Origin of the sequence: Gordonibacter sp. RACS_AR68, from assembly GCF_030418485.1 — a bacterium.
GTDB lineage: Bacteria > Actinomycetota > Coriobacteriia > Coriobacteriales > Eggerthellaceae > Gordonibacter > Gordonibacter urolithinfaciens.
In genome coordinates, this window is sequence record NZ_JAIPUP010000002.1 from 110763 (window position 1) to 226105 (window position 115343).

At 65.5% G+C, this 115343-nt stretch carries 93 protein-coding genes, 1 pseudogene and 1 riboswitch (1 of these 95 only partly in view); of the genes and pseudogenes, 21 read left to right on the top strand and 73 right to left on the bottom strand.

What is annotated here, in order from left to right; translation table 11 throughout:
- The 3 genes from hisD to K9U15_RS05255 all read right to left on the bottom strand — a co-directional run.
- Window positions 1-1253: the 5' portion of a histidinol dehydrogenase gene (hisD, locus tag K9U15_RS05245; RefSeq protein WP_096228136.1), read on the bottom strand. The gene continues 118 nt to the left of window position 1, outside the view; the window shows 1253 of its 1371 coding nt (coding positions 1-1253); the start codon lies at window positions 1251-1253; its stop codon lies off the left edge, out of view.
- Window positions 1254-1264: 11 nt separating this feature from the next.
- The gene (gene hisZ, locus K9U15_RS05250) at window positions 1265-3010 is read right to left on the bottom strand and encodes an ATP phosphoribosyltransferase regulatory subunit (RefSeq protein ID WP_301155714.1); all 1746 of its coding nucleotides are present in this window, start codon (window positions 3008-3010) and stop codon (window positions 1265-1267) included.
- A gap of 339 nt (window positions 3011-3349) precedes the next feature.
- Window positions 3350-4267: a DUF2797 domain-containing protein gene (locus K9U15_RS05255; protein WP_301155715.1), complete on the bottom strand. Its 918-nt coding sequence runs from the start codon at window positions 4265-4267 to the stop codon at window positions 3350-3352.
- A gap of 290 nt (window positions 4268-4557) precedes the next feature.
- Here K9U15_RS05255 and K9U15_RS05260 point away from each other — a divergent pair, with 290 nt between their 5' ends.
- Entirely contained in the window at window positions 4558-8013 is a 3456-nt protein-coding gene (locus K9U15_RS05260) for a hypothetical protein (RefSeq protein ID WP_301155716.1), read from the top strand.
- 128 nt (window positions 8014-8141) lie between these two features.
- Here K9U15_RS05260 and K9U15_RS05265 read toward each other — a convergent pair whose 3' ends face one another.
- The 7 genes from K9U15_RS05265 to K9U15_RS05295 form a co-directional block, all read right to left on the bottom strand.
- Window positions 8142-8426, bottom strand: a complete 285-nt coding sequence (locus tag K9U15_RS05265) for a holotricin-3 (protein ID WP_096228132.1) — start codon at window positions 8424-8426, stop codon at window positions 8142-8144.
- Between the two features lie 186 nt (window positions 8427-8612).
- Complete coding sequence (locus tag K9U15_RS05270; RefSeq protein WP_301155717.1) at window positions 8613-10127, bottom strand: sodium:alanine symporter family protein; 1515 nt, start codon at window positions 10125-10127, stop codon at window positions 8613-8615.
- A 66-nt stretch (window positions 10128-10193) separates the two neighbouring features.
- Complete coding sequence (gene gatB / locus K9U15_RS05275) at window positions 10194-11771, bottom strand: Asp-tRNA(Asn)/Glu-tRNA(Gln) amidotransferase subunit GatB (protein WP_301155718.1); 1578 nt, start codon at window positions 11769-11771, stop codon at window positions 10194-10196.
- Between the two features lie 2 nt (window positions 11772-11773).
- Window positions 11774-13279 (bottom strand): Asp-tRNA(Asn)/Glu-tRNA(Gln) amidotransferase subunit GatA, encoded by a 1506-nt coding sequence (gene gatA, locus K9U15_RS05280; protein WP_123673637.1) that lies wholly within the window; start codon window positions 13277-13279, stop codon window positions 11774-11776.
- Entirely contained in the window at window positions 13279-13590 is a 312-nt protein-coding gene (gatC, locus tag K9U15_RS05285; RefSeq protein WP_041239741.1) for an Asp-tRNA(Asn)/Glu-tRNA(Gln) amidotransferase subunit GatC, read from the bottom strand. Before gatC ends, gatA begins: the two co-directional genes overlap by 1 nt.
- 466 nt (window positions 13591-14056) lie before the next feature.
- A complete protein-coding gene (locus K9U15_RS05290) occupies window positions 14057-14317 on the bottom strand; it encodes a hypothetical protein (RefSeq protein WP_096228128.1) in 261 nt (86 codons plus the stop codon).
- Window positions 14318-14946: 629 nt separating this feature from the next.
- Window positions 14947-15915 carry a LysR family transcriptional regulator gene (locus K9U15_RS05295; RefSeq protein ID WP_157780580.1) on the bottom strand — a complete coding sequence of 323 codons (969 nt, stop codon included), beginning with the start codon at window positions 15913-15915 and terminating at the stop codon, window positions 14947-14949.
- 361 nt (window positions 15916-16276) lie between these two features.
- On the opposite strand from K9U15_RS05295, the gene K9U15_RS05300 reads away from it, so the two are divergent.
- The 7 genes from K9U15_RS05300 (at window position 16277) to K9U15_RS05330 (ending at window position 25116) form a co-directional block, all read left to right on the top strand.
- Window positions 16277-18889, top strand: coding sequence for a molybdopterin-dependent oxidoreductase (locus K9U15_RS05300; RefSeq protein ID WP_096228125.1), 2613 nt, complete (start codon window positions 16277-16279; stop codon window positions 18887-18889).
- Between the two features lie 3 nt (window positions 18890-18892).
- Window positions 18893-19702 carry a 4Fe-4S dicluster domain-containing protein gene (locus tag K9U15_RS05305; protein ID WP_096228124.1) on the top strand — a complete coding sequence of 270 codons (810 nt, stop codon included), beginning with the start codon at window positions 18893-18895 and terminating at the stop codon, window positions 19700-19702.
- An 81-nt stretch (window positions 19703-19783) separates the two neighbouring features.
- The gene (locus K9U15_RS05310) at window positions 19784-21202 is read left to right on the top strand and encodes an SLC13 family permease (RefSeq protein WP_123673639.1); all 1419 of its coding nucleotides are present in this window, start codon (window positions 19784-19786) and stop codon (window positions 21200-21202) included.
- A 96-nt stretch (window positions 21203-21298) separates the two neighbouring features.
- A complete protein-coding gene (locus K9U15_RS05315; RefSeq protein WP_096228122.1) occupies window positions 21299-22723 on the top strand; it encodes an SLC13 family permease in 1425 nt (474 codons plus the stop codon).
- A gap of 212 nt (window positions 22724-22935) precedes the next feature.
- Complete coding sequence (locus K9U15_RS05320) at window positions 22936-23250, top strand: PadR family transcriptional regulator (protein WP_087191045.1); 315 nt, start codon at window positions 22936-22938, stop codon at window positions 23248-23250.
- The gene (locus K9U15_RS05325) at window positions 23247-24086 is read left to right on the top strand and encodes a DUF1700 domain-containing protein (RefSeq protein WP_096228121.1); all 840 of its coding nucleotides are present in this window, start codon (window positions 23247-23249) and stop codon (window positions 24084-24086) included. Before K9U15_RS05320 ends, K9U15_RS05325 begins: the two co-directional genes overlap by 4 nt.
- Entirely contained in the window at window positions 24070-25116 is a 1047-nt protein-coding gene (locus K9U15_RS05330) for a DUF4097 family beta strand repeat-containing protein (RefSeq protein WP_301155719.1), read from the top strand. Before K9U15_RS05325 ends, K9U15_RS05330 begins: the two co-directional genes overlap by 17 nt.
- 56 nt (window positions 25117-25172) lie before the next feature.
- Here the strand turns inward: K9U15_RS05330 and K9U15_RS05335 are convergent, their stop codons facing one another.
- Window positions 25173-27152, bottom strand: coding sequence for a RecQ family ATP-dependent DNA helicase (locus K9U15_RS05335; protein ID WP_123673643.1), 1980 nt, complete (start codon window positions 27150-27152; stop codon window positions 25173-25175).
- A 180-nt stretch (window positions 27153-27332) separates the two neighbouring features.
- A complete protein-coding gene (locus tag K9U15_RS05340; RefSeq protein ID WP_269456915.1) occupies window positions 27333-27464 on the bottom strand; it encodes a hypothetical protein in 132 nt (43 codons plus the stop codon).
- A 357-nt stretch (window positions 27465-27821) separates the two neighbouring features.
- On the opposite strand from K9U15_RS05340, the gene K9U15_RS05345 reads away from it, so the two are divergent.
- The 3 genes and pseudogenes from K9U15_RS05345 to K9U15_RS05355 form a co-directional block, all read left to right on the top strand.
- Window positions 27822-28328 carry an RNA polymerase sigma factor gene (locus K9U15_RS05345; protein WP_231897391.1) on the top strand — a complete coding sequence of 169 codons (507 nt, stop codon included), beginning with the start codon at window positions 27822-27824 and terminating at the stop codon, window positions 28326-28328.
- Window positions 28315-29205 carry a hypothetical protein gene (locus tag K9U15_RS05350; protein WP_096228118.1) on the top strand — a complete coding sequence of 297 codons (891 nt, stop codon included), beginning with the start codon at window positions 28315-28317 and terminating at the stop codon, window positions 29203-29205. The genes K9U15_RS05345 and K9U15_RS05350 overlap by 14 nt, the downstream gene beginning before the upstream one ends.
- Before the next feature lie 386 nt (window positions 29206-29591).
- Window positions 29592-30977: pseudogene (locus K9U15_RS05355) on the top strand (von Willebrand factor type A domain-containing protein); the annotation flags it as partial.
- A 190-nt stretch (window positions 30978-31167) separates the two neighbouring features.
- Here the strand turns inward: K9U15_RS05355 and K9U15_RS05360 are convergent.
- The 6 genes from K9U15_RS05360 to K9U15_RS05385 all read right to left on the bottom strand — a co-directional run bounded on the left by K9U15_RS05360 (window position 31168) and on the right by K9U15_RS05385 (window position 37136).
- Window positions 31168-32478, bottom strand: a complete 1311-nt coding sequence (locus K9U15_RS05360; protein ID WP_241557692.1) for an amidohydrolase family protein — start codon at window positions 32476-32478, stop codon at window positions 31168-31170.
- A gap of 69 nt (window positions 32479-32547) precedes the next feature.
- On the bottom strand, window positions 32548-33243 hold the full coding sequence (locus K9U15_RS05365) for a GNAT family N-acetyltransferase (RefSeq protein WP_241557693.1): 696 nt from the start codon (window positions 33241-33243) through the stop codon (window positions 32548-32550).
- Complete coding sequence (larC, locus tag K9U15_RS05370; protein ID WP_096228116.1) at window positions 33236-33790, bottom strand: nickel insertion protein; 555 nt, start codon at window positions 33788-33790, stop codon at window positions 33236-33238. Before larC ends, K9U15_RS05365 begins: the two co-directional genes overlap by 8 nt.
- A gap of 5 nt (window positions 33791-33795) precedes the next feature.
- The gene (gene larB / locus K9U15_RS05375) at window positions 33796-34578 is read right to left on the bottom strand and encodes a nickel pincer cofactor biosynthesis protein LarB (protein ID WP_096228115.1); all 783 of its coding nucleotides are present in this window, start codon (window positions 34576-34578) and stop codon (window positions 33796-33798) included.
- Window positions 34578-35441: an ExsB family transcriptional regulator gene (locus tag K9U15_RS05380; protein WP_241557694.1), complete on the bottom strand. Its 864-nt coding sequence runs from the start codon at window positions 35439-35441 to the stop codon at window positions 34578-34580. The genes larB and K9U15_RS05380 overlap by 1 nt, the downstream gene beginning before the upstream one ends.
- Window positions 35442-36002: 561 nt before the next feature.
- Window positions 36003-37136 (bottom strand): aldo/keto reductase, encoded by a 1134-nt coding sequence (locus K9U15_RS05385; RefSeq protein ID WP_301155720.1) that lies wholly within the window; start codon window positions 37134-37136, stop codon window positions 36003-36005.
- 354 nt (window positions 37137-37490) lie between these two features.
- Here K9U15_RS05385 and K9U15_RS05390 point away from each other — a divergent pair, with 354 nt between their 5' ends.
- Window positions 37491-39053 (top strand): helix-turn-helix transcriptional regulator, encoded by a 1563-nt coding sequence (locus K9U15_RS05390; protein WP_301155721.1) that lies wholly within the window; start codon window positions 37491-37493, stop codon window positions 39051-39053.
- Between the two features lie 82 nt (window positions 39054-39135).
- Here K9U15_RS05390 and K9U15_RS05395 read toward each other — a convergent pair whose 3' ends face one another.
- The 7 genes from K9U15_RS05395 to K9U15_RS05420 form a co-directional block, all read right to left on the bottom strand.
- The gene (locus K9U15_RS05395) at window positions 39136-40551 is read right to left on the bottom strand and encodes an SLC13 family permease (protein ID WP_301155722.1); all 1416 of its coding nucleotides are present in this window, start codon (window positions 40549-40551) and stop codon (window positions 39136-39138) included.
- A gap of 83 nt (window positions 40552-40634) precedes the next feature.
- Window positions 40635-41873, bottom strand: coding sequence for a nitrate/nitrite transporter (locus K9U15_RS05400; RefSeq protein WP_301155723.1), 1239 nt, complete (start codon window positions 41871-41873; stop codon window positions 40635-40637).
- Window positions 41874-41955: 82 nt separating this feature from the next.
- On the bottom strand, window positions 41956-42219 hold the full coding sequence (locus K9U15_RS14515) for a zinc-ribbon domain-containing protein (protein WP_367316874.1): 264 nt from the start codon (window positions 42217-42219) through the stop codon (window positions 41956-41958).
- A 15-nt stretch (window positions 42220-42234) separates the two neighbouring features.
- Complete coding sequence (locus tag K9U15_RS05405; protein ID WP_301155724.1) at window positions 42235-42462, bottom strand: hypothetical protein; 228 nt, start codon at window positions 42460-42462, stop codon at window positions 42235-42237.
- An 86-nt stretch (window positions 42463-42548) separates the two neighbouring features.
- A complete protein-coding gene (locus K9U15_RS05410) occupies window positions 42549-42764 on the bottom strand; it encodes a hypothetical protein (RefSeq protein WP_301155725.1) in 216 nt (71 codons plus the stop codon).
- A 74-nt stretch (window positions 42765-42838) separates the two neighbouring features.
- On the bottom strand, window positions 42839-43186 hold the full coding sequence (locus tag K9U15_RS05415) for an oxidoreductase (protein ID WP_301155726.1): 348 nt from the start codon (window positions 43184-43186) through the stop codon (window positions 42839-42841).
- A gap of 20 nt (window positions 43187-43206) precedes the next feature.
- Complete coding sequence (locus tag K9U15_RS05420) at window positions 43207-45462, bottom strand: molybdopterin-dependent oxidoreductase (protein WP_301155727.1); 2256 nt, start codon at window positions 45460-45462, stop codon at window positions 43207-43209.
- Between the two features lie 444 nt (window positions 45463-45906).
- Here K9U15_RS05420 and K9U15_RS05425 point away from each other — a divergent pair, with 444 nt between their 5' ends.
- Window positions 45907-46833: an alpha/beta fold hydrolase gene (locus K9U15_RS05425; RefSeq protein WP_301155728.1), complete on the top strand. Its 927-nt coding sequence runs from the start codon at window positions 45907-45909 to the stop codon at window positions 46831-46833.
- A gap of 487 nt (window positions 46834-47320) precedes the next feature.
- On the opposite strand, the gene K9U15_RS05430 is transcribed toward K9U15_RS05425, so the two are convergent.
- The 6 genes from K9U15_RS05430 to ychF form a co-directional block, all read right to left on the bottom strand.
- On the bottom strand, window positions 47321-47893 hold the full coding sequence (locus K9U15_RS05430; protein WP_301155729.1) for a hypothetical protein: 573 nt from the start codon (window positions 47891-47893) through the stop codon (window positions 47321-47323).
- A 281-nt stretch (window positions 47894-48174) separates the two neighbouring features.
- A complete protein-coding gene (locus tag K9U15_RS05435) occupies window positions 48175-48666 on the bottom strand; it encodes a hypothetical protein (RefSeq protein ID WP_301155730.1) in 492 nt (163 codons plus the stop codon).
- A gap of 225 nt (window positions 48667-48891) precedes the next feature.
- Window positions 48892-49443 (bottom strand): hypothetical protein, encoded by a 552-nt coding sequence (locus K9U15_RS05440; RefSeq protein WP_301155731.1) that lies wholly within the window; start codon window positions 49441-49443, stop codon window positions 48892-48894.
- A 177-nt stretch (window positions 49444-49620) separates the two neighbouring features.
- The gene (locus K9U15_RS05445) at window positions 49621-50103 is read right to left on the bottom strand and encodes a YARHG domain-containing protein (protein ID WP_301155732.1); all 483 of its coding nucleotides are present in this window, start codon (window positions 50101-50103) and stop codon (window positions 49621-49623) included.
- 10 nt (window positions 50104-50113) lie between these two features.
- Entirely contained in the window at window positions 50114-51097 is a 984-nt protein-coding gene (locus K9U15_RS05450; RefSeq protein WP_301155733.1) for a restriction endonuclease, read from the bottom strand.
- 56 nt (window positions 51098-51153) lie between these two features.
- Window positions 51154-52218, bottom strand: a complete 1065-nt coding sequence (ychF, locus tag K9U15_RS05455) for a redox-regulated ATPase YchF (protein ID WP_301155734.1) — start codon at window positions 52216-52218, stop codon at window positions 51154-51156.
- A gap of 179 nt (window positions 52219-52397) precedes the next feature.
- Between ychF and K9U15_RS05460 the strand changes: the two genes are divergently transcribed.
- The gene (locus tag K9U15_RS05460; protein WP_157780579.1) at window positions 52398-52712 is read left to right on the top strand and encodes a helix-turn-helix domain-containing protein; all 315 of its coding nucleotides are present in this window, start codon (window positions 52398-52400) and stop codon (window positions 52710-52712) included.
- Between the two features lie 84 nt (window positions 52713-52796).
- Here K9U15_RS05460 and K9U15_RS05465 read toward each other — a convergent pair whose 3' ends face one another.
- The 4 genes from K9U15_RS05465 to K9U15_RS05480 form a co-directional block, all read right to left on the bottom strand.
- Window positions 52797-53792, bottom strand: coding sequence for a peptidase U32 family protein (locus K9U15_RS05465; RefSeq protein WP_161959731.1), 996 nt, complete (start codon window positions 53790-53792; stop codon window positions 52797-52799).
- A complete protein-coding gene (locus K9U15_RS05470) occupies window positions 53789-54826 on the bottom strand; it encodes a hypothetical protein (RefSeq protein WP_161959732.1) in 1038 nt (345 codons plus the stop codon). Before K9U15_RS05470 ends, K9U15_RS05465 begins: the two co-directional genes overlap by 4 nt.
- Before the next feature lie 6 nt (window positions 54827-54832).
- A complete protein-coding gene (locus K9U15_RS05475) occupies window positions 54833-55183 on the bottom strand; it encodes a hypothetical protein (protein ID WP_123673658.1) in 351 nt (116 codons plus the stop codon).
- A 251-nt stretch (window positions 55184-55434) separates the two neighbouring features.
- A complete protein-coding gene (locus tag K9U15_RS05480) occupies window positions 55435-56817 on the bottom strand; it encodes a sodium-dependent transporter (RefSeq protein ID WP_123673660.1) in 1383 nt (460 codons plus the stop codon).
- A 343-nt stretch (window positions 56818-57160) separates the two neighbouring features.
- Between K9U15_RS05480 and K9U15_RS05485 the strand changes: the two genes are divergently transcribed.
- A complete protein-coding gene (locus K9U15_RS05485) occupies window positions 57161-58984 on the top strand; it encodes an amidohydrolase family protein (protein ID WP_301155735.1) in 1824 nt (607 codons plus the stop codon).
- Between the two features lie 292 nt (window positions 58985-59276).
- Window positions 59277-61259, top strand: coding sequence for an asparagine synthase (glutamine-hydrolyzing) (asnB, locus tag K9U15_RS05490; protein ID WP_301155736.1), 1983 nt, complete (start codon window positions 59277-59279; stop codon window positions 61257-61259).
- An 84-nt stretch (window positions 61260-61343) separates the two neighbouring features.
- On the opposite strand, the gene K9U15_RS05495 is transcribed toward asnB, so the two are convergent.
- The 13 genes from K9U15_RS05495 to K9U15_RS05555 form a co-directional block, all read right to left on the bottom strand.
- Entirely contained in the window at window positions 61344-62858 is a 1515-nt protein-coding gene (locus K9U15_RS05495) for a hypothetical protein (protein ID WP_206613329.1), read from the bottom strand.
- Window positions 62859-63070: 212 nt separating this feature from the next.
- Window positions 63071-65083 carry an arsenosugar biosynthesis radical SAM (seleno)protein ArsS gene (arsS, locus tag K9U15_RS05500; protein WP_197702188.1) on the bottom strand — a complete coding sequence of 671 codons (2013 nt, stop codon included), beginning with the start codon at window positions 65081-65083 and terminating at the stop codon, window positions 63071-63073.
- A gap of 100 nt (window positions 65084-65183) precedes the next feature.
- Window positions 65184-66353 (bottom strand): hypothetical protein, encoded by a 1170-nt coding sequence (locus K9U15_RS05505; RefSeq protein ID WP_301155737.1) that lies wholly within the window; start codon window positions 66351-66353, stop codon window positions 65184-65186.
- Window positions 66354-66582: 229 nt separating this feature from the next.
- Window positions 66583-67434: a tRNA pseudouridine(38-40) synthase TruA gene (gene truA / locus K9U15_RS05510; RefSeq protein WP_096228102.1), complete on the bottom strand. Its 852-nt coding sequence runs from the start codon at window positions 67432-67434 to the stop codon at window positions 66583-66585.
- Between the two features lie 98 nt (window positions 67435-67532).
- The gene (gene dnaE / locus K9U15_RS05515; RefSeq protein WP_301155738.1) at window positions 67533-70997 is read right to left on the bottom strand and encodes a DNA polymerase III subunit alpha; all 3465 of its coding nucleotides are present in this window, start codon (window positions 70995-70997) and stop codon (window positions 67533-67535) included.
- A 287-nt stretch (window positions 70998-71284) separates the two neighbouring features.
- Entirely contained in the window at window positions 71285-77044 is a 5760-nt protein-coding gene (locus tag K9U15_RS05520) for a hypothetical protein (RefSeq protein ID WP_301155739.1), read from the bottom strand.
- A 54-nt stretch (window positions 77045-77098) separates the two neighbouring features.
- Window positions 77099-77854: a hypothetical protein gene (locus tag K9U15_RS05525; RefSeq protein ID WP_301155740.1), complete on the bottom strand. Its 756-nt coding sequence runs from the start codon at window positions 77852-77854 to the stop codon at window positions 77099-77101.
- Window positions 77855-77871: 17 nt separating this feature from the next.
- On the bottom strand, window positions 77872-78420 hold the full coding sequence (locus K9U15_RS05530; RefSeq protein WP_301155741.1) for a hypothetical protein: 549 nt from the start codon (window positions 78418-78420) through the stop codon (window positions 77872-77874).
- Window positions 78417-78935, bottom strand: coding sequence for a signal peptidase I (locus tag K9U15_RS05535; protein WP_301155742.1), 519 nt, complete (start codon window positions 78933-78935; stop codon window positions 78417-78419). The genes K9U15_RS05530 and K9U15_RS05535 overlap by 4 nt, the downstream gene beginning before the upstream one ends.
- Complete coding sequence (locus tag K9U15_RS05540) at window positions 78932-80557, bottom strand: hypothetical protein (RefSeq protein ID WP_301155743.1); 1626 nt, start codon at window positions 80555-80557, stop codon at window positions 78932-78934. The genes K9U15_RS05535 and K9U15_RS05540 overlap by 4 nt, the downstream gene beginning before the upstream one ends.
- A 133-nt stretch (window positions 80558-80690) precedes the next feature.
- A complete protein-coding gene (locus tag K9U15_RS05545; RefSeq protein WP_301155744.1) occupies window positions 80691-81284 on the bottom strand; it encodes a hypothetical protein in 594 nt (197 codons plus the stop codon).
- A 169-nt stretch (window positions 81285-81453) separates the two neighbouring features.
- The gene (locus K9U15_RS05550; protein ID WP_301155745.1) at window positions 81454-82050 is read right to left on the bottom strand and encodes a signal peptidase I; all 597 of its coding nucleotides are present in this window, start codon (window positions 82048-82050) and stop codon (window positions 81454-81456) included.
- A gap of 118 nt (window positions 82051-82168) precedes the next feature.
- A riboswitch (cyclic di-GMP riboswitch) is annotated at window positions 82169-82258 on the bottom strand.
- Window positions 82259-82571: 313 nt separating this feature from the next.
- Window positions 82572-83420 (bottom strand): tyrosine-type recombinase/integrase, encoded by an 849-nt coding sequence (locus K9U15_RS05555; RefSeq protein ID WP_301155746.1) that lies wholly within the window; start codon window positions 83418-83420, stop codon window positions 82572-82574.
- A gap of 267 nt (window positions 83421-83687) precedes the next feature.
- Between K9U15_RS05555 and K9U15_RS05560 the strand changes: the two genes are divergently transcribed.
- Window positions 83688-84179 carry a pyridoxamine 5'-phosphate oxidase family protein gene (locus K9U15_RS05560; protein ID WP_096228096.1) on the top strand — a complete coding sequence of 164 codons (492 nt, stop codon included), beginning with the start codon at window positions 83688-83690 and terminating at the stop codon, window positions 84177-84179.
- A 17-nt stretch (window positions 84180-84196) separates the two neighbouring features.
- Window positions 84197-84922, top strand: a complete 726-nt coding sequence (locus K9U15_RS05565) for a B3/4 domain-containing protein (protein WP_096228095.1) — start codon at window positions 84197-84199, stop codon at window positions 84920-84922.
- A 286-nt stretch (window positions 84923-85208) separates the two neighbouring features.
- On the opposite strand, the gene K9U15_RS05570 is transcribed toward K9U15_RS05565, so the two are convergent.
- From K9U15_RS05570 to K9U15_RS05585, 4 genes are all read right to left on the bottom strand, one after another.
- Window positions 85209-85415 carry a hypothetical protein gene (locus K9U15_RS05570; protein WP_096228094.1) on the bottom strand — a complete coding sequence of 69 codons (207 nt, stop codon included), beginning with the start codon at window positions 85413-85415 and terminating at the stop codon, window positions 85209-85211.
- A 73-nt stretch (window positions 85416-85488) separates the two neighbouring features.
- Entirely contained in the window at window positions 85489-86019 is a 531-nt protein-coding gene (locus K9U15_RS05575; RefSeq protein WP_154270389.1) for a hypothetical protein, read from the bottom strand.
- Window positions 86020-86078: 59 nt separating this feature from the next.
- Complete coding sequence (locus K9U15_RS05580; RefSeq protein ID WP_087191452.1) at window positions 86079-86420, bottom strand: oxidoreductase; 342 nt, start codon at window positions 86418-86420, stop codon at window positions 86079-86081.
- A 3-nt stretch (window positions 86421-86423) separates the two neighbouring features.
- Window positions 86424-88658 carry a molybdopterin-dependent oxidoreductase gene (locus K9U15_RS05585; protein WP_087191453.1) on the bottom strand — a complete coding sequence of 745 codons (2235 nt, stop codon included), beginning with the start codon at window positions 88656-88658 and terminating at the stop codon, window positions 86424-86426.
- Between the two features lie 305 nt (window positions 88659-88963).
- Here K9U15_RS05585 and K9U15_RS05590 point away from each other — a divergent pair, with 305 nt between their 5' ends.
- The 3 genes from K9U15_RS05590 to K9U15_RS05600 all read left to right on the top strand — a co-directional run bounded on the left by K9U15_RS05590 (window position 88964) and on the right by K9U15_RS05600 (window position 90998).
- Complete coding sequence (locus tag K9U15_RS05590; RefSeq protein ID WP_123674405.1) at window positions 88964-90346, top strand: helix-turn-helix transcriptional regulator; 1383 nt, start codon at window positions 88964-88966, stop codon at window positions 90344-90346.
- A 99-nt stretch (window positions 90347-90445) separates the two neighbouring features.
- A complete protein-coding gene (locus K9U15_RS05595; RefSeq protein WP_096228089.1) occupies window positions 90446-90736 on the top strand; it encodes a hypothetical protein in 291 nt (96 codons plus the stop codon).
- Window positions 90729-90998, top strand: a complete 270-nt coding sequence (locus K9U15_RS05600; RefSeq protein ID WP_096228088.1) for a type II toxin-antitoxin system RelE/ParE family toxin — start codon at window positions 90729-90731, stop codon at window positions 90996-90998. Before K9U15_RS05595 ends, K9U15_RS05600 begins: the two co-directional genes overlap by 8 nt.
- 77 nt (window positions 90999-91075) lie before the next feature.
- Here K9U15_RS05600 and K9U15_RS05605 read toward each other — a convergent pair whose 3' ends face one another.
- From K9U15_RS05605 to K9U15_RS05705, 21 genes are all read right to left on the bottom strand, one after another.
- Window positions 91076-91528: a F0F1 ATP synthase subunit epsilon gene (locus K9U15_RS05605; protein ID WP_096228087.1), complete on the bottom strand. Its 453-nt coding sequence runs from the start codon at window positions 91526-91528 to the stop codon at window positions 91076-91078.
- Window positions 91521-92969, bottom strand: a complete 1449-nt coding sequence (gene atpD, locus K9U15_RS05610) for a F0F1 ATP synthase subunit beta (protein WP_015540406.1) — start codon at window positions 92967-92969, stop codon at window positions 91521-91523. Before atpD ends, K9U15_RS05605 begins: the two co-directional genes overlap by 8 nt.
- Window positions 92970-93899 carry an ATP synthase F1 subunit gamma gene (atpG, locus tag K9U15_RS05615; protein ID WP_087191458.1) on the bottom strand — a complete coding sequence of 310 codons (930 nt, stop codon included), beginning with the start codon at window positions 93897-93899 and terminating at the stop codon, window positions 92970-92972. It abuts the gene before it with no gap.
- A 12-nt stretch (window positions 93900-93911) separates the two neighbouring features.
- Window positions 93912-95483 (bottom strand): F0F1 ATP synthase subunit alpha, encoded by a 1572-nt coding sequence (atpA, locus tag K9U15_RS05620; RefSeq protein ID WP_154270391.1) that lies wholly within the window; start codon window positions 95481-95483, stop codon window positions 93912-93914.
- Window positions 95477-96022: an ATP synthase F1 subunit delta gene (gene atpH, locus K9U15_RS05625; RefSeq protein WP_224767865.1), complete on the bottom strand. Its 546-nt coding sequence runs from the start codon at window positions 96020-96022 to the stop codon at window positions 95477-95479. Before atpH ends, atpA begins: the two co-directional genes overlap by 7 nt.
- Before the next feature lie 22 nt (window positions 96023-96044).
- Window positions 96045-96662: a F0F1 ATP synthase subunit B gene (atpF, locus tag K9U15_RS05630; RefSeq protein ID WP_041239753.1), complete on the bottom strand. Its 618-nt coding sequence runs from the start codon at window positions 96660-96662 to the stop codon at window positions 96045-96047.
- A gap of 52 nt (window positions 96663-96714) precedes the next feature.
- Window positions 96715-96933 (bottom strand): ATP synthase F0 subunit C, encoded by a 219-nt coding sequence (atpE, locus tag K9U15_RS05635; protein WP_041239754.1) that lies wholly within the window; start codon window positions 96931-96933, stop codon window positions 96715-96717.
- A 147-nt stretch (window positions 96934-97080) separates the two neighbouring features.
- Complete coding sequence (gene atpB, locus K9U15_RS05640) at window positions 97081-97866, bottom strand: F0F1 ATP synthase subunit A (RefSeq protein ID WP_087191460.1); 786 nt, start codon at window positions 97864-97866, stop codon at window positions 97081-97083.
- Between the two features lie 18 nt (window positions 97867-97884).
- On the bottom strand, window positions 97885-98166 hold the full coding sequence (locus K9U15_RS05645) for a hypothetical protein (RefSeq protein WP_087191461.1): 282 nt from the start codon (window positions 98164-98166) through the stop codon (window positions 97885-97887).
- Window positions 98167-98434: 268 nt separating this feature from the next.
- Entirely contained in the window at window positions 98435-98896 is a 462-nt protein-coding gene (locus K9U15_RS05650; RefSeq protein WP_015540410.1) for a cytidine/deoxycytidylate deaminase family protein, read from the bottom strand.
- Between the two features lie 249 nt (window positions 98897-99145).
- Window positions 99146-99787 (bottom strand): uracil phosphoribosyltransferase, encoded by a 642-nt coding sequence (gene upp, locus K9U15_RS05655; RefSeq protein WP_096228086.1) that lies wholly within the window; start codon window positions 99785-99787, stop codon window positions 99146-99148.
- A 19-nt stretch (window positions 99788-99806) separates the two neighbouring features.
- Complete coding sequence (gene glyA, locus K9U15_RS05660) at window positions 99807-101063, bottom strand: serine hydroxymethyltransferase (protein WP_096228085.1); 1257 nt, start codon at window positions 101061-101063, stop codon at window positions 99807-99809.
- A 114-nt stretch (window positions 101064-101177) separates the two neighbouring features.
- Window positions 101178-101618, bottom strand: a complete 441-nt coding sequence (rpiB, locus tag K9U15_RS05665; RefSeq protein WP_096228084.1) for a ribose 5-phosphate isomerase B — start codon at window positions 101616-101618, stop codon at window positions 101178-101180.
- An 88-nt stretch (window positions 101619-101706) separates the two neighbouring features.
- Window positions 101707-103203 carry a glycerol kinase GlpK gene (glpK, locus tag K9U15_RS05670; protein ID WP_301155747.1) on the bottom strand — a complete coding sequence of 499 codons (1497 nt, stop codon included), beginning with the start codon at window positions 103201-103203 and terminating at the stop codon, window positions 101707-101709.
- On the bottom strand, window positions 103182-104162 hold the full coding sequence (locus tag K9U15_RS05675) for an alpha/beta fold hydrolase (RefSeq protein WP_123674404.1): 981 nt from the start codon (window positions 104160-104162) through the stop codon (window positions 103182-103184). Before K9U15_RS05675 ends, glpK begins: the two co-directional genes overlap by 22 nt.
- 386 nt (window positions 104163-104548) lie before the next feature.
- Window positions 104549-105151, bottom strand: a complete 603-nt coding sequence (locus K9U15_RS05680) for an L-threonylcarbamoyladenylate synthase (RefSeq protein WP_123674403.1) — start codon at window positions 105149-105151, stop codon at window positions 104549-104551.
- Window positions 105152-105273: 122 nt separating this feature from the next.
- Window positions 105274-105978 carry an ECF transporter S component gene (locus K9U15_RS05685; RefSeq protein WP_123674402.1) on the bottom strand — a complete coding sequence of 235 codons (705 nt, stop codon included), beginning with the start codon at window positions 105976-105978 and terminating at the stop codon, window positions 105274-105276.
- On the bottom strand, window positions 105975-107729 hold the full coding sequence (locus K9U15_RS05690; protein ID WP_123674401.1) for an ABC transporter ATP-binding protein: 1755 nt from the start codon (window positions 107727-107729) through the stop codon (window positions 105975-105977). The genes K9U15_RS05685 and K9U15_RS05690 overlap by 4 nt, the downstream gene beginning before the upstream one ends.
- Window positions 107717-108598, bottom strand: a complete 882-nt coding sequence (locus tag K9U15_RS05695) for an energy-coupling factor transporter transmembrane component T (protein WP_123674400.1) — start codon at window positions 108596-108598, stop codon at window positions 107717-107719. The genes K9U15_RS05690 and K9U15_RS05695 overlap by 13 nt, the downstream gene beginning before the upstream one ends.
- Window positions 108599-108614: 16 nt before the next feature.
- Complete coding sequence (locus K9U15_RS05700) at window positions 108615-109502, bottom strand: DUF4430 domain-containing protein (protein ID WP_123674399.1); 888 nt, start codon at window positions 109500-109502, stop codon at window positions 108615-108617.
- A 2-nt stretch (window positions 109503-109504) separates the two neighbouring features.
- Window positions 109505-115048 (bottom strand): DUF4430 domain-containing protein, encoded by a 5544-nt coding sequence (locus K9U15_RS05705; RefSeq protein WP_301155748.1) that lies wholly within the window; start codon window positions 115046-115048, stop codon window positions 109505-109507.
- Window positions 115049-115343: the final 295 nt, after the last annotated feature.

The window sequence follows — 115343 nt, forward strand, 5'->3', positions numbered from 1 at the left end:
ATGGCGTGGGCCCACAGGCCCTCGTGGCGCGCGATGGTGGTGACGGCGTCGGCGTCGCGGGCGAGCGCGGCCGGCGAGTACTGGATGACGCTCGACTTCTTCACGAACTCGTCCACCGAGAGCGGAGAGGCATAGCGGGCCGTGCCGCCGGTGGGCAGCGTGTGGTTCGGCCCGGCCACGTAGTCGCCCACGGCCTCGGGCGTCCACGCGCCCAGGAAGATGGCGCCCGCGTTGCGGATGGCGCCCAGAAGGTCGAAGGCGTGGTCGAGATGCAGCTCCAGGTGCTCCGGCGCGATGACGTTCACGGCCGCGAGCGCCTGCGGGATGTCGCGGCACACCACGACGAGCCCCTGGTCGGCCAGCGACGCCGCGGTGATCTCGGCACGCGTGGACGATTCCAGGTGGCGCTCCACGGCGCGCTCCACCTCGTCGGCGTAGGCCTCGTCGAACGTCACCAGGTAGCATGCGGCCAACGGGTCGTGCTCGGCCTGGGCCATGAGGTCGATGGCCACGAGCGCCGGGTCGGCCGTGGCGTCGGCCACCACGCACACCTCGGACGGGCCCGCGATCATGTCTATCCCGACGTCGCCCGACACCACCTTCTTCGCGGCCGCCACGTAGGCGTTGCCGGGGCCGGTGATCTTCGCCACCGGCTCGATGGACTCCGTGCCGTAGGCGAGCGCGGCCACGGCCTGCGCGCCGCCCACCGCGTATATCTCGGTGACACCCGCTAGGCGGCAGGCGTAGAGGATGGCCGGGTCGAGCTTGCCCGACTTCGCGGGCGGCGTCACGCACACGATGCGCGGCACGCCGGCCACGGCGGCGGGCAGGGCGTTCATGAGCACGGTGGAGGGGTAGAGCGCGCGTCCGCCCGGCACGTAGATGCCCACGGATTCCAGCGGCTCCACCTTCGAGCCCACGAGCGCGCCGTCCTCGCGCACGGTGAACCAGCTCTGCTGGCGCTGGCGCTCGTGGAAGTCGCGGATCTGGCTTGCGGCCTGGCGCAGCGCGCGTGCTGTGTCGTCGTCCACGTAGGCTGCGGCCTCGTCGACGGCCAGCTGCGGCACGCGGAAATCCTCCAAGCGCACGCCGTCGAAGCGCTCCGTGTAGTCGCGCAGGGCGGCGTCGCCCCGCTCGCGCACGTCCTCGATGATGGCGGTGGCCGCCGTGAGCGCGGCGGCGTTGAACGCGCCGGTGCGCTTGAGGTGCTTGTTCGAGAAAACCTCGCCGGGTTCGAGTATCACACGACGCATGGGGCTGCTCCTTATCCTTGCTTCGTCGGCGCCTGCGGCGCAGGGTCGTCCTGCGCCTGCGGGGCGGCCTGGACGGCCTGCGCGAGCGCCTGGGTCAATTGTACGATACGCTCATCGGTGCGGAACGCGCATGCGTTCGCGAAGAACCGAGCGGTCGATGACAGCACCTCTTCAACCACCACGAGGTCGTTCTCGGCGAGCGTGGTACCGGTGGCCGTTATGTCCACGATGCGCTCGGCCATGCCGGTGAGCGGCGCCAGTTCGATGTTGCCGTGCAGCTTCACGATCTCCACCTCCCTGCCCTGGCGGGCGAAGTGGGCGGCCGTGATGCCGGGGTACTTCGTGGCCACGCGGATGGAACCGAGCTCACGGTAGCGCTCGTCGGCCGCTCCCGCCGCGGCGGCCGGCTCGGCCACCACGAAGCGGCATGCGCCGAATGCCAGGTCCACCAACTCCACGACGTCCGAATCGGCTTCCAGGAGCGAGTCCTTGCCGCAGATGCCGCAGTCCGCCGCACCCAGCGCCACGAACGTGGGCGCGTCGGTGGGCCGCACGATGACGTACTCCACGCCCGGGTTCTTGATGATGAGCTGGCGGCCGGGGTTCGCAAGCCCCGTGACGTCGAGCCCCGCCGCGGCGAGCGCCGCGATGGTGTCGCCGTTGAGCGAGCCCTTGGGCACCGCGATGCGCAACGGGCAGGGGTTGGGAGCCGCAGAAACGCTGGGCGCGTTCTCGCAGCCCGCCGGAACCGCGGCGGCGGCGGCCATGGCTTGTTCCAAGAAGAACGCGAAGCCGGCGGCGGGGCGGCTCTCGCCGTAGGCGGCTATCATGTTGTCGTAGCGGCCGCCGCTGCCGAGCGGGGTGCCGAGCCCCGGGGCGTACGCCTCGAACACGAGGCCCGTGTAGTAGTCGAACGAGCTCATGACCGAGAAGTCCACGAGGATGCGCTCGCCCAGGCCCGCCTCCTCCAGCAGGTCGTACGTGCGGGCGAACGCGTCGAGGCCGTCCTCGCAGCCGAGCGGCGCCACGAGCGCGCGCACCTCGTCGATGGCAGCGCGCCCGCCGCGGATGCGCGGCAGCGCGCGGATGGCGGCCGCGAACACGGGCGGCACCGAAGCGCGCGCACCCGGTTCCGCATCCGGAACGGGACCGGCGCCCGCAGGCGCCGTCAGGCGGTCGAGCTCCACGAAGTTCGACGCATGGTAGGCGTCGAGCACCTGCTCCTTCCACCATGCGGGCGCCCCGCTCGCCTCGAGCAGCGCCCGCAGCACGCCCACCGTGGCCAGCGCCAGCGTGTAGCCGCGCGCGCCCGCCACGTCGAGCGCCTCGGCGAGCAGTCCCACGACCTCGGCGTCGGCCTCGGGGCCCTCCTCCCCGATGCACTCGATGCCCATCTGCGTGAGCTCGCGCGCCTTCGCCTGCATCTCCGCCTCGGCCTCGCGGAACACGCGCTGCAGGTAGCGGAACCTGAACGGTCCCGGCTGGCCCGCCAGGCGCGTTGCCGTCATGCGCGCAACCTGCAAGGTGACGTCGGGGCGCATGGCCAAAAGGTCGCCGCGCGCGTCGAAGAAGCGAAACGGGGACCCGGCCAGACGGCCACCCGCCCGCATGACGTCCATGACCTCGAGCGTGGGCGTCTCGATGGGCAGGTACCCGCGCGCCGCGAAACGCTCCTGCACGGCGCGCGTGATGCGCTCGCGCTGCTGCGCCTCGTCCGTGAGCACGTCGCGGAATCCTGCCGGTGTCACATAATTCATAGGTTCGCGCTTCTTTCCCTCGCGGTTCTCCAATACGACGCAGCCAGGATGCCGGGCTCCACCTCTTCGGCTTCGCCGGCCGAGCGCCGGGCGGGCTCGGGGGCGAGAAGCGGTTCCGCATCCGTCGCTGCGGCCTTCATCGCGGCGATTCGACCCGATGATACCACCGACCCATGCGCCTGCGGCAGCAAGCGGGCCGTTCTGCATCGCGTCGCTATACTTTAGCACAGTAGAGTGATAAAGCAATAGGAAATCAAGCCCGCAGCGAGAATCACCGAGCAAGAGAGCATGGACGAACGGCGTGCGGCCACCACCCATCGAGGGCGCGGCCCTGCTCCCCTACAGCAGCGACATCTGCTGGGGAGCGAAATCGTAGGTGCACAGCACCTCGTTCTCCACGAGCTCCACCTCGTGCGACTCCCAGTCTTTCAGGCACACGACGAAGCTCGCGCCGCCCTGTTCGAACACGATGGCGCTGCCCACCATGCCGATGCAGCGGCCGCCGCACACGTCGCGCGCGCCATCCGGCTGCTGGAGGTCGTCGCATGAGGGCGAGGGCCCGCCGAAGTAGTAGGGCGAGAAGTCCTGTACCGGCTCGGGCGCGAACCCGGCGCGCACCACGGCCTCCACCTGCGCGAGGCGCGCGGTCTCGCGGTCGAGCACGGAGACGGCCTCGGCGGCGTCGAAGCGCTCGTTCGCCAGCAGGTCGGCCTTCTTGGACGCGCGCATGGTCTCGGCGATGCCGGGCTGCGCGCAGAGCGCCGCCTCCAGCTCGCGCGCCGCGTAGGCGTCGTCGAACCGCCCGACGATGCGCCCGGCCCGCGCCCCCTGCTCCAGCAGGCGGCGGACGCCGCGCGATGCGCCCGTGATGCCCGCCTTCACATGCGCCGGCGAGAAGTACGCCAGATAGGCGATATGCGGTTCCGCGTTGTAGGCGCGCTGCTGCGGGGAGACGAAGTCCGTGTTGTAGAACGAGGGGTTGAACCCGGTTGCCTCCTGGCAGGCCGGGCACACCGTGACCTTGGACTCGGGCGGCAGCTGCACGTCCAGCGGGCACGGCATCTTGGCGTGGGTCTCCAGGTCGTGGCGCCCAACGCAGCGGCGCACGGGCAGGCGTCGCAGCGAGAACGTGCGTCCCCGCACGCCCACGCGCACCTGCACGTTGCGCACGCGGTCGTTCACCAGCAGGTAGGGTCCGTCCTCGTCGCAGCCGTGTCCAGCCAGCACGGCCGCACGGCCGGTTTCGATGTTGTCCATATAAGTGACCTCGCGTTAACTGCTATGCATCCCGTCAGGTTTCGAGGAGAATGATAGCGTACGAGGAGCATTAGCGGCGGGGGAATGCGGCGAAAGGGCCGGAATCCGCACAGAAGCCGACGGCACGCGGCGGATACCGCCAGCCGCCGGCGATTGCCGCGCAACCGGTTTCGCAGGGGGCGCGACCGCCTTCGAAGGGCCGTATCCCCCTCTGGGAGCACCGCTCTATACTGGCATCGTCGTGTGCAAGCCGGGGAACAACGCGTCCCCTCCCGCAGAAACGAGGCACCATGGCACGCCAAGCGCTATCCCTTACCAAGACCCCCTTCGCAGCGGTCCGCCTCCTGGCGATAGCCGCGCTCCTGATCGCTGCCGCCTGCATCCTTCCCGCGCATGCGCAAGCCGAGGAAGCAGGGGCCGACAACCCTCCCATCCCGAAGATCGTCGGCTCTTTCGACAGGGACGCATACGAACCCGGAGATCAGGCCGTCGTCGCATTCTCCGTTACGAACGACACGCCCATCGCTTGGAACAAGGTGCGACTGGAAGCCCAGCTGCCGCAGGGCGTGAAACTGGCTCGCGACGGCGATGCCGCGGTTCGCGAGGCCGACACGTTGGCAGCCGGCGAAACGATCGAACTGAAGCTGAACGTGTTGCTTGAACCCTCCCTGTTCAAGCGGCTTGCGCCCACGGGCGACAAGGGGAAAGCCGTCGGCATCGCGCTAGCGGCCGCAGCGGCTGCGGGCTTCATCGCGCTGGCGGCCTCCACGTTCTCGCGCAAGCAGGCGCGCAGCCGCCGGGCAAAGGGGACCATGGGTGCGCTCATGGGCGTCGTGCTCGTAGCGGGCCTGGCGCCCCTGGTGCCGCGCGAAGCCCACGCCGACGAGGAGAGCGAGCAGGCCGCGGTGACCTCGTTCACGCTCGAAGGTTCTGCAACCTGCACCGCGCCGGGCGCCACCGTAGCCGCCATGCTCACGGTGGGGTCCACCGACCAGGAAGCCGCGTTCTCCCAGGCGAACGTGGAAGTGATCGGCGGGGCAGCAGCCTCGGCAAACGCGAAACGCGCCCGGATCAACCTGGTGTCCAACCTGCCCTTCGCCGACGAGCTGCCGCTCGACGCCATCTCGCTCGACGGTGATTTCCAGGGCTTGTCCGTCACTGCCGTGGAGCATGTCGGCACTGCGACGATGCTCGACGGCACCGAAGGGTCGGCCCTTGCCGTCACCCTTGGGGGCGACCTTGGCGCACCGGGCGCACGAGGAGTCATGGTCTTCGGCCCGGGATCGTTCTCCAACGCCGCCGCAAGCGGTGAAGCCACGCTGGCCGCCGAGGAAGCCCTCGTCACGTTCCACGTTGCCGAAGGCTCCTACGAGGACGACACGTTCACCTTCCCCGTCTCGCTCGAAAACGGGCGATTCTCTTCCGACGCGCAGGCTGGGCACTTCTCCTTCGTCGATCCGTCTTTGTCCGCAACGTCGTTCGCCGTCGACGCAAACGACGCGACGCGCGGCACCCTTGCCGTAGCGGCAACCGCCGACACGCCGCTCAACCAGTTCAAGGCGCTGTCCGCCGCCCTCGATGCCGACGACCAGCTTGCCGTCGATCCAATCGCCCTTGAAGGGGAGGCACCTGTCGCCATCGCGCACCCCTCTTACTACGACGGAGACGACGCCACCGAAGACGCCGTCTCCACCGCCGATGCCGCAGCAGCCGTTCCGTACGGCACCGTGAAGGCGAAAAGCGTCACGGAAAACCAGGATGGCTCCTTGACCGTGCACAACACGGTTGAGTTCAGCGCGCTGGACGGCAGCGTGAAGATCACCGATTTCAACCGGACCGGCAACTCCCAGATCACCCTGCCGGGCCAGGCCCCCACCCTTCCCCCGGATTACGGCCTCGGCGAAACCGGAGACGCCGGCATCCTGGAAGGCAATCCCGGAGCCGTGGTGTTCACCGACGTGCGCGAGAACGGCTTCGACTTCGATTTCGGCATCGACGCCGAAACGGTGAAAAGCTGGTACGGCGCCTACACTGAGAGCGGCCTTGCCAAAGAGCAGGCCAACGAGCAGTTCCTCGAAGAGATGACGCAGCTCATGTGCGGTCACGAGGTCGACCTGGCCGACGGCGTGGTGCTCAACAAGCTGGGCATCGCCCAGGGACCTTGCGCCGTCAACCTCTCCGACGAATCGCTGGCCAGCATCGTGGGCGGAACGGCGCTTTACAGCCAAGAGGATGACATGCGCACCGCGAAAACGGTGTTCGAGGTGCTGGAGAAGCTGGTTTCGGCTATCAGCTACTTCTGCTCGTCCGACCCATCCAACATCGGCCAGGGCATCTCGCAGATCCTGGGTATCATCGCCGCGCTGCTGGAAACCGGCCCCCAATACGACATCAAGGACGTGCTTGACGAACTGAATCAGATGAAGGGCCAGCTCACGCGCATGGAAACCAGCGTTGACAACCTGGCTATCCAGCTGCGCGCCATCGACAAGCGCGGCGGCTTCGAGTCGGATTGGTACCAGGTGAAGTGGCTCATGGACCACCTGAACAGCTACGGAACCCTGTACACGGCCATCATCGGCACCATGACAGAGGAAGAGCTGGCGAACGGCGGCTTTGATGCGACGACGTTCGAGGAGTTGACGGAAGAGAACCAGAAGACGCTGACGAGCTTCAAGCAGGCCATCGACGCCAAAAACGGGCTGCTCAACACCACCGTGTACGCCGATACGGTGAACCTGGGCAGCATGATCACGGGAACCGGCACCAAAGACGTGGTGAGCGACTACTACAACTGGATCGAAACGTACTACAACTGGGATCCGGAAACCTTCGAGATCAAAGACGTGTACCTGGGCTGCATGATCACCTCGTACCTGTACGGCTACCTGTCGTCCATGGCCTACCTTTCGACCGTCGAGGGCACCGGCACCGACGCCGAGAAGCTCAACGCCACGCTCGCCAAAGAAGACCTCGGGAAACAGGCCGATCAGGTGCTGAAGAAGCTTGTTGGGCAACGGGAGCGCGTATGGGACCAAGACTCTATGACCTACAAGGAAAAGTTCCAGAAGTCCCCGCTGCGCCAAGCCACCGAGCCGCTTGCGAACAAAAAAATACGCTGCTTGATCAACGAGCATGTGTATTCGCTCGACAACCACACCGGCCCGCTTTCTGGCCGCATGTACGACGATGCATACTTCGAAAACGCCCCGTTCGGGAAGAGCGTGGAGCGCGACGATGTTCTGATGTACTCGTTCACCGGCGAGCTCAATCTGGCTCAATGGCAGCAGATGGAAGCGAACCTGCCCCAGGTTCGAAAGATCAAGTACAGCCAAAAGCCCCTTCACGACTACGGGCTGGACATGAGCGACGCAAGCAACATCTTCAGCGAACTGCGCGCGCTAGGCTTCACCATGCTAGCGGTCCGCACCGAAAACACCCATACCGGCGACTCCCCCAAGGGGCGTCCGAAACCGCTCGTGCAGTGGAAGAGCAAGGAAGCGCCGCCCGCCCATGTGGTGGTAAGCGATGCGAGCTACAACAAGGTGAGCGACCAGCTAGCCGTTCGCCACGTGCGCACCGTTTCGGTAGACGTGTACGACATCAAAGCATCCCGGGTACTGCGCGGCGTAACAGCCGCACGGCATGAAAGTGTGTACTGGGTGGGCTATGGCTGGGGCTACCTCCATGACGTCTGGCCCTGGTGCACCTCGGAGACGAAGTACGAGAGAAGGGGGATGGTCTAGGACGCGCCGAAACCCAGCGAAGGCGGGATCCGGCACCCCCGGATCCCGCCTTCGCCCACGCAAAGCTCGCTTTAGCCAGAGCAGCGAGCGAATCCTTGAGCCCGCCTGCATGCGGAGCGAATGCGGCGCTACGCCATGCCGGCAGCCTGCATCGCCTGCACGGTGAGGAACATGTTGTAGGAGAAGTACACGGCCACGACCACGTACACGCTTGCGAGCACCTTGGCCGCCAAGTGCCAACCGCTCCGCCACACCAGCACGATGCCCACCGGCCAGAAGACGAGCAGGAAGAACACGATCCAGAACGTCTGCTGGTGCCACTTCTTCGGGTTGGGGTCCTCCACCAGGTCGTTCGCGTTCTGCCGCAGGTCCTTGCGCTGCCAGTCGCCCGCGCGTCGGTTCTCGTCTGCCATGCCGTCCCCTTCCCTCGAGCACACACTGCCTGGCGCTCTTCCGCGTTTCCTGCCATCCTACCACGTCGGCGCATCGAGCGCCGGGCGTTGGCGTTCCGTTACCGGAACGCTAGGTCGCCGCTCGCGCGCCTGCCGCCGCCCGCGTCCGCCGCCGAACGCAACCGGTGCCGGACACGCGCGCCGCCGTCAGCTCAGCCCCGCGTACTCCACCTCTATCTGCTCGTCGAGGTACTCCTGCACCGGGGGCTTGCCGAAATCCTCCACCGTCTCGGTGTGCCAGCACTCGGTCTTCGGCAGCCCGGGGATGCGGTCAGCCACGAACACCGGGTCCTTGCCGGCCTTGCGCTGCGCCGTGTAGTCGTCGAGCACCTTGAGCGCCCACTTCCCCAGAAGCAGGATGGCCACAAGGTTCACCATGGCCATGAAGCCCATGAAGATGTCGGCGAGGTTCCACGCAAGGTCGAAGCTGTTCACCGCGCCGTAGAAGATGACGCCCAGGCACACGATCCGGAACACGAACAAGAGCGCCCTGCTGTTGCCCTTGATGAAGCGCAGGTTGTTCTCAGCGTAGAAGTAGTTGCCGATGAGGCTGGAGAACGCAAAGGCGAAGATGGCGAACGTGATGAAGTGGATGCCGACCTCTCCCACCGAGTTGTTCACCGCCATCTGCACGAGCGGCATGCCGTTGAGCGCGGCGGCGGCCTCGGGGTCCTGCACGTAGAACACGAGCACCATCATGGCCGAGCACGTGCAGATGAGCAACGTGTCGATGTACACGGACAGGCTCTGCACGAGGCCCTGCTTGCAAGGGTGCGACACGCTCGCCGTGGCGGCCGCGTTCGGCGCGGAGCCCATGCCGGCCTCGTTGGAGTACAGGCCGCGCTTGATGCCCAGCATCACGACCGAGCCTGCGAAGCCGCCGAAGATCGCCTGGAAGTCGAACGCGGAGGCAAGCACCATGCCGAACACCTTCGGCAGCTCGCTGATATTGGCGATGGTGGTCCATACCGCGATGCCGATGTAGCCGACGGCCATGATGGGCACGATGATGGAGGTGATGACGCTGATGCGCTTCGCCCCGCCGAAGATGACGAACGCCGTCATCACCGCCAGCACGATGCCGCAGGCGATGGCCGTGCCGTTCGTTGCGTAGTCGGGGATGTAGTACTCGAGCGATGACGTGGCGTTGAAGGCCTGCAGCCCGTTGAACCCGAACGCGAAGCACAGGATGAGCAGCACGGCGAACAAAACGCCCAGCCAGCGCTTCCCGAGCGCCTGCTCGATGTAATAGGCCGGACCGCCGCGGAACTCGCCCTCCTTGCCGCGCACCTTCCAGATCTGCGCGAGCGTGGACTCCACGAACGCCGACGCCGCGCCGATGATGGCCATGAGCCCCATCCAGAACACGGCACCCGGACCGCCGGTTGCAATGGCCGTGGCCACGCCGGCGATGTTGCCCGTGCCCACGCGCGAGGCCGTGGACACCATGAGCGCCTGGAACGACGAGATGGACCGCTCGCCCTGGACGTGCTTCTTCTCGGTCAGCTGCGAGAACATGTCCTTGAGGTAGCGCAGCTGCACTGCCTTCGTGCGGATGGTGAAGTACACGCCCACCACCACGAGCAGCAACAGCAGGATGTACGTGTACAAAAACCCGCTCAACTCCCCGGTGAACCCGACGAGCCATTCGTTGAAGTCCATTGGAATCCCCTTCCCCTCGACCCACAGGTCGTTCGTAACATCAGCGAGAGGCGCCGAGCGCGTGCGTCAGCTGTTAAGCTGACGCACGAGCAGCTCGTTGATGACCTTCGGATTGCCCTGGCCGCGCATCTCCTTCATGCACTGGCCCACGAAAAAGCCGATGAGGCCGGTCTTGCCGCCTTGGTACTGGGCCACCTTGTCGGGGTTCGCGGCCAGCACCGCGTCCACGACGGCCTCGATGGCGCCGGTGTCCGACACCTGCTCCATGCCGCGCTCGGCCACGATGGCCTCCGGGTCCTTGTCCTCCTCGAGGATGGCGGCGAACACCTCCTTGCCCTGCTTGGACGAGATGGCGTCGGCAGCCACAAGCTTCACGAGCGCCACCGCGCGCGCGGGCGAGAGCGCCGTGTCGGCGAGCTTCACGCCGTCTGCGGCGTTCAGATAGGCGGTCACGTCGTTGATCACGAGGTTCGCCACCGGCTTGGCCAGCTTGGCCACGTCATCGCCGGCAAGCTCCATGCACGCCTCGAAGAAGTCGGCCGTCTCGCGATGCTCCACCAGGTGGCGCGCGTCGTAGGCGGAGAGCCCGAACGCGTCCTCGAAGCGGGCCGCCTTCTGGTCGGGCAGCTCGGGGAGCTTGGCGCGCACCGAGTCGATCCACTCGTCGGTCAGGTCGTAGGGCGCGAGGTCCGGGTCTGGGAACAGGCGGTAGTCGTCGGCCGTCTCCTTCACGCGCATCACGATGGTGCGCTTCTTGGAGGGGTCCCAGTGCCGCGTCTCCTGGAAGATCTGGCCGCCCTCCTCGAGCACTTCCGCCTGGCGGCAGATCTCGTAGGCCAGCCCGTCGTGGAGGTTCTTGAAGCTGTTCATGTTCTTGAGCTCGGTCTTGACGCCGAACTCCTTGGCGCCGCGGCGGCGCAGCGACACGTTGCCGTCGCAGCGCATGCTGCCCTCCTCCATCGAGCAGTCGGAGATGCCGAGCGCCAGGTAGATCTGGCGCAGCTTCTGCATGAACAGGCGCGCCTCCTCGGGCGTGCGCAGGTCGGGCTCGGTCACGAGCTCGGTGAGCGGCGTGCCGGCGCGGTTGTAGTCCACGAGCGAGTGCGTGGCCCCGGCGATGCGGCCCTCGCCGCCGCCGATGTGCACCATCTTGCCCGCGTCCTCCTCCATGTGGATGCGCGTGATGCCCACGTGGGCGGTGTAGCCGTCCGCCGTGCGCGTCACGTTGCCGCGGCTCTCGCCCACGTCGAGCCCGTCCAGGTCGACGCGCTCCTTCGCGGCCGCGCCGTCCACGTCGAGGTCGAGGTGGCCGCGCATGCAGAAGGCGACGGGGCCCTGCGTGGTCTGGTAGTTCTTCGACATATCGGGGTACATGTAGGTCTTGCGGTAGAACATCGAGTGCTTCTCGATGTCGCAGTTCGTGGCCAGGCCCGCCAGCACGATGGACTCGATGGCGGCGCGGTTCGGCACGGGCAGCGCGCCGGGAAGCCCCAGGCACACGGGGCACGTGTGCGTGTTCGGCTCGGCGCCGAACTCCAGCTTGCAGCCGCAGAACATCTTGGTGTCGAGCGTCGTGAGCTCGGCATGGATCTCGAGGCCGATGACGGCCTCCCAATCCTGCAGCACTTCTTCGAGCTTGCGCATGGCTACTCACCTGCCTTTCCATCGGCGTAGGCCGGCGCCACGGGGGCCGTGCCGTACACCGTCTCGAGCGCCGCGGCCGCGCGGAACATGTTCTCGTCCTTGAACGCCGGCGAGATCAGCTGCACGCCCACCGGCAGGTGCGTGTCCGCTCCCAGGCCCGCCGGCAGGCTCATGCCGCCGTTGCCCGCGATGTTGATGGAGATGGTGAACATGTCGGACAGGTACATGTCCGTGGGATCGCTCACCTCGCCGAACTTGAACGACGTGCGCGGCGACACGGGCGCCAGGATGCAGTCCACCTGCTCGTAGGCGCGCGCGTAATCCTGCGTGATGAGCGTGCGCACCTGCTGGGCCGGGTAGTAGTACGTGTCGTACACGCCGGCGGACAGCAGGTAGCTGCCCAGCATGACGCGGCGGCGCGTCTCGGGGCCGAAGCCGATGGCGCGGCTGGCCTCGTACTGGCTGCCCAGATCCTTATGGCCCGGATCGCAGTAGCCGTAGCGCACGGAGTCGAAGCGGGCCAGGTTGCTGAAGGCCTCGCAGGGGCCCAGCACGTAGTAGGCGCTCATGGCGGCCTGGGCGTTGGGCAGCTCCACCTCCACGAGCTCTGCGCCCAGGGCGCGCAGGTGCTCCGCCGCCTCCTCCACCTTGGCCTTGACCTCGGGCGTGAGGCCCTTGGCTTCCATGAAGGCGGGCACCACGCCGATGCGCATGCCGCGCACGCCCTCGGCGAGGTTCGCCGTGAAGTCGGTGCCGACGTCCTGGCTCGTGCAGTCGCGCACGTCGCGTCCGGCGATGGCGTTCATGGCGAGCGCCGCGTCCTCCACCGAGCGCGCGAACGGGCCCACCTGGTCGAGCGAGCTGCCGAAGGCCACCACGCCAAAACGCGACACCACGCCGTACGTGGGCTTCACGGCCACCGTGCCGCAGAAGCTGCCGGGCTGGCGGATGGAGCCGCCCGTGTCCGAGCCGAGCGTGACCGTGGCCAGGCCCGCGGCCACGGCCGCCGCGCTGCCGCCCGACGAGCCGCCGGGCACGCACGTGACGTCCCACGGGTTCTTCGTGGGGCCGAAGGCGCTCGTCTCCGTGGAGGAGCCGAACGCGAACTCGTCCATGTTGAGCTTGCCGAGCGGGATGCCCCCGGCTGCTATGGCGCGCTCCACGCACGTAGCCGTGAAGGGAGACACGTAGTTCTCCAACATCTTCGACGAGCACGTGGTATGGGTGCCCGCCAGGTTCATATTGTCCTTGAACGCCACGGGCGCGCCGGCCAGCGGACCGAGCTCGTCCAGCGTGCCGGCGGCCACGGCCGCGTCGATGCGCGCGGCGGCATCGAGCGCCAGCTGCCCGGTGGTCTCGAGGAAGGCGTTGAGGTCCTTGTTCGCAGCTTCGATGCGCGCGAGCGAGCCTTCGGCGACCTCGCGGGCGCTGAAGTCCTTGGCGGCGAGTCCCGCGCGGATCTCGCGGGCGCCCATCGCGCCGAACGCGGAAGAGGATGCGGCGCCCATCAGCGATCGCCCCCTTCTCCCAGAATGGACGGGATGAGGAAGCAGCCGTCCTGCTGCTTGGGCGCGTTCTCGAGCGCCTCCTCCTGCGTGAAGGAGGGCGCCTCCACATCGTCGCGCATGACGTTCGACAGGCTGCCGATGGGGTGGAACGTGGGCTCCACGCCCTCCAGGTCGTACTCGGTGATGGGCGCGAGGCTGTCGATGATGGCGTTCAGGTCGACCGTCATCTGCGACACCTCCTCGTCCGTGAGGCCGATGCGCGTGTACTCCGCGATGTCGCGCACATCATGTTCGGTTACATGTTGGGTCATGGGGTGGCTCTTCCCTTCTCGTTTTCACGCATCGGCCCGCGGCAGGCACCGGTGGAACCGAAGGTGGAACAGGTGAAAACATAACGTCGCCCATGATAGCAAAGGAAGGCTCGCTGCGGGTGCGGCGACGCAAGGAAACACCGGCCGGAAAAGGGCGGGGAGAATGTCAGGAGGCGGGAAGGGGAGTCGCGACCCCGCCTGTCGACCATGCCGCAGCCAGGCGCACAACGAAAAAGATCGAACGTGCTCGCAAATATCATGCCCACCGCCTCGACGACCATCGCGCCTCCTGCGGAACCGCCCGCCCCTGCAGCCCCGCATCCGCCCATCGTATACGTGAGCACGTCACGGCGCTCGGCATCTCCGAGCTGCCGGCACCATTGGTGCTGGCCACCGTGACACCGTTCGTGCGCAAGCGTATAGCCTGTGAGGGCGCCGCGAAAGCGGCGCCCTCACAGGCGTTGCCTTAACCTTGCTTGTATGCTATGTAAGTCTTCTTGACCTGGCCGTTCGCATCGAACGCCGCGATATCGGCCGCGCTTTTGAATTCGAGGTCGTCGCCCTGGTAGCCATAATTGCTGTTGTTCATGGTATACATGTACCCGTAGATGATGCCCCCTTCTTCGGCACCTTTGTCCTGGGCGTCCACTAATTCCTGTGCAGCGGCTTTGCACTTGTCGAGTTCCTTCGGGTTCCACAGACGGTCCCCACCGAGCGGTCCGAGCATTTCTTCCTCCTTACCTATTGGTTTGCACGCGCTCAAATAGTACGTGCACAATCACGGAAAAACACCGAGACCAGACCAATGAAAACAGGGGCCTGCGCAACAGAAGCGTGATGGCCGCCAGCTACAGATATGCAAGCCATGCGAAGGCAGCCGAACTCGACCGGCAACGCACCCACTGCATGCTCGTCCGACCTTCGTGGGGGTACCCCCACGAAATCGGTGCCCCACTTTTTCATGGGGAGCCCCCCTATCTGGCTGCTGTTCGGACGCATGGCGCTTATTTATGCTGGTAATCCGTCAAGCAATCCGATTGGAGGAAACCATGTGCTTCAGACCAGCAGCTATCGATTCAAACGTCATCGCCTGCCCCATGTGCGGTCATGAGAACCCGATCTCGTCCCAGGTGTGCGAGGAATGCGGGTTCTCCGCCAAAGGCGCCACCTCTTCGGGCGCTCCTAAGGCACCCGGAGCACCGAAAGCACCCGGGGCTCCCAAGGCCCCGGGTGCGCCGAAGGCACCTTGCGCCCCGAAAGCCCCTGGCATCTAAACGGTCTATCCGGACCGTAAGGCGGAAGGCCCTCCCTGCTTCGCAGCGGGGAGGGCCTTCCGCGCAATGCGCGAGGGAGGATTCAGTCGCACAGCACGTACAGGCCCGAGTCCACGTGATCACGGTAGAAACCATCCAGGATGCGCATGAGCCCTTGAAAACAGGCGGACTCGAGGTCGGACTGCATACCCACGAACCCTATCTCCACCTCGTAGGAACGCTCCATGTCGCGTAGGACGAACCCAGTTTCCCCAAGCATGGTAAGCGAGGCGATGGCGGGCAGGAACGACACAGCCGCATCGCATTCCACCATGCGCCTTCGCAGCGAGAAATCGGCACTGGAAAGCTCGATGGCATCACGCCCATAACGCTTTGATAGAAGGCTGTACAAATGCGTGTTGGTCGACACCAGCGGCTTGGAGATAACGTCCTCATCAGAAAGAACGTCCTTCTCTGCCAAGGGCGAGCGCGCGCACACCATGACCTTGTCGTAGGTTTTCAAGTAGGGCCGGTACTGGAAGCCCTTGGCCTCCAAGTCGTCGATGCCCCCGAAACTGGAGCGCTCTTGGTTGAAGAAGCAAGTGAGGCCGATGATGGCAGGGCAGACTTCATCGGCCTCACTTGCGCTGATGGCAAGGAGATCGCGACGGATCTGGGAGTTCTGAGACTCGCGAAAACGCAGGTCACGCGATTCGAAGATATAATCTTTGGCTTCCTGCGTCAAGAAGGCCAGCATGGCGATGTTCTGGCATTCCAGCTGAACGGACCGGCCACCACCCGCATGCAGCACTCGGGACTTCGCAGCGGCAAACTCGAGCATCTCCGCATATCCATCGATGATCTCGGCTGCCTTGGGAACGAGCTCCTCGCCGACAGGGGAAAGGGCGAGCTTGTTGGGGTAACGGATGAGAAGCTCGCAACCGAGTTCCTTCTCGAGCTCGTTCATCGCGCGGCTCATACCCTGCGGCGAAATGAAGTTCAGCTTTGCCGCCCGGGTGATGGACTTGGTTTTCGCCACGTCCAAGAAATAGTGCAAGTACTCGATATTCATAGGCACCCCCTGCGTCGTCCCCAACCGAAGCACCGCCATTGTACGGCAAAACGAGGCTGCAAAAGCCGCGAGATCGCGTGTTCGAAGCCTTCGGAGAGGGTGCACAGGCCAACGAAATGTGGTGACGGCCCCACGAAACAAGAAGCTCCCGACAGCCCCCACGAAAACGGGAGGCAGCCCAACGGGCCGCTTGTTTTCACCGCCCGCGCCGGCGCCTACACTCGCAGTGGTGAATCGAGCCAACGCCTTGCGCGCTAGGCTGCTGGTTTTCGCATCGCCCACCCAGAATCGGCACGCGTGCCCGACAGGTCGCGCCCGCCGCTCGGGACAAGAGAGCAGAGGACGAGAAAGTAGGAGGAGTATGAAGACGTCTGACAAGACCATCTACAAAAACATGTCGCTGTGTTCTTTCGGCAACGGCGCCAACCTCACCGCCGTCGACTCCAAAGACGGCAAAATCGTACGCATGCGCCCAGTGCACTACGACGAGCACTACACGAAAGAGGATCTGAACTACTGGACTATCAACGCGAAGGGCCACTCGTTCGAACCTGGCATGAAGACGCTGAACTCCCCGTTCACCTTCATCTACAAGACTCGCACGTACTCCCCCAATCGCGTGCCCTTCCCGCTGAAGCGCGTGGACTGGGATCCGAACGGCGAGCGCAACCCGCAGAACCGAGGAAAGTCGAAGTACGAGCGCATCAGCTGGGACGAGGCCACCGACATCATAGCCTCCGAGATCGTGCGCATCGACAAGACCTACGGCCGCAACTCCATCTTCTGCCAAGGCGACGGGCATGGCGAAACCGGTTCCATCCACGGCCCGCACGGGACTATGGCGAACTTGTTGGACATGACCGGCGGGCTTACCATGCAGGCACGCCAGCCCGACTCGTGGGAAGGCTGGTACTGGGGCGCAAAGCACGCTTGGGGCAACGAGCCCCTGGGGCAGAACACCCACCAGCACAACCTGTTCAAGGACATTTCCGAGAACTCCGACGCCGTGCTGTTCTGGGGCTGCGACCCCGAGACCACGCCGTGGGGCTGGTCGGGGCAGCAGGCATCGCGCCTATGCTTCTGGTTCAGCGAGATAGGCGTGGAGCAGATCCACATCGCCCCCGACGTGAACTACGCCAACGCCGTGCACGCCGACCGGTGGATTCCCGTGCTGCCCAACACCGATGCCGCCCTGCAGCTGGCTATCGCCTATGTGTGGATGACAGAGGGCACCTATGACAAGGACTACGTGGAAAGCCACACCGAAGGCTTCGACTGGTTCGAGTACTACGTGCTAGGCAACGAAGACGGCGTGCCCAAGACGCCCGAGTGGGCCGAGGAGAAATGCCACGTGCCAGCCTACCGCATCAAGGCGCTGGCGCGTTACTGGGCGTCGCACAATCTGTCCATCGGCCACTGCAACGGCGGTTCCTATATCCGCTCATGCTACTCGCACGAGCCGGCGCGCCTCGAGGTGTACTTGCTGGCCATGCAGGCCGTGGGAAAACCCGGTCGCAACCAGGTCAAGTTCATCGAATGGGCTCTCATCGGCATGGACTCCTTCAACCCGCTGCCCCCGGGTCACTTCCTTCCCGAGGTGCGCGCCTGCTACCACGGCTCGGTATTGGGCGAGCTTCCCGCATCCTTCATCCCCAAAACGCTCGTGCCCCAGTGCATCAACGTCGAGGATGGCGAGAAGGTGGAATGGTACGGCCACACCACGAGCCGCCACCATCGCACCGATCAGTTCAAGAAATTCCAGTTCCCGCAGGATGGTGACCACGGTATCAAGATGATCTGGTCCGACTCCCCCTGCTGGTCAACCTGCTGGAACGGCGGCAACGAGTTTCAGGACGCATTGCTGAACCCCAACCTGGAGTTCTTCCTGGTGCAGCACCCCTGGATGGAAAACGACACCTTGTTCGCCGACATGATCCTGCCCATCTCCACAACACTCGAATTGGACGACTTCGGCGTTGACACGTACTCGGGCCAGTTCAACTCCATCATCTGGGAGCAGCGCGCCTGCGACCGGCAGCTCGAGTCGCTCTCAGACTACGAAGCCGTGGTCGAGGTAGCAAAGAAGCTGCAGGCCTATGGAGGAATTTACGAGGACTGTGCCAGCCACCTGACCGGCGACATGACCGTGGAGGAATGGCAGGAAGTGGGCTACCAGGGATCTGGCCTGCCCGAAGAGGAGCAGGACCTCGAGTTGATCAAGCGCCAGGGCTACCAGATGCTGCCCACACGCGAGGGCTGGGACCAGGAGCCTGCCGGCATGATCGAGTTCTACGAGGATCCCGTGAACAACCCCATGGAAACCCCCACGGGCAAGATCGAGTTCTACTCCACCGGCCTGGCAAACTTCTTCCCCGACGACGAGGAGCGCCAGCCCGTGGCCAAATGGATCGAGGAGTCGGAGACGCACCACGAGCGCATCAGCTGCGAGCGTGCCAAGGACTATCCCTTCCTGCTGGTGTCCAACCATCCGCGCTGGCGCATCCACGCCAATTTCGATGACTGCCCATGGACGCGCGAGATAGAGACGTGCAAGGTCGTGGGCGTCGACGGCTATGCCTACGAGCCGGTATGGATCCATCCTGCCGACGCGGCCAGGCTAGGCATCGAGAATGGCGACATCGTGGAGGTGTTCAACGAGCGAGGCACGGTACTAGGCGGAGCCTATGTCACCGAACGCGTCATCCCCGGCGCGGTGCTGCAGGACCACGGTGCCGAAACCGACCCCATCGTTCCCGGCGTGGGAGGCATCGACCGCGGTGGCGCGAACAACCTCATCGCCCCCAGCGCCACGTCTTCCAAGAATGCGGCCGGCGAGGTGACCGGCGGGTTCTTGGTGGGCGTGCGCAAGTGCGACATCCACGCCCTGATGGAGCGGTACCCCGAGGCCTTCGAGGCCGAGCATTACACGATCGAGACGGGCACGAACGTCTACGACTACCTGCAGGAGGCTTAAATCATGAAGACCATTCTGTTCGATGCCACCTTGTGCAACGGCTGCTACGGCTGCCAGATGGCGTGCAAAGACGAGCACTGCGGAAACGATTGGAGCCCCATCGCCGCAGAACAGCCCATGACCGGGCAGTTCTGGTGCCGGGTCGACCAGGTTACCCGAGGCAAAATACCCGAGGTGAAGGTGCAATACGAGCCGGTCATGTGCGGCCACTGCGACAACGCAGCCTGCATGGAGGCGTCCAAGGACGGAGCCGTGTACCGCCGGGAGGATGGTCTGATCATCATCGACCCGGTGAAGGCCAAGGGGCAGCGAGCCATCGCCGAGGCCTGCCCGGCCGGCGCCGTTTACTGGAACGAATCCCTGGACATCCCGCAGAAGTGCACCGGCTGCGCGCATCTGCTGGACGACGGATGGAGCGTCCCCCGCTGCGTGGACGTATGCGCCACCGGCGCCTTGACCTACGTCGACGAGGAAAACGTACCTGCCGACGCCGTGCCCCTGCCAAGCGTAGCCGAGAACCATCCTCATGTGTTCTACCGTGGCATACCCAAGCGCTGGGTGTACGGGGTACTGGTGGATCGCGTGGCAAACGAGGTGATCATCGGCACGCCGGTGCGCCTGCTGGACACCGATGGCAATGAGGTTGCCACAGTGAAGACCGACGCGTTCGGGGAGTTCCGCTTCAAGGAGCTGGACGAACGCCCTTACACCGTAGCTGCAACGGTTGAGGGCTACGAGGACATCGTCCTCGATGCCGACACCACCGCTGAGGACGTGGTTCTGGGAGACATCTTCCTCAAGGCCATCGCGTAAACGTTGCCGGGGGTTTCCGCACGGCGTTGGGGATATGGCGTCGTGCGGGTTTCTGGACAAGCAACAGGAAGGGGTAACACCATGGCTGAAACAGCCAAGGGCAACAAGGTTCTGTTCAAATGGACATGGATCGTCATTGCCATCGCATTGATTCTCATAGGCCAGTTCGGCCCGCTCTGGTCACCCGATTTGGCCCGTGAAGGCCAAACCGCGATCATGGTCTTGCTGGCCGCCGTCGTCATGTGGGCAACCGAAGCGCTACCGCTGCCCATCACGTCGCTCGTCATGGTTGCGCTGTGCGGATTCCTGGGTATCGCATCCTACAACGATATCTGGGCGGCCACGTTCACCAGCTCACTGTGGATGTTCGTGGGTATTTTCGGCTTCACAACGTTCCTCGGGGTGTCCACATTTCCACAGCGCCTCATAGCCATGGTCGTGCGCATGGTGAAAGGCAATATTAACCTGGTCATTCTCGGCTTTATGGTGATCTCTGCCATTATTTCCACCGTTATGTCGAACATCGCCCTCACGGCCATCATGATGGGCTTCGCGGCCTCGCTGCTGCGTGCGGCGGGCGCCAAGCCGGGCGAATCGAACATGGGCCGCTGCCTGGCCCTCGCCATTCCCTTCGCCGTGATGTTCGGCGGCTGTCTGCTGCCCTCCGGCACACCCATCAACGTGGTCGTGCTTGGACTGGCCGAAAGCGCCTGCGGCGTGAGCATCACCTTCGCCGAATGGTTCGGTTACACCATCATTCCGGTAGCACTGAGCCTGGTAGCTTGCTGGCTCATCCTGGTCAAGGTATACAAGCCTGAACCTTTAAGCCAGGAGACCGTCGACAAGTTCCTAGGCGAGGTATCCTCGCTGCCGCCCATGGACTTCAAGGAGAAGTTCAACATCGGCGTGTTGCTGGTAGCCCTGGCATGCTGGATCGTCAGCTCCTGGCTACCGGTGCTGAATACAACCTTCATTGCGTTGGTTGCTCTGGGCCTGCTGTTCCTGCCGGGAACGTCCATGATCACCACCAAGCAGTACCGCTCGGAGAGCCCGTGGGACATCCTGCTGATGATGGCTTCCATCAACGGCATCGTCGCCGCTATGTCGGCAGCCGGATCGGTGGCTTGGATCGTCAGCCTGCTTCTGGGTGTGACGGCCAACATGAGCTTCGTCATGCTGTTCTTGGTGATCAGCGTCGTGCTGGCCATCGTGCACAACTTTTTCCCGTCGGGTCCCGGTCTGGCAGCACTCGTAACCGCACCGGTGCTGGGGTTGGTGGGGGCAGTGGGCGGCAACTTTACCGCCACGATCCTGATGCTCGCGCTGTGGTGCGCCTTATGCTTCCTGGTTCCCTTGGACTCGGTGCTGCTGGTCTCCTACGCAGGGGGCTACTACAAGTTCAACGAGATGTGGAAGGGCGGCCTACCCGTCACCTTGGCGACGATGGTGTTCTTCAGTGCGTTCCTGCTCGTTGTTCCGCCGATGCTCGGAGCTATGTAAAGTTACATCGTGTTCTGCGTCGAACAGACCCCTCGCCCTTTCGGAAAAGGGGTCTGTTCGATGGGGGGAGAGCATTTATAACTTGGGGGGTCAACCGTGTCTGAAGCCGTCCTGCATGCCTCGCTGCGGCCGCGCAACGTTGCTTGCATACTTATCGCCATCGCCATCGTCGCCGCAACGGCTCTCGCCCCGACGACGGAGGGGCTGACCTACGAGGGCCGCATGGTTTTGGGAATTTTAGCGGCAGGCATTCTTCTGTGGGTAACCGAATCACTGCCGTTGCCAGCAACGGCGCTGCTCGTGCTCATCATGATGCCCATCATGGGCGTATGCTCGTTCGATGAGGCGTACTCTAACGCCATGGGATCAACGGTGTTCTTCCTCATGGGCACGTTCGCGTTCACGGTTGCCCTCGATGCTACCACCATTCCCACCCGCATCGCAGCCTTCGTACTCAGGAGGTCGGGCACCGACACCAACAAAATGCTGCTGGGCTTCATGTGCGCCACAGCATTCCTCTCCTTTTTCATGTCGGATGTCGCCGCCTGCGGCGTGTTTATCTCGGTTGGAAAGCGCTTGTTGGAGTTGAACGGTGCTGAAAAGTTGAAATCGCCCATGGGCAAAGCCATGATGATAGCCATTCCTTGGGCATCATATGCCGGGGGATGCGCCGTGATGACCGGCAACGGTTGCAACGTGATCACGGTTGGGCTGTTCTCGTCATTGTTCGGTGTGAATATGAATTTCGTCGAATGGTCGATGCTCGGGCTTCCATTCTGCGCGATCATGCTGTTTGCCTCGTGGCTCGTCATCACCCGGTTCTTCAAACCAGAGCCCATCTTGCAATCGTCCATTGACACCACCATGGAAGAGGTCTCGGGTATGGGCAGGCTCACGCGCTCCGAGATAATGACGGTTGCCATCATCGCGCTCGCCATGCTGTTCTGGATACTCAGCTCTTGGATCAGCTATCTGAACACTGCCATGATCGCCATCTGCGCCGTGGTGCTGCTCTCGGTACCCGGCTGCTCCACCCTCGACTTCAAATCGATGGTATCGCGTATGAACTGGGGCGTCTTGATCATGATCATGTGCATCTTATCCGCAGCCCACTTCGTGGTGTCCACCGGCGCCGGAGACTGGATGGTCTCGACCGTGGTCGCAGCCTTGCCCGAGAACTGGAAAACGCCCCTTGCCGTGCTCGCGGTGCTTTCGACCATCGGTGCGATCGTGCACAATATCGTACCCGTAGGTCCTGCCGTGGCGGGAATCTTGGCCTATCCCTTGGGCATCATCGCAGGAGACTTCGGCATCAGCATGTACTGTATGCTGATGGTAGTTGCCTGGCAGGCTTCGCTAGCCTACCTGCTGCCACTGGATTGCGTACCCATCCTCACGTACTCCACTGGATACTATCGCATGTCCGACATGGCGAGGATCGGCTGGATACCCACAATATTGCTCATCGCTTTGACCGTGACGCTGCTGCCAGCGCTCTGCGCCCTGTTCGGCTTCGCTTAAGCCTACGAGCACCACCGCGCACGCCGAGATGACTTTTCAACCTTCTCGACCATATTGCAGAACGACCACAGGCGGAACAGCCGACACTCACCGGAGTGCCGGCTGTTCGCGCATTTAGGCGTATGAGCACCTACCCTCGCTGAACGTTTTCCGAATACCCGTTGACGCCCGATACTATGCGTTGTATAGTATCGGGCGAAAGGAGGTATGCAATGGACGCACAGATGAAGCGAGGGTTCCTCGAAGTCTGCGTGCTCGCCTCGATCAACCGGCAGGATTCGTACGGCTACCAGATCGTCAAGGACGTGCCCGCGATCCTGAACCTGACCGAATCGACGCTCTACCCCCTGCTCAAACGATTGGAAGCAGCGGGGCTGCTCACCACGTACTCCGTCGAGCACAGCGGGCGGTTGCGCAAGTACTACCGCATCACCGAGGCAGGCGTGCGCCATATCGACGAGTTCCTGCGCGAGCGGGACGACGTCGTCTCCATCTACGATTACGTGAAACGAGGTGCCAGAAAATGAACAAGACCGAGTTCTCCGACGCGCTGCGGCGCGCGCTCGGCAAGCTGCCGTCATACGAGGTGGAGCAGTCGATCGCCTTCTACCTGGAGATGATCGACGACCGCATGGAGGACGGCATGAGCGAGGCCGACGCCGTGGCGGCGCTCGGGCCGGTGGGGGCCATCGCCGCCCAGATCATCGCCGAGACGCCGGTCATCCCGAAGGCCATCGCGAAGGCGAACACCGGCAGCCGCACGCTCAACGTGGTGCTGCTCGTGGTGTTCTCGCCCATCTGGGTGCCCGTGGCGTTGGCACTGGTCATGGCGGCCTTGATGGTGTACCTGTCCATCTGGATGGTCGTCGTGGCGCTGTGGGCGACCGTCGCCACGCTGCTGCTGTGCGGCCCCATCGGCATCGTGGGTTTGGTGTGGTGCCTTGCCACCGGCTACCCGCTCACGGCCGCCTGGCTTCTGGGCTGCGGGCTGGCCGCCGCGGGGACGGGGCTGTTCGCCCTGTTCGGCGTCCTTGCCGCCAGCAAGGGGCTCGTGCAGCTCACCCACTCGTTCGCCCGCTGGATCAAGGGGCTGTTCGTGAAGAAGGTGCACGGGTCCGGCCAGGCCGCGCCGCCGTACGCTCCCGCACCGGGCTCGCCGTCCGTACCGGTTGCCGCCGGCGCCCCGCCCGCCCCGCCGTACGGGGCGCCCTATCCCGGCGCCGCCTACGCCGCGGCCCCCTGCCCCGGCGCGTACCCCCCTGCCACCGCGCAGGGCACCATCCCCTTCCCGACCGCGCCGAGCGCGCCTGCGGCGGGAAACCCGGCCCCGGAAGGAGCGCAGAGCCATGACCACCGCGCGTAAAGCAGTCCTGATCGTCGCCACCGTTTTACTGGTTGGCGGGTCGGCGCTCGCCCTCGGGGCGTTCGTCGCGGCGGACTTCCGCTTCGAGAACCTGTCCAACACCACGCGCGACTGGGTGTCGGATACGAGGATCCTGGAACCCGAGGCAGAGGCGCCCCACACCGCCATCGTGGTGAGGGACGCCGGCGGGGACGTGCGCTTCGAGCAGGCCGACGGCGACGCCTTCGAGGTGACGTGCTGGACCAGCAGCGAGAAGACCGTGGACGTCGTCGACGAAGGGGGCGTACTGGAGATAACCGGCCACGGCACGTCGCTCACAGGACTCATGATCATGAAGGTGGAGTTCCAGGACCATGCCACCGTGGTGAAGGTGCCGCGCAGCTATACGGGCTCCCTCACCGTGGAGACGGGCAGCGGAAGCATCGACGTGGCGGACCTCGACGGCCTGGAAGCCGTGTCGCTCACGGCGAGCAGCGGCAGCCTGTCGGTGCTGCGCACGAGCGCCGGCACCATGAGCCTGAAAACGTCGAGCGGCAGCATCGGCGTGGTGGGCGTGGATGCCGAGGGCTTCTCGGCCCGCACGTCGAGCGGCTCGCTCTCCCTGGGGGACGTCGAGGCCGCCACGGTGGAGACGGGCACCGCGAGCGGGCGCCAGGACTTGAGCGATGTGCGCGCGACCACGCTGGATATCCGCGGATCAAGCGGAAGCATCGGCGGAGCCGGGCTGGACGCGAACGAGACCATGATAGAGGCGACGAGCGGCAGGGTGGACGTCATGTTCGCGAACCCTGCGACCGACTACGACATCGCGGTCTCCTCTACGAGCGGCCGCGTGGACGCCCCCAGCGGCACGATCGGCGTCGGCAAGCGCATCGTCGTGCGCACCACGAGCGGCAGCATCGACCTCGACTTCAACGTGGAAGCGGCTCCCGATTCCGCAAGGCGCGGCAACGACGGCGCCTCGTCAGACGGCAGCAGCCCGTCGGCACCCGGGGCACCTGCCGCGCCGGCAGCACCTGCTGCCCTGTAAGAGGGCCCGCAGGACGGTGGCCGTCAGCCCGCCCGGCGCGAAGGCGTCCGGGCGGGCTATCCTGCGCTTTCATAGGCGGCGAGCTCGGCGAGGAACGCCTCGCCGTAGCGGGCGAGCTTCGTGGCGCCCACGCCGGAGACGTCCAGGAACCCGTCCTCGGTGGCGGGGCGCTTCGCGCACATGTCCCGCAGGGTGGCGTCCGAGAACACGATGTAGGGCGGCACTCCGGCCTCGTCCGCCAGGCGCTTGCGCAGCGTGCGCAGGCGCTCGAACAGCTCCGGGTCGGCCTCGCCCGACGCGACCGCCGTGCCCGAGGCGCCGAACGCGCGGCCGGCGCCCGCTTCGGCGCCCCGCACGCGTTCGGCCTTGCGCACGACCTTCTTCATGGAGAGGGAGAACCCGTCCTCCGCCGCCTCGCGGGCACGCGGGCCAAGTCCCACCGTAGGGTAGGTGCCTTCGGTAATCGCAAGGTAGCCGCCGGCGGCCAAAAGCTCGATAACCTCCTTGACCTGGGCGGCGGAGGCGTCCACCGCATCGTAGCTGGCCGCCTCGTCCAGGTGCATATCGAGCACCTTCGCGCTCTTCGAGCCGCGCAGCACGTCCACCACGAGCCCCTTGCCGAAACGCCCGCGCAGCTCCTGCACGCAGCGCATGACGGCGCGCGCCAGGTCGGTCACGTCCACGGCGTCGAACGTTCCCTCGCAATTGGAGCAGTTGTTGCACCCGGCGACGGGCGCGGAAGCGCCGCCGGTCGGCGCGGTGCCGTCGGTCGGCGCGGCCTCGCCGAACGCGATGTACGCCTCGCGCACGCTGGGGGCTTGGCCGGGTGCCGCAGGGGCGGCGTCTTCGCCGAAGTAGTTCAGGATGTAGCGGCGCAGGCACCCCGTGGTGTGGCAGTAGCCCACCATGGCCTCCAGCAGGCGGCGGCGCGAGGCGCGCACGGCGTCGGCCTCCTCGGGCGAGAGCTCCTCGTTGCCCGACTCCTGCTCGATGAAGAAACGGCAGGTTGACACGTCGCCGTCGCTCCATAGGAGCATGCACGTGGACGGCTCGCCGTCGCGCCCGGCGCGGCCGGCCTCCTGGTAGTACGCCTCGATGCTGCCGGGCATGTTGTGGTGGATCACGTAGCGCACGTTGGACTTGTCGATGCCCATGCCGAAGGCGTTCGTGGCCACCATGACCGGCGCGTCGTCGGCGATGAACGCGCGCTGGCTCTCGGCGCGCTCCGCCGCCGGCATGCCCGCGTGATAGCGCGCCGCGCGCACGCCTGCGGCGACGAGCGCGGCATGCACCTTGTCGGTGTCCTTGCGGGTGGAGCAGTACACGATCCCCGAGTCGCCCGGATGCGCGAGCGCGTAGCTCCCGATCCAGGCGAGCTTGCGCTTGGGCTCCAAGCGCTCCACGCCGAAGTAGAGGTTCGGGCGGTCGAAGCCCGTGACCACCCCGTAAGGGTCGCGCAGATCCAGAAGGCGCACGATGTCACGCCGCACGCGCTCGGTGGCCGTGGCCGTGAACGCCGCCACGACGGGGCGCGCGGGCAGCTGTTCGATGAAGTCGCCGATGGCCAGGTACGACGGGCGGAAGTCCTGGCCCCACTGCGACACGCAGTGCGCCTCGTCCACGGCGACGAGCGGGATGGCGGCCTTGCGCGCGAACTCGAGGAAGCGCGGGTCGGCCAGCCGCTCCGGCGCCACGTACATGATCTGGTACGCGCCCGCGAGCGCGCGGCGCAGCACGGTGGCCTGCTGGCCGGGCGTGAGCGTGGAGTTGAGGTAGGCGCCGCGCACGCCCGCGTCGAGGAGCGCGCGCACCTGGTCGCCCATGAGCGACACGAGCGGGCTCACCACGAGCGCGAGGCCTTCCATCACGATGCCGGGCACCTGGTAGCACACCGACTTGCCGGCGCCCGTGGGCATGACCGCCAGCGCGTCGCGGCCGGCGAGGATCGCCTCCACCACGCCCTCCTGCCCCGGACGGAACTCCTCGTAGCCGAAATGCTCCCGCAATGCCGCCTTCGCGGCCGCCGCCTCAACCATCGGGCCCTTCCCTCTCTGGGCATTTGCGCCCTCGCTCGTCTCGCCATCATGATACCGCAACGCCCCCGAAAATCGGGCTTGCACCGGACGCTGCGGTGTGTATAATGCAGGGTGTCAGCGGTGCCCGCGGGGTTGTGAGTCCGGGCGGGTGACGCGGGACTAGGTTAGGCGGTCAGAGTGCTAGCTCGGCCGCCTTTTTGATGCTTGTTTCGCCTTGCCCCTCGCTTTCCGTTTTCGCTGCGACCAGTCGTAGGCTGCCAGAAGAAATGACAAGATGGAACAAAGTCCTGCGATCAGGTTGAAACTATCCATGGGGATCCTCCTTATCTCTAAGGCGTCACCCGCTGGAAGCGGACACCGCTGACGCGAGGCATTCTAGCACGTTCCACTCTGGTTTCACATGGTGAAGCGTCTTCGATTATTGCTGTTTGAACAGGTGGTATCTCGTTTAGAATTTGAGCCGGCAATCTGCTTGATCCCTGCAAGGTCCCGACGGTTGCCGCGCAAGATTCGAACGGCATTTCGACGGTTGGCGAGTGGGACCCGACACGGCCCGAGCCGCTTCCCTCCATCACCTACGCATCCGCTACACTGTCCGTAGCGGGGAACAAGGCAATCGCGCGCAAAAAAGTATGCCGGTTTCCCGACATTTCCGCCCCTGCGATCGTGTTGGGGGCAGAAAGGGAGAACCTGCCGAAGAACGACGACATAGCCGCGGTGTTCCGCCGCCATGCGAAGACGGTCTACCGCCTGTGCTACGCCTATCTCGGCAACGCGGCCGATGCGGAGGATGCGGTGCAGACCGTGTTCGCGAAGTTGCTTTGCAAGCCGCGGCGTTTCAACGATGCCGAGCACGAGAAGGCGTGGCTCATCGTGTGCGCCCAGAACCACTGCCGCGACATGCTGAGAAGCGCGGCGCGACGATGCGCAGCCGAGCTGCCGGACGACGTGCCCGACGACCGGACGGCCGCCGATGGCGACGAGACGCTCGAGGCGGTGCTCGCCCTTCCCCCGAAGTACAAGACGTGCGTGTACCTGTACTACTACGAAGGGTACCGCACCGCCGACATCGCGCTCATCACCGGCACGCCCGCCTCGACGGTGCGCAGCCACCTGAGCGAGGCCCGCGCGCTGCTTAAGACCATGTTGGGAGGTGAGCGCCGTGAACGACCGTGACCGCAAGGACTTATTCGCCGTCGACGACCCCTTCGAGGACGAGCAGGCCTTCGCGCCGCCTATCGACCCCAATGCGCCCGATGCGCGCCAGGCGGCGGACCCCTCCTTCTGCGAGTCCGGGCTCGACGCGGCGATCGCACGCGCCTTCGACCGCATGGGCCCGTCCGCCGCAGCCGAGGAGCGCATGCTCGCCGCCCTGCTCGCAACCTGCGGCGAGCATGCGGCCGCAACCGGCCCGAAGGGGCGCGGCCCGGTTGCGCAGACCGGCACGGGGCGCAGCACCCGGCGCCAGCGTGCAAAAAAGATGCTGCTTCCGGCGGCGGCGTGCCTGGTGCTGCTGGCCGGTGTGGGCGCGTTCGCCTATCACGGGCTGGTCGCCGCGCAGCTGAACAGCAGCCTGCAGACAGCGGGCAGCGGAGCCGCCTCGTCGTCAGGGGAGCTTGCCAGCATCTCGGACGGCATGGCTTCCGAGGACCTCGGCTCGCCGTCCGGCGGCGCCAAGGACGGCGCACCCGAGGCGGGCCGAAACGACGGCTCCGCGGGCGCGCCCCCGTCCGACGGCTCTGCGGATGCGCCGTCCTCCGACGGTTCGGCCAACGAGGGCTCCTCCAGCAGCGGCAGCGATGCCGACGCGCGCTACCCGTTCGTCACGCTCGCCTCCGGCCAGGCCCTGCGCATTGCGGTCGACGACGCGGGACACCCGCTCGTCGCCGACCCGGCCCTCGTGGGCGCCGAGATCGAGCAGGCGACCGCCTCCGACGGTACCGGTGGCCATGATGTAGCCTGCACGGTTTTCGCCTCGGCGAGCGACGCGCATCCCTACGCCGTGCGCTATCCGGGCGACGCCGCCTGCTACTGGGCCGACGAAGCCGCGTAGCACGGGATTCCGCACACGGGAACCGCACGCAGCGGACGCAAGCGCGACGGTCCGCGCCACGCCCCTCCGAGCGGTGCGGCCCATCGCGCGGAATCTCCCCGACAAACCGGCATCCTCGATCGTGTTAAGGGCAGCAAGCGAGAGAAGGAATGCCCATGAAAGCCTCTATGCCCGCCCGCGCGAACGAGCACCGCTCCCCCGTCCCGCGCCACCCGCATGCCCGCCTGCTCGCCGCAGGAGCCTTCGCGCTTGCGGCGGTGCTGGCGGCAGGCGCCTGGTGGTGGTGCACGCTCCCGGCCAGCCTCCAGGCGGCGCCAGGCGAAGAGCTCCACGCCGTCGGTGCAGCCCGGGACGGATCCGCATCGGAAGCCCCGGGCGCGGCCGGCATGAACGCGGGAGGCGCATCCGCCGGCTGCTCTCCCGGGCCCGACGGCAACCTGCCTGCGTACCCCTATGCCGGCGAGGGGTACGCACGCGTGGAGGAGACCGGCTTCGTGTCCACGGCCGCACGGCCGCTCTCCACGTTCTCCGCCGATGTGGACACGGCCTCCTATGCCAACCTGCGCCGCATGGTGCGCGACGGGGCGTGGCCCGCCGACATCCCCGCAGGCGCCGTGCGCACCGAGGAGCTGCTGAACTACTTCGATTACCGCTACGCACCGCCCGAGGGCGACGACCTGTTCGGCATCTCTGCCGAGATGGCCGACTGCCCATGGAACCCCGACACGAAGCTCCTGGTCATGGGTTTCGCCACCGCTCCGACCGAGCCTGCTCCCGAGACCGGCTCGAACCTCGTGTTCCTCGTCGACGTGTCCGGCTCCATGGCCGACCCCGACAAGCTTCCGCTTCTGCAGGAGGCGTTCGCCACGCTCGTGCAAGGCTTGGGCGAGAACGACCGCGTGTCCCTGGTCACGTACAGCGGCGAGGAGCGCGTGGTGCTGGAAGGCGCGAGCGGCGCCGACCGGCAGCGCATCCTGCGCGCAGTGGGCAGCCTGCGGGCCGAGGGCTCCACGAACGGCGAGGCCGGCCTGCGCACAGCCTACGACGTGGCCGAGCGGAACTTCGTCGAAGGCGGCGCGAACCGCATCGTCATGGCCTCCGACGGCGACTTGAACGTGGGCATGACCTCGGAGGACGAGCTGCATGACTTCGTGGACGAGCGCCGCGGGCAAGGCGTGTACCTGTCGGTGCTCGGGTTCGGCACGGGCAACTACCAGGACGCCAAGATGGAGGTGCTGGCCGACCACGGCGACGGCTCCTACCACTACATCGACTGCGCCGAAGAGGCCCGGCGCGTGCTGGGCCGCAACCTGCTGGCGAACTTCACCCCGCTGGCCGATGACGTGAAGCTGCAGGTGGAATTCAACCCCGTCCAGGTCAAAGGCTACCGGCTTATCGGCTACGAGAACCGTGCGCTGGCCGACGAGGACTTCCTGGACGATGCGGCGGACGCCGGCGAGGTGGGCGCGGGGCACGCGTTCACCGTGGCCTACGAGGTGGTGCCGGTCGATTCGCCGTTCGAGGTGGCCGTCCCGCAGCTGAAGTACGGCCGCTCGGACGGCGACGCCGCAAGGGCGGGAGACGCCGAGGCGGGCGCGTCGGGCGGCGACGGGGGCGGCGGCCTTGCCATCTGCACCGACGGCAGCGAGTGGCTCACCTGCTCCGTGCGCTACCGCCCCGCCGGCGAGGACGTCACGCAAAGCCAGGCGCGCGTCATCGGGCGCGCCGACCAGACCGACGAGCCGAGCAGCGACTGGCGCCTGGCCGCCGCCGTCGCCGAGTGCGCCATGGTGCTGCGCCAGTCGCCCCACGCGGGCACGGCGACGCTCCAACCGCCCGCGACCTGGTGGATGCCGCCGGCAGCGAGGAGCGCGCCGAGTTCGCCCGCCTGCTGGAAACGCTCGCCCTCCGTTCGCGCGAACCCGCGGCCTCCTCGTACGCAGACGGAGGCCGGCTCAATCGCTAGCAGGCCTTCGGCAGGAACCCGTCGAGCTCGGCGTCCAGCTCGGGGATGCGCTTCACGCGGGGGTGCTCGTCGAGCTTGCCGCGAGCCATCACCATCGACACGTCGCGCAGGGCCTCCAGGTTCTCAAGCGGGTTCGCCTTGGTTACGATGAGGTCGGCGGCCTTGCCCTCCTCGACCGATCCCGTCTCTTCTCCCAGCCCCAGGATGCGCGCGTTGCCGAGCGTGGCCGTGTGCAGCGCCATCTGGCGAGACGCCCCCACGAGGCGCTCGAAGTACACCACCTCGCGCCACATGTCGTAGTGCGTGATGTAGGGGCACGACGAGTCGGTGCCCAGGCCCACGGGGATGCCGGCCGCGAGCGCCTTCTGCGCGGCGCGCACGATGCCCTCGTACACGATGCGGCCGTTCACCTTCTGCACCTCGGTGGACTTCGTCTTCTCGGGTGCCAGCTCCACGAAGGGCAGCGCCGGCGAGACGGTGCAGGTGAGCGACGAGGCGCGGCCGACGCCGTTCTTTTTGAAGAGCGCGATCAGCTCGTCGTCCAGCTCCGCGCCGTGCTCGATGGTGTCCACGCCGGCCTCCAGGCCCACGCGCACGCCCTCGGCGCTCTCGATGTGCGCGGCCGCCGGCATGCCCAGCTTGTGCGCCTCGTCCACGGCGGCGCGCGCCACTTCGGGCGACATGCGCAGCACGCCCGGCTCGCCCTCCACCTCGGCGTCGAACACGCCGCCTGTGATGAACAGCTTCACCAGGTCGCACTTGCGGGCGAAGCACGCGCGCACGATCTCGCGCGCCTCCTCGGGCGTCTTCGCGATGTGGGCGAACAGCCCCGCGCCGTGCCCGCCCGGCACCGTGACGCCCACGCCGGAGGTGAGCAGCCGCGGCCCGGCGCACTTCCCCGCGTCGATGGCGTCGCGCACGTCCACGTCGGCGAAGCCGGGGTCGCCCACGCTGCGCACGGTGGTCACGCCGCTGGCCAGCTGCGCCTGGGCATGGCCGCGGATCATGCGGCGCAGCGCCCACATGCCCACCGGGTTGCCCACCACCTTGTCGATGAGGTCGCCGGCGCCCCCGGCGCTCATGGGCTTGCCCGAGCCGCACAGGTGCACATGTGCGTTGATGAGCCCCGGCATGAGGTACGCGCCACCGAGGTCGATCTCGCGCGCGCCCAGCGGCCCCACGGTGGAGGCGGCCGGCCCCACGCGGTCGATGCGCCCGCCGTCATCTACCACCACCGTCATGTTGGGCTGGGGCTCCATCTGCTCCGTGCCGTCGAGCACCGTCGCATGCGTGAGAACGTACGCCATTTCCATCCCGCCTTCCGCAGCGCCTTTCGCGCTGTTCTCCCGTCGTTCCGCCACGCCCAGTATACGCCCCTAGCCGCAGTCGCGCGTCCTGCGCTCGCCGTCAGCGGGTTGGACCCCATCTCGCGCGACACGTGTCACCGAGAACACGAGGTGGGGCATGCGCACACCGCGATAGTGCTTGACGAGGGAGCCTCGCTGCTTCATGCCGTTGCGGCGAGCAACCGCCAACGAAGCCGCATTCGTGTCGCGGATGATCGAGAACACTTCCTCGGCCCCCAGCACGTCGAACGCGTAATCGCGGCAGACGCGAGCCGCCTCGGTGGCATAGCCATGGTGCCAGAAAGCACGCTCGAAGAGATAGCCCACCTCCATGACCCGCCCGCCGTCGAATTCCTGCCAAGTTAGCCCACACTGGCCGATGAGTTCGCCCGTCCCGCTCAACTCGACCGCCCACAAACCGAAGCCGTCGCTTCTATAGCGCGCCAGCTGGCGGTCGAGCCACTCTCGCACCTCGGTATCCGAGAAGACGCCCTCATAGGCATACATGGCCTCTGCATCCTGCAACGTGCGGCAGAGCGCAGCGAAGTCGCCGGGCGTCATCTCGCGTAGCACAAGGCGCTCGGTTTCGAGGATGACCTTGCCGCCCCGCCCGCCAACGCCCCGCGTCTTGGCGCACGGGCTCCTTGCTGACCGCATCTCGGCCCCTGCGGCCCGAACGGGCGTATCAATAGGTTCGGAAGGCATCAAAACGTCGTCCTCAGGCATCGAACTCGTCCACGAAATGCTTGACGAGAGCGGCACTCGTTGGGGTGCAGCGTTCACCGTCCAGGCGTTCGGCGCACACGGGGATGCCCGAATCCAGGATGGCGGCCGTGGCCGGCGCGGGAATGGGCAGCTCGCCATGGGCGCACGTCACCGTGCCGCTGCCCACCTGCACGGGCGTGGCCGCGATGCGGTCGGGCGCGAGCGCCTCCACGGCCAGGCACACGGCGCACACGTTGCGCACGGCCTCGCCGTTGCCCACCTCGTGGAAGTGCGTCTCGTCCACCGCGCATCCGTGCACCGAGGCCTCGGCCTCGGCAAGGATGCGGTACACGGCCCGCATGTCGTCCTTCACGCGGCTGCTCGCCTGCAGGCCGTCGATCGTGGCCAGCACGTCGGGCAAGTCGTGATGGTGTCGCTCGGGCACGCCCGCCGCCTCCACGGCGGCATCGAGCGCGGCGCGCGCGGCGGCATCGAGCCGCGCGCGCAGGTCGGCGAGCAGAGAGCGGCGCGTGGCGTCATGGGTTAGGTCGAGATGAAGGACGGTCATGGCATTCACTTCGCTTTCAGGTGGTTGATGGACGACGCCTGGTAGCCGGCGCCGAAGCCGTTGTCGATGTTCACCACGGACACGCCGGAGGCGCACGAGTTCAGCATGGCCAGCAGCGCGGCCACGCCGCCGAACGAGGCGCCGTAGCCCACGGACGTGGGCACGGCGATGACCGGGCACGACGCCAGGCCGCCCACCACGGACGCGAGCGCCCCCTCCATGCCGGCCACGGCCACCACCACCTGCGCCGACGCGATGTCGTCCGCATGTGCCAGCAGCCGGTGGATGCCGGCCACGCCCACGTCGTACAGGCGCACGACGACGTTGCCCAGCACTTCGGCCGTGAGCGCGGCCTCCTCGGCCACGGGCAGGTCGCTCGTGCCGGCCGCCGCGATCACGATAGGCCCGTTGCCGTCGGGCTCGGGCAGGCCGCCCACCAGGCCGAGGCGCGGCAGCTCGTGGTAGGCGAACGCTTCGGCCGCCAGCGGTTCGGACGCCTGCAAGAGCGCCCGCAGCTCGTCGGCCGCCTCGGGTGCGAGCCGCGTGACCAGCACGCGCTCCTGCCCCGCCGCGCGCATGCTCGCCACGATGCCCGCCATCTGCGCGGGCGTCTTGCCCGCCCCGTACACGACCTCGGCCACGCCCTGCCGCACGCCGCGCTGGTGGTCCACCTTCGCGTAGCCCAGGTCCGTGAACGGGGCCGTCTTCAGGCGCAGCGCCGCCTCGTCCGGGTCGACCGACCCATCCGCCACCGCCGCCAGCAACGCGCGCATCTCGCGTTCCTCCATCAGAGCGCCCCTTCCTTTTCCATCCCACCGAAAGCTCCTGCCCCGCGGAGGGCGCTCGCAAGGGCGTTCGACGCCTCCTCGTCGACGGGCTCTCCGACCGCAGCTGCGCCTTCAGCGCCTCGACCGCCTTCCGCGCCCTCCACCAGATGGGCGACCACGCCGTCGGCCGAGTACACGGTGTCTAGGTCGACCCCGATGGCCGCGTTGCGCGTCACAAGCCGCGAGACCACCTCGGGCGAGCGCGCCGCCGCTTTGAGCGACGTCGCCGTGATGCGCTCCCCTTCCGGCACGTGCACGGCCAGGCACGAGAAGCTGGGCTTGCCCGCCGTGAACAGCCCGAGCCTCCGCGAGGCCGCCCGCACGTCGTCCTTGCCCAGGCCCGCGCGGCGCAGCGGCGACACCACGTCCAGCTCGGCCAGCGCGCGGAAGCCCGGGCGGCGCGCGGGGTCGTCCGTCGCGTTCGTGCCGTCGGCCAGGGGCGTGCCGGCGAAGCCGTCCTCCTCAAGGCGCTCCAATATCGTGGAGAAGATGAAGCGCTTGCACCGGTAGCAGCGATCGGAAGGATTCGCGCAGATGGCGTCCTCGGCCAGCACGTCGGCATCGATGATGACCAGCTCCAAGCCCAACTCGGAAACCAGGCGCTCGGCGTCGGCTATCTCGCAGGGCAGCTGGAACGCCGTGCGCACGAGGTAGGCGCGCACATCCACGCCGGCGTGGCGCGCCGCTGCCACCAGGTACGACGAGTCGCACCCGCCCGAGAACGCCACGGCCAGCCGCGGCGTGCGCGCGAAAAAGTCGTCGAGCGCCTCCGCACCTGCCTTTTGGCCGGGCCCGACGAGCGGGGCCTCATCCTGTTCGAACATCGATGCATTCCTTCCCAAACGTTTCCCCCACCATACAACTTGGAGCACGCTCCAAGTCAAGCAGGATATCGGTCCCACATGGCGCCGCGGCAAGACGCACGGTAACGCCATCCGCCCCATCGTGCCAAAAACGAGGCGGTTTGGCAATCGCACCAACATGCGGCGGGGAAGGTGATCGCCGACGACCTGGTATTTCATCCGTACAGCCCGTTTTCCGAACGCAAAAACGCGACCCAAGATTGCCAAACCGCCTCGTTTTTGACAGCAGAGGCCGATTTTCACGACAGCCTCCTCCGGCTGGCTGCGACCGACGCCCACCCTTTTCCAGCCGGCCGCGGCCAGTGCCAGGCCTTCGACAGACGCATCCGACGCCCGCCCCCCTTCCGGTCGGCTATGGCAGGCGCCCGTCCTCTCCCGCCGACCGCGGTCGGCCATCCCCCCCTCAAACCAGTGCCGCGCGGCACCCCACCACAGCCAGACGCATTCGACGCCCTCTGCGGCTGGCCAGGGCCAGTGCCCGACCTCCCCGACGGCGCGGGAAGCCAACCGGCTCGACGCGCCTCACCTCTTCTCGAACAGCCCCGCCGCCCTCGCAAGCTCGCGCACGATGCCTATGCGCTGGGGGCACACGCCCTCGCACACGCCGCACGCGATGCACGAGGACGCCGGGCCCGCCGAGGCGTTCCAATCGTAGTTCTCCTGCGCGCGATGCTCGTCGCCGTACAGCGCCAAGATGTTGAGCGACGCGAGCGCGGCGGGGACGCGCACGCCCTGCGGGCACGACTTCAGGCAGTAGCGGCAGTCGGTGCACGGCACCGTGGGAATGCCGTCCAGGATGGCGCGCACGTGGTCGAGCGCCGCGCGCTCCTCGGCGCCGACGGGGCGGAAGGCGCGCATGGTGCGCACGTTCTCCTCCACTTGCCCGGGCGTGGACATGCCCGAGAGCACGGTGAGCACGCCGGGCAGCGACGCGGCGAAGCGCAGCGCCCAGGCGGCGAGCGGCTCGTCGGGCGCGGCGTTGCGCAGCACGGCGGCTGCATTGTCGGGCAGCTTCACCAGCGATCCGCCCTTCACCGGCTCCATCACCACGACGGGAAGGTTGCGGGCGCGCGCCGCCTCGTAGCACTTGCGCGACTCCACGGTCTCGCTCTCCCAGTCCGCGTAGTTCACCTGCAGCTGCACGAAATCGACCTCGGGATGCGCGTCGAGCACCGCCTCCAGGGCGTCGGCCTTGTCGTGGATGGAGAAGCCCAGGTTGCGGACGAGCCCTTCGCCCTTCTTCTCGGCCAGGTAGTCCCACAGCCCCCAGTCGTCGAACAGGTGCGTGCGGTCCTCCCCCAGGTTGTGCAGCAGGAAGAAATCGAAGTATCCCGCACCCGTCTGCTCGAGCGACGTGTCGAACATCGCGCGCGCGGAAGATGCATCCTCCGCCATCCATGCCGGCAGCTTCGTGGCCACCTGGAACGACTCGCGCGGGTAGCGGTCGACCACCGCGGCCTTGAGCGCCGCCTCCGAGCGGCCGCCATGGTAGCCGCGCGCCGTGTCGAAGTACGTGAAGCCCCCGTCCATGAACGTGTCCACCATGCCGGCCAGCGTGTCGAGGTCGATCTCCTTGGAGCCGCCCGCGCCTTCCACCTCCGGCAGCCTCATGAACCCGAAGCCCAGCTTCGGCAGGTCGGTATAGGTGCAGGCCATGATTCTACTCTCCCTCTCGCATCGCCGCGGCGGTACGGCCCGCCGCGGCCGACTCTCATAGGGCATCTACTGTAGAGCATTGCCCGCATCGCATGACCAACGTCGGCACCCTTTTCGCCGATAATACAGAAAGGGCGCCGACCAGCAGCCAGGCCGATCGCGCTGGCAGCGAAAGCGCCTATCCGAAATCCGCATACGCCTATACACCCAAGGCCCTCGCCCGATATGCTATGATCGTGGGAAATTTATGGGGCATATTGGATGATACCGCAGGTCATCCTTCAAAAACAAAATCGCGTCCTAGGGGGAGGTCGTGCGACCTGGCATCGGTATCCAAAGGGGAAGGTGCGCCTAATGCCTGGCGAGAGCATGAGCAAGTGGTCGGAAAGGGCGACATCGTACAGCAACATCGCATACATCGAGATGCCGCTCGTCATCGGCCTTGCCGTGCATATCTGCTGGACGTGCCTCATGTTCACGGAGACCATGGATCGGATCCACGGGCCTTTGGTGCAGCCGCGCCTTGCCTACGGCGTGTTCGGCGCCGTGTTCCTCCTCGCCTTCTTCGCAGGCGGCTTCATCGCAGGGTTTGACCGCGAGCACATCACGAAGTTCATCCGCCGCAAGTGGGCCCATTTTCTAGTGTCCGTCTGCGGAGTTGTCGGATGCTTGCTGTTCGCGCTCGTGCCCTCGGCCGCACTGCCGCTGTCTGCCGCCTACGCGGTCGCAGCGGCCCTGCTGGCCGGAGCCTCGTGCGCCTTCGCAACCGTGCTTTGGGGAGAGGCGGCTCGCCGGCGCCAGTTCGACCGACTTGCCATCATCACTGTGCTCGCCTTCATCCTGGCGTTCTTCGCCGCCCTCCTTGCGGAGAACGGGTTGGGGGAAACCGCCCTGGACGTCATTTTGTGCCTGAGCCCCTTCGCCTCGCTCGTGCTGGTGTACAAGGCACAGCACGACAACGTGAGCTACCTGAAACCCCAGGAGTTCCTCATCCTGCCAGACGGCACCAAGCAGGTGAAGGAGGGCGCTCTGTGGATCGAGACGTTCCACGACCTGCATATCAGCAAGGGCCGTTTCGCCCTTACGCTGGGCAAAAGCGCCCTGCCGTTCGGTTTGGTGTTCGGCAGCCTGGCCTTCGAGAACTACCGCTACCTCTCATCCGACACCGCGTTGCAGGGGTCGTTCTGGACGGTGCTGTTCCCGCTGGGCGCCGTGTTCCTGTTCACCGTACTGTTCTTCCGGACGTTCCAATCGGCTGCGCATCCCAGCACCTCGCGGAAGCTGTTTTTGTTCTTCTTCGTTTTCTTGCTGTTCACCTGCGGCGACAGCTACCTTGGCGGCAGCAGCTTCAGGAACCCGTCGTGCGTCGCCCTGCTCGCCGTGCTGGGAACCATGCTCTGGTTCTACCCGGCCGAGCTCACGCACCGCTACCGCATCTCGGCCATGCTGACGTTCGGTTACTTCTCGGGCTTCCTTGCCCTCGGGGTCCTGGTGGCATCGCTCGGCTTTTTCGCTTTGCCGCTCCAGCCCTCTGACGGTTTGGCCCCCACCCTCGGGCGCATGGCCGTGTTCCTGATCGGATTCGCGTTCCTCGTAGGCGACGAGAAGATGCGCAGCATCGCCATCACCGAGGCCAACGAGCCCGCAGAAGAAAGCCATGCGGCCGAGAGCAGGCCACGCGGCACCTTCACGCAGCGCTGCCAAGCAGTGGCCGACACATTCTTGCTTTCGCGACGCGAGCTGGAGATACTCATTGCGCTGGCAAAGGGGCGAAACGCCTCCTACATACAACGGGAGCTGACCATATCCGAGGGCACCGTGCGCACCCATATGCGAAACATCTACCGCAAGCTGGACGTGCACAACCAGCAGGAGCTCATCGATCTGGTGGATGACATGCCAATCCAACGCAGCTGAAGCCCTTGATGCCACCGCCCGCCCGCTTCACGGAAGCGGGCGGGCGGCAGGTGAAACGACGGACGCTCCGCGGTACGCGGCGTCAATACCCAAGGGCGGTGATGATGGGCAGGATGACGAACGCGTGCATGACCATGAGCGCGATGGTGGGCAGGATGCCCGACTTGAAGTAGTCGATAAGCGTCCAGTAGTTGTACTTGAACACGATCATGCTCGCGCTCTCCAAGCCGTTCATGAGCGACGTGCTCGCGCTGATGGCCACCACGATGGTGAAGAACACCGGGCTGATGCCAAACGAGTCTCCCAGCAGGCACAACGGCACGAGCGTCGTCCCGATGAGCGCGGGCCCCACGGGAATGAACAGGCGTATCAGCGGGATGATCACCGCCGTGGCACCCGTGAGGAAGGCCGCTCCCAGGGCGAACTTGCCGATGGAGGCATTGAGGAACCAGCTTGCAGCCCCCTGCTCCTTGATGCCGCCGGCGAGCGCCTGCACCGAGCCGATGAGCAGCAGCACGTTCCATGACACGCTCTTCATGTACTCGTCCCACGAGAGCACGTCGATGCCGGGAAGGAAGAACAGCACGAGCGCGAACAGCGCGATGCCGGTGAGGTCCCACCCCGTCCAGTTGCTCGCTATCCACAGGGCGAACGTCACCGCCAGTATGACGAGCACCTTCCAGTCAAGGGCGTTGAGCTTCTCTTTTTTCGTTGCCGTCTCGGTGATGAGGTCGATGGTCTTTTGCGAGATGGGCTCGGGCTTGTGCACGGCCACCACCGAGATCCACGCCACGAACAGCAGCACCACGGCTACCGGCAGGCAGATGACCATCCAGTCCAGAAACGATATCTCGATGCCCATGCTCGACTTCAGCATGCCCATGGCCATGATGTTCATGGAACTGCCCGACGGCAGCACCTCGCCGCCGATGCAGGCGGCATACGGTATGCAGATCATGAGAGAGCGCCCAAGCCGCGACTTGCCCGGCTCGGCATTCTCCAACTCCAGGATGCTGCTGGTGGCTATGCCCGCGAAAAGCGCGCTGCACGGAAGGTCCGACACGAACATGGACACGAACGCCGTCGCCACCATGAACGCCAGGATGACGCCCTTCGCGCTCCCCCGCGAGAGCTTCAAGAGGAAGAACACGATGCGGGTGGGTATCTTCGTCTTCAAGAGCGCCGCCGACAGCCCGAACGACGCCAGGACGAAGAAGATGACGCTGCTTATGAAGGCCACCCACACGGTGGGGCCCTCGGCGGCCGAGAACGGCAGTATGCCGAACACCGGCAGCGATATCATGATGGCGAAGCCCGTGACGGCGAACGGAACCGGCTCGGCCACCCACAGGATGATGCCGGCCACGAGCAGGGCCAGGCTCATCTTCCCGGCGCTCGAGAGCCCCTCGGGAAGCGGAAGCGCCAACGCTATCAACACGATGGCGACCGACACGGCCACGCACAAAGCACGGATTCCAACCGGCTTGTCTTTCAACATGGATTCCCCTCACACCCCTCTCATGATCGCTTCCCGCCCGGTGCCGGGGACGCAGGGCACCCCCGACGCGCGGCGGACCGAGCCTATTTCAGCGTCTTGCGGGTGATGATAAGCGTGAGAATCACCACGACGAGAATAGCCGGGATGGTGAGCAGATGCGAACCCAAAGACCAGCCGAAGGGAACGATGAAGTAGCCGAGCGCCATGCCGCCCAGGATGTTGCCGGCATTGCGGAACACGTTCATCAGGCCCATGCCCATGGCGTTGAGGCTGGGGTTCTTCAGGATATCGGGAATGGCCACCTGCACCATGGCGGGTATCCACCCCTGGCAGAAGCCGTTGACGATGGCCAGGACGTACACGAGCGTCAGGTCGACGGTGCTGAACGCGAACCACAGGAACACGAGCACCACGGCCCAAGCGGCCATCATGATCCACTTGCGCGTGCCCAGCTTATCGGAGAGCCATCCGCCGAACGGGATGCCCACCGCGCCGAGCACCGTGCACAGGCTCACGGCGAAGGCGGCCGTGGGAGCGGGGATGGCGGCCACCTCGCGCAGGTACAGCGACCAGTAAGAGCTCGTGGTGCCCGTGGTGGTGAGGGCGAACACCATGAAGCTGATGCAGAGGATCCACAGCGACGGGTTCTTGAGCGCCAGGGTCTTCTTCACCGGCGGCGCATCGGGCCGCTCGACCTGCGCGTTGGATACGAGGTCGGCCGGCGGCTCCTTGAACAGCACCACGAGCACGACGAGCGCCACCACGCAGTAGGCGCAGGCGAACCACCACACCGAGCGCCACCCCATGGACGCCGTGAGCGCCGGCGCCAGGTTCATCATGATGAGCGTGCCGAACGGCATCCAGGTTTGGAACACCGCCACCGCCACGCCTTGACGACTCAACGGGAACCACAGGCTGATGGCCGTGGGGCCGGCCACGCCGATGAAGCCCATGCCCGCGCCCTCGATGATACGGGAGACGAGCAGCACCTCGAAGCTCGGCGCGAGCGCGCCCATGACCGTGCCCACGAGCAGCGTGCCGAGCGAGATAAGGAACGATTTCTTCAGGCCGAGACGATACACGATCCCCGTCGCCGGCAGGGCCAGGATAAGGCCCATGATCGAGAACACCGACATGATCCAGCCATACGACGAGGTGGCTATCCCCAGCGACTGGATGAGCTCGACCGAGATCGTCGTTGGCTTGAACATGTTGAGCGGCGCCGCGATGGCCGCGATCCAGATCGCGAACAGCACGCCCCAGGCGCCTTTCGGAACCGGCTCTTTCGCCGGCTTTGCTTGAGCGTTGATAGTCGCTTCCATAGTAAAACCCCCTAGTTTGCGTTTCCGATAACGTTGAAGACGCAGTGGCACGATCGGAACGTGCGCATCCGGCGCGCAACGCTCAGACGATGCCGCTTTGCTTGCGGTAGGGTTCAAGCCGGGCGCCGCAGGCGCCGCAGGTCGTCGCACTAGGGGCGTTCTGCTTGCCGCATCGTTTGCAGCGCCCTCGGGGCGACAGCTTCCCACGCTTGCCCTTGCCGCGGCACTCGCCGCATCCAGTACACGAATACCCGCACATCATCCCTCCTCCAACCGTTGTGCCCTTCCTGAAACGAAGGCGGTCCGCACGCCGCCGAGGGAGCGCTCCGAGCCCGGACGCCGGCATGCGGCCCCTGTCGGCTCAGCGTTGCGGCGCCCCGCTCGGCGGCTTCGGCGCCCCCGGCGCCTTGGGAGCGCCCGGAGCAGGGGCGGCACCTGCCGGCGCAGGCGCCGAAGGTGCGCCCGCCGACAGCTCGGTGTGGCAGAACGGGCACTTCTTCAGGGGAACGCCCCCCATCGATTGGAGCTTCTTACCGCAGCTCGGGCATTCCGCCGCCCCCGCGTTGGCATCCGCCGGTCTGAAACACATGCTGGTCTCCTTTCCCTCGGGGCGCCGCGCCCAAGGCGGGCGCCCCGGTTTGCTTTCGGTATCTCGGTTCGACGCGGGCTATCCGCCTAGCCCAGCTTCGTCGGCTTCGTGCGCGCATAGCCGCGCGTGGGCTTCAGCATGAAGCGCCCGCCCACGAAGAAGAAGCCGTAACGGGCCATGTCCGTGCGCGTCGTGCCCAGGCCCTCGTACACCTCGTCGGCCGACTTTCCCTCATCCACCCGTGCGTTCAGGTAGGCCGCCTGCTCTTCGTCCTCAAGCTCGAGCAGCTCGTCGATCGTCATGGTTCCCTCCTTTGCTTGCGTTGCTTGCGTTCGTCCTGATGCGCCCCGCGCAGACGCGCGGGGCGGCTGCGCCTTTAAGGCAGGAACACCGCCACCTTGTGATCGAGCTCGGCGGCGCGCTTCTGCATGTCCTCAAGCGTCCCGCACTCCAGGCAGAACGACTGGCAGTGCTTGACGCACGTGGGCTTCTCGCCCGCTTCCAGCCGCGAAGCGCACTGGTCGCAGAGCGCTGTGGGCACGGGCAGGTAGATCCAATCCCAGGCATCCACCACGCCCTCACCGATCTTCATGGGCGGCATCTCGAGCACTTTGATGCCGAACTGCCCGATGGGAAACCCATGCTCGTTCTTGCAGGCGACTTCGCAGCTGTGGCATCCCGAACAATACTTGTAATCCACCAGCAGCGCAGAATCCTTGCTCATAGGTGCACCTTCCTTTCCTGTTAGTCGTCGAGGCCGTCGACGCGCCGGATATCGCACATCACGCCCTTGTAGGGGGCGCCGAACCCGAGCTTGCCGATCTCCTTGTGGGGCAGAAGCTCGTTGACGTTGGACTTCCACACGCCGAACAGGTTGGGCTCCTCGCCGTCCTGCTCGGGGTACCACCAGCCGTGGCGAGCGTGCACGACGCGCGGGTCGATGGTGTCGGTGATGTGGGCCTTCTGGCGCGCCGCGCCGAAGAGGTTGCGGATCTCGACCCAGTCGCCTTCCTCGATGCCGTAGCGCGCGGCGGTCTCGGAGTGTATCTCCACCACCGGCCACGGGGTGATCTCGCGCATCTGGGGCAGCTGCCGATGCTCGGAGTGGAACGATGCGAAGTCGCGTGCACCGGTGGTCATGATGAGCGGGTACTGCGCCTTCAGCTCGGGGTGGCTAGTCTGGTCCCAACGCGGCTTCTCGAAGTAGGGCAGCGGATCCTCGCCCCAGGCCTCGTACACGATGGAGCACAGCTCCACCTTGCCGGTCACGGTGTTGAAGCCGGGCTCGCCATCGGGGCGCAGCATGCCCTTCTCGTACTTCTTGTACGTGTAGCCGGGCTGGTAGAAGCCGATCTTGCGCAGCTCGTCGAACGTGAAGCCGTACTCGGGCATGAGCAGCGAGTCGAAGAAGTCCTCGACCGAGTCGTACGGCCACGAGGCAGGGTTCAGGCGCTTGCCCAGCTCAAGGTCTATCTCGAGGTCCGACTTGCACTCGCCGCGCGTCGACGCCTTGTTCATGGCCCCCATGAACACCGAGTTGCGGCCGTAGTGCGGCAGCACGATGCCGTCGTGCTCGGGGAAGGCCGCCAGCGGCAGGAACACATCCGCGAAGGCCATGGCGGTAGGCGTCATGAACAGGTCGGAACAGACGGCGAAATCGATGTCCTTCAGCGCCTCGTGCCAGCGGTGCGGCTGCGCGGAGTTCGTGGGCGCGATGAGGTTCGTTGAGTTGAACCAGCACATATGAATCTCGTAGGGATCGCCGGTCTCCAGCACGTCCAACGTCACGTCGGGATGCGTGGTGGCGTGGGCATAGGCGAGGGCCGGGTACTCCTCGGCACCGATGCGCTGCTGCCAGTCCTCCTCGGCCACGGCCTGGCGACTGTCCATGCGCCACTTGCCCATGAAGCTGTTCGGCGCGCCCACCGTCAGGCCGCCCGGCACGTCCAGGTTGCCCGTGATGGCGGCGATGGCCAGGATGGCATGGCCCGCCTGCACGCCGTTCGCCTGCTGGTCGATGGCCAGACCCCAGGCCACAGCACCCGGATGGTGCGTGCCGATGTAGCGGGCGAGCTCGAGGATCTGGTCCTCGGGCACCCACGTCACCTCGGACACGTAGTCCACCGGGAACTCGGCGGCGCGCTCGGCCAGCTCGTCGAAGCCGAAGCACCAGTTCTCCACGAAGTCGTGGTCGTAGAGGTCTTCTTGGATGATGATGTTCAGCAGGCCCAGCGCCAGGCACGTGTCCGTCTGGGGCTTGATCTGGATCGTCCAGTTGCCCTCGCGGCAGCCGAGCCAGGTGACGCGCGGGTCGATGCAGATGATCTTCGTGCCCAGCTTCATGAGGTCGATGAGCGCGTGGCCATGGAGGCCGTCGGGGTTCGAGGCCAGCGGCGCCTTGCCCCAGCAGATGACGTAGTCCGGCACCTGGTAGGCCGGGTTGTCGAAGCGGTCCTCGAAGAAGCCGGCGTAGTCGATCTCGGGATAGCCGGCGCCCAGGATGAAGTCGGCCACCGTGCAGCGGGGGCCGTAGCACGACCAGCCCGACTGCGAGTAGCAGTAGTTCGGGCTCTGCAGGACCGAGAAGCACAGCGGGTAGCTGTACATGACGGCCTCGCGGCCCGTGCCGCCGAACACCATGATGGCGCGGGCGCCGTACTTGGCCTTGACGTCCTTCACGTGCTGTTCGATGAGGTCGTAGGCCTCGTCCCACGTGATGCGCTCCCAGGTGTCCTTGCCGCGGTCGGCGCGGTTGCGCTTCATGGGATAGATGATGCGGTCGGGGCTGTTGCAGTATTCCACCAGGTCGAGGCCGGTTGCGTTCAGGCGACCCTGGTAGATGGGGTGCTCCTCGTCGCCCTCCACCTTCACGAGGTTGCCCTCGGCGTCCACGGTGAGCTGCATGCCCCACCCCACCGGATGCTCGCCCGGAGGCGACCAAGCGCACGTGCGGAAAATGGTGGTCCCGTCCTCCTTTACCTGCTTCCACTCTTTCTTCATCGGCATACTCCCCTTTCACTTCCGGCGCTCGGGCAGACCCGGCGCGCTGCGAATCGAGTACCCGAGCCGAGACGGCGCCTCGGGGGGAGAGGCCGGACGGCTCGGGATGGCGGGAAGTATAGGGCGGCAGCAAAAAGGGGCCGTACCATGGCCGCTATGAAATTCCGCAGGGAAGGATCATATCGGAAAGAGTAATACCGCGCCTATGAAGGTGCGGGAGCGCATAATACCGGGAATGGTAAAGCACACGTTACACCTGATGGATAGCGGGCTTGCATCGGGAGCCGCTCGCATCCGCGCCCGGCCCAAGAAAGGATATTGCGCGAGAACCACGAAGCCGGCAAGGCGCACGTCTGCGATAATGGGTCGAGACGCCCCGTCGGACCGCACGCATGCCGGCTTGCGGGCGTAGGGTCGCACACGTTTCGAGAGAAGGGAACTGCCATGCTGCATGAAATCCGCTTTCCATCGTCGAACGACCGAGACCAGGTGACGGGGTGGATCTACGTCCCCGCCTGCGAGCCGGAGGGCATCGTGCAGCTGGTCCACGGCTTCGGCGAGCACTCCCGCCGCTACTTCCATATGATCGTGGCGCTCATGGACGCCGGCTTCATCGTGGCGGCCGACGACCACGTAGGTCACGGCGCCACCGCCATAGCGAACGACACCTGGGGCGACTGGGGCGACGCGGGGCCGCATACCATGATGGAGGACGAGAAGCGGTTCAAGGACCTCGTGTGCGAGAAGTACCCCGACCTGCCCTACTTCCTGTTCGGCCACTCCATGGGCTCGATGATCGCGCGCGACTTCAGCGCGAAGTACGGCGACGAGCTGGCGGGCGCCGTCTACTGCGGCACCACCGGCATCTTCAAGAACACCCGCGAGGTGCGCGCGAAGCTGGACGAGGCCATCGCCGCCGGCAAGGGCCACGAGAGCGACCCAGCCTTCGTGGGCGAGCTGATGGGCTGGATGTTCGCCCGCTGCGAGGAAGGCGCCGCGCTGGGCAACGAGTGGATCTGCCACGACCCCTCCGTGCAGAAGGACCACGCGGAGGATCCCTTCGACGCGTTCACGCACCCCACGCACAATGTGAGCCTGCGCGATTTCATCGACATGATGCTGGTCATCGAGGGCGCCGAGTGGGCCGAGAAGGTGCCCTCCGACCTGCCCGTCCTCTGCATCGCCGGCGACCAGGACCCCGTGGGCAACTACGGCGAGGGCGTCTACCAATGCGCGAACTGGCTCGCCGACACCGGCCACGAGGTGACGACGAAGCTCTACATCGGCTACCGCCACGAGATCCACAACTACGACGACCTCAAGTTCGAGGTCGAGGAGGACCTCGTCAGCTGGCTGATGGTGCACCTTTAGGCGAGTCGAAGGGCGCCCCCGCGATCCTGCGGGGGCGCTCCGCAGTCGGCCTCGGAGCTCGCCCGTAGGGCAAGGGCTCTGCCCTCGCCGCTCAACAAATAGCATTACCGCAGGTCGACGGCAAGGGCAGAGCCCTTGCCCTGCATTCAGCAGGCAATTATGGCCGCATCTGTTAAATGCGGCAAACCCTCGTTAAGTGCGCTCGGCGTAGATGTCGGCGTTCACGTGCCAAGAGCCGTCGTCCTGTACGTTGACGTTCTGCTCTTTCCGCACAGACGGCAGAATACACCACGCCTCCCCAATTTGATTCCTCGGTGACTACAGCAAACTTTGCAACAACATTCATTTTTGCTTCGTGCATGGTAGTTCGCGAAGTCGTTCCTATGAAATAAAAAGGCGAGCAACACTCCGAAAAAAGGAAATAGACCTTCGTACAAATTCGATGACGACCGGCAAGCGAACAATGCGGAGACGCAATCACGACTCGCTAGCTTTTTGTAACAATCCACTTTTCTTTGCGCTCGTCGTAATACGAATTCACGCTAGTGACCTCGTCTTCTATAACTGCATTAATAAACTTGAGCCATTCGCCCAAACTACAGTAGTGTAACCTTTTGTTAGCATCATGATCCGAAGTCACGTAAAAGCCGATAGCAGCACCCGTGCTGTCCGTTTTAAAGGAAAGTATCACAAACGAATGAATAAGCTGGTTGGCCAAATACCTACCAGAAATTGTTCTTTTCTTGCTGTTAGAGAAATCATAGTATTCCGAATCCGGATATCTTCGAAAAAGCGGAAGTATCCTTTCGGGGTTTTCGATTGTATTCTCTATTTCTTCAACGGCGAGCGTGTATCCTTTCATCGAGCTGGTCAATTTTTCCGACTCATACAACAAACGAATAGTGAATGCCGAATAGAGCAATGCGCGTTCAAGCCTAAATGCCGAATAAGACACATCGGGCGCATCCCTATTTTCATCTATCGATAGGTTTGCATAACGGTCTATCTCATCAATGAGTCCGCGAAGTTCGTCTTTCCAATAATATGAGTTCAGCAACAACGTAATCTCTCATACTACGATGTATTACAAAAATCGAGTCATGCAGAGTGGCTCAAAATCAGAAACTGATAAAAAATTATAGCTCGATTCCATTGATATCGACTATTCATCCATTTACCCATATTTGTCCTGAAACCACCGACCACACAACGTCTATTATGAGGGTTTCGACGAAAGTGCCTTTTTGATGACGCAGTGCGGGAATGCTGTCATCGCGACGCACGACGAATGACGAGATGCAAAGACAAGATAAAGCCGAGGAACGCCCGCAGGTGGTTTCGTTACGCGCGCTCGGCGTAGATGTCGGCGTTCACGTGCCAGGTGCCGTCGTCGCGCACGTTGACATTCTGCCAATGGAAGCGATCGTCCTCGATGGAGACGAACACCCACTTGTGCCGCTCGTCGGCGAGGTTCGTGAGGACGATCTGGTCGCCCTCACGGCGCGCCTTGAGCCGGAAGATCTTCCCCGCGTAGCCGTAGGCGACGTCCCACGCGCGCGTGCCCGGATTGTAAACGCGCAGTGACGTGCCGTACTCGGTGAGGGGATGCGGCGTCTCCGTCCTCGCGTCGCGCGCGGGCAGGATGATCACGTCCTGGATGCCCATGCCTTCGAGCACCCGCGCAAAAATCCACTCGCCCTTGACCGAAGAGGCCAGATTGCGGTCGACGTAGTCGAGCTTCCAACTGCCCACGAGGCTTCCGAACCAGTCGAGCTCCTCCGGCAGCTCCGGGCTCCTCCCGTCGCTCACCAACGCCTCGACGAAGTCGTTCATTCGAAGACCCCCTTCTGCCGCTTTAGAGAAACAAAATAGAAAGCGCCGGAGGAGGTAAAAAACATACCTTTCGGGCGCTTTGTGATAGCCTATAGTATCGCGAATCCATGCGATGTCAACAATCTTCTCGGCGGCAGAGCGTCAAATGATGCACATACGCCCACGATTGGAACAGAAAGTTAGCAATAGAACCGAAGCGCCACGGATGAAAATCGTTCAAGGACCTTACCGATAATCGGAGAAATCGACATTGGGCCATTTCTTAAACAATTCTGCCACCTCTGACGCATCAAATTCGACAGACTTTGCAATTATTGCTCCCGTAGCATAATAGTCTGCTCTCGATTGCCCTAAATGGCAAAGGCATCGAGTAAAGAATTCTTGACTACATAGCATTTTTGTTACGCAAATCTGCAAAGCAGAGCAAATTGCTTCTTCATTCCACTTATCAGGCGACTCGCTAGGCCCAATTCCTACACCCGGCCTATCCTTGCCGTAATAATTCCAAAACGCACAATGGCCAAACTCGTGGGCAGACTGAAAGATCGCAAGACCCGGATCGTCCTCTTTGGCAATGCTCAACTTAACCAAAAGAACCAGATCGTGCACAAGAATCGTGATAGGAGCGGATTCGCGATCCGTAGCCTTATCGAGAAAAATCGGATATGTATCTGGGAGGTCAGGCAACACGTCTTGAACGACCACAAAAGCAGAGGGAACTCGACTCCGGCATATATCCTGAAACCAGTCATCCAGGCTTGCGTTGTACTCATACATCTTCATCTACTTGCCCGACCTCTCAATCGACTTCAGGGTGGTGTATTTGAATTCCAAACGATGTGTTTTACGTTGTTTCACCTTCTCATCTTGAATCACTTCGCTTTACATTATGGCTGAATCACGACTTCAGAAAGCCCCTTCTCGTCATTTGCCCCTTCACGCAACTCGCCATGATCATAAGTTCGGATCATTGCGACCCCTCCTCAGTTCGGCCATGACCTCGGAGTTTTTTTGCTCAAATTCATTGAGCGGCGAAGGCATGGCGTCAAACTCTTCAGGAGAATAGAGCGGTTCATACCAATCGCAAGACGCGAAATAGGCCGCAAGATCCTCGCGGTCGAATTTCCTTCCATGTCGTGCATATATCTCATTATGAGCAAGATACAAATCCCAAGTTGGAAGTTCGTCTAGTTCTTCTTTGGAGTAGTAACGAGAATCACTATCGGGGAGGATGAAGCCAGCATATTCGCCCTGCTCATTCTCTGAACGAAAGTCACCTGAAATCCTCTCTTCGACCAGACCGTCATCGATCGAGTCCGACAATGCAGCGATCGTCGCTCCTATTGCTATAGCGATCATAAACAGGAGCGCTATTTCAGCAAGCAGGGTTAGCTGCCTCTTTCTGCTCGAAGACTTGGCTCGCATTCGATTCTTCATCTACGTCGCCTTACACCTCGAATCGTTCCGGTGGATAGTCCGGCGGGTAGTATTGCAGCAAGTCTTCCCGATGAAGCTCCCACTCTTCCGTAGCCATTGCCCCCTCAGCCTCGGCAACTGCGAAAACCTCTTGAACCAAGCACAAAAGCCCTTCCCCATTCACAAGTTCAACGCCCACACTTGCCGCGTACTTCTTCGCGTCAAAACTGAAATCGCTCGTTGTTACGAACATCATCTGTGGTGCATTGAGCGAGGCGTTCGCACCGACAAGCTTCTGGATCAGATCGCGTCCAACCTTATTACCGGGGTCATAGCATTTGCATTCTACAATTACCTCTATACCGGAATTGCCCCAAAGCTCGATATCGTATCCTCCGTCCCTGGAAGGAGGAGTCACTACAGCCCTGAAGCCACGATGGGCAAAGAGTTGCGCACAGTAATTTTCAAAATCCGCGGGCCTTTCCCGGAACTTGCCAATCAGCGAGAGAATCGTTTCATGCTTCTGGATTAGCTCTTTTTGACTCATCGCATATCGGTATTTCCGCTCTTCCTCAACGCATCTGTTTATTGAAACGCCCTTTGCTCGCAATGTGTTGACAAGCCAAATAAGATGTATTGGACTATCAACAGAAACTCGATAGTCATCAACGAGGAGAACGCAGGATTCCTGCACAATGGTGTTGTTCGAACGACGGCGATCCCGACTCCCATCTTTATTGGGATAGAGCCACTCGGGAAACGATAAGCTAAAACCGTTAGCGCCGTTGCTCCTTCGGCGTTGTATTTTGACCGACCTGCTCAGATCTATTTTATAATCGCGGTAAAATCTATTGCGCAAATAGGTGCGATAAACGCCCCTGGCGACCAAGACGAACGCCAAAGCAAGCGCCGCCAACACCGCCAGCAGGATCAAAACACGCGCCGTAATTTCAACTGATCCGACATTTAAAAGAACCTGCTGAAGCGCGGTATCCAATTTACTCACAGCGTCCATCGCACCCCTCCGCTCGATTTTATTTGCAACAAGCGGCAACTCCTCAAGCCATACCTCTACACGTTGAACTTGAAGTGCATCACATCCCCGTCCTGCACCACGTACTCCTTGCCCTCCTGGCGCAGCTTGCCGGCGTCGCGACAGCCTTTCTCGCCGCCCAATCCCACGTAGTCCTCGAAGGCGGCCGTCTCGGCCTTGATGAAGCCGCGCTCGAAGTCGGTGTGGATGACGCCGGCGGCCTGCGGGGCCTTCGCGCCGATGGGGATGGTCCAGGCGCGCGTCTCGGTCTCGCCGCTGGTGAAGTAGCTCTGCAGGCCCAGCAGCTTGTACGCCTCGCGCACAAGGCGGGCCAGGCCGCTCTCCTCGAGGCCCATGGCTTCCAGGTACTCGCGCGCCTCGGCCGGGTCCAGCTCGGCCAGGTCGGCCTCCACCTTGGCGGAGATGGGCACCGGCGCGCAGCCGTCGATCTCGGGAAGCTCCGCGTCCAGCTGGTCCTCGTCGACGTTGGCGATGTAGAGCATCGGCTTCATGGTAAGCAGGTGCAGATCGTGCAGCGCGGCGCGCTCGTCGTCGGAGAGGTCGAGCGTGCGGGCGCGATGCCCCTCGTTCAGGCCCGCGAACACCTTCTGCGCGGCGGCCACCTTGGCGGCGCCGGCCTTGTCGCGCTTGGCATCCTTCTCAAGACGCGGCAGCGCCTTCTCCAGCGTGGCCATGTCGGCCAGGATGAGCTCGGTCTTGATGGTGTCCACGTCGGAGAGCGGGTCCACCTTGCCCGCCACATGCACGACGTCCGGGTCGCCGAAGAAGCGCACGACCTCGCAGATGGCATCCGTCTCGCGGATGTTCGCGAGGAACTGGTTGCCCAGGCCCTCGCCCTGGCTCGCGCCCGCCACCAGGCCCGCAATGTCCACGAACTCCACCGTGGCCGGCACGATGCGCGCCGGGTGGTCGATCTCGGCCAGCGCGTCCAGCCGCGCGTCGGACACCGGCACGATCCCCACGTTGGGCTCGATGGTGGCGAACGGGTAGTTGGCCGCGAGGCCGCCCTTGTTGGTAAGGGCCGTGAACAGCGTGGACTTGCCGACGTTGGGCAGGCCGACGATACCGATGGAAAGCGACATGGAACTTCCTTTGACGATCGTTGCAAACGTATCGTCCCATGATAGCAAAACGCCCGTCCTCGCACGAGCACACCGCGCACCATCACTCAAAACAGGCACCGCGCGGCCGTCCTCGCATAATCTCGCTTATACGGCAAGAATGCGGTCAGGATAACGGCCCGAGGCTTATACTGTTCTCCATGACAATCGAAACGAGCAGCTATCTGGGAGACACGGTGGCCTTCAAGCAGGCGCTCGGCCTTGTCGTGTCGCGGCACAGGATGAGCGAGCGACTCTCGATCAGGAAGTTCGCCCTCATGGTGGGCATGAGCCACACGCACCTCTGCCGCATCGAATGCGGCAAGAGCGCCACCTCCGTCACCATGGCGATGAGGATAGCGGAGGCGCTCGACCTGAACCCTGGCGACCTTTTGGCCGAAGCCTACGAGGAGGCGCTCTGCTTCAAAAGGGCGAGGCAGGCAGCGTGCGCCCATCCACGGCAAAACGCACGTTGACGAAGAAGCTCGCAACGGTGCGCCTGCCGGCGCAAGCGGCCCCGCACGCCCGCGTTGGAAGCGCGAGGATCGGCACCGCCGGCCCTACCCCGCCGCGCGCCGAGGGACGCGCGGCGCGACCGTGCGGGGAAACCTCACCTCCGGGTAGTAGCACGACAGCCCGTCCGTGCAGGCGGCGGCGCGCTCGGGCGGTACATCCATACGCGCAAGGTACTCCTGTTCGTCGACGCACGCGCGCGCGATCTCCACGTTGCGCACGACGGCCTCGATGTCGCGCAGGATGCAGGCCGAGTCGTCCGAGCGACCGACGATTTTCGCCGCGGCCACGCCGGCGCGCTCCAAACGGTATATGGCACACAGGCCGCAGGCGGTACGGTGGAACCGCCCGTAGGCCTCGTTGTTCTCGCGTGCGGCGCCCGACAGGCTTCTGCCGCGCCCCACGGTGTAGAACTCCCGGTCGGCGTGGCGCACATCCCAGCAGAGCGCGTTGCGGTTCTGGAAGTGACGGCCCAGGCAGTAGCCGTCCGCGAAGATGCAGCCGTTTCGCATGAGGAACACCTCCAACTCCACATCGGGCACGGCTTCCGCCAGCGCCTCGATCTCGGACAGCCCCATGTCGCGCGGCACAATGACGCGCGTGCAGCCAAGCTCGCGGTAGAAGCGCGCGATGTCGGCGTTGTACACGCCGCACATGGTGGACGCCACCACCGCCAGGCCGCTGTCGGCCGCCGGCTCCACAGCCTCCGGCACCGACACGATGACGCCCGCTGCGCCGGCCGTGTGCAGCCTCTCGAAGTAGCCGTACAGGAAGTCCAGCTGCTCTTTGGTGTAGACGTTCGCGTTGAATGTGACGTAGAGCTTCTTGCCCAGGCCGCGCACCTCGTCCACGATATCGAGCACCTCGTCGAAGCCGTAGGGGTTCGCCTGGTCCTGGAAGCCCGTCATGCGGTTGAGGTCCGCCACGTCGCCGAAGCGCTCGTGCCAGGCCGCATCGTGAAAGCCCACGTAGAACTCCTCGCCCCCCGCCTCGGCGTAGCGCCCGAGGTATGCCCGGTCGTTCACCGGTACGAGCGGGTTCATCGCGCGCTCCCGGCCGCCGCGAGGGACACGCGGGCCATCGCCCCGCCCCGATCGGGCACAGCGGCCGGACCTTCGCCCGGACCGAGTTCCGCCGCCGGTACCTCGGCGGCGGCGGCCGCGCGCTCGCATCCCTGCCCTTCCTTCGCTTGGAAGCGTACGGCCCCGGGGCCGTGCTCAACCCTCGCATCGCGGCGCGGCACCAGCACGTCGAACGGCGACACGATCATGCGGAAGTCCTCTCCCTCGCACACGGTGCAGCCGTGGTTCGGGAAGTACACGGCGCGGCCGAACTTCAGCAGCCGCGCGCCGTACGGCAGCCCGTAGCCGATGGCGCAACGCGCACATTCGAGCTTGCATGGCGCATTCGGTCGGAACTTCTCGCGCACGGGGCGGCCGATGCCGGCCAGCTCGCAGATCGAGCCCGTGGACATATAACAGTAGGGCATGTGCACGCCCACCTCGAGATGCGGCATGTAGCCGCGCAGCTCGGACAGGTCGAGCGCCACATGCGTGGGATCGAGCTCGAGCCCCTGCAGCTCGCCTTGGCGGAACAGCTCGGTGACGAGAGCGGGAACGCCCACCGCATGCCTCTCCTCGAAGAGCTCCGCGTAGCGCGGATCGCGCGGCTCCTTAGAGAACAGGCGCCCCGCGTTCAGCGGCAACCCGTACCGGTCGAGGCAGTACGCCACCATGCCCACGTCGTTCACCGTTATCTCGTCGACGACGCCGCGGTTCGCTCCCACCAGCTCGTCGATGCGGTGGCACGCCTCGGCCAGGTCCTTCTGGGAGAACACCGGCACCACGAGCGTGGCTGGTATGCCCTCGCGGCGGCAAAGCGAGAACGCCTCACGCCACACCTGGTCGGGCTGGCGCAGGAAGTACTGGCTGCAGAAGTTTGAGCCGATGTAGAGCCGTCTCACCGAGCGGCGGCCCGCCGCCTGCATGGTGCGCTCCACCATCGTGGAAAGCGTCATGCCGTGCGCACGGGCCGCCGCGGCCACGTCGGCCACGCTGCACGCGGGTATCGATTGCATTGCCGGCTACTGCTCGTTCTCGGCGACGCCCTGGCCGTACCGCTCGCCTTCGCCGTAGCGCTCGCCCGAGGCGTACCGCTCGCCCTTCTCGGAGCCTTCGCCATATCCTTCGCCCTTGCCGTGCTGCTCGTCGGCCTTGCCGGAGCCTTCGGCGTAGCGCTCGCCGGCATGCCCGCCTTCGCCGGAGCCGTATCCCTCGCCATAGCCCTCGCCGCGGCGGCGGCCCTCGCGGCCGCTCTCGCCCGCGCCGTAGCCCTCGCCCTCGCGGCCGCCCTCGCCGTGCCCGTAGTTCTCGCCCTTGCCGTAGCCCTCGTCGCGCGGCTGGCCCTTCAACTCGTCGATCGTGTCTTCCATCATGGCAGACCCCTTTCGTCGTAGAATGCGCGGTTGAAAAAGGCGGCCCCACGGACCGCCGTCGCGACGCCTCCCGGCGGAGGATGGGCCGGTGGCGCCGCGTTCCCAACATGGTAGCGCGCACCTCGCGCGAAAGGCGCCGCGCCGGGCGTCCCTTTCCCGCCCGTACCCGCCCCGTCAGCATCCCGAAAACGAACGGGGCGCCCCCGTTGCCGAGGGCGCCCCGCAATGCGCTGGTATAGACTCCAAGCAGGCTACATGCTGAACAGCCCGAACTGCGCGGCCACGTAGGCCACCAAGATCACCACCACCAGCACCGGCGCCACGAACTTGATCATGACCGTCCACGCCTTCTCGGCCTTGAACGGGCTCGACAGCTCCACTTCCTTCACGATGAGGCCCGGCTTCACGATCCAGCCGATGAACACGCACGTGAGCAGCGCCACGATGGGCATGAGCACCGAATTCGAGAAGAAGTCGAAGAAGTCCAGAAGCGTGGTGCCGGCGCCCAGCGGCTCGATGAACGACAGGCCGTTGTAGCCCAGGTTCACGAAGATGCCCGCCACCACGACCACGCCGATCACCGTGCCGAGCGCCTTCTTGCGCGACCAGCCCGCACCGTCCTGGATGATGGACACGCACGTCTCGGTGAGCGAGATGGCGCTGGTCAGCGCAGCGAACAGCACCAGCAGGAAGAACACGAAGCCCACGATCACGGCCGCATCCCCCATGCCGGCGAACACCCCCGGCAGCGTGATGAACATGAGCGACGGCCCCGCCGCGCCCGCGACGGCGTCGCCCGAGCCCATGGCCACGAACGCGGCCGGCACGATCATGAGGCCGGCCAAAAACGACACGCCCACGTCGAAGCAGCCGATGCGCGTGACGCTCTGCGTGAGGCTGGACTTGCGGTCGAGGTACGAACCGTACGTTATCATGATGCCCATGGCCAGCGACAGGCTGTAGAACATCTGCCCGAGCGCGCCGATGACCAGCTCCGGCGAGAACTTGCTGAAGTCGGGCACCAGGTAGTACAGCGCCCCCTCGGCCGCCCCCGGCTGCATGAGCGTGTAGGCCGCGATGGCAACGGCCATGACGATGAGCGCCGGCATCATGATGAGGTTCGCCTTCTCGATACCGCCCTTCACGCCCAGCGACACCACGATGAACACGATGGCCATGAACAGGAGCATCCACAGGAAGCTCTCCGTGTTGCTGGTGATGAAGCCCGAGAAGAAGTTCCCGCCGTCGGCCAGCGCCTCCGGCCCGTTGATCAGGTAGGCCGCCGCGTACTTCGTCACCCAGCCGCCGATGATGCAGTAGTACGGCGTGATGATGAACGGCACGGCCGAGGCCAGGATGCCGATGAACGCGTACTTCTTGCCGAACTGCTTGAACGCGCCGATGGCCGACTGCCCCGTCGTGCGCCCGAGCGCCGTCTCCAGCAGCAGCAGCGACACGCCGAACGTGAACACGAGCACCAGGTACGTGAGAAGGAACGTGCCGCCGCCATACTTCGCCGCCAGGTACGGAAAGCGCCACATGTTCCCCAGCCCCACGGCGGAAGCCGCGGCGGCCAGGATGAACGCCCATTTGCCCGACCAAGACGAGCGCGCGGGCGTGCCGGTAGAAGACATCGATAACCTCCGTTGTCGATCGATCAATGCAAGGGAACCCCCGGCGCGGACGCGTCCGCGGGAGGCCGGATACGGGCGCCGCCGAACATCCACCCTCTGCGCCGCGACCCAAATGCATCATTATAGCGGGAAAACCCCGCTTGGCGACCACGTTTTCGCAGAAGCGCGCTCATGGGCGACCAGGGTCGCGCGGCCCGACCCGCAGCGCGTCCGGTCGCGCGTCGTTACGGGCGGGATGCGCACCGGGCACCGTTCGTTGGCGGTTGTTGGTCGCGAGCCGATCGCGATGCTCTGCGCTGCATTATGGAGATCGCTCTGCCGTCGAAACGAGAGGATTCCACCCATGAACCATCCCGCTTGCCTTTCCCGCCGCACGTTCCTGGCGGGAAGCGCCGTGCTCGCCGCCACGGCCGGGCTCGGCCTGTTAGGCTGCTCGACCGCCGGCACGGACACGGCCGCACCGAACGCCGTTTCGAACGAGGACGAACCCGTGAACGCCTACTACGAGAACGCCGTAATCTATACAGTCGACGGTCAGGATCGCATGGCCGAAGCGCTGGCCGTCCGCGACGGGAAGATCGCCTTCGTCGGATCGTCGTCCGACGGGCAGCGTTACAAGGACACCGCCCAGAACGTGGTGGACCTCCAGGGCAGATTCGTGCTGCCGGGCCTCATCGAGGGCCACATCCATTCGGGATCGCCCGACTTCTTCGACTTCAGCCTCATCGGCCTCCCCACTGCCGACGACGAGCTGGCCGCCATCAAGAAATACGTCGACGCCCACCCCGAGAAGGACACGTATCTCGGCTTCGGCTACATGGCCAGCCTCTACCCCGGCGAAGAGCTTGAGCGCGGGCCCAAGAAGGAGCGCCTCGACGAGATCAGCCCCGACAAGCCGCTGCTCGTGTACTCGTTCGACGGACACGGCGCGTGGCTGAACTCGAAGGCGTTCGAGTACCTCGGCATCACGCCCGACACGCCCTCCACGCCCGGCGGCGAGATCTACAAGAACGAGGACGGCAGCCTATGGGGCACGCTGGCCGACTCCGCCATGTCGATGACCTCAAAATACCCCGTCAATCAGGAGAACGTGGCCGATGGGCTGGCGACGTTTCTGCAGGGCCTCAACGCGTTGGGCTACACGTCCATCTTCACGCCGCCCGGCAACGGTTTCTTTCCCGTGCCCTACGAGGGCTACCAGACGCTCGCGGACCGCGACGGGCTCACCATGCGCGTACGCGGCGCGGGCATCGTCACCAGCTGGCAGACCGACGAGGACCTGACCAAGCTCGAGGAGCTCAAGAAGAAGTACGACAGCGACGCGCTCAAGGTGATCGCCGGCAAGATATTCGTCGACGGCGTGATGGACAACGAGTCGGCCCTACTGTCCGAGCCCTACGCAGACAACCCGTCCAACTACGGCGAGACCGGCTGGGAGCAGAACCCCCTCAACCAGGCCGCCGCGGCCATCAACCGCGCGGGGATGCTCGCGCACATCCACGCCATCGGCGACGAGGCCGTGACGATGGGGCTCGACGCCATCGAGTACGCCGAGCAGAACGTGCCGGACGACGACGAGCGCAACGCCATCACCCACCTGCAGCTCGTGAAGGAAGACGACGTCCCGCGTTTCGCCGAGCTGGAGGTGACGGCCGTGGCCGACCCCTACTGGCACTTCAAGGAGCCGCAGTACTGGGAGTCGAAGGAAAGCCCCGCGCTCGGCGAGCGGGCCGAGAAGATGTACCCGATGAAGTCGTTCGTGGACGCGGGCGTGACGCTCGTCTCCGCCTCCGACTTCCCGGTGACCTCGAACCCCAACCCCTTCTATGCGATGCAGTTCGGCGTGACGCGCAACCTCGTGGACGGCAAGCCCTACGACGTGCCCGACATCACCGACATGGACGACCCCGCCTACCTGCTGTGGCCCGAGGAGCGCGTGGACATCAAGCGGATGATCCGCAGCTTCACCGCCGACGCCGCCTGGGCGCTGTCCCTCGACGGCGAGACGGGCAGCCTCGAGGAGGGCAAGGCGGCCGACTTCATCGTGGTGGATCAGAACGTCCTCGAGGCGAAACCGCTCGACATCAAGAACACGAAGGTGCTCGCCACGTACCTGCGCGGCGAGAAGGTATTCGACGCCGAAGAGGCCGCCAAGCAGCAGTCGTAAACGGAAGAGTTGGACGAAACGGGAGCGGCAGGTGGGGCGGGATACCCCGCCAGCCTTCCTCGCACGAGGCGCTGCGACCCACACATCGCAGCGCCTCGTTTCTCGCCGCACGCCGCAAAACCAAATCTGCGGTCTTGGTTGAGACGCTTGGGCGCCGGTGCGTTTTCCTCTATCATGGGCGAAGCTAACGTAGATATCTACGTGCTGATTTTTGCGTAGATATCTACGCATTTCCGCAGACCCTCCGAGGGCGCGGAAAACAACGATCACGACGCGAGGAGTACCATCTACCATGTGCGGAATCTGCGGATTCACCGGGGCCACCGAGGCCGACCTGCCCACCCTGAAGGCCATGTGCGACGTGATGGCCCACCGCGGGCCCGACGGCGAGGGGCAGTACCTTGACGACGGCATCGCGCTCGGGCACCGGAGGCTCTCGCTCATCGACCTCGAGGGCGGCAACCAGCCCATGGTGCGCGCCACCGGCGAGCACGCGGCCCGCATCACCTCCCCCGCGCTCATGCCGGACGGCACGCCCTGCGCGAGCCCCGAGGCGGCGGCCGCCAAGGGCGACTTCGCCATCGTGTTCAACGGCGAGATCTACAACTACCGCGACCTGCGCGCGGAGCTCGAGGCCGAGGGCTGGGCGTTCCAGACGAGCTCCGACACCGAGGTGCTGCTCACGGGCTACCTGGCCTGGGGCGAGGCGGTGCTCGACCGGCTGCGCGGCATGTTCGCGTTCGCCATCTGGAACCGGAAGTCCCGCGAGCTCTTCTGCGCGCGCGACTTCTTCGGCATCAAGCCGTTCTACTACACGGTGCAGCAGGGAGCTTCTGGCCCGCAGCTCATTTTCGCCTCGGAGATCAAGTGCATCCTCGAGCACCCCGCCTATCAGCGCGAGCTCAACGAGGCGGCGCTCGAGCAGTACCTGTGCTTCCAGTTCAGCGCGCTCGACGAGACCTTCTTCAAGGGCATCTTCAAGCTGCCCCCCGCCCACTGCATGACCGTGCGCGCGGACGGCACGACCGAGATGCGCCGCTACTGGCGGCCGGAGTACAACTTCGACGAGGGCCGCAGCCGCGAGGACACCGTGGAGGCCATCGACGCCGCCATGCGCGAGAGCGTGCGCTACCACAACGTGGCCGACGTGGAGGTGGGCTCGTTCCTGTCCTCGGGCATCGACTCCAGCTACATGGCCGCGTGCCTGGCCAAGGAGAACCCCGCCATCAAGACGTTCACCGTGGGCTTCGCCGAGTACGAGGGCGAGCGCGACGAGATATCCTGGGCGCGCGAGCTGGCCGACGAGCTGCACATCGAGAACAGCTCCAAGCACATCGGCGAGGAGGAGTACTGGGCGAGCCTGCCCCGCGTGCAGTGGCACATGGACGAGCCGTCCGCCGACCCGAGCGCCGTGGCGCTCTACTTCGTCGACCAGATCGCCGCCGAGCAGGTGAAGGCCGTGCTCTCCGGCGAGGGCGCCGACGAGTTCTTCGGCGGCTACCGCATCTACCAGACCCCGTTCGCCAACCAGAAGCTGTCGTGGGCACCGAAGGGCCTGCTCAAAGGCGCGTCGAAAGCGGCCCGCGCGCTCGGCGTGCGCGGCGCGAACTACCTTGAGCGCGCGAGCGAGACGCCCGAGGACTGGTACTACACCAACGCCAACGGCGTGGCATTCTCGCCCGCCGAGCGCGAGCGTCTGCGCACGGGCAAGCGCACCGACGCCGGGGCGCGCGTGCCGTCCCCGCAGGAGCTCATTGCGCCGGCATACGCCGAGGTCGCGGGCCTCGACGACACCACGCGCATGCAGTACGTCGACCTGTTCTTCTGGCTCGTGGGCGACATCCTGCTCAAGACCGACAAGATGTCGATGGCCCATTCGCTGGAGAGCCGCGTGCCGTTCCTCGACAAGCAGGTGTTCGACGTGTCGGCCACCATCCCCACCCGCCTCAAGGCGAACGACGAGCAGACGAAGCTCACGCTGCGCGAGGCCGCCGAGCGCGCCATCCCGAAGGATTGGGCGCAGAAGGAGAAGCTGGGCTTTCCCGTGCCCATGGTGAACTGGCTGCGCCAGGACCGCTACTACGACGAGATCAAGGAGTGGTTCACCGGCGACATCGCCCGCCAGTTCTTCAACACCGACGAGCTGGTGCGCCTCCTCGACGAGCACAAAGCCGGCGCCGACCGCTCCCGCAAGATATGGATCGTCTACATGTTCCTCATGTGGTACAAAATCTACTTCGTGGACCAGAAAGCGCCGGAGAAGCCGGCGGCGTAAACAAAAAAAACGAGAGGCAGAACGGAATACTCGTAGGGGCGGCCACCAGGCCGCCCCTACGAGTGAAAACCGAGGACCTAGCGCCTACGCTCCCGTAGGCGCCAAGTCCTCGGGGTCGAGGTCGAGGCCCTGTTGCTCGCGGCGCTTCGCGTCCGCGTCGAGGCGGGCGAGTTCTTCCCGCGACAAACCCTTCCACGCAGGCTCGATGCCGGCACGCTTCTCGGCGGCTTGCGCCAAGAGGCCGGGGATGATATACGCCGCCCAGCACGCCACGGCGCCCCACAGGTTCACGCCGAGGAAGTTCGCGTACGAGCCGCCGCCAATATCCATGAAGCCCAAGGCGGCCGGGGCCACGGTGTCTGCGATGCCCAGCACCATGCCAACCCAGAACGCCAGCTGGAAACCAACCTTCGTCGGCTTCACCACGCCGTGCAGCAGGAAGATAGGGCCGAGGCCCATGATCATGGTGCCCGAGATGGTAGTGGCCGTGATGATGTCGGCGCCCATGATCATGGGCAGGTTGCCCACGATGCCGAAGACAATCATGAAGATAATGCCGATGATGCGCGGGTTCATCTTGGGCGTCTTCCCCAAAATGCCCGGCAGGTCGCGCGCCGTGAGCTTCGCGAGCGAGCTGAACGTGGAGTCCAGCGTGGAGCCGGCCGTGGCTATCATGATGACGGCCATCATGAAGAACGCCATGATGCCCAAACTCTGCGCCACCACGACCGGCGCGCTGGAGCCGGCGATGCTCATGCCGTCGAGGTAGGCGTGCACGCCGATGAGCGAGAACAGCACGATGGCCACGAAGCCCAGAAGGCCGGCCACGGTGAAGCTCTTGAGCATCTTCTTCTCCTCGCAGATGAAGCCGCGGTCGGTGAGCACGGCGTCGTGGAAGCCGTACGACAGGCACTGCAGGCCCGCGCCGATGATGAAGTCCACGCCGCCGCCGAGCGTCCAGGTGCCGGACGTCGCGAAGTCGGCCAGGCTGTGCTGCGGAACCACCCACGCGAGCACGGCAATGAGCAGCACAGCGAAGAGGATGGCCTGCGCCACGTCGGTGATGATGGACCCGCGCATGCCGCCCCAGCAGCAGTAGCCCACGGTGATGGCGGTGAACAGCAGCGCCGCGATGATGAACGGCGCCGAGCCGGACGCGCCGTAGTACGCGCCCACGACCGATGTGTTCGACCACACCTCGTTGAACAGGCGCACCAGGATGGCTGCCGAGAAGCAGAACGCGGCCGCGATGCCGTAGTGCTCGGTGAGGAAGCTGATCATGCCCGTGGCCTTGAACTTGCGGCGCAGGCGGTACAGCGCCCAGCCGGTCAGCGGGATGCACAGCCAGTACATGGCGTAGCCGATACCGCCCACGATGCCGAAGTTCGCGCCCATGTTGGCTGCGTTCGTGACCGACTTCGCGAAGATCCACGCGATGAAGATGGATGCCGTGATCATCCACGGGTTGGCGGCGCGGCCCAACTTGTCCTCGCCCTTGAAGAACCCGCCCAGCGAGACGGTCTTCGGCGAGAGCAGGAACATCACGATGCCGTACACGATGAGAAACCCCCAGAAGAAGATCCCGGTTGTCGAATCCATGCGGTCGTCCCCTCACGTCCTGATTAACTTGATTGATGCCAGTAATAGATTATATCTACTAATATGGCATGTCAACTAAAAAGATGATCGTGCGGGGACGCGGCGTGCTGATCGAGTGGAGGCGCTGCGCGCATCCCCGGAAGGGGCCTTGGGCCGGCGCGGCGTGCAGGCCACGAGACGGCAGGCGGACGGGCAGCCCTGCGACGTCGGGGCTATTCCTGCACGATGGTGCCGCCGCAGCTCGAGCCGCTGCCGGCCGTGCAGGCGTAACAGTGGTTGCGGAAGCGGATGGGGCGTGCGAGGGGCAGCACAGGGTCGGCCGCGTAGTCGAAGACCGTGCGGTCACCGCCGTCCTCGCGGCGGACAGGCAGACCGAGCGCCTGGTTGAAGTCGCAGTCGTACACGCGCCCATCCCAGCCCACGGACAGCTGGTGGCGGCACATCATCCCGTCGCACGCCTGTTGGTTGAAGCCGTCTATGAGCAGGTTCAGGTAGCTGTCGAACGCGCCGGCGTCGATGAGATGCGCACCGTAGCGCCCGATGGGGTTGTTCGCGACGGCGAACAGGTGGTCGAACGACACGCCCAGCGCGGCCAGCCGACGCCGGTAGACGGCCTCCAGCTCGGCCTGGTCGGGCGGCAGAACGGGCCACTGGGGGTTGAACACCAAGTCCAGAACGTGCCGGCCATCGCGACCGTAGCCGCGGCCGTTCAGCTCGCGCAGCACCTCGATGCTCGGGTCGAACGTGCCGCCGCCGCGCTGCTGCTCGGCCTGCGCGTCGTGCACGTTGGGCAGCGAGGCCACCACCTCTACGCCCAGCCGGGCGTAGAGGTCCATGAGCGGCCGGTACGCCGGGTCGCGCAGGATGACGAGGTTCGTGCGCACCATGACGTGCGCCATGCTTGCCGCGCGTTCGACGAACCAGGCGAAGTCGGGGTGCATCTCGGGCGCGCCGCCCGTCACGTCAACCGTGTCGATTCCGGGGCGCGCGGCCACGGCCAGCACGGCCTCGAGCACGGCGCGGTCCATGGCCTCGGTACGGTGCGGGCCCGACTCCACGTGGCAGTGGGCGCAGGCCAGGTTGCAGCGGGCCGTGACGTTGACCTGGATCGTGGACGGCTCGCCCGCCGTGCGCAGGCAGGAGGCGTCGTCCACGACGTCCTCGAAGTACACGAGCCCGGCCAGCGCCAGCTCCACGTCGCCCTTCGTCGCATGCGCCCGAAGCGGCGGGGCGTCGGTGCGGGCGGAGGGGCCGCGGCTGAAGCCGCCGAGCAACGCGTCATCCAACCGGTCGTCCGCGCCGTCGACAATGCGGCCGCGGTACGACACGGCGGCCGGGCTGGCCGCCGGCCACAGCTCGTCGAACCAGGCCAGGTAGGCGTCGTGGTCGTAGCGCAGCGGCACGGCCTCCACAAAGAGGCCGTCGCGCTCGGCGCCGAACAGCGCATCCGGGTGCGGAGCGGCCGCCACGCGCACGGCCAGCCCGAAGTGCTGGCCGAAGAAATTCGGCAGGCCGGCCGCCCCGTTGTTCACCACGAGCCCGCGCGCAAGCGAGAGCGCCGCGGGCGCGCACGTGTGCGTGCAGGCCAGCACGTCCACGTCGTTGGCGGCCATCCACCGGTCGAGCTCGTCTTGCCGCAGCACGTCCTGCAGCGACTCGCGCGAGCAGGCCCAGCCGCCGATCAGCTGCTCGTCGCCGTGCGTGACGGCCACCTTGCGGCCCGCCACGCCCACCGTGCACGTGGCGGGCCGGCCCGCCAGCAGCTCCTTGAGCTCGGGATGGGCGTCCACGGCCTCGGACAGCTTTCGGTGGATGCGGTTCGAGCGGCTCACCGCATCGTCGCCCGTGCAGTCCGGGTAGGCGCATCCGCACCCCACGCCCACGTCCACCTGGCGGCGCAGCTCGGCCTCCACATTGCCCACGAGCGGCAGGTAGCGCGACGCCCGACGCTCCAAGGCGGCGAAGTTCTCGGCCGTCTTGTCGAACCAGTGCATGTCGCCGTTCAACACGACGCGCACGTCGCCCTGCTCGGCCGCCACCAGGCAGTCCACCGCGTCGAGCGCAAACGGGTTGCCGTACAGGCCGCCCACCACGTACAGTACGTCGCACGCAACCTCGGGATCGCCGGCGAAGGCGTCGGAGGCCAGGCGGTAGTCGACCGGGCAGACCCGGCCCGCGTCCTTGAACACCCGGCGCACCTGGCCGGGCACGGAGCATGACGACATGGATGCGCATCCTTTCTCGCTGCGGTTCTCGTTAATATAGGATTATATCCAATAATCGCGGAATGCCAGCAATAAGTTGGCGAAAGAGGGAGGCGCTCGGCTAGGCGAGCTTCGAGGCGTCCACCGCCACCAGATGGCCGTGCTCGTCCTCGAACACGCACAAGCTGCCGTCACGGCTCTCGTACAGGTTCCGAAACCGCGCGAACCGCTCGCGCCCCGGCTGCTCGGCGCGGCTGCCAGCCTCGTCGGGGACGACCCCGCCGCAGGCCGCCGGCTCGCCCGCCGCAGGAGCAGCCGTCGGCTCGGGCTCGGGCTCGGGCTCGGGCTCGGGCTCGGGCTCGGGCTCGGGCTCGGGCTCGGGCTCGGGCTCGGGCTCGGGCTCGGGCTCGGGCTCGGAAAAAGCCTCGCATGCCCTCTTCATCGCTGCAACGGCATCTTCCCCCGGCGTACCGGCGGGGGCGTCAGCAGCTCCATCAGCCCCTCCATCTGCGACAGCAATCCCTCCAAGAGGGGCCTCCGGGGGTAGGGCGGGTTCGAACAGCGCCTCTTCCTCGGTTTCCGTCGCCTCGTCGGCGCGCCCCTCGGAAGGCTCGGCCGCAACCGGGACGTCACCTATGCGGGGAATGCGCGGTAAATCGATGGGAAGCTCGGTGGTCGAGCGCGGCACGATGCGCGAGGGAGGCTCTTGCGGGTCGAAGGCAGCGGCCTCGTCAGGCATCTTCGACCGGAAGGGGGCGCCGCCTTCGTCATCGAGCCTTCTGGACGCCTCCATCAGCTCTTCCAAAGACAGGCCGCCGTCGGCCATCCCAGATTCGGGTCTCTCGATGCAGATCGAGAACGTTCCCGGGAGCTCGATCGGCTGTGTCTCGCCGTCGGACTCGCAGGCCGCGCGGGCGGGCTCGTCCGCGCGGCCAGCCTCGCCGCGCGAAGCGGATGGCGAGGGGCTCGCGGCGCCGGAGCCAACCGGTGCGCGCGATGCATCGATAGCCGCCTGGGCGAGGCCGCCCTCCACGATCTTCACACCCGATGCCATCACGCGGCTCTCGGGCGGCGCAGGATCGATGCCCAGGCGCGTGGCCAGCGACAGGTTCGATTGGGCGATAGACACCAGCTCGGCGCCCAACTCGGCCTCAGCCGCCCCCTTGCCCTGGAGCTGCTTGCCAATTTCGAGCACGCGCCCCCAGGATATCGCGTCCAGATCCTCTTTCAACGACGCGACCTTGTCAGCCTCGCGGGCGATGCGCTTCTCTGGCGTGTTACCGAACAGCATGGCTTCCTTTTTTGCAAGCGGTGGATTGTACCGACGTTTGACCAGTATAGCACGCAACTCAAACCGGCAAAGCCCCCCTTGCTTTATCCTTGGCAGCCAACGAGCCGCGGTTGAGGGCCCCGGAAGGAGCGCTGCAGCACCGGATAGGCGGCACGCGCGCCGCAACGCGACCGCGCCAAGCAGGACGCGGCACAACACGGGCAGCGGCCCGAGCTGCCCGGATCGGACGCTAGTAGATCACGCGCCAGAACACGAGGCCCTGAGCGGGGGCGTTCTCGCCAGCCGCCTGCCGGTCGCGCGCTTCCAGCACCTCGCCCACCCATGACGAGGGTCGCTGGCCCTTCCCCACCATCACGAGCGTGCCCACGATGGTGCGCACCATGGAGTGCAGGAAGGCGTTGCCCACCACCTTGATGGCCAGGATGTTCTCGCCGAGCACCGTCTCGGGGTGGAACGATATCTCGCGCACGTTGCGGTTCGTGGGCTTGCCCACGGCCGACGCCGCCATGCAGAAGCTCTTGAAGTCGTGCTCTCCCAGCAGGTGCTGGGCGCCGGCCTCCATGGCCGACACGTCCAAACCGCCCGGCACGAACCACGAGAAGTCCTTCATGAAGATGGGCGCCGTGCTGTCCACGCACAGATGGTAGTGGTACTCGCGCGCCTGGGCGTCGAAGCGGGCCGAGAAGCCCTTCTGCTTCGGCTCCACCTCGCGCACCGTGATGGCGTCGTTCGTGAGCGCGTTGAGCGAGCGGCGCAAAGAGGGCAGCGACCGCCCGGCAAGGTCCACGTCGTCAACGTCGAAGCTCACCACCTGGCCGAGCGCGTGCACGCCCGCGTCGGTGCGGCCGGCGCACGTCGTGTCGATGGGCCGGCGGAACAAGAGCTCGAGAGCCGCCTCCACGTCGCCCTGAACGGTGAGCTGGCCGGGCTGCCGGGCGAACCCGGAGAAGGGCGCGCCGTTGTACGAGAGGGTGAGCGCGAGGGTGTGCTCGCGCACGGGGCGCTCTCCATCGGCGGCGGCAGGAGCTCCCACAGCGGATCCGGCGGGGCGCGGTTCGGTATGTCGAATAGTCTGAGTCATGATGCGCTCCATCTTAAACGAAACCGGCCGCCCTGCGAAGCGCGGCCGGTTTCCGCTTGCCAAACTGTAATGAAACGCCGAGGCGCGCAGCCCTCCCGCTACGACGCGCGGCTCCACACCGGGCGGCCGAACAGGTCCTGGATCTCCGAGAGCATGATCTGCGAGCGGGCATCCACCGTCACCGGCAGCTCGGCGCGGAACTTGCGGCCGTCGCCCTGACTCACGAACAGCACCACGCCGTCGCGGCCGGGATAGGACTTCAGGATGCGGTTCAAGCGCTGCGACGTGGCCTGGTTGAAGTCCGCGGACGACACCTTCAGCTCCAGGTGCGAGGGACGCGCGTCGGCCTCGTTCAGCTCGATAGCCTCCACCTCGAACGCCATGATCTGGTTGCCGCGGTCGCTGTGCTCGAACTTGCCCTTGATCTTGACGATGGCATCCTCCTGGATGGCCTCGGCGTTCTCGTCGTACTTGAAGCAGATGCACTCGATGTGCCCCGTCGTGTCCTCCAGCGTGAACGTGGCCATCTTCGTGCCGCGCTTCGTCAGCTTCGTCACCACGGTGGATATCATGCCCACGAACGTGGCGGACTTGATCTCCTTCGTGCGCTCGGCCAAGTCGCCCAGCTGGAACTTCGTCATGCGGGCGATGGTGCCCTCGTACGGGCGCAGGGGGTGGTCCGAGACGTAGATCTTCATGATCTCCTTCTCGTAGGACAGCAGCTGGCGCTTGGGCCACTCCACGCCGTCGGGCTCGGGCACCTCTTCCTCGAACCCGGAGTCGGGATCGTCGCCGAACAGGTCGAACATGGACACCTGCCCGCGGTCGCGGTCCTTCTGGCGCTTCGACGCGCTCTCTAGAAGCGGCGTCTCGTCCACGAAGTACATGAGCTGCTTGCGCGTGTAGCCCGTGGAGTCGAACGCCCCGCCCTTGATGAGCGCCTCGAGCGTCTTGCGGTTGTAGCACTTCGCGTCCAAGCGGTTCACGAAGTCGTGCAGGCTCGTGTACGGGCCGTTGGCCTCGCGCTCCTCGATGATGGCCTCGGCTACGTTCGCGCCCACGCCGCGCACGCCCACCAGGCCGAAGCGGATGCCGTCGTCGGTAGGCGTGAACTCCGCGTTCGAGGAGTTGATATCGGGCGGCAGCACGGGCGTGCCGTTGTGGTTGCAGCTGGCAATGTAGCGGATCAGGCGGTCGGTGTTGCCCATGTAGGACGACAGCACGGCTGCCATGAAGTCGTTCGGGTAGTGCGCCTTCAAATACGCCGTGCGCATGACCAGGATGGCGTAGGCCGCCGAGTGCGATTTATTGAACGCGTACTTCGCGAACTTCTCGGCGTCCTCCCAGATCTGCTTGGCAATAGCAAGCGAGAAGCCGTTCTCCACGGCGCCGTTGTTCCAGTCCTCCTGCAGGGCGCGCATGACGTCGAGCTTCTTCTTGCCCATGGCCTTGCGCAGCTTGTCGGCCTTGCCGGCGGAGAAGCCGCTCATGGCCATGGAGATCTGCATGATCTGCTCTTGGTAGACCATGGTGCCGTACGTCTCCTCCAAAATGGGGCGGAGGCGTTCGTCATAGTAGTGGATCTGCGTCTTGCCGCTGGCCACCTTCACGTAGTCGTCCACCATGCCGGACTCGAGCGGGCCCGGGCGGTTGAGCGCGATGGAGGCGACGATGTCGGAGAAGCGCGTGGGAGGCAGGCGCGCGAACAGGCTCACGTACAGGGCGCCCTCAACCTGGAACAGGCCGTCCATGTTGCCGGACTGCATGAGCTTGAACGCGGCCTCGTCGTCGACGGGAATCTCCTCGGGCACGACCTTCGTGCCGAAGCGCTGCTCGATGTTGCGGCACGCGATGGTGAGCACGTCGAGCGTGCGCAGGCCCAAGAAGTCCATTTTCAGCAGGCCGAGCTCCGGCGTGTAATGTCCGTCGTACTGGGTGATGATGCCGCCGCCCTTGGTGTCGCGCTTCATGGGCACGTGGTCGGCCATGGGGTCGCGGCAGATGATGGTGGCGCAGGCGTGCACGCCCTCGCCGCGCACGTGCCCCTCGATGGACTTCGCGGCGTCGATGACGGCCTTCACGTCCTCCTCGGTCTCGTATGCCTTCTTGAGGTCGGGGTTCGTGGCAAGCGCCTTGTCGATGGTGATGCCCAGCTCGTCGCCGATCAGCTTGCAGATGCGGTCGCCGGTGCTGTACGGGTAGTCCAGCACGCGCGCGGCGTCGCGCACGGCGTTCTTCGCCTGCAGCGTGCCGAACGTGATGACCTGGGACACGTGGTCCTCGCCGTACACGTCCTTGATGTGGTTGATAACCTCTTCGCGGCGTCCCTGCTCGAAGTCGACGTCGATATCGGGCATCTCCACGCGCTCGGGCGACAGGAAGCGCTCGAACAGCAGGCCGTTGGACAGCGGGTCGAGCGCGGTGATGTCCATGGCGTACGCCACGATGGCGCCTGCGGCCGAGCCGCGGCCCGGGCCCACGCCGATGCCCTGGCTGCGCGCCCACTCGATGTACTCCTGCACGATGAGGAAGTACGCCGGGAAGCCCTGCTGGATGATGATGCCCATCTCGTAGTCGGCGCGCTCCTGCGCCTCCTGCGGCACCGGGCTGCCATAGTGCTTGACCAGGCCCTCCTGCACGCGGCGACGGAAGTAGCTCTCCTCCGTTTCGCCCTCGGGCAAGGGGAACCTCGGAAGGATGGAATCGCGCTCCAGCACCACGTCCACCTTCTCGGCTACCTCCACCGTGGTGTCGCAGGCCTCGGGGAAGTCCTTCAACGCGGTGCGCATCTCCTCCTCGGTCTTCATGTAGAACTCGTCGTTCTCGAAGCGCATGCGCTTCTCGTCGCTCACGGCGGCGCCCTGGGCCACGCACAGCATGTAGTCCTGGGCCTTCGCGTCTTCCTTCGTGAGGTAGTGGAAGTCGTTCGTGGCGATGGTCTTCAGGCCGGCGGCCTTGGCCACGTCGGCGAGCATGTGGTTGAGCTCGGTCTGCGTGAAGCCGGCGTCGGTGCGGATGCCCTGGTTCTGCAGCTCGATGTAGAAGTCGCCTGGCTCGAAGCAGCTGGCGAACTTGTTGGCCCACGCCACGGCGTCGTCGAACTGGCGGTTGTCGAGCAGCTTCGGGATGATGCCGGCGATGCAGGCCGACGAGCCGATGATGCCCTTGCCGTACTTCTGCAGCATGGAGAACGTGGTGCGGGGCTTGTAGTAGAAGTTGTCGACGTGCGATTCGCTGACCAATTTCACCAGGTTGTGGTAGCCCTCGTTCGTCTTGGCCAGAAGCAGCAGGTGGTAGAGCTTCGGCTTGCCGTCGCGCTTGAGCTCCTCGTCGGTGGTGAAGTACACCTCGCAGCCGTAGATGGGCTTGACGCGCTTGCCGGTCTCCTCCTCTACCTTGTCGCACATCTCGCACAGCTGCGGCACGCCCGACATCACGCCGTGGTCGGAGATGGCCACGGCCGGCATGCCGAGGTCGGCTGCGCGCTTGACCATGTCGTAAATGTGCGTATGGCCGTCGAGCAGGGAATATTCAGTGTGGTTGTGCAGGTGGACGAATGCCATATCTTGTGCCTCTAATCAGTCAGAAATGCGCTTGGTGGTGTGTTCTGGATGCGTGCGCAGCGTGTCATGGTGTCGTTGCCATTCTAGCAGCATTGGCCGACGGGCGCCGCCCACAAACAGCGAACAAACGATGGTTTTTGCGCGAACGCGGGAACGTAGAGGAAGCGGGAACAGCCGAAGGAACGCGCGGCGGTCGAACGCGAGCATCCGTGGACCGTGGGCAGAGAAACGGAGCGGGACGGGGAATGAGACGATTACCCCGTCCCTTTGTCTCACGTCCCTTTGTCTCATTCCTCGACGATGATGTTGTAGGGAACCTCTTGGTCGCCCAGCTTGAAGAGCAGGCGGTAGGTGCCTGCGGAGGTGCCATCGGGGACGGTGACGGTGATTTTGTCGGTGTCGACAGCCGCCGTCAAACCGACGGTGTTCTCGTAACCTGCATCAGTCTTCTTCTGAGTGCCCACTGTGATTGCCTCGCCATCCGATGCCTTGTAGTTGGCCGTGAAGGAAAGCGTGCTTCCCGGCTTCACGATGCGGCTCGAGCCCGCGTCAAGGGTCACGGACAAGCTGTACGATGGATTCTCCGAGACGGTGTAGTAGGCTACCTTCGCAGGGAGAGAAGCCGCATCGCCCGCGTTCGCGCCCGTAGGGAGCACCTGAGCGGAAAGCGTGTGCTCGCCACTCGTGAGGCCAGTCGTATTCGTCGTGTCCATTACGAATGACGTCGCGCTGCCAAGTGGGATGGACACCTTGCCGTTGACAGGGTAATACTCAGCTTCGCCAACCCTGAACACCGTGCCCTCGGGGAACCCTTCCGAGTCGCCCGAAGAGAGTACCACCGCCGTCCCATTGGCGAAGCGCGTGTCGCTGCCCAGCTGCAAGCCTACCGCAAACCCATGCGTCCCTCGAGACAACCCGCCGACACCGCTGATCGAAGCCGTAGCAACAGAATTGTTCAGCGTGAAATCAGCGCCTGTGCTGTCGGCGCTCGTATCGGCGCGCAAACGAAGGCTGTACTTGTCCAACTCAAGCTGCGAGGATGCCCGCCCGAAGTCAAAGACCACCGTTACATCGCCGTTGAGGGTCCCCGACAAATTCGCATTACCGCCCATGGAGGCAAAGCTGTCCAGCAAGATTTTATTGTCCCCTTCCGCACCCGTCGCCTGGTAATGGTAAAAAGATGAGCCACTGAGCAGCGTGAACTCCGTGCCAGACGGCAGCGCAACCGAGCCACCGCCGTCTTTTTGCAGCTCGAGCCACGAGCCCTTGACCTGGAGGCTCGCCAGCGTGAACACCGCTGTCGCGGCGCTGTACTGCGAAATCGCCAAATCACTCTTGGTATTCTGCAAGTCATACTGCCTGCCCGGTCCGGCTTCGACCCCAGATACGGCTGACTCCTTCCAATGAATCCTGAGGGTAACTTGCACCGAACTGGCAACACCTGTCTCCTTAAGCTCAAGCATCACGATATCCGGAGCTTCCTTCGAGGCAAACCCTTCTGCGTTTCTCAAAGTGAATTCAATGGGTGCCTCGTGGCGACTGTCAGTGACGCCGATGGGTACAGACTCTGACGCGAACGATGCAAGATCATAAGGCGAGCTCATGAGTCCTGTCGACTGCCATCCATTACTTTTTACCGGCTGCATGGAGATCGAGAATTGACCGTCTGTTAGCGCGGCGCCCTCTTTTACGAGACCAGTATTCCCTGCTCCAACCCCCGTCAACGACAGCTCCCGACTGGAACCTGACGGAATGATGATCTTTCCGGTGTAGCTTCCTGCCTGTGTGGCATACAGATCCGCTTCCAACTCCGAAAGGCTGGTGGTTCGCGTGACGATCTGGATGTTCACCGTCGTGGTTTCCGTCGCGCCGTTCCCAAGCGCGCGCTCAAGCACCACCATCACTGTTCCCGCATCGCGGCTTGCCGTGATCCCATCGTTGCGGTAGGTGAGGTAGAACTCGATTTGGGGAATGGTGCCGACACCAGAAACCTTTTGCCCGATTTGGCTGTTGGCCAAGCTTCCGGTGACCACTTTGCCCGAATCGCCCGAGACCGACTCAAATCCACTGCCTGCTTTCATGAATAGGCCGAACGTGTTCAGAGGGCTGTTCGACATGGCAGTTTTCGCGCTGTTGGCGCTCGATTCGTCTGGCTCCCAAGCGGCGCTTTGCTCCTGGCCATCTATTGCAGCGTCCGTCAACGAAAGCCCGGAGCCAACGTCGACGCTTTTCACCATGTAGGTCGAACCATTATCGGCAGGAGGAAGCTCGATGACGCCCTTCGCTACCGCGTACCCGTCGTTGCCAAAACCAATATCGCTCGACTCGAGCGTACGGGCGGTCAGCACCGCTTCGCGAACCGCGTTGCTACCGCCCGATCCGGCCACTTTCCAGTATCGATACGAGAGAGTTGCGTTCCCCACATTTGTGAACGAAATCGTCGTATTGTCTTTACCAACGAATCCTCCATCCGTATCGCCAATCGCAGCGTAGACGTAGCCGTCTGCGGCGTTGCCGGCAAGCAGGCGCGTATAGCCCTTCACAGGGCCGTAAACGGTCGAACCCTTTTCGTTGGTATAGGCAACGCGCAGGAGAGTGCCGGTGTCCAGCAGCAGAGTGCTTTTGGGGCTGCTCTCAACAGCCTCTTTTCCGTCCGCATCCACGCTGCGGAAAGCGGCCAACTCCATGGCGGGGGAATTCAAGATGAGCGTGCTTGCGCCTTGGAGGACAAGGCCGTTGCCCAAATCGCCTAAACCGGCCGCCTTTTCGTGATCGCCGATGCGATTGAGGGAGTACTTCGCCGTTTGATTGGCATTGGCCACGTCGGACTGGCCGATCAACTGCACGTGGGAGTTCAGGATCACCACACGGTCGGCACGCTGGATGGAATCGAGGGTGCGCGTGGCCCCCGTCACCGTGCCACCGTCCAAGACCGCTTCGCCGTAGTTTTCGAGGGTGACTAAGCGGGTGCTACCAGCATCGCAGGAGGCACCGCTGCCGAACACGCCTCCCCCAAGTTTCATGGTCGTACCGGAAGCGTTATTGGAAGTGTCGTAATCGCCCCCGTCGATGTACACATGCGAGGTGCCCTTCACGGTGATGGCATTGTAGTCCTTTCCGTCACCGCCGTAATCGCCTCCCGCGTAGACCGATTTTCCAACGGATAAAGACGAAGCTTTCAGATTGGGCTTCTTATCAGAATGCGTCTGGTAATACTTGCACTTACCCAAAGCGCCTGTTCCGATATGCAGGTGGGTGGAGCCGTTGACGATGCCCCTATAGCCACCGCCGAACACGTTGCCGTCCACGATGCCCCCCACCAAGTTGGTGATCACCAGATCGGGAAGGCTGCCGTTGTCAGCCCCGTCGTTGCTGAGCTCGCTGCCGCCGTACACGTTGCCGCGCACCCAGCCGCCCGTCATATTGACGGTGGAGCCGCCCAGCACCAATATCTGATCTGGCTCGCCGTAGGCGCCGCCGAACACCGACCCTTTCACTGTGCCGTTCTGCACGTTCACGGTTGCGGATCCTTTGACCTCGCCCTTCTCTCCGCCGCCGTAGACGTTGCCCTCCACGGTGCCGCCGGAGATGGTGACGGAACTTGAGCCCTCGATGTCGGCGATCTGGCCGCCGCCGTAGACATTGCCGTGCACGGTGCCGCCGGCGATGTTGACTTCGACCTTCGAGTCTTTGGTCACGCGGGCGCACTGCTCGTAGCCTTCGGCGGCAATGCCCTTGCCGCCTCCGTAGACGTTGCCGGTGACCGTCCCACCTTCCATGTTGATGGTCACATTGCCGTCCAGGTAGGCGTTGGCCTTTGTCCCTTCATATTTCGTTGATCCTGAATAACCCTCACCGCTCGCGTAGATGTTCGCGACTACGGCATTACCCGAGACGGTAATAGTCTCGTTTCCCGAGAAGCTTCCGAATTTTTCAACAACCTCCCACTCGGATTGACTGGGATTGAGGGTCGTCTCCCACCCTTTGCCAGCAGCAAAAAGGTCAGTGACCTCGCCATGGTCTGTCACTGACACCTTCGCTTCGGAACCTGCGAGCACGTATGCAGCAGAGCCGGAGCCATAGAGCCTCTTCACTTTCCCGCCCGAGACATTCACATCAAGCTTGCCGGAGAAAGTGGGGGCGCTCGTATTTCTGCCGGAACCTGCGCAATAGAGGTTATCGACCTCGCCGCCTTCGACCCGGATCTTTGTGCTGCCGGAATACGGGGGATAAACGTCGTTGAATCCTTGATTCCCGCCAAGGAGCGTTTCAACTTTCCCACCTTTGACGTTAATGTCCACGTTGGCGTTCTCGATAGCGCCATTGGCACTACCTGCCACAAGCAAATCGACCGCTGCGCTGCCCTCCACGGTGACGAACGACGATCTTCCAGAGCAGTTAATTCCCGCACTCTGGCTTCTAATGTAGCCGTTGATGCGCACATAGCGTCCGCTTTTCACTGTGATATTCGCAGATGCGCTGTCGCTGCCAAAAGTGCTATTGCCGTAACCGTAAAGGTAAAGCTTGGGCGAAGTCGGTTTTGTGTTGACGCTCTCGCCGATGGTGAGGTTGAACCCGTTCGCGTATATGTGGTTGCATTGCAGCTCGATCGATTCGAAGAGAATATCGTCGTGAAGATACAAAGGATAATCGTTTGCCGTTGTCGTCGGCTCGTCATATGCGAAAGTTCCCCCCGTAAGGGTGGCCGGCACGGGATGGTCTCCGAAGATGCCTTCTTTGCTGTCCTGATTTTCTAACTGCACCGAGCGCTTGTACTCCCCGACGATAACGATGCGGTTGGTTTCGACCGAGCCGCCTTCGGCTTTCGGAGTCAGCTTCCCTGCGGCTGCTTCGAGGGTCTTCGCCGCTGTATCCGTGCTCGCCCCATCGTTTCCATCGTCGCCGTTCGTCTGATCCACGTAGACGGTTTTCACGTCGGCGGATGGGGCGGGCTCGGCGAGGAGCGCAAGCGGCTCGGCGGCGTTCCAAACGGAGTAAAGGGGCACGCGGTCGCCATCGTTCGCCGGGAGGGGGTCGCCGGGAGCGAGGACGGGTGCGGACTCGTCGCCGGGGGCCTGCGTCCAGCCGGCGAACGACTCGCCCTCGTGCGCGGCCAGCGTGTCTTCGGGCGGCTCTGGCAGCGTCAGCTGCCCGCCGGCCAGAGGAAGCTCCAGCTCAACCGCATCGTCGAGCACCACCGTGGCCGTCGCGCCGGCCTGCTGGAAGCCGGCGGAGAGCACCGCCTGCAAAAACGTCGCGTTATCGTCCGAGCAGACCACCATGCCGTCCTGGCCGGGGCCGAAGAGCGTCTCGGGGCTCGCAATCTCCTGCTGCGCGATCTGCTCCACCGCGTAGCCGCCCTCCGACGGGACCTCGACGGGCCCGGGCGCGTCCTGCAGCTCAGGCGCGTCGACCTGCGCAGGCGCGGGCGACTCGGCTTCGGGGGCCTCGGGCTCGGGAGCAGCACCGTCTGTCAACGGGGCGTCGGCGGCGGGATCCTCGGCCGGCTCGTCAGCGACAGACTCGGGGTCGGGCACCGGTTCCGGCTCGGCCTCGGGGGCGGCCTGCGCCTGCGCCGGGCGCACCACCTCACCCGACACGAACAGGTTGCGGATGACGGAGAAATGCGCCGACGACTCGGAGCCCTCCTCCGAGAAGGCGCGCTCGCCGAAGCCGACGATGCTGCCCGGCAGCGTCAGGCTGCCTCCCAGCTCGCCCAACCCGTAGAACAGGCACGCGCCCACATACGTGACGCACTCCTCGATCTCGAGCGCGCGGATCTCGGGCGCATAGCCTTTGAACGGGGCGGTCTCGGCCGTGAAGTCGTCTGTGTCGCCGGTGCCGGAGAGGGTGAGCACGCCGTCGGAGATCTCGGCGGTGACGTTGGTTCCCACCTGGATGGTCACGGGGGTGCCGCTCGTCGCGTAGGCGACGAAGGTCCCGCTGTTCATCTGGCCCAACACCAGGCAGAGCGCCACCAGCACGGCAAGGGCGCGCCGCGGCACGCCGGCGCGCTTAGCCCTCTTGTTCCGAACCTCTATATTCATGGCAACTCCTCCAAGTGCTCAGCGGGGCCAGCCGCCCCGCGCGTTTCGGTGATCTTATGTGGCGGGCGATTTGTTTAGATCGATCGTATCGGCGAAATTGCCAGAGCCCGCTAGATCCAGCGATGCGTCGGCCTTGAGCAACACGAGCGAGTACACGCCCGAGCCCACAGGCGTGAACGTGTTTTCGCTCACCCTGCCGTCGGTTGCGTCGGGGATCACCTCCGAAGGAAGGTTGAGCGTGATCGACCCGCCGCTGTCGGCGCATGTCATGGTGAGCACCGCGGCCGTGTTGCCCGACGCGTCCTCCACGGTGTAGTGGTTGCCCTTAGCCAGGATGAACGTGGCAGTAAGGGTTTGGGCGTAGGGAGATGTCGAGGTGGCTGTGACCGCGAATTCCTGAACCTCGGAATTCGGTGTGACGGTGACCTTTGCGGTGCTTCTTTCCGTACCCTTCAGCATGCCACTCCCTGAAGCAACGCTAGCGTTCGTCGCATTGACGCTGTAGGAAATGCCTCCCGAAGTCGTCCTTAGGTCGTCCGCGAAGTTTCGCAGCTCGACTGTGAAATCATCGGTGCTCGGATCGATGTAGTACGTAGCGTTCTCGCCGCTCTCTTTCAGGTAGTCGCTCGTGAAGTAGAAGTCCGTGGCCGTTGCGAGGCCGTCCTGCTGCTGTTGCATGACGTAGCGCGCGGCGGCGAAGCCGGCAAGCGCCAGCACGACGGCCACCGCCAGCACCGCCGCAGCGGGAACGCGGCGGCGCGCCACGTGGGTGTGGATGCTCGGCCTTTTGTGGGCAGGCGTTCGATTCATACCTCGTCTCTTCTCCATCACACGGCCCCCGTTGTTGGCTGGGCCTGCTGCGCGTCAGCTTTCAAAATCACCTGGTCGATCTCGTAGGCGAGGGCGCTGCCGTTCTCGTCGCTAGGCCATTCCACTTTGAGCGTGTAGCCATGTGAGATGCTGGTACCGTAAGGAAGTTCCCCGCCCGTCCATGGCGATCCATATCCCGTCGCAACTTTCCCCTCGTCGGGGCCGGGGGCAATCGCAGTCAGCTCGAACTCCAGCGGCAGGTTGCCCGTGGTCACGATGGACACCGAGTACGCCTGGGTCACCTCGCTCGTCGTCTCGCCGTCCGTGTTCGTCACCGCGAACTTCACCTCTCGCGTATCGCCCGGCTTCATCCCTTGCAGCTGCGACGTCAAGTCCGCCGTGCTGTCGCCCGTCAATCCCAGCGCCACAGCGGCGACGTCGCCCGAGCCCTGGCCCTGCACCACCGTGGCGTACCGGGCGAAGGTGACGCCCAGCACCACGGCGCAGGCGACGGTGAGGAGCAGCAGGTAGCGCACCACGCGCCCGGTTGTCAGATGCTTGCTCATGCGGCGCACTCCTCTCCCCTGCGGCGAACCCGGCGCAGGACGTCCGGCAGCACCAGCACCGCCAGGCCCACGACCACGAGCAGCCCCAGCCCCGCTGGCGTGCGCAGAAACAGCGCCGCGCCGCCCACGAGGGGCACGGACAGCACCACGCGACCGGCCACGTGCTCCGGCGCGACCGGCAGGGCGTCCTGCGCGTTGTTGAAATCGCCCTTGGTCACGAAGCCCTCGGGGCCGTCGGCCACGATGCGGTGCGTGGTGAGCGAACCGCCGTCCCAGAAGGCCACCACGTCGCCCACCTGGTACGACCCTTCCCGATGCACGATGGCCAGATCGCCCGCCGACAAGGCGGGCTCCATGCTGCCCGACGCCACTGCCAACGGCGAGAAGCCCAGGACGCCGGGAAGCTCGCGCGGGAAAAGCGCCGCCGACGCCAGCAGCCACAGGTTGCACAGCAGGCCCGCGCACAGCACGACCACGAGCGTCGTCCGGATGGCCTTCGCCGCGCGCGCCATCATGCCTCCTCCGCGTGCACCGTCATGGCCAGCAGGTAGACGAGGTTGCCTCCGCTGCCTGCCAGGGTGTCCAGCTCGTCGTTGCCCTCGGCCGGCCACGACCAGTCCAGCCGGTAGCTCGCCACGGCGCTTCCTGCGATATCGGTGCGCAGGTTCAGCCCGCCGGCGGTCGAAAGCGACCCCGTCACCGCCCTGTCGGCCATCGCGCGCCCGTTGGCGTCCAAGGGCGTGAGCGTGAGCTCCAGGGGCAGGTGCAGACCGTCCTCGGCCAGCGAGACGGTGACGTTCAGCCTGTTCGCAAGCGTGTTCTGCAGCCGGAACAGGTAGTAGCCGGACGATCCGGGGGCAATCTTCTCCTGCTGCCCGCTCGTCTTGTTGTAGAAGAGGTCGATGGTGCTGATCTGCGTCCAGGGGGAGAAGCCGCCGTCGCGGTTCTGCCCATGGACGGCGAGGGAGCCGCTCGGCGGCGTATCGCCGCCGAGGGTCTCGCCACCGCCGGGGGAATCTCCGCCGCCGGGGGTATCGGGCGTGTCGCCGCCACCGGGGGGCGTATCGCCGGGCGCGTTGCCGCCGGGAGTCGTTCCCCCTCCGGTCGTGCCGCCGCCTGCGGTCGTGCCGCCGCCGACGGTCCCGCTGGTCGAAGGCGCGTTGCCGCCGGCCGCGCCGCCTGCGGAGCCGCCGGTTGAGGAATCCCCGCCGCCGCTTCCGCTTCCCGAGGAGGAGCCGCCGCCGATGGGCGTCACCACGGCGCCGCCCTCCACGATCACGCCGCCCTCGCCGGGGTCGTGCCGGGTGCCGTCGGGCGCGACGATCTGCCCGCCCGAGCGCACCACGGTGCCGCCGGAGAGGCGCACCGTGCCGTCGGTCTGCACGGAGTAGCCGTCACCCTTCATCTCCTGCTCGAGGTAGACCACCTGGTCGTCGGGCATGATCACGGCCACGGCGTTCTCGCCGCTGCGCGGGATGACGATGGTGCCGTCAGGCAGGAGCACGCTCCCCTTCGGCGTGACCACGGCCCCGCTCTCCAGCGTGACGCTGCCCGTGGGCGTCACCACCAGCCCGTCGCCGTCGGCGTAGGTGCATCCGGTGGGGACGATCTCCAGGCCGCCCTCGCCGTCCAGCAGGATGACCACCTCGAGCATCCTCACGTTCACGGCCAGGGCGATGGCGCTGCCGCCGTCGGGGCTCTCGGAGATGGACACGCCCTCCTCGGCCGCATTCTGGCCGATGGAGAGGGGACGCTCGGCAGCCACGGCGCCGTCCGGGCCGTAGACGAGTATGCGATGCGACCTGAAGGACGCGTTGGGGAACAGGAAGGTGCCCTCGGCGTCGGTTTGCGCCTCGATGGGGTCGCTGTGCAGCTCCAGCTTGAGGCCCGCGGCCGGCGAGCCGTCCGCGTACACCACCTGGCCAGTGAGGTGCGCCGTCGTGCGGCCCGAGGGCTGGGGGCTGAGCACGATGGTGTCGCCGGCCTGGCCCAGGGGGCCCGACGCGCTGCGGCCCAGGACGTAGCCCACCATGCTGGTGGTGATGAGCACCAGCAGAAGCAGCAGCGCCAGCAAAGCACGGCGCCGTTTCCCGTCCTGCTCGCCCTCCTGCACGGAAGCGTTGTTCGTTTGTTCCACGTCGGTCCCTCCTCTCGGAAAACGCGACTCAGCTCTTGGCGAAAGGCGCGGTCGCACCGCGCCTTTCGCCAAAGGTTGAGAATGCCCGCCGACGCCCTGCCCCGGCACAGGGGGCAGGGCGATGGTGTTGGGGTTAGGCGGCAGGAGCGACGGGCGTCTTCTGCGTGCCGGTGACCGCGATGTCAAAAGTCATCGACTTGGCAGCTGTACCATTCGCTGTGTCTGTGGAATTATCAGCATCGCTGCTACCGATAGCCCAGTCCCAATACACGGTCTTCGTAACCGCAGTGCCCACATCTTTCAATTCGATTGTGCCGGTAAGAGCGGTGGCCAGATCAGAGATTTCCGTGCTCTTATCCTTGTCCGAATAGAACTTCAGGTTCTTCGGCTTGTTCTGCAGATTCGAGAACGCGATGGTGTAATCCACCGCGACGTCACTGCCGGAGGCGTCAAGCACGATATCGAAGCTTCCTTCCGTGCCCGGAGCAATCTTCTTCTCGGCCACATTGGTGTAAGCCGTCTTCGCAAGATCAATGCTGCCGAACGTATCTGTCTTGCCATTTGCCGTGAAGCTCCACTTCGCCACCGTCGCGCTGCCGGTGCCGGTCACCTCGGTGACGTACTTCGCCATGGTGCCGCCCAGCAAGCAGGCGGTCACGAGGGAGAGCGCCACTGCCAAGACGCCGAGGCGCGCTGCGTACGATTTCTTCTGCGTTGCCGTTGCCATTGCCTGTCCTCGCTTTCTTTCTCGCGGGAACCACGTCGTAGGTTTTCGTCCCAGGCGCGGCTCCCGTGCACCTGCGGCATTTCTATCGCCAGGTGCCGCGAAGCTCCTGGACCTGCTCGGACCTTCCGTCTCCGCCGTGCCCGGAGGCGGAAGGGCCGTTGCATGCGTATCAGAATTTCTCGGTGGGCCCGCGCCCGACCCCCTGCTCCCGCCTCAAGGCGGCCAGCTCCGCCTCCAGCTGCGCGGCGCGCGCGGCCTCAGCCTTGTCCATCCGGCGGCGGCGCCACACGTCCCACGCGAAGAACAGCGCCAGCGGGCACACGATGAACAAGATCATGCCGGCCGGCGTCTGCATGAACAGGATGGCGTTGCCCAGCCCCGGCACGCGCGCGCCGCTCCACTGGCCCTGCACCTGGTCGAACGACACCGCCAGCCGATCCTCGGCGTTGTTGGCGTCGCCCTTCGTCACCAGGCGCGGCTGGCCGTCATCGCCCTCGGTGATGCCGGCGATGCGGTGGGTGATGGCCTTGCCGGACGAGAGGTAGCACACCACGTCGCCCTCTTTGAGCGCGGCAGGGTCGCAGTCGTTGACGAAAATGAGGTCGCCCACCTGGATGGCGGGGTCCATCGAGCCGGAGAGCACCACGGCGGGCTTGACGCCGAACACGCCGGGCAGCTCGTCGGGTTTCAGGTAGCTGCTGACGATGAGCACCAAGTTCACCACGATCAGGGGGATGAACACAATGCACAGCACCACGCCTAGCACGCCCGACGCCGTGAATCTCCGCCCCTGCCGTCTATTGCTCCCGCCAGCTCTCATCTCGTCCCCGCCCCTGCTCCCCACATACGGAAAGACCGACCTTTCTGCAAAGCCGGTCTCACTTTCATGCAACTGGCTGGCTTTCTCCGACATCCGAAGGTAAGCCCCTCTAGCTTTGCGACGCTGCCTTTCGGCAGGTGTGCCTATAAATGTTCCACTGCATAATGAGCATTATGTAGTGGATGCTGCTTAGCAGAGGAGCGAGCCTGCATCCGCATGAGCAAGCTTGTGGCGAAGAATTTCTTTTTGTATGTCGCCCGAAATAAGGCAAAAATGGTAACAATATGGTGCGTGCTTGCACTCGAAACACGCTAAATAGAGTGCTTTCAGGGTTATTTTCCCTAATAAGGCAGTAATTCGTCTACGATTGCAGGCTGCCTTGCAAAATACACCCCCATGTTGTATAAAGGGAAAGTAGAATCATTTGCAAATATTGTTCCACTACATAATGCTCATTATGCAGTGCTTCATGCGAGCAGACTCAATCTTTCTAAGGAGCGCCTGCATTCCGTATCGGTAGTCGATGTGTAGATGCGCGTGGTCTCGATGCTGGCATGGCCTAGAATGTCGGCGAGCCGCACCACGTCCTTCTCCAGCCGATAGTAAGACAAGGCAAAAAGATGACGCAGGTTATGGGGGAAGCACTTTGTCGACTCAACGCCAGCGGACGCGCACAGCGCTTTCATCTCCGCCCAAATGTTGCACCTATTGAGGGGGTTTCCGTACCGGGTCACGAACACGGGACCTGAAGAGATGCCCTTGCGCCGGCAATAGTCCAACAGCATCTTGCGCAGCTTGTCGGGAAGGAACACGGTACGTTCCTTCCCTTTCCCGACGATGCGCACCACACCCTTGCGCAGCGACTCGACCGTGATGAAGCGGTGCTCGCTCACGCGGATGCCTGTGCTGCAAATGGCTTGGATCAGCAGGCTCAAGCGCTCCTTCTTCTTCAACTGGGCAGCCCTCACCAGCCGCTTGTACTCAACCAGCGAAAGCTCGCGACGGTGCTCCCGGAAGGTGGATCGCTGCACCTTCACCAGCTTTACCCGCAAATCCTCTCGCTTGCAGAAGCGGAAGAACTGGTTTATCGCCACCAGCATGCTGTTGACGCTGGTAGTTTTGTACTTCTCCAACAAGCATTGTTTATAATCGAGGATCATCTCCTTAGTGAACCCCACCTCGCCGGGAAAGTGCGCGAGCAGGGCCCGCACGTCCCTCGAATACTTCTTGATCGTGTTCGGCGATCGCTCTTCCTCAATGAGGTGCAGTTTGAATCTATCCAGCTGCCCCTCGTTCAAAACCGGTATCTCCATCATGCTCCTTTTCGGGATTCAACGTTGCCCCGAGTGGGGCCACGCTACTTATATCACACCGTTTCGAACGCAAGGGGAGGTTGGCTGGAACGGGAGGAGGATAAGGCGGAGCGTAGGGAGACGCGCACAGGAGGATACCGGCGAAGCGCGACGCTCGACAGGGGTCACGATGCGGGGACCGCCGAAGGTTGGCTATAATGGGGAAAAGATCGTGCTCGGCAAGGCCGTAGAGCGCAAAGGCGCGGAAGCGCCCGCGAAAGGAGAGGAACCATGATCGACTACCCCCTGCTTGCGAAGGATCGCGAGCTGTCCGCCAGCGAGGCGCTCGAGGTGCTGGAAGCCGGCGAGTTCTGCGTCGTGTCCACGGTGGACGTGGACGGGATGCCCTACGGCGTGCCGCTGTCCTACGTGATGCTGGACGGCGCGCTGTGCTTCCACACCACGAACAAGGCCGGGCACAAGCTGGACAACTTCGCTCGCGACGGCCGCGCGTGCGTGACGGTGGCCACCGAGGTCGAGCCCTGCTACGAGGACGACTTCTTCACCACGCGCTTCGCCTCGGTCATCGCGCGCGGGCGGGTGCGCCGCGTGGAGGACGGCGCCGCGATGCGCAAGGTGCTGGTGGCGCTGTGCATGAAGTACCTGCCCGAGCACAAGGACAAGATCGGCGAGGGCATCGCCCGCGAGATCGACGACACGGCCATCTGGGCCGTCGACCTCGAAGAGGTGCGCGGCAAGGGCGCGCGACGCCTCGGCCGGTAAGGAGGAAGGTAAACGATATGCAGAAGTTCATCGCGGAGGAATCGTTCTGGGAGCTGTTCCCCGACGCGGCCATCGGCATCTTGGTGGTGCGCGGCATGAAGTCGGCCAACGACGTGCCGGCCGAGGACGCGGCCGCCATCGCGAAGCTACTGCGCGAAGCCAACGCCACCGCCGATCAGCACCTCACCAGCAACACGATCTCCGAGAACGAGGTTGTGCGCGTGTGGCGCGAGGCGTTCCAGAAGTTCAAGACGAAGAAGGGCGCGCGCTGCTCGGTGGAGAACCTGCTCAAGCGGGTGCTGAAGGGCAACCCTGTGGGCTCGATCACGCCGTCGGTGGACATCTACAACGCCGTCTCGCTGAAGTACGCCTTACCCGTGGGCGGCGAGGACGTGGACTCGTTCGTCGGCGACTTCCGTTTGGGCCTGACCGAGGGCGGCGATGCGTTTTTGCCCATCGGCGAGGACGCGGAGGATCCCACGCTTCCCGGCGAGCTCTGCTACCGCGACGACGAGGGCGCCGTGTGCCGCTGCTGGAACTGGCGCGACGGGCAGCGCTCGGCGCTCAAGGACGATTCCGCGAACGCCATCCTGGTCATGGAGTGCGTCGATCCCACGCGCCGCGCCGACCTGGAGGCGGCGCTCGACGAGTTCGCGCAACTCATGGAACGCTACCTGGGAGCGACGATAGAGACGCGCGCCATCGCAGACCGCGCGAACCCCGAGGTGATTATCGCCGGATAGGTTGCCCCGACCGCTTCTCGCGGGTCGACCGGCGCTCGACCCGGAAGAGACGACCGCATGACAAGGCACCTGTCCCCCTGTCATGCGTGTCCCCCTGTCATGCGTGTCCCCCTGTCATGTGTCCCCCTGTCATGTGTCCCCCTGTCATGATGCGGGTTCGCCGAAATGGGCGATCGGGGGAATCACCTCTACAAGAACCTCTCGATTCCTACCTTTTGACACTCTACGAGAACGCTCTCCATAGCAGCTCCACTCAGCGAGCATTGTTGCCGCAGCTCCTCAGCCCTCACCCGCGGGGCAGCGGGGTGCCTGGCGGGCTGAAGGCGGGAACGGCGGCGGGGTTGTCGTTCAGGCGCGCGGCGAAGCGCGTCTCCATGATGCGGTTGCGCTCGCCCCATGTGGCGCCCGTCACGGCGTCGATGACCTCGTCGATCTCGTCAGGCGACGGGGACGCCAGCTTCTGGCTTAGCGCGCGGCCGTCGTAATCTGCCATGTCGCTCCTTTCAAACGCGGGGAGCCGGCTCGCGGCCGGCTCCCTCACCTTATCAAAACCCGAACCGCAGCGCCTAGGCAGCCGGCGCCTGCTTCGCCGCAGCAGCAACCTCGGCGGGGTTCTCCTTCACCAGCAGCCCGGCCAAACCGCCGGCGGCCGGGTCGGACAAAAACGCCACGATCACGATGGTCGGCCAGAACTGCAGGCACAGGCTCACGAACCGGTCGAACAGGTTCGTGCCCATCATCTGCCCGGTCATGGCGCTCATGGTCTGGACCTCGCCCACGCCCGTCATGAAGGCCGTCATGACGATGCCCAGCACGAACATGATGAGAGTGCTGAAGAACACGTTCTGGATGAGCCGGAACGCCACGCTGCCCGGCTTGGCGTCGTAGTACACGGCGCACGCCGCGGCGATGCGCGCCAACGGGATCACAGCCGTGACCACGAACGAGGTGACGAACGCCACGCCGAAGCTCATCAGGTAGAACACGGGGTCGATGTGCGGCATGCCCTGCATGATGGTCAGGCACAGGCACAGCACCGCCGCCACGATGAGCGAGAAGAACAGGCCGTACACGATGTAGTACTTCTTGGAATGCATATCCGCTCCTTGTCCGCGGGCCCGCACGAGGCGGGCCCGCCCAGATCAGGAAAGCCCCTTTACGCCACCACGAACAGCGTCTTCTGCTTCACGTCCATGCGCTGGGACAGCTCGTCGATCGGGCCGAACTCCAGGCACTGCGACTGGCAGTGCTGCACGCAGGTGGGCACCTTTCCCAAACCGCGGCGCGCGGCGCAGGTGTCGCACTGCTTCGTGGGGATGGGCAGGTAGCTGAACTGCCAGTTCTCATCGGCCTCGTCGCCGATGGCCCACGGGCCGATCTTCACCACTTTGATGCCGGTCTCGCCCACGGGCAGGCCGTGCTCCATCTGGCAGGCCACCTCGCAGCTGTGGCAGCCCGAGCACCACTGCGCATCGGCCAGGATTCCGTACTTAGCCATGGTCTATTCCCCCTCTTCCACTTTGTAGATCTTGCAGATAGAGCTCTTGTAGTTCGAGCCGAAGCCGCTCTTGCCCGGGATCCACGGCAGCGTGTTGTTGATGTTCAGGTCGAACACGTCGTAGAACTTCTCCGGGTCGCCCTCGGGGAACCACCAGCCGTGGTCGCACGACACGATGCGGCGATCCATGACGGGCGTGAGCTTCGCCTTGCGCTTCGCGCGGCCCATGGGGCCCTCCATCCACACCCAGTCGCCGTCCTTGATGCCGTACTTGGCGGCCGTCTCGGGATGGATCTCCATGAGGGGCCACGGGCGGTAGTGGCGCATGCGCTCGATCTGGCGATGCTCGGAGTGGAACATGCCCCAGGTGCGCGCGCCGCTCGTCATGACCAGCGGGTACTCGTCCATGAGGTCCGGCGTGGAACCGGGGCCGGGCTCGGGCTCCTCGAAGTAGGGCAGCGGGTCGAGGCCGGCCTGGTTGTAGAAGTTGCTCCACAGCTCGATGCGTCCCGTGGGCGTGTTGAAGCCGGGCTGGCCGTCCTTGCGCAGCTTGCCCGTCTTGTAGCGGTAGTACTCGATGGGCTGGTAGGCCGGGGCCACCTGCTGCAGCTCCTCGAAGCTCATGTCGGTGGGCTTGAGCATGTCGGTGAACATCTCGTCCACGTTGTCCCACGGCCACGCCTCGGGGTTCCAGCGCTTGCCGAGCTCAAGGTTGATCTGCATGTCGCTTCGGCACTCGCCCACGTCCGTCACCTTGTTGATGGTGGAGCCGCGCTGCGCGCCGGATACGAACGCGATGCCGTTGCGCTCGGGGAACGTGCAGGCCGGCAGCACCACGTCGGCCAAAGCGGCGATGGTCGGCGTCTTGAACAGGTCCACCACCACGATGAAGTCCAGCTTGTTCAGGGCCTTGTACAAACGCTGCGGGTCGGCGCCCATGCAGGCGATGGGGTTCGTGGTCTGGAGCCAAGCGCCGTGGATCTCGTACGGCACGCCCGTCTCGATGGTCTTCACGGTCTCGTCGGGCTGCGACACGGCGAACCCGAAGTTGTACAGCGGGTAGTCCTTGATGCCGATGCGCTTGGCCTCCTGCTCCGGGCCCAGGATCTCGCGGCCCCAGCCGCCGGCCACCGACAGGATCTCCGGCGCCACGATCATGCCGCCGGGACGCTCCATGTTGCCCGTGATCTCCCAGAGGGCGAGGATGGCCTGACCGGCCGGCATGGCCTCGCGGGTCATGTCAACGGCCACGCCCCACTGCAGCGTGGAGTTCTTCGCGTTGCCCAGCATGCGGGCGGCGGCGATGATCTTCTCCTCGGGCACCCACGTGATCTCGCTCACGCGCTTCACGTCGAACTCCTTGGCGCGCTCGGCCAGCTCGTCGAAGCCGTAGCACCAGTTGTCGACGAACTCGTGGTCGTAGAGGTCCTCCTCGATGATGACCTTCATCATGCCCAGCGCCAGCGCCGCGTCGGTGCCGGGGCGCACGCGCAGGTGCAGCTCGGACTTCGAAGCCAGCCACGTAACCTTCGGGTCCACCGTGACCAGCTTCATGCCGCGCTTCATGAGGTCGATGACCCAGTGGCCGTAGAAGCCCTCGATGTTCGACTTCAGCGGGTAGTTGCCCCACACGAACATGACCTCGGGCACCTCGTAGTCGGGGTGGTCGTAGCGCTCGGGGAACTGCTGGGCGGCGTCGGGGATCCACGGCGCGCCCGTCGTGGCGGCCATGCCGGCGATGCGCGGCAGGTAGCACGCCTGGCCCGAAAGCAGGCCCGTGTAGTTCGGGCTGCCGAACGACCAGGACAGGCGCGTGATGTACGCGGCGATGTCGCGGCCGGTGCCCTGCGCGAAGATGACGGACTCGGCGCCGTACTTCTCCTTCATGGCCATGAACTCGTCGGTGATGAGGTCGTAGGCCTCGTCCCAGGAGATGCGCTCCCACTTGTCGAGGCCGCGGTCCTCGCGGGCGCGCTTCATGGGATACTGCAGGCGCTCCTTGTGGTGCGTCACCTCGGGCACGTCAAGGCAGCGCATGCACAGGCGGCCGTTCGTCCATGGGTCCTCCGGGTCGCCCTCGCACTTGGCCAGCTTGCCCTCGGCATCCTGGTACATGATGACGCCGCAGCCCAGGTGGCAGCCCGGGCCCGTCCATGCGCAGCCGCGCGTGACCTGGTAGCCGCCTTCCTCGTACTGGAACGGCTTGTCGTGCTGCACGGTTCGATACTCCTCAGCCATACCTTGCCTCCTCGTCCTTTCGTCTCGGATGCACCCGCCCCGCTCTCTGCGGGAGGTGGCCCCGAGGGGCCTCCCCGTCCTGTTCCCCGGTTTCGGGTCCCCGGGCGGCGGCGGTGCCTTTCCTTGCCACGATCCTAGAGACCGTTTATCATGGGCGCCATCGACAAATCGTCTGGTTTCTTCGGAGGGGCCTCGGCGATATGCGGGAGGGGGCCGCGCGAACGCCTATGGAAAAAAGTCTGAATAGCTGCGAAACACCACGTCAGAGCGTATCTCCCACCATGCTTCTCACCATGGTGGGAGGCATGGCGCTCTTCTGGACCTGCTTCTTCGCCATGCTCATGCGCAACTCGTTCTTGGATCCCGGCATCGACCGGCTGTGGTACCACTTGGCCCTGCGCATCGCGTTCTTCATCGGTTTCGGGGCCTGCTGCCTCACGATGTCGCGTGCCCCCGAAGGGCTGCCGTCGCCCCGTGCACGGCGGGCCATGACGGGGTTCGTGGCGGCGTTCTGCGTCATCGCCGCCGTGTCGCCCACGGCCTATGCGGCGCTCGGCATGCCGTTGCCGCTCGCCTTCGACCTCGCGGCATGGGGGCTTTCGGGGGCCGGCCTGGGATGCCTTCTGTTCAGCTGGATGCCCGCGGTATCGCGCCTCGACGAGCGGTCGGTGGCGCGCTGCATGGCGCTCTCCACCGCCTGCGGCGGCTTCCTCTACCTCATCATCAACCTGCTGCCGTCCTACTTCAGCATCGTCATGCTCGTGGTGTGCCCTCTGGTAAGCCTGGGCGTCGAGCGCGTGGTGGCGCACGAGGCGGGGCCGGACGAGGGCCTGCGCATACCGCTGGCCGTCTCCCAGGAGAAGGCGGGCCTCTCGTGGGCGTTCGGCGTCATCTACCTCGTGTACGGCATCGTGTTCGGCCTCGGAGCCGGTTCTATCACGCAATTGGCCGGCGATCCGCTGCTGTTCGCCGGCATCGCCGGGTTCGCGTTGGCCGGCGCGCTGGCGGCGCTCGCGTTCATGCACCGCTTCGCCGGGCGCATGCGCCAGATCGACGTGCTGCGCATGGTGTTCCCGTTCCTCGTGGTGTCGCTCGTGTCCATGACGCTGTTCACCGGGCCGGTGTACGCGCTGTCGAACCTGCTGCTTTTGGCCGTTTACGTGTTCCTGGTGGTGGTGAGCATGGCCTTCGAGGTGCACACGGCGCACAACCGGCATGCGGCGCCCCTGTACTTCGTGGGAATGAGCCAGGGCGTGCTCGGCGCCGGGATGGCGGCGGGCTTCGCGCTGGGTTTGCTGCCGGCGGCCACCGGCGCCACGAACTACGCCGTGCTCTCGGGCGTCGCGCTGGGGCTGGTGGTGGTGCTGGCCGCGTTCATCACGTTCGCCCCGAGCCGCCGTCCTGCCGACGACGACGATGCCGCCGAGGCTCCCGAGCATGAGCACGAGCAGGGCCGCTGGAAGGCCCGCTGCACCGTGGTGGCGCGCGAGGCCAAGCTCTCCGCGCGCGAGACCGAGGTGTTCTTCCTCATGGCGAAGGGCCGCGGCATCGAGCACATCCAGAACAAGCTGTGCATCTCCAGCCACACCGTGAAGTCGCACACGTACAACATCTACAAGAAGATGGGCATCAACTCCCGCGAGGAGCTCCTCGACGCCATCGAGGCCGCGAACCCCGACGACGCATAGGGGTGCAACCGGATAAAAGGTTGCTTATTGTATAGCGAACGGTATATACAATAATCCTCTATCCTGCTATGCTCCTCGCAAGCGAAAAGGAGGCTTGCCATGGAACCCATCTATCCCGTCACCGCCCTCCAGAAGAAGCAGGGCGAGGTCAAGGAAGCCGCGCGCAAGGGAATCGTGCGCATCACCGAGAACGGCGCCGGCGCGTTCGTGTTCTGCTCGGAGGAGGTGTACGAGCAGAAGATGAAGGAGGTAGCGGATCAGGCCGCCTACGAGGCCCTTGTGGCCGCCGCTTTGGAACGCGGTTTCGCCGACATAGAGGCCGGACGATGTTACGAGGGTGCAGAGGTGGCGCGCGAGGCAGCGCTCAAGCTGAGGAGAAAGCATGCCTAAGGTCATCATCTCGGAAGAATTCGTCGAGGCGACAGCCGAGGTCTATTCCGAGCGCATGTTCAACGATCTCTACCGATTGGTGGAAATGCTGGAAGCTCTTCCCGAACTCGGCTCAACCGAACTTCCCTACGCCATCAAGAAGCGCTTCGGGAAGGACTGCCGAAAAATTGTTATCGCACCGTTCGATATTCTCTACCGATACGACAAGGTAGAAGACACCGTGTATGTTGCAGCTTTGATCCATCAGCGGAGAGTGCACTAGCAACAGCGAACATGAAAGGAGGGGGACAGCCAAGCTGTCCCCCTCCTCGGTTGGTACCCTTGTGATGCGGCGGCGCGCTATTTGGCAGGTGCGCCTTCCGCCACGCGCAGCTGGGTCTCGTACCAGGCAAGACGCGCCCGGGACGTCTCCAAGATGGCGCCGTAGGACTCCACCTCGGGATCGTCGGCATGCTTCGCCTCGAGCTCGGCGACGCGCTCCCGCATCCCGTCGGCCTTCTTGCGGACCGCCTCCACGTCGATGCTGTCCGCATCGACTCCGAAGCGCGCAAGGACGGTCAAACGGTCCGCGTACACCTGCGTTGCACCCTCGTAGAGGGCGAAACGGCGCTTCTCGTTGCCGGCGGCATCCATCCAGAGCGTGAGGACGCCGGGGCTGTTCTTGGCCACGAGCATCTCATGGCCGCTCAGCACGCCGTAGTTGCCCTCGGAACCCGGGACGTCCGCGTAGGCGATCTCTCCCGAGAACAGCTCGCGCGTCGGCGTAGCCACCATGCAAAGCAGATTAGGCATGAGCTTCTTCCTTCGTCATTTCCTCGTAGGCCGCGTACACGTCCTCGATGGCGCCCTTGTACACGAAGCACTGCTCGGGGATATGGTCGCACTTGCCGTCGAGGATCTCGGCGAACGAGCGGATGGTATCCTCCATCTTCACGTACTTGCCGGGGTTGCCGGTGAAGACCTCGGCCACATGGAACGGCTGGCCCAGGTACTTCTGGATCTTGCGGGCGCGGTTCACGACGAGCTTCTGCTCCTCGGAGAGCTCGTCCATGCCGAGGATGGCGATGATGTCCTGCAGGTCCTTGTAGTTCTGCAGCACCTCCTGCACGCCCACGGCCACGCGGTAGTGCTCCTCGCCCACGATCTCCGGGTCGAGCGCGCGGGAGGTGGACTCCAGCGGGTCGACGGCCGGGTAGATGCCCAGCTCGGCGATGGAACGGGACAGAACCGTCTTCGCGTCGAGGTGGGTGAACGTCGTGGCCGGCGCAGGGTCGGTCAGGTCGTCGGCGGGCACGTACACGGCCTGCACCGAGGTGATGGAGCCGGTCTCGGTGGACGTGATGCGCTCCTGCAGGTCGCCCATCTCGGTTGCCAGCGTGGGCTGGTAGCCAACGGCGGAGGGCATACGGCCGAGAAGTGCGGACACCTCGGAGCCGGCCTGCGTGAAGCGGAAGATGTTGTCGATGAACAGCAACACGTCCTGGCCCTGGTCACGGAAGTACTCGGCCTCGGTCAGGCCCGCCAGGCCCACGCGCAAACGCGCTCCCGGAGGCTCGTTCATCTGGCCGTACACCAGGCAGGTCTTGTCGATGACGCCGGACTCGCTCATCTCGAGGAACAGGTCGGTGCCCTCGCGGGTACGCTCGCCCACGCCCGTGAACACCGACGTGCCGCCGTGCTCCTGGGCCAGGTTGTTGATGAGCTCCTGGATGATAACGGTCTTGCCGACGCCGGCGCCGCCGAACAGGCCCGTCTTGCCGCCCTTGACGTAGGGCTCGATGAGGTCGACGACCTTGATGCCAGTCTCGAAGATCTCCGTCGTGGTGGTCAGCGTGTCGTAGTCCGGGGCCGGGTGGTGGATGGGCATCCACTCGGCGACCTCGGGCATGGGCTTGCCGTCGACCGGCTCGCCGATCACGTTCCAGATGCGGCCCAGCGTGTTCGGGCCCACGGGCATCATGATGGGGTTGCCGGTGTCGACGACCTCGAGCCCGCGCACCATGCCGTCGGTGGACGACATGGCGACGGTGCGGACGAGGTCGCCCGGGAGGTGCGTCTGCACCTCCAGCACAGTCTTCACTTCCCCGATGGGGGTCGTTGCATCCACGGTCAGGGCGTTGTAGATCGCCGGCATTTGATCCGGCGGAAACTCAACGTCGACAACAGCGCCGACGATGCGGACAATGCGTCCGGTCGCGCCCGTGGCCGATGCAGTGTTCTTGGTTTCAGCCATTTATTCCTCCAAAGCTGCGGCGCCGCCAACGATCTCCGAGATCTCGGTCGTGATAGCGCCCTGGCGCACGCGGTTGTACACGCGGGTCAGGGTGTTGACCATCTCGTTGGCGTTGTCGGTCGCCGACTTCATTGCGGTGCGGCGCGCGCCCTGCTCGGCAGCCGCCGAGTCGATGAGCGCGTAGTAGAACGTGTTGCGCAGGTAGGCGCGCATCAGATAGTGCATGACCGATTCGGCATCGGGCTCGAAGTCGATGTCGCCGGGCAGGTGGTCGAGGTCCTTCTCGCGGAAATGCTCGAAGTAGTCCTTCTCCTTGGGAGCCAGGCCCAGAAGCTCGGCATAGCTCGTGGTGTTGATGGGCAGCACCTGCTGCTCGATCAACCGCTGCTCGGCCGCGTTCTTCGCATGGTTGAACACGATGATGACCTCGTCGAGCTTGCCCTCGCGGTAGCTGTCGCCGGCGAACTGCGAGATCTCGGCCGCCTCCTCGTACGTCGGGTCGGCCGAGAGGTCGCGGAACTCGAAAATCGGCACGATGTTGCGATAGCTGAAGTACCCGATGGCCTTCTTGCCGCAGGCGACGATCTCGACCTCGATGCCCTGGCGCTCCTTCTCCTTGATGAGCTTCTCGGCATGGCGAAGCACGTTGCTGTTGAACCCGCCGGCAAGCCCGCGATCGGACGCGATGACCACGATCAGAGCGCGCTTGACCTCGTCATGCGTGGCGAGCAGCGGCTCGGAGTCGAGCGGTGCGTACTTCGCCGTGGAAATGAGCATCTCCGAGATGGCGCTCGCCCACGGAAGGGCGTTGTACACCCGCTCCGAGGCGCGGCGGATCTTGGCGGCCGCAACCATTTCCATGGTACGCGTGATCTGCTTCGTCGAGGAGACGGAGTTGATGCGCCGTTCTATGTCGTGAAGGTTGGGCATGGTCTACCTGCCTTAAGCCGAAGCCGAGAACGTCAGCTTGAAGGCCTCGATGGCAGCGTTCAGCTCGGTTTCGATCGCGTCGGTAAACTTCTGCTCCTTCACAATGTTCTCGAAGATCTCCGGCTTGGAGGCGCGGATGTAATCGAGCAGCTCGCCGCGGAAACGCACGACGTCGCCCACCGGGATGTCGTCGAGGTAGCCGTGCCCGCCTGCGTAGATGGACACCGCCTGCTCCTCGACCGGCATGGGGTTGTAGCGACCCTGCTTCAGCAGCTCGGTCATGTGGGCACCGCGGTTCAGCTGGTCCTGCGTGGCCTTGTCCAAGTCGCTGCCGAACTGCGTGAACGCCTGCAGCTCGCGATAGGACGCGAGGTCGAGGCGCAGCGAGCCGGCAACCTGCTTCATAGCCTTGATCTGCGCGGAGCCGCCGACTCGCGACACGGAGATGCCCACGTCGACAGCCGGGCGCTGGCCCTGGAAGAACAGGTCGGTCTGCAGGAAGATCTGACCGTCGGTGATGGAGATGACGTTCGTCGGGATGTAGGCGGACACGTCGCCGGCCTGCGTCTCGATGATGGGGAGCGCCGTGAGGGAGCCCGCACCGTTCTCGTCGTTCATCTTCACCGCGCGCTCAAGCAGGCGCGAGTGCAGGTAGAACACGTCGCCGGGGTACGCCTCGCGTCCCGGAGGACGACGAAGGGTCAGCGACATCTGGCGGTAGGCCACAGCCTGCTTGGACAGGTCGTCGTAGACGCACAGCACGTGGCGGCCCGGGTTCTCGGCGGAGGCCGGCTTGCCGTCCTCGCCGTTGTACATGAAGAACTCGCCGATGGCGGCACCCGCCATGGGGGCGATGTACTGCAGCGGCGCGGAGTCGGACGCGGAGGCCGACACGATGATCGTGTAGTCCATGGCGCCATGGCGCTCGAGCGTCTCGACGATGCCGGCAACCGTGGAGGCCTTCTGGCCGATAGCCACGTAGATGCAGATCATGTCCTTGCCCTTTTGGTTGATGATAGCATCAACCGCAATGGCGGTCTTGCCGGTCTGGCGGTCGCCGATGATGAGCTCGCGCTGGCCGCGGCCGACGGGGATCATCGAGTCGATGGCCAGGATGCCCGTCTGCATGGGCTCGTGCACCGGCTTGCGGGCGATAACGCCGGGAGCCTTGAACTCCACGGGGCGCATGCCCTCGGCCTTGATGGGGCCCTTGCCGTCGATGGGCATGCCGAGCGGGTTGACCACACGGCCGAGCATCTCCCTGCCCGACGGAACTTCCACGATACGGCCGGTCGTGCGGACCTGGTCGTTCTCCCTGATTGCCGTGACATCGCCGAGAAGCACGGCGCCGACCTCGTCTTCTTCGAGGTTCTGGGCCAGACCGTAGACGGTCTTGCCGCCCTGGCCGACGAATTCGAGGAGCTCGCCTGCCATGGCGTCGCGCAGGCCGTCGACGCGGGCGATGCCGTCGCCGATTTGGATAACGGTTCCGACCTCGCGAGACTCGATGTTGACCTTCAGGGCGTCAAGCTGCTTGCGCAACGCATCGTCAATGGACTTAGCGGTGATTTCAGTCACTAGCATTCACCTCCATCTGTAGTCGTTTTGAGCACGTTGCGGGCATGGTCGAGCTGGGACGCCACGCTGGCGTCGATGCGCTTCCCGTTCGTGCTCATGATGATGCCGCCCAATATGGACTTGTCGACGCTCTCGCGCAGGACGACGTTCGTGTCCAGATCGGCTTCGGCTTTTTCCGTAATGATGCGTCGCAGGGCGTCGTCCAGCGGAACCGCCGTCGTAACGTCCACCACGCACAGGTTCAACTTGCTCTGCAGCTGCTCTGCGTAGTTCTCGAGCACGCGGGGCAGCAGCGCGGCGTCGCCCCGTTCGGCCAGAACCGCCAGCACGTCGAGCAGGACCGGGTTGCAGCCAGCGAACACGTTCCTGGCAAGCTCGCCCCGCTGCTCGGGCGTGTAGCCCGGGTCTGACAAGGCAACGGACAGCTCCATGTTCGTTCGCATGGCCTCGGCGACGCGGACCATCTGGTCGCGCACCTCGAGGACCGCCTCCTGGCCGCCCGCCTCGAACGCCCCATCGAACAGGACGGCGGCATAGACTGCCACTTCCTCTTTGACGATAAGACGATTAGTTGGCATCGAAACTGCCCGCCTCGTTCACGTAGCGCTCGATCATCTTGCGATGCTCGCTCTCCGAGAGGTCCTCGCCGATGAGGCGCGCCGCAACCGCGACGGACGTGTCGGCGACGGAGCTCTGGAGCTCGGCGATGGCAGCCTTCTTCTCCGCCTCGATGGCCGTGCGCGCCTTGGCGATCATGTCGGTCGCCTCGGACTGGGCCTTGGCCGTGATGTCGGCCTTGGCGGCTTCGCCGGTCTGCTTGGCGTCGGCCACGATCTGGGCCGCCTGGGCCTTGGCATCGGCCAGCTGCACCCGGTACTCCTCGAGCACCCGCTCGCTCTCGATGCGGGCCTCTTCGGACTTCTCGAGGGCATCTTTGATCATCGTCTCGCGCTTGGACAGCATGGCCTCGAACTTGGGCCAGCCGAGCTTCGCGAGGACGATCCACAGCAAGATGAAGATGACGAGCATGGGGATGAACTCCGCCATGTCGGGCAGGATGGCGCTGATGCCGCCTGCCTCCTCCTCACTGGCGAACGCGAGCGCGGGAAAAGCAAACGTCATGCCGGCGCCGGCAACTGCGGCAACCCCCATGCGAGTCGATGCTTTTTTCGCTCTGTCTTTCACGTTGTAACCTCCTTTAGCCTTCTTGCGGCAAATATGTCCGAATAAGGCCGAGTTACACGATGAAGGTCAGAACGAAGCCGATGAGGCCGAGGGCCTCGGCGAGGGCGGCGCCGATGATGAAGTTCGTGAACAGACGACCCTGCAGTTCGGGCTGGCGGGCGGTCGCGACGCAGCAGCCATAGCAGGCGATGCCGATGCCGACGCCGGGGCCGATGGTCGACAGGCCGTAGCCCACGAGCTTCAGAGCCGCAAGAACGATGGTAGTTTCCACAATTTCCTCCTTTTACCGTTTCCGAGCCAACCTCGGAGACTTTGGACAACCTGTTTATGTCAACCGGCCGTGGAGTGCCGGTATGAACCGTGGTTCCGCGCCCTCGGCGCGATGCCGCCCGCTCGCGCGGCCAGCGGGGACGATCTCCTAGTGGTCGGAGGTCGCCAGGCCGATGTACACCGCGCTCAGGATGGTGAACACGTAGGCCTGCAGGAACGCGACCAGCACCTCGAGCGCGTACATGGCGAACAGGAACAGCATCCAGGCGATGGATATGCCGCCCACCGCAACGCCCGCGCCCTGGATGGCGGAGCCGATGAACACGCTGGTGAGCAAGGCGAAGATGCCGAGCACCATGTGGCCGGCGAACATGTTGCCATAGAGTCGCACGGCGAGCGTGAGCACGCGCAGCACCGTGGAGAAGAGCTCCAGGAACCACACGATGGGCACCATGACCACGGGCAGGCCGGCCGGCGCGAACGACTTGAGGTAGCCGCCCAGGCCCTTGACCTTGATGCCGTAGAAGATGAAGTACACGAACGAGATGGCGGCGAGGGCCCACGTGATGGAGATGGAGCCGGTGGGCGTCTTGCAGCCGGGGATCAACCCGACGAAGTTGCTGATGAGGATGAAGAAGAACAGCGTGGCCAGGAACGGGATGTGCTTCTTGTAGCCGTGGCCGATGGCGCTCTCGCCCATGTCCTTCTTCACGAACTCGTAGCCGTACTCGACCATGTTCGTGAACTTGTTCGTGGGGATGAGCGTGAGGCGCTTCCCCGCCGTCAGCACGACGATGAGCGTGATGACGAAGCAGATGATCATCCACAGCACGTACTGGGTCATGCCGAACGAGCCCGAGCCGAACACAAAGGCCGGGTCGAACGAATGCTGCAGATGGGGCACCTCGGCCGCTAGTTGATCAAGTGGATTCACGTGTCTTACCTTCCCATCCTACTTCCGTACAAATGTATATACGCCGTAGCCGATTGCGCAGGCAACGAGCACCGCCGCTTCCGCCAAGACGAAGGGCACCGCTATGTCGCGAGCAAGGACGACGCAGGCGATGGCTCCGAGGAAAAGGATGACGAACGACAACAGCACACCGAGCATCAGGGCGCCTGCATGGCCCAAGTTGCTGGTGTCGGTCACCCGCCTCGTCATTCGCAATCCGAGAAACAGCGGCAAAACGCCGAGCACCCCGGACAACGCCCCCAAAACGATCGCTAGTACCATAGCCTGCTTTCAAATCCATGCGCTCGCAGACGCACCCTATTAAACCGGTACGTATGATAACGGAACGTTCGATTTATTCTACGAGAAGGTAACAAAAACATCCGATTTTCGGGTGAGTGGTGGATAAATCCGGCAGAAAACTGAATAAACCCTGCGGTGCGGAAGGGCGAAACTGTATATTCGGAGAGAAGCGGAGGGGGAACTAATTGATAGGTGAATAACCCCATTTCAGGACCGGACACCGTCCTCTCTCCGCCCTCTCCGCATCCTACCCCTCGAACACGCGCAGCTTCATGCCGGCTTCCTCGAGCATGGACATGGCCAGCTCGTCGGGGTACGGGTTCTGGTAGACGATCTCCTCGATGCCGGCGTTGATGAGCATCTTGGCGCACACGACGCAGGGCTGCGTGTTCACGTAGATGGACGCGCCCGTGATGTTGATGCCGTAGCGCGCCGCCTGGATGATGGCGTTCTGCTCGGCGTGCAGGCCGCGGCAGATCTCGTGGCGCTGCCCGCTGGGCACGCCGAGCTGCTGGCGCAGGCAGCCGGTCTCGGCGCAGTGGCGCATGCCGGTGGGCACGCCGTTGTAGCCGGTGGCCAGGATGCGGCGGTCCTTCACGATGACGGCCCCCACCCCGCGGCGCATGCAGGTGGTGCGGGTGGCAACTTCGTTCGCCAGCTTCATGAAGTACTCGTCCCAGCTGGGGCGGTGGTCGATCGTCTCGGTCATGTCGCGCTTCCTTTCAACCTGCGGGGCGGCGGAAGGGCGGCGCGACGCCCAGTCGCTCGGCAGTCCTGCTCGCACGAAACGTCCACTGGACGTTTCGGCTCGTGCGGAACTCGCTTGGTGAGCGCCGCGCCGCCCTTCCGCCTTCTCCGTTGCCGCGGACCGGGCCGGAGTCGCGCAGAGCGCTCTCCGGCTCGGGGGGTTCATGGATCTGCTCTCCCGTTTGGGAGGGGTTCGGCCTGCGGGGTTCTCCTACTTCGTGCCGAAGATGCGGTCGCCGGCGTCGCCCAGGCCGGGGACGATGTAGGCGTGGTCGTTCAGGCACTCGTCGACGGCGCAGGTGTAGATCTGCACGTCCGGGTCGGCGGAGAGGACGGTCTCGATGCCCACGGGCGCCGCCACGAGGACGACGAGCTTGATGTTCTTCACGCCCCGCTCGCGCAGGTAGTGGATGGCCGCGGTGGCGGAGCCGCCGGTGGCGAGCATGGGATCCACCACGAGCACATCGCGCTGGGCGATGCTATCGGGGAGCTTCGCGTAGTACTCGTGCGGCTCGTGGGTGTCGGGGTCGCGGTACATGCCCAGATGGCCGACGAACGTGGAGGGCATGAGCTCCTGGAGGCCCTCCACCATGCCGAGGCCGGCGCGCAGGATGGGCACGATCACCATCTTCTTGCCGGCAACCTGCTTGCACGTGGTCTTGCAGATGGGGGTCTCCACCTCCACGTCCTCGAGGGCCAGGTCGCGCGTGGCCTCGTAGCCCTCGAACATGGCCAGCTCGCGCACGAGGGCGCGGAAGTCCTTGGACGAGGTGTCCTTGTTGCGCAGCTTCGACAGCTTGTGCTGCACCATGGGATGGTCGACGACGGTGACGCGGTCGTACTCTTTCGTCATAGGGATGCGCTCCTCGTTCCTAGTAGTCGAGTTCGGGGTAGAGCGGGTGGGCGGCCAGGAGCGCGTCCACCTTGGCGCGGATGTCGGCGAGCAAGGCAGCGCTTTCGGCGTTGAACACCGTGGCGGCGATGAGCTGGCCCACCTCGTAGAAGTCGTCGGCCGTGAAGCCGCGGGTGGTGGCAGCGGCGCTTCCCACGCGGATGCCGCTCGTGACGAACGGGCTGCGCGGCTCGTTGGGGATGGAGTTCTTGTTCACCGTGAGGCCCACGCCCTCGAGCAGCTTCTCGGCATCCTTGCCGGTGACGTCGGCGGGCGTGAGGTCCACGAGGCACAGGTGGTTGTCGGTGCCGCCGGACACGAGGCGCAGGCCACCGTCCATCATGCCCTGGCCGAGGCGCGCGGCGTTCTCCACCACCTGGCCGATGTACTCTTTGTAGGAAGGCTGCGCGGCCTCGCCGAACGCGACGGCCTTGCCGGCGATGACGTGCATGAGCGGGCCGCCCTGGGAGCCCGGGAACACGGCCTTGTCCACGCGCTTGGCGATGTCCTCGTCGTTGGACAGGATGAAGCCGCCGCGCGGGCCGCGCAGCGTTTTGTGGCTGGTGGACGTGACCACGTCGGCGTGCGGCACGGGGCTCGGGTGCGCGCCGGCGGCCACGAGGCCGGCGATGTGGGCCATGTCCACCATGAAGTACGCGCCCACCTCGCGCGCGATGGCGGCCATGCGCTCGAAGTCGATGATGCGCGGGTACGCGCTCGCGCCGCCCACGATGAGCTTCGGGCGGACCTCCTTGGCGATGCGCTCCACCTCGTCGTAGTCGATCGTCTCGGTCTCGGGGTCCACGCCGTAGCTGGCGAAGTTATAGTGGCGGCCGGAGAAGTTCACGGGCGAGCCGTGCGTGAGGTGGCCGCCCTCGGCCAGGCTCATGCCGAGCACCGTGTCGCCCAGCTCGATGAGCGCCTCGTACGCGCCCAGGTTCGCGTTCGCGCCGCAGTGGGGCTGGACGTTCGCGAAGTTCGCGCCGAACAGCGCGCAGGCGCGGTCGCGGGCGAGGTCCTCCACGATGTCGACCTTCTCGCAGCCGCCGTAGTAGCGCTTGCGGGGATAGCCCTCGGCGTACTTGTTCGTGAGCACGCTGCCCACGGCCTCGAGGACGGCGGGAGACGTGAAGTTCTCCGAGGCGATGAGCTCCACGGAGTCGCGCTCGCGGGCGAGCTCCTGGCGCAGGGCGTCGGCGACGGCGGGGTCTTGCTCGGGCAGGTAGGTCAAGGGCATGGCGGTTCCTTTCGGATACGGGTGCGGTTCGCGAAAGCGGGGTCGCCGATGTCGCGACTTATGCTAGCACAACGGCCCGCGCCGGTTGAGCGGGCGCGGGCCGTCGGTTCGACCTCACTTGGCTTCGAGAGCCATGATCTTCGCCACGCGGCCGGCGTGGCGGCCCTCCCCGAAGGGGGTGGCGAGAAACGCGTCGAGGATGGCACGGTTCGTCCCCTCGTCCACGAAGCGGCCGGAGAGCGTGACGACGTTCGCGTCGTTGTGCTCGCGCGACAGCTCGGCGAACTGCGGGTTAATGACGTTCACGGCGCGGATGCCGTCCACCTTGTTCGCGGCCACGGCCATGCCGATGCCCGTGCCGCACACGAGCACACCGCGCTCGGCCGCGCCGCCCGCCACGTCGCGCGCGACGAGCTCGGCGAAGTCCGGGTAGTCCACGCGGTCGTCGTTGCCGGGGCCGCGGTCGATGACCTCGTGGCCTTGGTCGCGCAGGTACGCCGCGAGCGCCTGCTTCTGCTCGAAGCCCGCGTGGTCGCTGGCGATGCTGATGTTCATGGGCGGTTCCTTTCCATTCGTCTCTCGCTGCTCTCGGTTCCCGCCACGCCGGGCGGGCGGCAGGCCGTCCTTGGGGCGACCGGGGCGCTTATCTTGCCATCGTGCGCTTCACGGCCTCGGCCCAGCCTTCCAGCAGCTTGGCGTGGCGGGCGTCCTCCATGCCCGGCACGTAGACCGTGTCCGACGAGCGCAGGTCGCACAGGCGCGCGGTGTCCTTCCAGAAGCCGGTTCCCAAACCGGCCAGGTAGGCCGCGCCGAGCGCCGTCGTCTCCGTATTCTGGGGACGGTGCAGCGGCGTGCGCAAGAGGTCGCTTTGGAACTGCATGAGAAAATCGTTCTCCGACGCACCGCCGTCCACCTTGAGCACCTTCAGCGGCAGGCCCGCGTCCGCCTCCATGGCCACGGCCAGGTCGTGCACCTGGTAGGCCAGCGACTCCAGCGCGGCGCGCACGATATGGGCGCGGTTCGTCCCGCGCGTGAGGCCGTAGATGGCACCGCGCGCCTCGGCGTCCCAGTACGGCGCACCGAGCCCGGTGAAGGCGGGCACCACGTACACGCCCCCCGTGTCGGGCACGCTGCGCGCGATGGCGCACGTCTCGGCCACGTCGTCGATGAGGCCCAGCTCGTCGCGAAGCCACTGCAGCAGCGCGCCGGCCATGAACACGCTGCCCTCGAGCGCGTACTCGGGCCCGGGCGTGCCCGGCGCGGAGGCGGCCAGCGTCGTGACCAGGCGGTTCGTGGAACGGCACGCCTCGCACCCCGTGTGCATGAGCAGGAAGCAGCCGGTGCCGTACGTGTTCTTCGCCTGCCCCGCCTCGAAGCAGCACTGGCCGAAGAGCGCGGCCTGCTGGTCGCCCGCCACGCCGCGGATGGGCACGCCGCGCACCACGCCGGGGTTCGCCGTCACGCCGTAGTCGGCCGACGAGGGGCGCACGTCTGGCAGCAGGGACGCGGGAATGCCGAACAGGTCAAGCAGCCACGGGTCCCAGCGCATTCCGTGGATGTCGTAGAGCATGGTGCGGCTGGCGTTCGTGACGTCGGTGGCGTGCACCTGCCCGTCCGTGAGCGACCACACGAGCCAGCTGTCCACGGTGCCGAACGCCAGCTTGCCGGCCTCGGCGTCGGCGCGGGCGCCGGGCACGTTGTCGAGCAGCCACTTGATCTTGCTGGCTGAGAAGTAGGCGTCGGGCACGAGGCCCGTCGTGTCCGCGATGCGGCGGGCGACGTCCGGGTCGCCGCACAATTCCTCGATAATGGGTGCCGTGCGGCGGCACTGCCACACGATGGCATTGCCCACGGGCCGGCCCGTCTCGCGGTTCCACAAGACCGTGGTCTCGCGCTGGTTCGTGATGCCGATGCTGTCCAGGTCGGCAGGCCCCAGGCCGTGCGACACCGTGAGCTCGGCGAGGGCTCCCAGCTGGGACGACAGGATGTCCAGCGGGTCGTGCTCCACCCATCCCGGGCGGGGGTAATGCTGCGGGAACGGGTTCTGCACCGCGTCGACGACGCGCCCGTCCGCGTCGACGAGCATGGCGCGCGACGAGGTGGTTCCCTGGTCGAGCGCTACGACGTAGGCTTTTCGCATGCGTGCTCCTCTATCCACTGTGCGATGTCAGTATAGACCTGGGCGCGGCCGGGCTCGTTGAGTATCTCGTGGCGCATGCCCGAGTAGAGGACCTCGTCCACACGCTCGACCCCCGCGCCGCGCAGGAGCTCGGCGGCGGCGTGCACGCCCTTGCCGCAGCTGCCCACCGGGTCCTCGGCGCCGCCCACGAACAGCACGGGCAGGCCGCGGGGCACCTTCGCCGCGCAGGCACGCGTGACCACCTCGCCCGTGAGGTCGGTGAGCGTGGCGTAGCCGCCCGCGGAGAACATGGCGCCGCACATCTCGTCGGCAATGTAGGCGTCCACGACGGCCGGGTCGGTGGACAGCCAGTCGAACGGCGTGCGGGCGTTCTCGATCTGCTTGGCGAAGGCGCCGGCACCCAAACCGTCGAGGAAGGCGCTCCGGTAGTCCTCCCCCTTCGACGCCGCTATGCGGCGCGCGACGAAGTTGCCCGCCTTCGACAGCACGAGCGGCTGGGTGCCCGTGCCGCAGATGACGGCCGCGGCCAGGCCCTCGGCGTGGCGGGCCAGGTAGGCGCGCACGACGAAGCTGCCCATGGAATGGCCGAACAGGATGTAGGGCGTCTGGCGGGAGTAGCGGGCCGCCACCGTGCGGCGCAGCTCGTGGACGTCCTCGACGAGCACGTCCTTGCCGCCGTGCGCGGGCAGGCACCCCAGCTTGGCGGGGTCGGGTACGCTCTTGCCGTGGCCCACGTGGTCGCTCGCGCACACCACGAAGCCGCGGCCCACGAGGAAGCGGGCGAACTCGTCGTAGCGCCCCAGGTGCTCGGACATGCCGTGCACGATCTGCACGACGCCGCGCGGCGCAGGCGCACGGGTGCCCGCCGGGCGCTCGGGCGCCCAGATGAGGCCCCTGATCTGGGATGTGCCGTCGTGGGACAGGAAACCGATCGGAGCAGTGGAAACCGTAGCAGCCATGCGCGCCCTCCCCGGGAGTTGTTTGGAGGCTTCATTATACCCGAGAAGCCGCGGGCGGCGGGCGGATGGGCGGATGGGCGCGATGGCTGGGTGCCGGCGAGCCGGGCAGCCGGCCGTCGGCGGGCTGGACGGGCGGATGTCGGCGGACTGGCGGCCAGATGCTGGCGGGCCGGGCGGGCGGCCCCCTGTCCGGCTGGTCGAGCTCCCAGCACAGTAATCACCGATTTTGTACGCCCTGCATCCACCTCGACAGGGCTTGCGCTTCTTCGAAGCCACGCGACCAGGCGAAACGGGAGCCGTTCGCACCGGGAGGCAGGGGAAGCGAAGCTTTCCCGCGCAAAAACGTCGAAATTCGGTGATTACTGTGCAGAATGGGGAGCAGCGCCCTAGGCGAGGGCGAGGATATCTGCGAGGGTCACGGCGCCCTCGCGCACGATTGCAGGGGGGTCCTGCGTGCAGTCGAGCACGGTAGAGGCCACGCCGCTCGAGGCGCCGTCGGCCTCGTCGGGCACGATCGTGCCGACGCGTGCGGCAAGCTCGGGGTCGAGGGCATCGAGGGCGCCGGCGGCCGCACGGCCCGAGAGGTTCGCCGACGTGGTGGCCAGAGGGCATCCGGCGGCGCGGACGAGCGCGAGCGCCGTGGCGTTGTCGGGCATGCGCAGGCCGATGGTGCCCGCGTCCGAGCGGAACGCCTCGGGCACCTCGTCGGAAGCGTGTACGACGAGGGTGAGCGGACCGGGCCAGTACGCGTCCGCCAGCTTGCGCGCGATCGCGGGAACGCGCGCGCCGTAGCGGTCGAGGTCGTCCGCGCCTCCCACCAGCCAGGAGATGGGCTTGCCGCGATCGCGCTCCTTCAGGTCGTAGAGCACGTCGGGGCCTGTCGCGGCGCGCACGGAGACCCCCAGGCCGTACACCGTCTCGGTCGGGAAGATGACCGCCTCGCCCTGCCTGAGGGCGCGGGCCGCCTGGTCGATCGTACTGGTTCGCATGGGGTTCTCGCCTTCTGCCGCCCTCCCTGCACCATGCGGGGAGCCGCCATTGTAGCACGTCGCCTCGTGCGCACCGCAATACGCATCGCCGAGCGCCGCGCAGCCGGCCGGCTGACGGGAACTCACTGCGCGCCGCCGTCGGGCACCAGCGCGTACTTCTTCTTGATGCGCTCGAGCTTCTTCTTCCAAGGCAGGTACAGGGCGGCGAGGAACGCCACCGTTGCCGCGCCGTGCATGAGGTCGAACGGCAGCGCAGCGCCGAAGGACACGAGGACGGCGGGTAGCGTGAGCGGGTGGACGAAGCCGATGGCGTTCCAGCCGTTCAGCAGCAGGCCGTACAAAAGCGCCGACGAGAAGCCGAACGCGAGCAGCGCCGGCGTGCGGTCGAGCCAGCCGCGGTCGGCCAGCACGCCGGCCAGGTAGCCGACTAGCCCCCAGGCGTACATCTGCCAGGGCGTCCACGGCCCCTGCCCGAAGAAGAAGTTCGACACGAGCGCGGCGAGCGCGCCCACCATGAAGCCGCTGCTCCGCCCGAACACCGCGCCCGCCAGGATGCAGATGGCCGACACCGGCTTGAAGTCGGGGATGGGCGCGAACAGCATGCGGCCGGCCGCCGCGAGGGCGGCGAGCACCACCGTGGGCATGACCTGCCGCAAGGAGGGACGCGAGGTCTCGAAGGCGGCGAAGAACACCCCCACTGCCGTAAGCGCCGTGGCCACGGTGAGCAGCGCGCTCTGGTCGAGGTTGAGATAGGCGCACGCGGCCAGCACGAGCGGCACTGCCAAGAGCGCGGGCACCTCCAACGCGCGCAGCACCTTGGCGCTCATCGGGCCGTCCCGTCATTGGGATCGAGCGTGTGAGCCCCCGACGCGCCCGCCCCCGCAGCGGGCAGAGGTTCGCCCTCCAAGGAGGTGCGCAGGCCTCCGCCCGAAGAGACAAGGGGGCCGGGGCGGGAAGGAGCGCTGCTCCCGCCGTCCGGGCCGTCGTCGGCCCGCGGCTCCCCCGCCCCGGCGCGCCAGGTGCGGAAGAACGCATCAGGTACCGGGCGGTAGAACAGGTTGCCCGCGAAGAACTCCTCGGCAGGTTCCGTGCAGGCGGCCTCGCCGTCGAACAGCATGGTGGCGCGGTCGGCCACGCGGGCGGCGAACGCCAGGTCGTGGGTCACGAGCACGACGGTGGCCCCGGAGCGGGCGCAGGAACGCACCGCATCGGCCAGCACGCGTTTCGTGGGCGTGTCGAGGCCCTTGGTGGGCTCGTCGAGCAGCAGCAGGTCGGGGTCGGTGAGCAGGATCTTCGCGAAGGCGAGCAGCTGCTGCTGGCCGCCCGACAGGTCGTAGGGATGCCGCGCGGCATGCGCCGCGAGCGAGAAGCGCCCGAGCGCCGCATCCACCGCATCGTCTCCGTAGCCGCAGCCGCGCTGCCACTCGCGCAGCTCCTCGGCCACCGTATCGCACACGAACAGCGCCTTCGGGTTCTGCGGCAGCAGCGCTTGGCGGGCGGCCAGGCGGTTGGCCACGCGCCCGCGCTCGGGGCGGAGAACGCCGGCCGCAAGGCGCAGCAACGTTGACTTGCCGCAGCCGTTGCCTCCCACGACGGCGTGGACATCGCCCATACGCACGTCCAGGTCCAGGCCGCGCACCACCCAACCGGCCTCGCGGGAGTAGCGGAAGTGCGCGTCGCGGAAGGAGAGGACGGGAGGCGCCTCGCGAGTTGCGGCGGGAGACACCTCGCGGATCGGGCGGGCGGAGGACACCTCGCGGATCGGGCGGGGCGCCGCCTCCACGTCGAGAAGAGGATTCTCGGACCCACCTGACGCGCCCTCGACGCGTGGGGAGGGGATCGCGGATGCAGGGCCGAAGGCGGACGCGGGGCCGGGTGCGGGTGCATCTGCCGTCGCGCAGGGAACGGCAACCGGGCGCACCTGGCCGTTCGCCAGCTCCACGAGGTCGGTGGCGTAGGGGGCGGTGGCCTCGGGGGCGTGGGTTGCCATGACGACGGTGATGCCCAGCTCGCGGTTCACGCGGAAGAGCGCATGCAGGAAGTTCTTCTCGGCCACCGGGTCGAGCTGCGCCGTGGGCTCGTCGAGCACGAGCAGCCGCGGTTGGCACGCCAGCACGGCCGCCAGGTTCACCATCTGCTGCTGGCCGCCCGACAGGTCGGCCACGGACGCGCGGAACCACGGCTCGATGCCGAAGAAGTGCGCGACCTCGGCGACGCGCCGGCGCATGGCGTTCTGGTCGAGGCCGATGTTCTCCAGCGCGAACGCCAGCTCGTGCCACACCGTGTCGCACACAAGCTGGTTCTCCGGGTTCTGGGCGACGTAGCCCACCTGCGCGGCGCCGTCGGCGGCGTCGAACGCGGCCGGCTCGCGGCCCAGCACCTCCAAGCGGCCCTCCTGGGCGCCCGTCGGCGCGAGCGCGGGCTTGAGGCAGCGCAGAAGCGTGGTCTTGCCGCAGCCGGTGGCACCCACGAGCAACGTGAACGACCCCTCCGCAACCCGCCAGTCGAGCGGGCCGAACGTGCGCGCCGGCGCATCGGGGTAGGTGAACGCGAAGCCCTGCGCCCTCACCGCGTCCATCGCGCACGCTCCCTCGCCTCGAGCGCGAGCGGCGCGAACGCCAGCACGGCAAAGGGAACGTAGCCCCACCACACCGTGAGCGCGCTCAATGTGGGGTAGAAGTGGAACTGCGTGCAGGCGACGTACGCGAGCACGGCGTTCAGCGCTGCGAGCGCCGCCAGCACGCCAAGCGCCGCGCCGTCGCGGGCGCGGAAGCGGCAGCGACGGTAGGTCGTGCGGCGCGCGCGGGCGCCCCACCCGCGGGCGCGCATGGCGTCGGCCGTTTCGAGCGAGTCTTCCATTCCCCATCCCATCAGCACGGACGTCATGCGCAGCTGCGAGCGCGCACCCTCGAGCAGCCCCGTGGCGCGTGCGGACGTGCACGCCCGCTGCACATCGCCCACCGTGGCGCCCCGGCGCATGAACTGGGGCACGAGGCGCATCGCCATGGACAGCATGAGGCCGATCGTGGGGGCCGCGTTGCCGAACAGCGCCATTACTTTGTCCGACGAGAGCACGCGCGAGGCGTTCGAGAACCACAGCAGCACGCACACCAACATGGCGCCCATGCAGGCGCCGAACACCAGGCTCTCCAGGTAGAACGCCCGCAGGCCGATGCGAAAGAGCTCCGTGGAGCCCATGGCCGAGAACAGCGGGTTCGCCACCGCCATCACCAGGATGAGCGGCATCTGCCACAGCGCCGTGCGCAGCGTGGCGCGCACGCCCCGCAAAATGATGCTGTACGAGAGCGCCGCCGCGAGCGAGAGGGCGAGGTAGACCGGCTGCATCGCCGCCATGCCGAACGCGAGCACGCAGGCGAAGTAGCTAAACGCCACCGCCGGATGATACCGGTCGAACGCCGTGGGCTTCGCGCCCCCGCTGCCGAGCATCGCCGCACCCCCCTTCCTATCGAGCGTAGAACCAGCGCACGACGTCGCCGTCCTGCAAAACGACGCTGTCGCAGGACCTCATGATAACCTCGCCGTTGACAGAATACTTCCACCCGCTCTCGCCGGGGTACTCCTTCTCCGCCAAACCTCCGATGGCGTTGACGTAGATACCGAGCGGCGTGCTGGACGCATTGACGGAAAGGCCGCATGCCATGAGCGCATCGTAGACGGTGGCGCCCTGCTCGAACGTGGGGTTGGCGCCGCCCGACACGCGCCCGTCGGCGGCCGACGAGTCCACGGTCACGCTCACGGTGACGGTGGCCGGCCGCACAGATGCGCTCGACGAGGCGGATGCGGAGCCGTTAGACGTCGCCCCGCCGCCCGACGCGCCGCCGTCGGACACGTCGGCTCCTGCCTCGGCTGCGGGCGCCGACGCATCCGCACCTGCGGGGTCTCCGGCTACTGCCCCGCCCGCACCGCCTTGCTCCTCCGCCTGCTGTTGCTCGTCCTCGGCGGCGGGTTCGTCCGCCTGGCCCACAGGCCCCGCCTCCTGCGTGGTAGCAAGCAGGTCGCCAGCCTGGGACCCCTCGACCGCCGGAGCGGCGACGAAGTACGCCGACACGGCGATGAGAGCGACAGAGAGCGCCGCGGCGATGCCGACGCCCACCTTCTGCGCTGCGCTCAGCGGAGCGCGTTTCGCCCGCGGGGCATCGGCGGCTCGCTCGACAGCGCCATCGAGACAGGGGCGCGCAGCCTCATCCTCGCGCGGAGCAGCCGTCCCTTCCACCTCGTCACCATGGGCGAGGGGCTTCTCGTCCTGCACCTCAAGGGGCGCAGCCGCCTCGCCCGCTGTGCGCGGGGCTCGCGGGGCAATGCGGTCGTCCGGCTTCTTGTTTTCGGCCATGGCTAGCTCCTTCCCTTCCCATGCGGCGCGGAAGCGCTCACCCGCCGGCGTCCCAGCACGGCGTACGCGACGGCGCCCGCCAAGCCGGCGGCGCCCACGGCGATGCCCCCGACGGCCCACGGGTTCACGCCGCCGGGCACGCCGGGCGTCGAGGGTCCGTCGTCGGCAGCGAAGCCTCCCGCAGCCGACGAGGCCCCGGCGCGCGTCGACGCCTTCGCCGCTCCCGCGTCCGCCTTCTCCTCCGCCTTGGCGGCGGCCTCCTGCACAAGCGGGGCATGCGCGGCCGCCGGCGCACCGCCGAGCGGCGTGCGTTGGCCGGGTGCCCCGCCCGACGAGGTCTCGCCATCCGTCGAACCTTCCTGCTGGCCCGATTGCTTCTCCCACTTGGCATACAGCGTGAGAGCCGACCCGACCGGCGTCGCGAAGTCCCACGCCGCCGTGCACGCCTCGTCTGAGAACCAGCCCGCGAACGTGTAACCGCTGCGCACCGGATCGGACGGGCGCAGCACCGGCTTGCCCAGCGCCACGAAGACCGACGGCACGAACGAGCCGCCCTTCGCGTCGAACGTCACCCGCACGCCGTCCAGCCCCTTCAGGGCGAACAACCGGCCCGCGTCGTTCGTATAGTACAGGTTGCCGGCGCCGTCGGCCATGACGGAAGCGAAGCAGTAGTTCTGCTCGCCGGCGGCAGGCGTGAACAGCGTGTAGGCCGCCTCGTCGCCCAGCCGGTAGCCGTATACCCCGCCGGGCAGCCCGTTGCAGGTGAAGTACGCGTACGTGCCGTCGCCCTGCACCGACACGAGCGGGGACGACTGCGCCTCGTCCTTCCCGCCGCGCACCGTGCGCTCCACGGAAAGCGACGCCAGGTCGATGACCGAGAGCGTGCCGTACCCCTGGTCGTCGGCACCGCATACGAACGCCTTGCCACCCGACACGGCCGGCGTGGAGGTGGACTTGCCGGCGAACCTCACGGAACCCGCCTCGGCCAGCTGGTCGCCCTCGCGGGCGACGAGGTGCAGCACGCCGTCGCTCGACACCACGGCGAACCGGTCGCCCGCGCCGGCCCGCGCCGTCTCGGGAAGGGCGACGACGCCCGCGCGGATCGGGGCGCCCACGTCGACCGTCGCCTTCACCGCGCCCGTCTCGCCGTCCACCAGCTGCACGAGCCCCGCGTCGTTGCCCACGACGAGGTCGGCCCCCGACACGGCGGCGCCGGCCCAGTAGTAGCCGGCCGCGCCGCCCTGCTCGGCCGGCTCGTCCCGCTGCAGCCACCTCACCGATCCGTCGCGCACGTCCACGCACAGGCGCACGCCGCCCGTGCCCACGCTGCCGGCGCCGACCGTCGTGAAGGCGGCGAACACGTACGATCCATTCACCGTCAGCGAGGAGAGCGACTGGTAGCCCTGCGCGCCGTCCGCCTCGAGCGGCTTCGTCTTCCACACGCACACCAGCTCGTCGGCCGTGAAGGCGGCGAGGCTCCCGTCATCGGACGGAACGACGACCACGCCCCCCGTGTAGACCGGACGGTTGCAGTAGGCGCTCCTCCCCCCGACGTTCGCGCGCAGCTCCCTCCCGTCGCGGTTCTTCTTGACCGTCCCGGTGGACGCGTCGATCACCCGCAGCTCCCCGTTCACCACGAGGTACACGTCGCCGTTCACGATAAGCGGCTCCGACACGCCCACGTCGCCGCTCGCACCCTCGCGGAAATCGTAGGACCACGCCTGCTCCGCCGATTGCGTGGGCGTGGGCGCTTCCACCGCGCCATCCCCGCCGAAGCCGGGCCAGGCGGCATCGTAGCTCGGGCGCGGGGCATCGGGGTCGGTGACGACGGCGTCCAGGTCGGGAAGGCTCGCGCCGTATTCGGAATAGAACCACGATACCTCGTCGCCCGGTTGCAGCACGATCGAGCCGGCGCCATAGTCCGTGGGCTTGCCGTTCACGAAGAGCTGCCAGTAACGGTACGGGGGCACGGATTCCATCGCCAGCGTGAGCGATGGATCGAAAGGCGAGGTGACGGAGTCGAGGAACCAGCCGTGCGTACCGTTGGGATCGTAGTCCGCCTCGATGCGCTGTGCTGCGAACACCTGCTCCGTGAGATCGGCCGCTGTGGCGCCTTCCACCATCGTATAGGTTGCGGGGGCGGCCCACCGCTGCGCGTTGCCGTTCGCGTCGAGGCCGACGATCTCGCAGGAGGCCGCCACCTGGCCAGGCAGCGTGCCGTCGGAGCCATAGCACCAGACAACCTCGTCTCCCGCCTCGAGCACGTGGCCTCCGGCGCCTACCTTCGCCAGCTCCCCGTTCACGAACAGCTGCCAGTACGACCACACGCCCGGGGACGTCTCGACGCTTCCCAATTGCTCGCCGGTGTACGGCGAGGCGATGGAATCGAGGAACCAGCCGTATTGGCCCACACCCGTCTGGGCGGACAGACCCGCCTGCTCGAACAGCGCCTCGGAGAGGTCGGCGGCCGTCGCGCCCTCGTCCAGGGCGAACGATGTCGCGGAGGCCCACGTCTGCGGGGCCCCGTCGGCGTCCGCGCCGATGACCTCGCACGTCACCGACAGCTTGTCGGTGGGAGCCGGGTCATCCCAGGCGCCGTAGCGCCAGATGACGCGGTCGCCCGGCTGGAGCACGCACTTGTCCGCTCCCTCGCCGAGGTCCTGGCCGTTCACGTAGAACATCCAGCCCAAGCCCTGGAACGTGCCCCACTTGAGCGTCAGCCCGGCGTCGAAAGGCGAGGTGATGGAGTTGAGCGACCATCCCCATGCGCCGATGCCGAAGTCAGCCGTCATCCCGGTTCTCGCGAACAGCGCCTCGGCCAGATCGGCCACCGTGGCTCCCGCGTCGAGCGTGTACGGCTCGGCCGCCGCCCAGGTCTGCGCCGCGCCGTCCTTGTCCATGCCGATCACCGAGCACGTGGCCGTGACGTAGGGGTCCTCCTGCCCGCTCGTGCCCTCGACCGTGAACTCGGCGGCCACGGTGCGTCCGGCCAGCTTCTGGAAGACGGGGTCGTCCGGATAGCGCTCCGCATAGCGCGCGTACTTCTCGCTGGCCAGGCGCGACTCGACGGTGACTTTCGCGCTGTATGCGGGCTGGGTCACCAGCAGGTTCTCATGGGACACGACAGAGGGGTTGCTCGACTTGAACAGGCGCCAGCCGGCCGAGCCCAGGGGATCGTAGCCCTCGAGGTCCACCGGCACGATGCCGCTGCCCGCAGCGTCGGCCGCCTCATGGTCGTACGCCCAGGCCAGATTGCCGTCCGCGTCGAGGTACGCCTTCTGGAACGCGTGCAGGTCGCCCGTGACCGCGCCGGCGTCCTGGCCTTTCGCAAGCGCGGCGGCATAGCCGACCACGGCCTGCTCCATGAGCGCGGCCTCGCGGTCGAGGTCGGCCTGATCCATGGGGGAAACCGTGAACGAGAGCGTCTTGGAGGCGCTGATCTCGGCGTTCGCCTTGTCGGTCACGGTAAGCGTGATATCCACCTGCGCCGGAGCCTCGCCGGGCAGCGGGCGGTACACCTTGCCGGCCCACCCGTTCGGCACCACCGCGTCGGTCGAGGCCGTGTACTTCACCTCGTAGTACTTGCCGTCTACGCCGATCGTAGCCGGCTTCGGCAGGCTCACGTCGCCCGTCAGCGCGCTCGCGCCGACAGGCTCCCCCGTCTCGGCCAGCGTGATGCTGTCGCAGGTGAAGTTCTCCCCCACCTTCTGCTCGAGCGCCGCCCTCTCCGCCGCCACCTTGTCCGGGTCGCCCTTCACGGTGACTTCGAACGTCTTCTCGATAGTCGTCTCCGGGCCGCCGGACGTTACGATACCAACGGCGGCTGTCAGCTGCACTGTGCGGTCGGCAGCGCTGCGCACTACCGTGCCCGTGTAGTTTGACCAGCTGTATCCGCTGACTTTCACCACCGAGGGGTCGGACGACGTCCACGACACCTCGGACCACGGTTTCCCCTCCAGCTTGTTCGGCAGCGTCAGATTCTGCGTGACGGCGTCGGCCTCATCATCCAAGGCGAAGCCCACCACAAGGGATGCAGCCTTCTCCCCCAGCATGCGCTCGACCCGGCCCTCGTCCCATGCGAGCGCCGTGGGCTTGCTCGGCGCGTAGGTATTGGACGCATCGCCGCAGGCGAGCGAGAACTCCAGGTCGAGGCGGCGGATGACGCTGTAGTCGAGTGCGCCCTTCTCGTCGGGGGAGACATAGAAGTACGTGATGTCGCCGTTGGAGGAGCCGCTCGACGTATCGATACCGCCGGTCTGCTTGGGGTCAGGACTCTCGAACGTGGCCGAGGAAACCTGCGAGGTTACATCGGAGAATCCAAGCTTTGCGAGCTCCGCCTCCATCACGACGTTGAGGTTGGTATCGCTTCCGTACACGGGGTTGGGACACCAGCCGCTGAAGCCGTCGTTTTTCAGCGCCTCGACGGCCGCGGCGAGGCGCGCCTCGTTTTCCGGCGATCCTGCCGCAACAACGGGCCCGACTGCAGCCTCAACCGCATTCGAGGAGGTGGCAACCACCTTCAGGTAGCTGCCCGCATCCTCTGCCGTCACTTCGTAAACTGCACCCGTCGCGTCCTCGATGAGGGTGAACTCGCCGTCTTCGGCCGCGCTGCGCAGCCACTGGTATGTCACCCCAGCCGTGACCGGTTCGGGGTCTTGCCAACTGTACTGCGGCTCGCCGTAGGCCGTGGCAACGAGCGTCTGGCCCGTCTTCGCCTTACCGGCCACCCCAACCGATGCCAGCTTCGTCTTGCCGTCCGTCACCTGGGATGTCGAGGCCTTCGACCAGAACTCGCTTCCTCCCGGCAGCGTCACTTTAACTGCGAGGCAAGAGCCCTGGTCGGGTTCACTTGCCTGGTAGGTTTGGAACGTCGCTCCGTCGATGAGGACGTAGTCGCGATAGCTAGAAGTGCCGGAGGCATAGGTTACCTTCTTCGCACCTCGATACCACTGGAACGTCGCACCGGTGTAGTCGTCTATCTCCACCTCTTCGGTATCCCAGCCCCAGTCGTCCTCTTCTTCGATGAACGCCCAAGCATAGAGCGATTGTCCCACGCCGATCTTGCTCGGCAGGTCAGCTGTCGCCGATGCCTTGATACGCACACCATCGAGGGAAGCCGGGGCTGCGAGCAGGGACGGCGACGCCCCGGGAACGGAAGTGACCTCCGCGCCAATCGGGGTGCCGGCAGACTCCTCGTCGAGCTGCTGCCGGCCAGCCTCCTCCTCAAGTGCCTGCTCGGTAGAGGCGCCCGGTTCGGCACCCTCGCTGGGGGCGCCCGGTTCGGCGTCCTCATCGGGAGTGGTCGCATCTGGCAGGGCGATATTCGCCGGCTCCTCCGTTGGAACGGCGGCCGGCTCCTCTTCGAGCGCTTCGTCCTGCCCGGCGACTCCGGCAGGTGCGGAGGGCTCGGAGGCCGCGTCCGCCGCCCAGGCGGCGCTCGGCACGAGCGAGAACGCCAGCACCATAGCCATGAGCAGGGAAAGTAGTTTCTTGGGTAGTTCCGCACCGTCCGAACCGGAGCGCGCAGATTGAGAACCGATGGTCATCGGAACCTCACTTTCCAGGGCTTCGAGGTGTGATGGACAGGTAGTCCGACTTTGCCTCATCTGAGACGGGCGATGCTGCGGGGCATCGCGGGTTCCGCTCATCGGCGTTTACGGTTACTGGTATAGCGCGGGATTCTCACCCGCATTCCCCTCGGGCAGCCTCGTCGGCGGCCCGGCGCCGCGCCCGGCGCGCTCCATCCTAGCCAATTTCTATTGCTGACGCATTCTAGCACCAAACCGACGCCGCGGGGACGGCGCGGAAAGACTCGCGGACAAATAAGGTCTGGCGGGTTAC

Bases quoted from the DNA above. Each gene is read 5' to 3' on its own strand.
- hisZ (WP_301155714.1), bottom strand. From the start codon at position 3,010: ATGAATTATGTGACACCGGCAGGATTCCGCGACGTGCTCACGGACGAG.
- K9U15_RS05255 (WP_301155715.1), bottom strand. From the start codon at position 4,267: ATGGACAACATCGAAACCGGCCGTGCGGCCGTGCTGGCTGGACACGGC.
- K9U15_RS05260 (WP_301155716.1), top strand. From the start codon at position 4,558: ATGGCACGCCAAGCGCTATCCCTTACCAAGACCCCCTTCGCAGCGGTC.
- K9U15_RS05265 (WP_096228132.1), bottom strand. From the start codon at position 8,426: ATGGCAGACGAGAACCGACGCGCGGGCGACTGGCAGCGCAAGGACCTG.
- K9U15_RS05270 (WP_301155717.1), bottom strand. From the start codon at position 10,127: ATGGACTTCAACGAATGGCTCGTCGGGTTCACCGGGGAGTTGAGCGGG.
- gatB (WP_301155718.1), bottom strand. From the start codon at position 11,771: ATGCGCAAGCTCGAAGAAGTGCTGCAGGATTGGGAGGCCGTCATCGGC.
- gatA (WP_123673637.1), bottom strand. From the start codon at position 13,279: ATGGGCGCCGCATCCTCTTCCGCGTTCGGCGCGATGGGCGCCCGCGAG.
- gatC (WP_041239741.1), bottom strand. From the start codon at position 13,590: ATGACCCAACATGTAACCGAACATGATGTGCGCGACATCGCGGAGTAC.
- K9U15_RS05290 (WP_096228128.1), bottom strand. From the start codon at position 14,317: ATGCTCGGACCGCTCGGTGGGGACCGTCTGTGGAACCCGAAGGAACTC.
- K9U15_RS05295 (WP_157780580.1), bottom strand. From the start codon at position 15,915: ATGAATATCGAGTACTTGCACTATTTCTTGGACGTGGCGAAAACCAAG.
- K9U15_RS05300 (WP_096228125.1), top strand. From the start codon at position 16,277: ATGAAGACGTCTGACAAGACCATCTACAAAAACATGTCGCTGTGTTCT.
- K9U15_RS05305 (WP_096228124.1), top strand. From the start codon at position 18,893: ATGAAGACCATTCTGTTCGATGCCACCTTGTGCAACGGCTGCTACGGC.
- K9U15_RS05310 (WP_123673639.1), top strand. From the start codon at position 19,784: ATGGCTGAAACAGCCAAGGGCAACAAGGTTCTGTTCAAATGGACATGG.
- K9U15_RS05320 (WP_087191045.1), top strand. From the start codon at position 22,936: ATGGACGCACAGATGAAGCGAGGGTTCCTCGAAGTCTGCGTGCTCGCC.
- K9U15_RS05325 (WP_096228121.1), top strand. From the start codon at position 23,247: ATGAACAAGACCGAGTTCTCCGACGCGCTGCGGCGCGCGCTCGGCAAG.
- K9U15_RS05330 (WP_301155719.1), top strand. From the start codon at position 24,070: ATGACCACCGCGCGTAAAGCAGTCCTGATCGTCGCCACCGTTTTACTG.
- K9U15_RS05335 (WP_123673643.1), bottom strand. From the start codon at position 27,152: ATGGTTGAGGCGGCGGCCGCGAAGGCGGCATTGCGGGAGCATTTCGGC.
- K9U15_RS05340 (WP_269456915.1), bottom strand. From the start codon at position 27,464: ATGGATAGTTTCAACCTGATCGCAGGACTTTGTTCCATCTTGTCATTT.
- K9U15_RS05360 (WP_241557692.1), bottom strand. From the start codon at position 32,478: ATGGCGTACGTTCTCACGCATGCGACGGTGCTCGACGGCACGGAGCAG.
- K9U15_RS05365 (WP_241557693.1), bottom strand. From the start codon at position 33,243: ATGCCTGAGGACGACGTTTTGATGCCTTCCGAACCTATTGATACGCCC.
- larC (WP_096228116.1), bottom strand. From the start codon at position 33,790: ATGACCGTCCTTCATCTCGACCTAACCCATGACGCCACGCGCCGCTCT.
- larB (WP_096228115.1), bottom strand. From the start codon at position 34,578: ATGGAGGAACGCGAGATGCGCGCGTTGCTGGCGGCGGTGGCGGATGGG.
- K9U15_RS05380 (WP_241557694.1), bottom strand. From the start codon at position 35,441: ATGTTCGAACAGGATGAGGCCCCGCTCGTCGGGCCCGGCCAAAAGGCA.
- K9U15_RS05385 (WP_301155720.1), bottom strand. From the start codon at position 37,136: ATGGCCTGCACCTATACCGACCTGCCGAAGCTGGGCTTCGGGTTCATG.
- K9U15_RS05390 (WP_301155721.1), top strand. From the start codon at position 37,491: ATGCCTGGCGAGAGCATGAGCAAGTGGTCGGAAAGGGCGACATCGTAC.
- K9U15_RS05395 (WP_301155722.1), bottom strand. From the start codon at position 40,551: ATGTTGAAAGACAAGCCGGTTGGAATCCGTGCTTTGTGCGTGGCCGTG.
- K9U15_RS05400 (WP_301155723.1), bottom strand. From the start codon at position 41,873: ATGGAAGCGACTATCAACGCTCAAGCAAAGCCGGCGAAAGAGCCGGTT.
- K9U15_RS14515 (WP_367316874.1), bottom strand. From the start codon at position 42,219: ATGCCGGCGTCCGGGCTCGGAGCGCTCCCTCGGCGGCGTGCGGACCGC.
- K9U15_RS05405 (WP_301155724.1), bottom strand. From the start codon at position 42,462: ATGTGTTTCAGACCGGCGGATGCCAACGCGGGGGCGGCGGAATGCCCG.
- K9U15_RS05410 (WP_301155725.1), bottom strand. From the start codon at position 42,764: ATGACGATCGACGAGCTGCTCGAGCTTGAGGACGAAGAGCAGGCGGCC.
- K9U15_RS05415 (WP_301155726.1), bottom strand. From the start codon at position 43,186: ATGAGCAAGGATTCTGCGCTGCTGGTGGATTACAAGTATTGTTCGGGA.
- K9U15_RS05420 (WP_301155727.1), bottom strand. From the start codon at position 45,462: ATGAAGAAAGAGTGGAAGCAGGTAAAGGAGGACGGGACCACCATTTTC.
- K9U15_RS05425 (WP_301155728.1), top strand. From the start codon at position 45,907: ATGCTGCATGAAATCCGCTTTCCATCGTCGAACGACCGAGACCAGGTG.
- K9U15_RS05435 (WP_301155730.1), bottom strand. From the start codon at position 48,666: ATGAACGACTTCGTCGAGGCGTTGGTGAGCGACGGGAGGAGCCCGGAG.
- K9U15_RS05440 (WP_301155731.1), bottom strand. From the start codon at position 49,443: ATGTATGAGTACAACGCAAGCCTGGATGACTGGTTTCAGGATATATGC.
- K9U15_RS05445 (WP_301155732.1), bottom strand. From the start codon at position 50,103: ATGAAGAATCGAATGCGAGCCAAGTCTTCGAGCAGAAAGAGGCAGCTA.
- K9U15_RS05450 (WP_301155733.1), bottom strand. From the start codon at position 51,097: ATGGACGCTGTGAGTAAATTGGATACCGCGCTTCAGCAGGTTCTTTTA.
- ychF (WP_301155734.1), bottom strand. From the start codon at position 52,218: ATGTCGCTTTCCATCGGTATCGTCGGCCTGCCCAACGTCGGCAAGTCC.
- K9U15_RS05460 (WP_157780579.1), top strand. From the start codon at position 52,398: ATGACAATCGAAACGAGCAGCTATCTGGGAGACACGGTGGCCTTCAAG.
- K9U15_RS05465 (WP_161959731.1), bottom strand. From the start codon at position 53,792: ATGAACCCGCTCGTACCGGTGAACGACCGGGCATACCTCGGGCGCTAC.
- K9U15_RS05470 (WP_161959732.1), bottom strand. From the start codon at position 54,826: ATGCAATCGATACCCGCGTGCAGCGTGGCCGACGTGGCCGCGGCGGCC.
- K9U15_RS05475 (WP_123673658.1), bottom strand. From the start codon at position 55,183: ATGATGGAAGACACGATCGACGAGTTGAAGGGCCAGCCGCGCGACGAG.
- K9U15_RS05480 (WP_123673660.1), bottom strand. From the start codon at position 56,817: ATGTCTTCTACCGGCACGCCCGCGCGCTCGTCTTGGTCGGGCAAATGG.
- K9U15_RS05485 (WP_301155735.1), top strand. From the start codon at position 57,161: ATGAACCATCCCGCTTGCCTTTCCCGCCGCACGTTCCTGGCGGGAAGC.
- asnB (WP_301155736.1), top strand. From the start codon at position 59,277: ATGTGCGGAATCTGCGGATTCACCGGGGCCACCGAGGCCGACCTGCCC.
- K9U15_RS05495 (WP_206613329.1), bottom strand. From the start codon at position 62,858: ATGGATTCGACAACCGGGATCTTCTTCTGGGGGTTTCTCATCGTGTAC.
- arsS (WP_197702188.1), bottom strand. From the start codon at position 65,083: ATGTCGTCATGCTCCGTGCCCGGCCAGGTGCGCCGGGTGTTCAAGGAC.
- K9U15_RS05505 (WP_301155737.1), bottom strand. From the start codon at position 66,353: ATGCTGTTCGGTAACACGCCAGAGAAGCGCATCGCCCGCGAGGCTGAC.
- truA (WP_096228102.1), bottom strand. From the start codon at position 67,434: ATGACTCAGACTATTCGACATACCGAACCGCGCCCCGCCGGATCCGCT.
- dnaE (WP_301155738.1), bottom strand. From the start codon at position 70,997: ATGGCATTCGTCCACCTGCACAACCACACTGAATATTCCCTGCTCGAC.
- K9U15_RS05520 (WP_301155739.1), bottom strand. From the start codon at position 77,044: ATGAATATAGAGGTTCGGAACAAGAGGGCTAAGCGCGCCGGCGTGCCG.
- K9U15_RS05525 (WP_301155740.1), bottom strand. From the start codon at position 77,854: ATGAATCGAACGCCTGCCCACAAAAGGCCGAGCATCCACACCCACGTG.
- K9U15_RS05530 (WP_301155741.1), bottom strand. From the start codon at position 78,420: ATGAGCAAGCATCTGACAACCGGGCGCGTGGTGCGCTACCTGCTGCTC.
- K9U15_RS05535 (WP_301155742.1), bottom strand. From the start codon at position 78,935: ATGATGGCGCGCGCGGCGAAGGCCATCCGGACGACGCTCGTGGTCGTG.
- K9U15_RS05545 (WP_301155744.1), bottom strand. From the start codon at position 81,284: ATGGCAACGGCAACGCAGAAGAAATCGTACGCAGCGCGCCTCGGCGTC.
- K9U15_RS05555 (WP_301155746.1), bottom strand. From the start codon at position 83,420: ATGATGGAGATACCGGTTTTGAACGAGGGGCAGCTGGATAGATTCAAA.
- K9U15_RS05560 (WP_096228096.1), top strand. From the start codon at position 83,688: ATGATCGACTACCCCCTGCTTGCGAAGGATCGCGAGCTGTCCGCCAGC.
- K9U15_RS05565 (WP_096228095.1), top strand. From the start codon at position 84,197: ATGCAGAAGTTCATCGCGGAGGAATCGTTCTGGGAGCTGTTCCCCGAC.
- K9U15_RS05570 (WP_096228094.1), bottom strand. From the start codon at position 85,415: ATGGCAGATTACGACGGCCGCGCGCTAAGCCAGAAGCTGGCGTCCCCG.
- K9U15_RS05575 (WP_154270389.1), bottom strand. From the start codon at position 86,019: ATGCATTCCAAGAAGTACTACATCGTGTACGGCCTGTTCTTCTCGCTC.
- K9U15_RS05580 (WP_087191452.1), bottom strand. From the start codon at position 86,420: ATGGCTAAGTACGGAATCCTGGCCGATGCGCAGTGGTGCTCGGGCTGC.
- K9U15_RS05585 (WP_087191453.1), bottom strand. From the start codon at position 88,658: ATGGCTGAGGAGTATCGAACCGTGCAGCACGACAAGCCGTTCCAGTAC.
- K9U15_RS05590 (WP_123674405.1), top strand. From the start codon at position 88,964: ATGGCGCTCTTCTGGACCTGCTTCTTCGCCATGCTCATGCGCAACTCG.
- K9U15_RS05595 (WP_096228089.1), top strand. From the start codon at position 90,446: ATGGAACCCATCTATCCCGTCACCGCCCTCCAGAAGAAGCAGGGCGAG.
- K9U15_RS05600 (WP_096228088.1), top strand. From the start codon at position 90,729: ATGCCTAAGGTCATCATCTCGGAAGAATTCGTCGAGGCGACAGCCGAG.
- K9U15_RS05605 (WP_096228087.1), bottom strand. From the start codon at position 91,528: ATGCCTAATCTGCTTTGCATGGTGGCTACGCCGACGCGCGAGCTGTTC.
- atpD (WP_015540406.1), bottom strand. From the start codon at position 92,969: ATGGCTGAAACCAAGAACACTGCATCGGCCACGGGCGCGACCGGACGC.
- atpG (WP_087191458.1), bottom strand. From the start codon at position 93,899: ATGCCCAACCTTCACGACATAGAACGGCGCATCAACTCCGTCTCCTCG.
- atpA (WP_154270391.1), bottom strand. From the start codon at position 95,483: ATGCTAGTGACTGAAATCACCGCTAAGTCCATTGACGATGCGTTGCGC.
- K9U15_RS05645 (WP_087191461.1), bottom strand. From the start codon at position 98,166: ATGGTACTAGCGATCGTTTTGGGGGCGTTGTCCGGGGTGCTCGGCGTT.
- K9U15_RS05650 (WP_015540410.1), bottom strand. From the start codon at position 98,896: ATGACCGAGACGATCGACCACCGCCCCAGCTGGGACGAGTACTTCATG.
- upp (WP_096228086.1), bottom strand. From the start codon at position 99,787: ATGACGAAAGAGTACGACCGCGTCACCGTCGTCGACCATCCCATGGTG.
- glyA (WP_096228085.1), bottom strand. From the start codon at position 101,063: ATGCCCTTGACCTACCTGCCCGAGCAAGACCCCGCCGTCGCCGACGCC.
- rpiB (WP_096228084.1), bottom strand. From the start codon at position 101,618: ATGAACATCAGCATCGCCAGCGACCACGCGGGCTTCGAGCAGAAGCAG.
- glpK (WP_301155747.1), bottom strand. From the start codon at position 103,203: ATGCGAAAAGCCTACGTCGTAGCGCTCGACCAGGGAACCACCTCGTCG.
- K9U15_RS05675 (WP_123674404.1), bottom strand. From the start codon at position 104,162: ATGGCTGCTACGGTTTCCACTGCTCCGATCGGTTTCCTGTCCCACGAC.
- K9U15_RS05680 (WP_123674403.1), bottom strand. From the start codon at position 105,151: ATGCGAACCAGTACGATCGACCAGGCGGCCCGCGCCCTCAGGCAGGGC.
- K9U15_RS05685 (WP_123674402.1), bottom strand. From the start codon at position 105,978: ATGAGCGCCAAGGTGCTGCGCGCGTTGGAGGTGCCCGCGCTCTTGGCA.
- K9U15_RS05690 (WP_123674401.1), bottom strand. From the start codon at position 107,729: ATGGACGCGGTGAGGGCGCAGGGCTTCGCGTTCACCTACCCCGATGCG.
- K9U15_RS05695 (WP_123674400.1), bottom strand. From the start codon at position 108,598: ATGCTCGGCAGCGGGGGCGCGAAGCCCACGGCGTTCGACCGGTATCAT.
- K9U15_RS05700 (WP_123674399.1), bottom strand. From the start codon at position 109,502: ATGGCCGAAAACAAGAAGCCGGACGACCGCATTGCCCCGCGAGCCCCG.
- K9U15_RS05705 (WP_301155748.1), bottom strand. From the start codon at position 115,048: ATGACCATCGGTTCTCAATCTGCGCGCTCCGGTTCGGACGGTGCGGAA.